Origin of the sequence: Flavobacterium sp. MMS24-S5, assembly GCF_050320125.1 — a bacterium.
GTDB lineage: Bacteria > Bacteroidota > Bacteroidia > Flavobacteriales > Flavobacteriaceae > Flavobacterium > Flavobacterium tyrosinilyticum.
In genome coordinates this window covers 4,904,611-5,019,953 of record NZ_CP190016.1, presented here as the reverse complement: position 1 = coordinate 5,019,953, position 115,343 = coordinate 4,904,611, and the positions used below count along the sequence as shown (strand labels likewise).

Annotated in this window: 94 protein-coding genes and 10 pseudogenes (2 of these 104 only partly in view); 44 read left to right on the top strand and 60 right to left on the bottom strand. The window is 34.2% G+C overall.

Translation table 11 applies throughout. The features are described from left to right. Both ACPWTF_RS23110 and ACPWTF_RS23105 read left to right on the top strand, forming a co-directional pair. Positions 1 to 364 carry the 3' portion of a GNAT family N-acetyltransferase gene (locus ACPWTF_RS23110; protein WP_427873366.1) on the top strand. It extends 194 nt beyond the left edge of the window, so the window shows 364 of its 558 coding nt (coding positions 195–558); its start codon lies off the left edge, out of view; it ends in the stop codon at positions 362 to 364. A gap of 7 nt (positions 365 to 371) precedes the next feature. Beyond that, positions 372 to 806 carry a DoxX family membrane protein gene (locus ACPWTF_RS23105; RefSeq protein ID WP_095927565.1) on the top strand — a complete coding sequence of 145 codons (435 nt, stop codon included), beginning with the start codon at positions 372 to 374 and terminating at the stop codon, positions 804 to 806. Positions 807 to 896: 90 nt separating this feature from the next. Here the strand turns inward: ACPWTF_RS23105 and ACPWTF_RS23100 are convergent, their stop codons facing one another. Further along, on the bottom strand, positions 897 to 1,397 hold the full coding sequence (locus ACPWTF_RS23100) for a hypothetical protein (RefSeq protein ID WP_427873364.1): 501 nt from the start codon (positions 1,395 to 1,397) through the stop codon (positions 897 to 899). A gap of 99 nt (positions 1,398 to 1,496) precedes the next feature. Then, positions 1,497 to 2,360, bottom strand: a complete 864-nt coding sequence (locus ACPWTF_RS23095) for a helix-turn-helix domain-containing protein (RefSeq protein ID WP_427873363.1) — start codon at positions 2,358 to 2,360, stop codon at positions 1,497 to 1,499. Positions 2,361 to 2,734: 374 nt separating this feature from the next. On the opposite strand from ACPWTF_RS23095, the gene ACPWTF_RS23090 reads away from it, so the two are divergent. From ACPWTF_RS23090 to ACPWTF_RS23080, 3 genes are read left to right on the top strand one after another with little or no spacing between them, the layout of a single operon-like run. Continuing rightward, positions 2,735 to 3,571 carry a sulfite exporter TauE/SafE family protein gene (locus ACPWTF_RS23090; protein ID WP_343585836.1) on the top strand — a complete coding sequence of 279 codons (837 nt, stop codon included), beginning with the start codon at positions 2,735 to 2,737 and terminating at the stop codon, positions 3,569 to 3,571. Further along, positions 3,558 to 3,965 carry a DUF1634 domain-containing protein gene (locus ACPWTF_RS23085; RefSeq protein ID WP_095927569.1) on the top strand — a complete coding sequence of 136 codons (408 nt, stop codon included), beginning with the start codon at positions 3,558 to 3,560 and terminating at the stop codon, positions 3,963 to 3,965. The genes ACPWTF_RS23090 and ACPWTF_RS23085 overlap by 14 nt, the downstream gene beginning before the upstream one ends. A gap of 56 nt (positions 3,966 to 4,021) precedes the next feature. After that, on the top strand, positions 4,022 to 5,044 hold the full coding sequence (locus ACPWTF_RS23080; RefSeq protein ID WP_427873360.1) for an LLM class flavin-dependent oxidoreductase: 1,023 nt from the start codon (positions 4,022 to 4,024) through the stop codon (positions 5,042 to 5,044). Positions 5,045 to 5,420: 376 nt separating this feature from the next. Here the strand turns inward: ACPWTF_RS23080 and ACPWTF_RS23075 are convergent, their stop codons facing one another. The 3 genes from ACPWTF_RS23075 to ACPWTF_RS23065 all read right to left on the bottom strand — a co-directional run bounded on the left by ACPWTF_RS23075 (position 5,421) and on the right by ACPWTF_RS23065 (position 7,859). Further along, positions 5,421 to 6,668 carry a TonB-dependent siderophore receptor gene (locus tag ACPWTF_RS23075; RefSeq protein WP_427873358.1) on the bottom strand — a complete coding sequence of 416 codons (1,248 nt, stop codon included), beginning with the start codon at positions 6,666 to 6,668 and terminating at the stop codon, positions 5,421 to 5,423. Between the two features lie 114 nt (positions 6,669 to 6,782). Further along, complete coding sequence (locus ACPWTF_RS23070; RefSeq protein ID WP_427873356.1) at positions 6,783 to 7,184, bottom strand: hypothetical protein; 402 nt, start codon at positions 7,182 to 7,184, stop codon at positions 6,783 to 6,785. A gap of 57 nt (positions 7,185 to 7,241) precedes the next feature. Further along, positions 7,242 to 7,859: a carboxypeptidase-like regulatory domain-containing protein gene (locus tag ACPWTF_RS23065; RefSeq protein WP_427873354.1), complete on the bottom strand. Its 618-nt coding sequence runs from the start codon at positions 7,857 to 7,859 to the stop codon at positions 7,242 to 7,244. 239 nt (positions 7,860 to 8,098) lie between these two features. Here ACPWTF_RS23065 and ACPWTF_RS23060 point away from each other — a divergent pair, with 239 nt between their 5' ends. The 3 genes and pseudogenes from ACPWTF_RS23060 (at position 8,099) to ACPWTF_RS23050 (ending at position 12,600) form a co-directional block, all read left to right on the top strand. Next, on the top strand, positions 8,099 to 9,376 hold the full coding sequence (locus ACPWTF_RS23060; protein WP_427873352.1) for an acetyl-CoA C-acetyltransferase: 1,278 nt from the start codon (positions 8,099 to 8,101) through the stop codon (positions 9,374 to 9,376). A gap of 374 nt (positions 9,377 to 9,750) precedes the next feature. Beyond that, positions 9,751 to 11,662: pseudogene (locus tag ACPWTF_RS23055) on the top strand (fumarate reductase/succinate dehydrogenase flavoprotein subunit). 192 nt (positions 11,663 to 11,854) lie between these two features. Continuing rightward, a pseudogene (locus ACPWTF_RS23050) lies at positions 11,855 to 12,600 on the top strand (succinate dehydrogenase/fumarate reductase iron-sulfur subunit). Positions 12,601 to 12,931: 331 nt separating this feature from the next. Here ACPWTF_RS23050 and ACPWTF_RS23045 read toward each other — a convergent pair. After that, positions 12,932 to 13,681, bottom strand: a complete 750-nt coding sequence (locus tag ACPWTF_RS23045; protein ID WP_427873350.1) for a 4-hydroxy-tetrahydrodipicolinate reductase — start codon at positions 13,679 to 13,681, stop codon at positions 12,932 to 12,934. A gap of 363 nt (positions 13,682 to 14,044) precedes the next feature. Here ACPWTF_RS23045 and ACPWTF_RS23040 point away from each other — a divergent pair, with 363 nt between their 5' ends. The 15 genes from ACPWTF_RS23040 to ACPWTF_RS22970 all read left to right on the top strand — a co-directional run bounded on the left by ACPWTF_RS23040 (position 14,045) and on the right by ACPWTF_RS22970 (position 31,754). Beyond that, positions 14,045 to 14,476, top strand: a complete 432-nt coding sequence (locus tag ACPWTF_RS23040; RefSeq protein WP_427873348.1) for a DUF1810 domain-containing protein — start codon at positions 14,045 to 14,047, stop codon at positions 14,474 to 14,476. A 149-nt stretch (positions 14,477 to 14,625) separates the two neighbouring features. Further along, complete coding sequence (locus ACPWTF_RS23035; RefSeq protein WP_427873346.1) at positions 14,626 to 14,976, top strand: hypothetical protein; 351 nt, start codon at positions 14,626 to 14,628, stop codon at positions 14,974 to 14,976. Positions 14,977 to 15,206: 230 nt separating this feature from the next. Further along, positions 15,207 to 15,902, top strand: coding sequence for an ABC transporter ATP-binding protein (locus ACPWTF_RS23030; RefSeq protein WP_250835799.1), 696 nt, complete (start codon positions 15,207 to 15,209; stop codon positions 15,900 to 15,902). Between the two features lies 1 nt (position 15,903). Continuing rightward, a complete protein-coding gene (locus tag ACPWTF_RS23025) occupies positions 15,904 to 18,204 on the top strand; it encodes a TonB-dependent siderophore receptor (RefSeq protein ID WP_427873343.1) in 2,301 nt (766 codons plus the stop codon). A 190-nt stretch (positions 18,205 to 18,394) separates the two neighbouring features. Then, the gene (locus ACPWTF_RS23020; RefSeq protein ID WP_427873341.1) at positions 18,395 to 19,846 is read left to right on the top strand and encodes an ABC transporter permease; all 1,452 of its coding nucleotides are present in this window, start codon (positions 18,395 to 18,397) and stop codon (positions 19,844 to 19,846) included. A gap of 1 nt (position 19,847) precedes the next feature. Beyond that, on the top strand, positions 19,848 to 21,197 hold the full coding sequence (locus ACPWTF_RS23015) for a DUF3526 domain-containing protein (RefSeq protein ID WP_427873339.1): 1,350 nt from the start codon (positions 19,848 to 19,850) through the stop codon (positions 21,195 to 21,197). Positions 21,198 to 21,447: 250 nt separating this feature from the next. Further along, complete coding sequence (locus ACPWTF_RS23010) at positions 21,448 to 21,843, top strand: hypothetical protein (protein ID WP_427873337.1); 396 nt, start codon at positions 21,448 to 21,450, stop codon at positions 21,841 to 21,843. Continuing rightward, the gene (locus ACPWTF_RS23005) at positions 21,836 to 22,087 is read left to right on the top strand and encodes a hypothetical protein (protein ID WP_427873335.1); all 252 of its coding nucleotides are present in this window, start codon (positions 21,836 to 21,838) and stop codon (positions 22,085 to 22,087) included. Before ACPWTF_RS23010 ends, ACPWTF_RS23005 begins: the two co-directional genes overlap by 8 nt. Before the next feature lie 317 nt (positions 22,088 to 22,404). Then, positions 22,405 to 23,004, top strand: coding sequence for an RNA polymerase sigma-70 factor (locus ACPWTF_RS23000; RefSeq protein ID WP_427873333.1), 600 nt, complete (start codon positions 22,405 to 22,407; stop codon positions 23,002 to 23,004). 67 nt (positions 23,005 to 23,071) lie between these two features. Continuing rightward, on the top strand, positions 23,072 to 24,175 hold the full coding sequence (locus tag ACPWTF_RS22995) for a FecR family protein (protein WP_427873332.1): 1,104 nt from the start codon (positions 23,072 to 23,074) through the stop codon (positions 24,173 to 24,175). Positions 24,176 to 24,185: 10 nt separating this feature from the next. Then, on the top strand, positions 24,186 to 27,542 hold the full coding sequence (locus ACPWTF_RS22990; RefSeq protein WP_427873330.1) for a SusC/RagA family TonB-linked outer membrane protein: 3,357 nt from the start codon (positions 24,186 to 24,188) through the stop codon (positions 27,540 to 27,542). A 4-nt stretch (positions 27,543 to 27,546) separates the two neighbouring features. After that, the gene (locus ACPWTF_RS22985; RefSeq protein ID WP_427873328.1) at positions 27,547 to 28,236 is read left to right on the top strand and encodes a RagB/SusD family nutrient uptake outer membrane protein; all 690 of its coding nucleotides are present in this window, start codon (positions 27,547 to 27,549) and stop codon (positions 28,234 to 28,236) included. After that, entirely contained in the window at positions 28,196 to 29,008 is an 813-nt protein-coding gene (locus tag ACPWTF_RS22980) for a RagB/SusD family nutrient uptake outer membrane protein (RefSeq protein WP_427873327.1), read from the top strand. The genes ACPWTF_RS22985 and ACPWTF_RS22980 overlap by 41 nt, the downstream gene beginning before the upstream one ends. Then, positions 28,995 to 30,473, top strand: coding sequence for a hypothetical protein (locus tag ACPWTF_RS22975; protein WP_427873326.1), 1,479 nt, complete (start codon positions 28,995 to 28,997; stop codon positions 30,471 to 30,473). The genes ACPWTF_RS22980 and ACPWTF_RS22975 overlap by 14 nt, the downstream gene beginning before the upstream one ends. Before the next feature lie 201 nt (positions 30,474 to 30,674). Next, a complete protein-coding gene (locus ACPWTF_RS22970) occupies positions 30,675 to 31,754 on the top strand; it encodes a cytochrome-c peroxidase (protein WP_427873324.1) in 1,080 nt (359 codons plus the stop codon). Between the two features lie 487 nt (positions 31,755 to 32,241). Here the strand turns inward: ACPWTF_RS22970 and ACPWTF_RS22965 are convergent, their stop codons facing one another. Then, positions 32,242 to 32,706: a hypothetical protein gene (locus ACPWTF_RS22965; protein ID WP_427873322.1), complete on the bottom strand. Its 465-nt coding sequence runs from the start codon at positions 32,704 to 32,706 to the stop codon at positions 32,242 to 32,244. A gap of 496 nt (positions 32,707 to 33,202) precedes the next feature. Between ACPWTF_RS22965 and ACPWTF_RS22960 the strand changes: the two genes are divergently transcribed. From ACPWTF_RS22960 to ACPWTF_RS22950, 3 genes are all read left to right on the top strand, one after another. Continuing rightward, positions 33,203 to 33,853: a VOC family protein gene (locus ACPWTF_RS22960; protein WP_427873320.1), complete on the top strand. Its 651-nt coding sequence runs from the start codon at positions 33,203 to 33,205 to the stop codon at positions 33,851 to 33,853. Positions 33,854 to 33,915: 62 nt separating this feature from the next. Next, positions 33,916 to 35,196: a DUF6624 domain-containing protein gene (locus ACPWTF_RS22955; RefSeq protein WP_427873319.1), complete on the top strand. Its 1,281-nt coding sequence runs from the start codon at positions 33,916 to 33,918 to the stop codon at positions 35,194 to 35,196. A 44-nt stretch (positions 35,197 to 35,240) separates the two neighbouring features. Beyond that, positions 35,241 to 35,639, top strand: coding sequence for a tautomerase family protein (locus ACPWTF_RS22950; protein ID WP_427873317.1), 399 nt, complete (start codon positions 35,241 to 35,243; stop codon positions 35,637 to 35,639). A gap of 39 nt (positions 35,640 to 35,678) precedes the next feature. Here ACPWTF_RS22950 and ACPWTF_RS22945 read toward each other — a convergent pair whose 3' ends face one another. From ACPWTF_RS22945 to ACPWTF_RS22930, 4 genes and pseudogenes are all read right to left on the bottom strand, one after another. Continuing rightward, positions 35,679 to 37,679: a heavy metal translocating P-type ATPase gene (locus ACPWTF_RS22945; protein WP_427873315.1), complete on the bottom strand. Its 2,001-nt coding sequence runs from the start codon at positions 37,677 to 37,679 to the stop codon at positions 35,679 to 35,681. 575 nt (positions 37,680 to 38,254) lie between these two features. Then, positions 38,255 to 39,520 (bottom strand): efflux RND transporter periplasmic adaptor subunit, encoded by a 1,266-nt coding sequence (locus ACPWTF_RS22940; protein ID WP_427873313.1) that lies wholly within the window; start codon positions 39,518 to 39,520, stop codon positions 38,255 to 38,257. A gap of 2 nt (positions 39,521 to 39,522) precedes the next feature. After that, positions 39,523 to 43,949 (bottom strand): annotated as a pseudogene (locus ACPWTF_RS22935) (CusA/CzcA family heavy metal efflux RND transporter). 108 nt (positions 43,950 to 44,057) lie between these two features. Continuing rightward, positions 44,058 to 44,381: a DUF6660 family protein gene (locus ACPWTF_RS22930; RefSeq protein ID WP_349306047.1), complete on the bottom strand. Its 324-nt coding sequence runs from the start codon at positions 44,379 to 44,381 to the stop codon at positions 44,058 to 44,060. Positions 44,382 to 44,676: 295 nt separating this feature from the next. On the opposite strand from ACPWTF_RS22930, the gene ACPWTF_RS22925 reads away from it, so the two are divergent. Genes ACPWTF_RS22925 through ACPWTF_RS22915 form a run of 3 tightly spaced genes read left to right on the top strand, consistent with a single transcriptional unit; the run spans position 44,677 to position 46,573 of the window. After that, a complete protein-coding gene (locus ACPWTF_RS22925; protein ID WP_427873311.1) occupies positions 44,677 to 45,012 on the top strand; it encodes a hypothetical protein in 336 nt (111 codons plus the stop codon). Continuing rightward, entirely contained in the window at positions 44,961 to 45,797 is an 837-nt protein-coding gene (locus ACPWTF_RS22920; protein ID WP_427873309.1) for a hypothetical protein, read from the top strand. The genes ACPWTF_RS22925 and ACPWTF_RS22920 overlap by 52 nt, the downstream gene beginning before the upstream one ends. Before the next feature lie 11 nt (positions 45,798 to 45,808). Then, on the top strand, positions 45,809 to 46,573 hold the full coding sequence (locus ACPWTF_RS22915) for a porin family protein (protein WP_427873308.1): 765 nt from the start codon (positions 45,809 to 45,811) through the stop codon (positions 46,571 to 46,573). A 69-nt stretch (positions 46,574 to 46,642) separates the two neighbouring features. Here ACPWTF_RS22915 and ACPWTF_RS22910 read toward each other — a convergent pair whose 3' ends face one another. Genes ACPWTF_RS22910 through ACPWTF_RS22890 form a run of 5 tightly spaced genes read right to left on the bottom strand, consistent with a single transcriptional unit; the run spans position 46,643 to position 53,216 of the window. Then, a complete protein-coding gene (locus ACPWTF_RS22910) occupies positions 46,643 to 47,236 on the bottom strand; it encodes a chemotaxis protein CheB (RefSeq protein WP_427873305.1) in 594 nt (197 codons plus the stop codon). Continuing rightward, the gene (locus ACPWTF_RS22905; protein ID WP_320492707.1) at positions 47,215 to 48,027 is read right to left on the bottom strand and encodes a CheR family methyltransferase; all 813 of its coding nucleotides are present in this window, start codon (positions 48,025 to 48,027) and stop codon (positions 47,215 to 47,217) included. The genes ACPWTF_RS22910 and ACPWTF_RS22905 overlap by 22 nt, the downstream gene beginning before the upstream one ends. A gap of 7 nt (positions 48,028 to 48,034) precedes the next feature. Further along, a complete protein-coding gene (locus ACPWTF_RS22900; RefSeq protein ID WP_095927599.1) occupies positions 48,035 to 48,400 on the bottom strand; it encodes a response regulator in 366 nt (121 codons plus the stop codon). Between the two features lie 18 nt (positions 48,401 to 48,418). Continuing rightward, entirely contained in the window at positions 48,419 to 51,985 is a 3,567-nt protein-coding gene (locus tag ACPWTF_RS22895; RefSeq protein WP_427873303.1) for a response regulator, read from the bottom strand. 16 nt (positions 51,986 to 52,001) lie between these two features. Continuing rightward, the gene (locus ACPWTF_RS22890; RefSeq protein WP_427873301.1) at positions 52,002 to 53,216 is read right to left on the bottom strand and encodes a hybrid sensor histidine kinase/response regulator; all 1,215 of its coding nucleotides are present in this window, start codon (positions 53,214 to 53,216) and stop codon (positions 52,002 to 52,004) included. Between the two features lie 391 nt (positions 53,217 to 53,607). Between ACPWTF_RS22890 and ACPWTF_RS22885 the strand changes: the two genes are divergently transcribed. Both ACPWTF_RS22885 and ACPWTF_RS22880 read left to right on the top strand, forming a co-directional pair. Further along, positions 53,608 to 54,453, top strand: coding sequence for an SDR family oxidoreductase (locus tag ACPWTF_RS22885; RefSeq protein ID WP_427873299.1), 846 nt, complete (start codon positions 53,608 to 53,610; stop codon positions 54,451 to 54,453). Between the two features lie 328 nt (positions 54,454 to 54,781). Continuing rightward, positions 54,782 to 55,042, top strand: a complete 261-nt coding sequence (locus tag ACPWTF_RS22880) for a SemiSWEET family sugar transporter (RefSeq protein WP_427873298.1) — start codon at positions 54,782 to 54,784, stop codon at positions 55,040 to 55,042. Between the two features lie 61 nt (positions 55,043 to 55,103). On the opposite strand, the gene ACPWTF_RS22875 is transcribed toward ACPWTF_RS22880, so the two are convergent. Both ACPWTF_RS22875 and ACPWTF_RS22870 read right to left on the bottom strand, forming a co-directional pair. Further along, complete coding sequence (locus tag ACPWTF_RS22875; protein WP_427873297.1) at positions 55,104 to 55,916, bottom strand: hypothetical protein; 813 nt, start codon at positions 55,914 to 55,916, stop codon at positions 55,104 to 55,106. Positions 55,917 to 56,367: 451 nt separating this feature from the next. Further along, entirely contained in the window at positions 56,368 to 56,697 is a 330-nt protein-coding gene (locus ACPWTF_RS22870) for a hypothetical protein (protein WP_427873295.1), read from the bottom strand. Positions 56,698 to 56,906: 209 nt separating this feature from the next. Between ACPWTF_RS22870 and ACPWTF_RS22865 the strand changes: the two genes are divergently transcribed. Beyond that, complete coding sequence (locus ACPWTF_RS22865) at positions 56,907 to 59,729, top strand: PAS domain-containing sensor histidine kinase (protein ID WP_427873293.1); 2,823 nt, start codon at positions 56,907 to 56,909, stop codon at positions 59,727 to 59,729. Here ACPWTF_RS22865 and ACPWTF_RS22860 read toward each other — a convergent pair. After that, positions 59,719 to 60,150: a response regulator gene (locus ACPWTF_RS22860; protein WP_427873291.1), complete on the bottom strand. Its 432-nt coding sequence runs from the start codon at positions 60,148 to 60,150 to the stop codon at positions 59,719 to 59,721. The genes ACPWTF_RS22865 and ACPWTF_RS22860 overlap by 11 nt on opposite strands. 223 nt (positions 60,151 to 60,373) lie before the next feature. Between ACPWTF_RS22860 and ACPWTF_RS22855 the strand changes: the two genes are divergently transcribed. Beyond that, positions 60,374 to 60,874: a pyridoxamine 5'-phosphate oxidase family protein gene (locus ACPWTF_RS22855; RefSeq protein WP_095927608.1), complete on the top strand. Its 501-nt coding sequence runs from the start codon at positions 60,374 to 60,376 to the stop codon at positions 60,872 to 60,874. A 1,319-nt stretch (positions 60,875 to 62,193) separates the two neighbouring features. On the opposite strand, the gene ACPWTF_RS22850 is transcribed toward ACPWTF_RS22855, so the two are convergent. The 3 genes from ACPWTF_RS22850 to ACPWTF_RS22840 all read right to left on the bottom strand — a co-directional run bounded on the left by ACPWTF_RS22850 (position 62,194) and on the right by ACPWTF_RS22840 (position 64,256). Continuing rightward, positions 62,194 to 62,907 (bottom strand): DUF72 domain-containing protein, encoded by a 714-nt coding sequence (locus ACPWTF_RS22850; protein WP_427873290.1) that lies wholly within the window; start codon positions 62,905 to 62,907, stop codon positions 62,194 to 62,196. Further along, a complete protein-coding gene (locus ACPWTF_RS22845) occupies positions 62,867 to 63,634 on the bottom strand; it encodes a DNA-formamidopyrimidine glycosylase family protein (protein ID WP_427873288.1) in 768 nt (255 codons plus the stop codon). Before ACPWTF_RS22845 ends, ACPWTF_RS22850 begins: the two co-directional genes overlap by 41 nt. Positions 63,635 to 63,704: 70 nt before the next feature. After that, positions 63,705 to 64,256, bottom strand: coding sequence for a ferritin-like domain-containing protein (locus ACPWTF_RS22840; protein ID WP_427873286.1), 552 nt, complete (start codon positions 64,254 to 64,256; stop codon positions 63,705 to 63,707). 209 nt (positions 64,257 to 64,465) lie between these two features. Here ACPWTF_RS22840 and ACPWTF_RS22835 point away from each other — a divergent pair, with 209 nt between their 5' ends. Next, a complete protein-coding gene (locus tag ACPWTF_RS22835; RefSeq protein WP_427873285.1) occupies positions 64,466 to 65,002 on the top strand; it encodes a hypothetical protein in 537 nt (178 codons plus the stop codon). A gap of 77 nt (positions 65,003 to 65,079) precedes the next feature. Here ACPWTF_RS22835 and ACPWTF_RS22830 read toward each other — a convergent pair whose 3' ends face one another. The 6 genes from ACPWTF_RS22830 to ACPWTF_RS22805 all read right to left on the bottom strand — a co-directional run bounded on the left by ACPWTF_RS22830 (position 65,080) and on the right by ACPWTF_RS22805 (position 69,358). Continuing rightward, positions 65,080 to 65,727 (bottom strand): DUF5661 family protein, encoded by a 648-nt coding sequence (locus ACPWTF_RS22830; RefSeq protein WP_427873284.1) that lies wholly within the window; start codon positions 65,725 to 65,727, stop codon positions 65,080 to 65,082. A gap of 90 nt (positions 65,728 to 65,817) precedes the next feature. Continuing rightward, positions 65,818 to 65,982 (bottom strand): DUF1328 domain-containing protein, encoded by a 165-nt coding sequence (locus ACPWTF_RS22825; protein ID WP_008463190.1) that lies wholly within the window; start codon positions 65,980 to 65,982, stop codon positions 65,818 to 65,820. A gap of 80 nt (positions 65,983 to 66,062) precedes the next feature. Then, complete coding sequence (locus ACPWTF_RS22820) at positions 66,063 to 67,160, bottom strand: DNA topoisomerase IB (RefSeq protein WP_427873282.1); 1,098 nt, start codon at positions 67,158 to 67,160, stop codon at positions 66,063 to 66,065. A gap of 41 nt (positions 67,161 to 67,201) precedes the next feature. Further along, positions 67,202 to 67,441, bottom strand: coding sequence for a DUF7218 family protein (locus ACPWTF_RS22815; RefSeq protein ID WP_095927614.1), 240 nt, complete (start codon positions 67,439 to 67,441; stop codon positions 67,202 to 67,204). A 240-nt stretch (positions 67,442 to 67,681) separates the two neighbouring features. Beyond that, the gene (locus ACPWTF_RS22810; RefSeq protein ID WP_250835759.1) at positions 67,682 to 68,290 is read right to left on the bottom strand and encodes a hypothetical protein; all 609 of its coding nucleotides are present in this window, start codon (positions 68,288 to 68,290) and stop codon (positions 67,682 to 67,684) included. A 201-nt stretch (positions 68,291 to 68,491) separates the two neighbouring features. Next, entirely contained in the window at positions 68,492 to 69,358 is an 867-nt protein-coding gene (locus ACPWTF_RS22805) for an XAC2610-related protein (protein WP_427873280.1), read from the bottom strand. Positions 69,359 to 69,506: 148 nt separating this feature from the next. Here ACPWTF_RS22805 and ACPWTF_RS22800 point away from each other — a divergent pair, with 148 nt between their 5' ends. After that, a complete protein-coding gene (locus tag ACPWTF_RS22800) occupies positions 69,507 to 70,094 on the top strand; it encodes a DUF4142 domain-containing protein (RefSeq protein ID WP_250835757.1) in 588 nt (195 codons plus the stop codon). A 245-nt stretch (positions 70,095 to 70,339) separates the two neighbouring features. Here ACPWTF_RS22800 and ACPWTF_RS22795 read toward each other — a convergent pair whose 3' ends face one another. The 5 genes from ACPWTF_RS22795 to galA form a co-directional block, all read right to left on the bottom strand. Continuing rightward, entirely contained in the window at positions 70,340 to 71,323 is a 984-nt protein-coding gene (locus ACPWTF_RS22795; RefSeq protein WP_427873277.1) for an aldo/keto reductase, read from the bottom strand. 235 nt (positions 71,324 to 71,558) lie between these two features. Then, on the bottom strand, positions 71,559 to 72,611 hold the full coding sequence (locus tag ACPWTF_RS22790; RefSeq protein WP_427873275.1) for an NAD(P)-dependent alcohol dehydrogenase: 1,053 nt from the start codon (positions 72,609 to 72,611) through the stop codon (positions 71,559 to 71,561). A gap of 220 nt (positions 72,612 to 72,831) precedes the next feature. Continuing rightward, positions 72,832 to 73,239, bottom strand: coding sequence for a cupin domain-containing protein (locus tag ACPWTF_RS22785; protein ID WP_095927619.1), 408 nt, complete (start codon positions 73,237 to 73,239; stop codon positions 72,832 to 72,834). A 304-nt stretch (positions 73,240 to 73,543) separates the two neighbouring features. Then, the gene (locus ACPWTF_RS22780; RefSeq protein WP_427873273.1) at positions 73,544 to 74,413 is read right to left on the bottom strand and encodes a helix-turn-helix domain-containing protein; all 870 of its coding nucleotides are present in this window, start codon (positions 74,411 to 74,413) and stop codon (positions 73,544 to 73,546) included. A gap of 412 nt (positions 74,414 to 74,825) precedes the next feature. Then, a complete protein-coding gene (gene galA, locus ACPWTF_RS22775; protein WP_427873271.1) occupies positions 74,826 to 77,648 on the bottom strand; it encodes a beta-galactosidase GalA in 2,823 nt (940 codons plus the stop codon). Positions 77,649 to 77,861: 213 nt separating this feature from the next. Between galA and ACPWTF_RS22770 the strand changes: the two genes are divergently transcribed. Continuing rightward, on the top strand, positions 77,862 to 78,242 hold the full coding sequence (locus ACPWTF_RS22770) for a hypothetical protein (protein WP_095927623.1): 381 nt from the start codon (positions 77,862 to 77,864) through the stop codon (positions 78,240 to 78,242). A gap of 144 nt (positions 78,243 to 78,386) precedes the next feature. On the opposite strand, the gene ACPWTF_RS22765 is transcribed toward ACPWTF_RS22770, so the two are convergent. Further along, positions 78,387 to 78,881: a TlpA family protein disulfide reductase gene (locus ACPWTF_RS22765; protein ID WP_427873269.1), complete on the bottom strand. Its 495-nt coding sequence runs from the start codon at positions 78,879 to 78,881 to the stop codon at positions 78,387 to 78,389. A gap of 370 nt (positions 78,882 to 79,251) precedes the next feature. On the opposite strand from ACPWTF_RS22765, the gene ACPWTF_RS22760 reads away from it, so the two are divergent. Continuing rightward, complete coding sequence (locus ACPWTF_RS22760; protein ID WP_091496855.1) at positions 79,252 to 79,554, top strand: ArsR/SmtB family transcription factor; 303 nt, start codon at positions 79,252 to 79,254, stop codon at positions 79,552 to 79,554. Between the two features lie 7 nt (positions 79,555 to 79,561). Next, positions 79,562 to 80,668, top strand: coding sequence for an NADH:flavin oxidoreductase (locus tag ACPWTF_RS22755; RefSeq protein ID WP_427873267.1), 1,107 nt, complete (start codon positions 79,562 to 79,564; stop codon positions 80,666 to 80,668). A 108-nt stretch (positions 80,669 to 80,776) separates the two neighbouring features. On the opposite strand, the gene ACPWTF_RS22750 is transcribed toward ACPWTF_RS22755, so the two are convergent. The 9 genes and pseudogenes from ACPWTF_RS22750 to ACPWTF_RS22710 form a co-directional block, all read right to left on the bottom strand. Beyond that, entirely contained in the window at positions 80,777 to 81,286 is a 510-nt protein-coding gene (locus ACPWTF_RS22750; protein ID WP_427873265.1) for a hypothetical protein, read from the bottom strand. 154 nt (positions 81,287 to 81,440) lie between these two features. Beyond that, positions 81,441 to 82,582, bottom strand: a pseudogene (locus ACPWTF_RS22745) (acyltransferase family protein). A 111-nt stretch (positions 82,583 to 82,693) separates the two neighbouring features. Beyond that, entirely contained in the window at positions 82,694 to 83,341 is a 648-nt protein-coding gene (locus ACPWTF_RS22740; RefSeq protein ID WP_427873263.1) for a DUF1349 domain-containing protein, read from the bottom strand. A 204-nt stretch (positions 83,342 to 83,545) separates the two neighbouring features. After that, positions 83,546 to 85,763 (bottom strand): annotated as a pseudogene (locus ACPWTF_RS22735) (glycoside hydrolase family 3 C-terminal domain-containing protein). Between the two features lie 204 nt (positions 85,764 to 85,967). After that, complete coding sequence (locus ACPWTF_RS22730) at positions 85,968 to 87,611, bottom strand: DUF6377 domain-containing protein (RefSeq protein ID WP_427873261.1); 1,644 nt, start codon at positions 87,609 to 87,611, stop codon at positions 85,968 to 85,970. A gap of 217 nt (positions 87,612 to 87,828) precedes the next feature. Next, the gene (locus tag ACPWTF_RS22725) at positions 87,829 to 89,247 is read right to left on the bottom strand and encodes an acyl-CoA dehydrogenase (RefSeq protein WP_427873260.1); all 1,419 of its coding nucleotides are present in this window, start codon (positions 89,245 to 89,247) and stop codon (positions 87,829 to 87,831) included. Continuing rightward, the gene (locus ACPWTF_RS22720) at positions 89,225 to 90,088 is read right to left on the bottom strand and encodes an acyl-CoA dehydrogenase family protein (RefSeq protein WP_427873258.1); all 864 of its coding nucleotides are present in this window, start codon (positions 90,086 to 90,088) and stop codon (positions 89,225 to 89,227) included. The genes ACPWTF_RS22725 and ACPWTF_RS22720 overlap by 23 nt, the downstream gene beginning before the upstream one ends. A gap of 222 nt (positions 90,089 to 90,310) precedes the next feature. Beyond that, the gene (locus ACPWTF_RS22715) at positions 90,311 to 90,529 is read right to left on the bottom strand and encodes an EamA family transporter (RefSeq protein ID WP_427875780.1); all 219 of its coding nucleotides are present in this window, start codon (positions 90,527 to 90,529) and stop codon (positions 90,311 to 90,313) included. A gap of 61 nt (positions 90,530 to 90,590) precedes the next feature. After that, entirely contained in the window at positions 90,591 to 91,226 is a 636-nt protein-coding gene (locus tag ACPWTF_RS22710) for an EamA family transporter (protein ID WP_427873257.1), read from the bottom strand. A 107-nt stretch (positions 91,227 to 91,333) separates the two neighbouring features. Here ACPWTF_RS22710 and ACPWTF_RS22705 point away from each other — a divergent pair, with 107 nt between their 5' ends. After that, on the top strand, positions 91,334 to 92,755 hold the full coding sequence (locus ACPWTF_RS22705) for a PLP-dependent aminotransferase family protein (protein ID WP_320492686.1): 1,422 nt from the start codon (positions 91,334 to 91,336) through the stop codon (positions 92,753 to 92,755). Positions 92,756 to 92,848: 93 nt separating this feature from the next. Here the strand turns inward: ACPWTF_RS22705 and ACPWTF_RS22700 are convergent, their stop codons facing one another. The 6 genes and pseudogenes from ACPWTF_RS22700 to aspA all read right to left on the bottom strand — a co-directional run bounded on the left by ACPWTF_RS22700 (position 92,849) and on the right by aspA (position 99,794). Then, positions 92,849 to 93,796, bottom strand: coding sequence for a bestrophin family protein (locus ACPWTF_RS22700; protein ID WP_379800245.1), 948 nt, complete (start codon positions 93,794 to 93,796; stop codon positions 92,849 to 92,851). Positions 93,797 to 93,913: 117 nt separating this feature from the next. Next, a complete protein-coding gene (locus ACPWTF_RS22695; RefSeq protein ID WP_095927632.1) occupies positions 93,914 to 94,636 on the bottom strand; it encodes a hypothetical protein in 723 nt (240 codons plus the stop codon). An 82-nt stretch (positions 94,637 to 94,718) separates the two neighbouring features. Continuing rightward, positions 94,719 to 96,101 (bottom strand): HAMP domain-containing sensor histidine kinase, encoded by a 1,383-nt coding sequence (locus ACPWTF_RS22690; protein ID WP_248726433.1) that lies wholly within the window; start codon positions 96,099 to 96,101, stop codon positions 94,719 to 94,721. 1 nt (position 96,102) lies between these two features. After that, positions 96,103 to 96,777, bottom strand: a complete 675-nt coding sequence (locus ACPWTF_RS22685) for a response regulator transcription factor (RefSeq protein ID WP_250835739.1) — start codon at positions 96,775 to 96,777, stop codon at positions 96,103 to 96,105. Between the two features lie 164 nt (positions 96,778 to 96,941). Further along, on the bottom strand, positions 96,942 to 98,228 hold the full coding sequence (locus ACPWTF_RS22680) for a BamA/TamA family outer membrane protein (protein WP_427873256.1): 1,287 nt from the start codon (positions 98,226 to 98,228) through the stop codon (positions 96,942 to 96,944). Positions 98,229 to 98,385: 157 nt separating this feature from the next. Further along, positions 98,386 to 99,794 (bottom strand): annotated as a pseudogene (gene aspA, locus ACPWTF_RS22675) (aspartate ammonia-lyase). A gap of 158 nt (positions 99,795 to 99,952) precedes the next feature. On the opposite strand from aspA, the gene ACPWTF_RS22670 reads away from it, so the two are divergent. After that, positions 99,953 to 100,531, top strand: coding sequence for a pentapeptide repeat-containing protein (locus tag ACPWTF_RS22670; protein ID WP_427873255.1), 579 nt, complete (start codon positions 99,953 to 99,955; stop codon positions 100,529 to 100,531). Positions 100,532 to 100,569: 38 nt separating this feature from the next. Continuing rightward, positions 100,570 to 101,706 carry a hypothetical protein gene (locus ACPWTF_RS22665; RefSeq protein WP_427873253.1) on the top strand — a complete coding sequence of 379 codons (1,137 nt, stop codon included), beginning with the start codon at positions 100,570 to 100,572 and terminating at the stop codon, positions 101,704 to 101,706. Here ACPWTF_RS22665 and ACPWTF_RS22660 read toward each other — a convergent pair. The 4 genes and pseudogenes from ACPWTF_RS22660 to glyA all read right to left on the bottom strand — a co-directional run bounded on the left by ACPWTF_RS22660 (position 101,703) and on the right by glyA (position 105,416). After that, complete coding sequence (locus ACPWTF_RS22660; RefSeq protein ID WP_427873252.1) at positions 101,703 to 102,206, bottom strand: N-acetyltransferase family protein; 504 nt, start codon at positions 102,204 to 102,206, stop codon at positions 101,703 to 101,705. The genes ACPWTF_RS22665 and ACPWTF_RS22660 overlap by 4 nt on opposite strands. Before the next feature lie 2 nt (positions 102,207 to 102,208). Beyond that, the gene (locus tag ACPWTF_RS22655; RefSeq protein WP_427873251.1) at positions 102,209 to 103,207 is read right to left on the bottom strand and encodes a GMP reductase; all 999 of its coding nucleotides are present in this window, start codon (positions 103,205 to 103,207) and stop codon (positions 102,209 to 102,211) included. Positions 103,208 to 103,408: 201 nt separating this feature from the next. After that, entirely contained in the window at positions 103,409 to 104,002 is a 594-nt protein-coding gene (locus ACPWTF_RS22650) for a tRNA-(ms[2]io[6]A)-hydroxylase (protein ID WP_012025392.1), read from the bottom strand. Positions 104,003 to 104,139: 137 nt separating this feature from the next. Continuing rightward, positions 104,140 to 105,416: pseudogene (gene glyA, locus ACPWTF_RS22645) on the bottom strand (serine hydroxymethyltransferase). A gap of 109 nt (positions 105,417 to 105,525) precedes the next feature. Between glyA and fahA the strand changes: the two are divergent. Then, a pseudogene (fahA, locus tag ACPWTF_RS22640) lies at positions 105,526 to 106,811 on the top strand (fumarylacetoacetase). Between the two features lie 101 nt (positions 106,812 to 106,912). Here the strand turns inward: fahA and ACPWTF_RS22635 are convergent. Continuing rightward, the gene (locus ACPWTF_RS22635; RefSeq protein WP_427873249.1) at positions 106,913 to 108,097 is read right to left on the bottom strand and encodes an endonuclease/exonuclease/phosphatase family protein; all 1,185 of its coding nucleotides are present in this window, start codon (positions 108,095 to 108,097) and stop codon (positions 106,913 to 106,915) included. A 212-nt stretch (positions 108,098 to 108,309) separates the two neighbouring features. Continuing rightward, positions 108,310 to 109,349 (bottom strand): annotated as a pseudogene (locus ACPWTF_RS22630) (agmatine deiminase family protein). Between the two features lie 184 nt (positions 109,350 to 109,533). On the opposite strand from ACPWTF_RS22630, the gene ACPWTF_RS22625 reads away from it, so the two are divergent. Together ACPWTF_RS22625 and ACPWTF_RS22620 are read left to right on the top strand one after the other, a co-directional pair. Continuing rightward, a complete protein-coding gene (locus ACPWTF_RS22625) occupies positions 109,534 to 111,051 on the top strand; it encodes a choice-of-anchor I family protein (protein ID WP_427873247.1) in 1,518 nt (505 codons plus the stop codon). Positions 111,052 to 111,253: 202 nt separating this feature from the next. Further along, positions 111,254 to 112,513: an OmpA family protein gene (locus tag ACPWTF_RS22620; protein WP_427873245.1), complete on the top strand. Its 1,260-nt coding sequence runs from the start codon at positions 111,254 to 111,256 to the stop codon at positions 112,511 to 112,513. A 289-nt stretch (positions 112,514 to 112,802) separates the two neighbouring features. Here ACPWTF_RS22620 and ACPWTF_RS22615 read toward each other — a convergent pair. The 5 genes and pseudogenes from ACPWTF_RS22615 to ACPWTF_RS22595 all read right to left on the bottom strand — a co-directional run. Next, a pseudogene (locus tag ACPWTF_RS22615) lies at positions 112,803 to 113,694 on the bottom strand (carbon-nitrogen hydrolase). Positions 113,695 to 113,797: 103 nt separating this feature from the next. Continuing rightward, complete coding sequence (locus ACPWTF_RS22610) at positions 113,798 to 114,031, bottom strand: type II toxin-antitoxin system RelE/ParE family toxin (RefSeq protein WP_427875779.1); 234 nt, start codon at positions 114,029 to 114,031, stop codon at positions 113,798 to 113,800. Positions 114,032 to 114,087: 56 nt separating this feature from the next. After that, positions 114,088 to 114,333, bottom strand: coding sequence for a hypothetical protein (locus ACPWTF_RS22605; protein WP_427873244.1), 246 nt, complete (start codon positions 114,331 to 114,333; stop codon positions 114,088 to 114,090). 139 nt (positions 114,334 to 114,472) lie between these two features. Then, positions 114,473 to 114,883: a hypothetical protein gene (locus ACPWTF_RS22600; protein WP_427873242.1), complete on the bottom strand. Its 411-nt coding sequence runs from the start codon at positions 114,881 to 114,883 to the stop codon at positions 114,473 to 114,475. Between the two features lie 352 nt (positions 114,884 to 115,235). Then, positions 115,236 to 115,343, bottom strand: partial view of a DUF808 domain-containing protein gene (locus ACPWTF_RS22595; protein WP_427873240.1) — the end only. 777 nt of this gene lie beyond the right edge of the window; only the last 108 of its 885 coding nucleotides appear in the window; its start codon lies off the right edge, out of view — the gene reads right to left on this strand; the stop codon is at positions 115,236 to 115,238.

The window sequence follows — 115,343 nt, the reverse complement described above, 5'->3', positions numbered from 1 at the left end:
TGAAATCATTGGTGCAGTAAACATTTATAATGGTGCTGACATTGAAGAATTACGAAATCCTATTGTTGAATACGTTAGAAAACATTATAATCCTGAATTCGATCCTGAATTTGAGACCCGTGAAGGCGAATATTATATAGATTCGTTGGGCGTGAATCCGAAATATCAGGGAAAAGGAATTGGTTCTCAATTATTGCAATTTTTGATTGATAAATACGTTCATAAAAATAAAGAGGTTTTAGGTCTGCTGGTTGAAGAGGACAATCCGAGTGCTAAAAAACTGTATTTAAAGCTTGGTTTTAAAGTAGTTGGGAACAAAACTTTGGTTAAGAAGAACCTAGAACATCTTCAAATCAAAAATTAATTATAGAATGAAAAATATCACAATATTAGAAGCAGGTTTAATTTTAAGAATAGTTTTAGGAATCACAATGCTTTCGGCCGTAGCAGACCGATTTGGAGTTTGGGGCGCACCAGGATCTCACGCAGTTGCCTGGGGAAATTGGGAAAACTTCGTAATCTACACCCAATCTCTAAATTCTTTTGCCAACAAAGCCACAGCAGAAGTCCTCGCAGGAATTGCCACTTTCTTTGAAGTTTTACTAAGCCTATTATTGTTATTCGGTTTCAAAACCAGACTTGCCGCTTTAGGAACTACCCTTTTAATGTTCTTTTTTGCATTTGCTATGTCGGTTTCCGTTTCTGTAAAAGCACCTCTCGACTATTCGGTTTGGACAAGTTGTGCAGCGGCTTTACTACTTGCCAATATTGGTAAAACATCTTATGCCGTTGACAATAGGATATAATTTTGGATAAAAGCGTTCTAGAAACTTTGTCAAAGTTTAAAACTTTGACAAAGTTAATCGCTTCGAAAAGTTCAGCTTAAAAACATCTGTTTACATCTTTTTTCTGAGGTAAATTCGTTTCGGAAATTCATCTTCTATACTTTCTTTCCCTACAAATTCTTCGTAATTTAATGATCGTAAAATATCGATCAAAGCAGTATCTACGGCAAAAGCGCTTACCCAAATTAAATCGTGTTTTCGCTGAGAAGCAATTTCTTCAGCACGTTTAATAAGTGCTTTTAAATCTTCTTCATCAAAATAAACAATCTCACTCAGATTGATTGCTTTTGACGCTCCAAGGTTTTCATTTCGTATTCTCGATGAATCTAATTTTAAATACGCTTGCGGAGTTTCGCCAAGATGAGCCATCAGAATCTCGATCGAAAAATCATTCTGAATTCGAAACAACTCTTTTTTCGAAAGATGCTCTTCGGCATATTTTTCTCCTAACTCTTTTTCCTTAAATAAATTGGTATAGAATTGAACGGCTTTGTCTTCCATCCAAAAGACATTATCGTTGATTATGACAACAAATTTTGCAATTTTACTCATTTCTTTTCTTTAAAAATAAAAAGCAAAATTGCACCGAATGTTAGTCTAAAAAAAGAGCGATAAGGCTTCTGTTTTGTGCAAAATGTCGGCTGAATGATTTTAATCGATCTGTTTTTTTCGATATTCTAAAGGCGAAATGCCTTCATAGTTTTTAAAAAATCGTCCAAAAACAGATTGATCAGAAAAATGAAGTAAATCGCTAATCTGATTGATGGACATTTTTTTATTTTGCAACAAAACTTTAGCTTCCAGAATTACCATTTCGCTAATCCAGTCACTAGCCGTTTTTCCGCTATGTTTTTTAATGACTTCAGACAAATATTTTCGGCTTACATTTAATTCATCTGCATAATGCTGTACGGTTCTGAAATTTAGAAAATCTTTAAACAGCAACTCTTTAAACTTTTCATATAAAGGATTTTGTACTTCTGTGGGAATTTTTTCTTTCTGAAAACCATCAATTTCATAAATTAAAATGTACAAATAACTTCTCAAAATAGAGGCTTGATGCTTCGACTGATCTTCTGATACTTCTTTGATTAAACTAAAAATGCGTTCAAACTTGCTTTCCTCTGCTTTTGTAAGCGGAGAGGTATTGCTATCACTATTTTCAAAAAAATTATATTGTGTTAGAAAAAATACGTTTGCTTGATTTTCTAGAAAAAACTGCGGTTTAAAAAATATGATATCAATTAGAATTTTGTCCTCATTTTTAGAAAAGCTTCTTATTACCGAAGGCCCTAAAGCAATAATAGCTGGAGCATGAACCACTTTTGTTTCGAGCCCAGTATGCATGATTATACTTCCTTTTCTTAGAAACTCAATTGCGTAGCTTTCGGCACGATAAGGCTCGGTAATATAAGGATGCTCGCTAGTCTGGATATAGAAGTACTCTTTCTGATCTCCGTACGAAAATAAACTCTTGTGATGCGTTAAGGAATACGTGAGGATTTTATTCTTCAATACTGCTGTTTTAGTTCATTAGGATTCCAAATATACCGTTTTTTTTTAGTGTTCAGTCTCAGTGTTCAGTATTCAGTTTTTTAGTGATCAGTTTATTAGTCGCAGTGTACAGTCGCAGTTTGCAGTCTTTGCGGTAAGAAAAGCTAGCTTTGTCAAAGTTTTAAACTTTGACAAAGCTTCTCGACTCTTAACCTAACTGAGACTGAACACTAAAAACTGAACACTGGGACTGAGACTGAGACTGAACACTAAAAAACTGAACACTGAACACTGAACACTGAGTACTAAAAAATTTTTAAGGTATATTTAAGGTCATAAAGCTATTTCGAACAAATATGTATTCGTAAATTAGCCATTACAAAAACATATCTTAAATGACAATACTTACCTTTACGCTGATTATGATTCTGGGTGCCTTTTTAGCAGGCTTTATTGGTTCATTATCAGGCTTAGGAGGCGGTATCATTATTATTCCGCTTCTTACTATTATTCTCGGTGTCGATATTCATTATGCAATTGGAGCTGCTTTAGTCTCCGTTATCGCCACTTCTTCAGGTTCTGCAGCCGCTTATGTAAAAGAAGGAATTACCAACATGCGAATGGGAATTTTTCTCGAAATCGCTACTACTATCGGAGCCGTTTGCGGAGCATTGCTTTCTACTATCGCCCCTACTTCTTTTATTGCGGTTTTATTTGGTTTAACGCTTATTTTTTCTGCCATTAATTCGCTTCGAAAGAAAGAAGAACACATTGTTTTAGAATCTAGTCCGCTAGCTAAAAAACTTAAATTAGACGGAACTTATCCTGCTCATGATGGCGAAGTGATAAAGTACGGAACCAAAAATGTAATTGGCGGTTTTAGTATGATGGGAGTTGCGGGAATGATGTCGGGTCTTCTCGGAATTGGTTCTGGTGCTTTTAAAGTAATCGCGATGGATAACATTATGCGTGTGCCGTTTAAAGTTTCAACCACAACCAGTAATTTCATGATGGGAGTTACAGCAATGGCGAGTTCTGTAATTTATATTCAAAAAGGATATATCGAACCTGGAATTTGTATGCCGGTTGTAATTGGAGTTTTGTTTGGAGCAATGGCTGGAGCAAAAATCTTAGTAAGAACGAATCCGAAGAAATTGAGAATATTTTTTGCCTGCCTGATTTTTGTTTTGGCAATAAACATGATTTATAACGGACTAAATGGAAAAATCTAATATGGTACAAGAAGAAAAATTTGGAGAAAAAGATTTTCAAACTATTATAGGAAACCTGCTTCGTTACGGGGTTTGGATTTCGTTATCGGTTGCTTTTATTGGAGGAATTGTATATTTAATTCATAATGGAAGCCAAATTGAAGATTATTCTGTTTTTAAAGAAAATGACCGAAATATATTTGAAGTAATTACCGCTATTTACAATGGTGCAATTCAAGGAAACGGAGAATCGTTAATATTTACAGGAATTATTTTCTTGTTCATGACACCCGTTTTACGCGTATTGCTTTCGCTATTTTCATTTTTATTGGAAAAAGATTACTTGTACGTTGGCATTACATTGATTGTAATCATGATTATCATTATCAGTATTTCATTTGGTTTCTCGCATTAAAAAATTGTAGATTGTAGAATTTGGAATTTGGAATTTAAATATTGAAATTTAAAGACATGGAAATAGGAATAGACAGTTTTGCTTCGGCGATGTATGGCGATAACAACACGTTGAGCAGTGTTGATGCTATGGAACAGCTTTTGCAGCGAATTGAATTTGCAGATCAGGCTGGTCTTGATGTTTTCGGAATTGGAGAACATCATAAAAAAGAGTTTTTAGATTCTGCTACAGCTGTCATTTTGAGTGCAGCGGCGGCTAGAACAAAAAATATCCGACTGGCAAGTGCCGTGACCGTTTTAAGTGCTGCAGATCCAGTGAGGGTTTATCAGAGTTTTGCAACTTTAGATTTGATTTCGAAAGGAAGAACTGAAATTGTTGTCGGGAGAGGATCTGCCATTGAAGCTTATCCCCTTTTCGGATATGATTTGAGAGATTATGATGCTCTTTTTAAAGAAAAACTCGAACTGCTTCTTCAAATTAGAGATAATGAATTTGTAAGCTGGGAAGGTAAATTCCGTCCTGCTTTAAATAATTTACCAGTTTATCCGAGAGCTTTACAAGAAAAACTGCCCATTTGGCTTGGTGTGGGCGGAACGCCAGAATCTTTTATAAGAGCTGGTTCGTTAGGACTTCCGTTAATGGTTGCCGTAATTGGCGGACAAACACATCGTTTTAAACCTTTAGTCGATTTATATCGTGAAGCTGGAAAAGCAGCAGGTTATAAACCGAATGAATTAAAAGTAGGCTTGCATTCGCCTGGATATGTTGGCACCACAACAGAAAAAGCAATTGAAGAATACTATCCCGGTTATGCCGAATTATGGACAAAATTAGGATATGAAAGAGGTTGGCCTCCTGTAACCAAAGGCAAATTTGATGGCTTAATTGATGATTTAGGTGTTTTAATTGTCGGTGGTCAGGAAAGAGCTGCAGAGAAAATCCTGAAACACAGCGAAGCTCTTGGCGGTGTGGATCGATTTACTTTCCAAATGGACAATGCGGGATTGACACACAAACAATTAATGAATGCCATTGAATTGATTGGTACAAAATTGATTCCTTTGATACGCAAGGCATAATTACTAATCTCGCAAAGTCGCTAAGACGCAAAGTTTTTATTAAAAAAAGCCACAGATTATTAAGATTAAAAGGATTTTTTTCCATCCTTAATTTTTGAATTGCATTCAGCTTTAGCTGGATGCAAAATAGAGCAAAAGCCAAAAGGCTTTAGCCAAACATCGAGTTTGGCTAAAGCCTTTTTTCAATCTTATTTGTAACCTCCAGTTAAAACTGGAGGCAATTCAAAAGAATTATACTTCTCAACCTTTGTAACTTTGTAACTTTGTAACTTTGCTTCTTAGAATCTCAGAACCTTAGCATCTTAAAAAAAAGCATCCAACAATTAAGTCAGATGCTTTTGTGTGATTTGCAATTTTTCAACGATAACAAACCAATTTAGAGCTTATAAGTAACACCAACTCTAAAATTTCTTGGCGCTTCAGTCTGCCAGTAATAAGCATTTAACCAGCTGTAGTATGAACCGCTATATAGATATTTATCTAAGATATTGAATACGTTTGCAGTAACTTTAAATTTACCGGTTTCATAAGATAAACCTCCATCCAATTTAAAGTAAGAAGGTAGTTTTTGAAGACCTGCACTCCAAGTATCAGTCTGGCGTCCGTCAAGGAAAGTTCCTCCAATAGAAGCACCAAAACCTTTTAATTTTCCATGCTGAAGCGTATAATTTAACCAAGCATTTGCGGTATGTTTAGCATAACCTGGAACAATATCCCCCACCTTAATCCCATTAGCTTCAGAAACATCTGGATCAATTTTAGTTACAGTTGATTCTGTAAAGGCATAATTTGCAATCAGATTTAAGCCATCAAAGATTTTTCCTCTCAAATCAAATTCAACACCACGCGCTCTTTTTTCACCTAGAACTATTTTATATTGTTCGTTTGGCTGATTATTAGGATCTGCCGTTAACTCATTCTTTTTTAAGATATTGTAAACAGATAAACTGGTATTCCAAGAGCCGTCAAACCAATCCTTTTTAAGTCCAAATTCAACATTATTACCAGTAAGAGGTTTTACATCACCGCTTCTCACTACACCCGATTGAGGTGTAAAGGCTTGATCGTACAATCCGTAAACCGCAAAATCATCAGTAATAGAATAACTTAAACCTGCACGAGGCGTTATATGGCTATCCTCAATTGGTTCTGCCTCATAGCTGCTAGTCTGGCTAATCCATGTGTATCTTGCAGCAAGAGTCAATCTTAATTTATTTTCCAAAAAACCAAGTTCATCCTGAATATATCCAGCAGCATATTCTGAACCGTAAAGTCCGCCAGCTCTTTGGCTTAAAGGAGTATCGTGATCAAACTGTGGGAAACCATTTGAAGGCGTTCCGTAATTCGGATTATAAACATTAAATGGATTATCGACGGTATCTAAATCATGCGATTGTCCCCAGTCTGCCATATAATCTTTGCTTCCTAAGTCTACTCCACCCAATATTTTATGAGAAACATTTCCTGTATTGAATTTTCCGTTCACAAATATTTGTCCTAAGTACATATTACTTTCTGCGTCCCAAATACCCACATTTCTAATGATTTCTCCATAAGCAAGATTTCCTTCCGGAACACCATCAAAATCTCTATCAGCAGCTGCGGACCAACAACTCCTGGCCATGAACTATATCCTTGCTGAATATATTTAAAATAAGAAGTCTGTGCGGTAAGTTTCCAGTTTTCATCAAACTTATGTTCAAACTGAAGATAGCCGCTATGATCCTGAATATTGGTATCAGGCAATCCTGGCTGCGTCATAGTAAAACCTACAGGTAAAGTTGCATAACCACCTGCTTGAGGTCACAAAAACATAATATGAACCCACTTCGGTCATATTTGCATATTGGAAATTATATTCAGCCGTAATTTTTGTTTTATCATCAATCTGATATGAAATTACAGGAGCAATTACATAGCGATTATTGCGCTCAAACGGACGGTGCGATCCTTTGTTTTGAGCAGCTCCATTAAATCTATAAAGCAATTTTCCTTTTTTATCTAATTTCCCGTCAAAATCAACGCTTACTCTATAAAAATCGTAGCTTCCACCCAATACACTCACCTCGCCTTTTGTAACTCCCGTTGGTTTTTTAGTCACCACATTGTACAATCCGCTTGGATCTCCGCTTGAAAGCATGAATCCTGCTGGTTCGTTTTACAAACTCGATATGATCTACAAAACTCATATCTTCTGTTAAGGGCCCCAGAAAGAAGAAACTACATTAAATCCGTTTCTAAAAGCCTGAATTTGAGAACCTCTCATCGTAATATTCGTATACAAATCTCCCCAGTGCTCCAAACGTACGGCTCCACTCACGTTACGAATTACCCCGTCGCTCATACTCGTAATTTGCTGATCTTTTAAAGTCTGACCGCTTACAATTTGTATATTTTGAGGAATTTCTAAAACAGGAGTTTGAAGACGCAATGACAATGAAGGGTTATTTTGCTTGTATTTATTCTTTTTAATGACCACTTCTTCCAAATCTTCTTGGCTTTCAGAAAGAGAAAAATTCTTAGTTGTCGTTTGTTTTGAATTGACTACAATCTTATCCTCGACAGGTTGAATTCCTACTCCATTTAATACAATAGTATACGTTCCTGGTTTTACATTTTTAATTTCATAATGTCCTGAAACAGTTGTAATATCTGAATATTTTGTTCCTTTTAACGCTACAGCTATATTTTCTGCTGGTTTATTGCCACTCAAAGAAACTTTTCCGTTTACAGTTCCAAGCTGTTGTGCCATTATATTTAATGAGCTCAAAAACAGCACGAAAAGATAAACTTTTGCATTAATAATTATTTTCATTTGGTTTTGATTTTAAATTGAGCGACAAAAGTAGATGCAAATCTCAACTTTTCCAAATTATTTTAATTCATTCTAAATAAATAAAACAAATTAAACTAAATCAGTAGGAATAAATTTTGAGAATCGCCATTTCTAAGTTATTTCCTGATAATATTAATCTACATTAAGTTTGAAACCAAAATCTATTTCTATCTTTATATTTCGAAATTTCAATGATCAAAAACAAATAACTTCCTGATATGAAATCAAATACAATAAGAAAAGTAGCCATTGTCGGTTATAACAGAATTCCTTTTGCGAGAGCCAATACAGCCTATTCTAATGTTGGAAACAAAGAAATGATGATCGCAGCACTCAATGGTCTTATTGACAAATACAATATAAAAGGAAAATTATTAGGCGAAGTTGCTGGAGGTGCTGTAATTAAACATACTTACGACAACAATTTGATTCGTGAATCTGTTATGCAAACCAGTCTTGATCCTGCAACTCCTGCATGCGATTTACAACAAGCATGTGATACTGGAATTGAAAGCGCTATTTACATCGCCAACAAAATTGCTCTCGGGCAAATTGATTCTGGAATTGCTGGTGGTGTAGATTCTATCAGCGATATGCCAATTGCAGTTAGTGAGAAACTTAGAAAAATTCTTTTAGAAGCTAGACAAGCAAAATCATTGGGCGGAAAAATTAAAACTTTTCTAAAGCTCCGTCCAAAAGATTTGTCTCCTTTAGTTCCGAGAAATGAAGAATCGCAAACTGGCCTTTCAATGGGTGGACATACTGAAATCACGGCGAAATATTATAAAATATCCAGAGAAGAACAAGATGAGTTTGCTTTGAAAAGCCATTTAAACATGGCAAAAGCGTATGACGAAGGTTTTTTCGATGATATGATTACACCTTTTAACGGATTAGAAAAAGACAATAATCTGAGAAGAGATAGTACAATTGAAAAATTAGCCAAATTAAAACCCGCTTTTGATAAGGTAAATGGTACGCTGACTGCAGGAAATTCAACTCCATTAACAGATGGTGCCTCTTGTATTCTATTAGCTAGCGAAGAATGGGCAAAAGAACAAGGACTTCCTGTTTTAGCCTACATCACTTTTGCTGAAATCGCCGCAATTGAATACGTTAAGAATCAGCAGAATCTTTTATTAGCGCCTTTATTTGCTGCTTCAAGAATGCTCGAAAAAGCAGAATTAAACCTTCAGGATTTCGATTATTATGAAATTCACGAAGCTTTTGCTGCACAAACTTTGGCCACTTTAAAAATCTGGGAAAGCCCAGAATTGAGTGCCGAAATTGGCTTAAAGAAACCACTAGGCGCAATAGATCGAAATAAACTGAATGTAAAAGGAAGCAGTTTAGCAGCCGCTCACCCTTTTGCTGCAACTGGAGGAAGAATTATTGGCGTAATGGCAAAATTATTAAACGAAAAAGGCTCTGGAAAAGGATTAATTTCTATTTGTGCCGCAGGCGGTCAAGGAGTTACCATGATAATCGAGAAATAATTTTTCAAAAAATATTTCAATTCAATTTTATAAATCTGATGAATCTGCTAAATCTGCGGGAGTAATTTTTGCTCGCAGATTTAGCAGATTCAGCAGATTTTTTTTTAGAATCTTCGTAAAAGATTTAAATATATAACTGGTAAAAGTTTTTTGTTTCACGCAGATTTAGCAGATTATTGCAGATTTTTTTATTAGAATCTGTAATAATCTGCTTAAATCTTTTTAATCTGCGTGAAAAATTCAAACATGCAACTGTACTTAAAACCCATTTTTATTTAAATATATTCATACAAAAAACATCTAAATATCAATATTTTATGCTAAATTTAGTTTTCTTTTGAACTTTTGTATGGATTCATTTTAAACCACTAAAAATGATGGAATCAAAAATACCCGAAGGTTCGTCTTGCTGATAAATGGAGTCTATACAAGTCTAAAGCCAAACTAGTAAATCCCGCAAACCGGAAAAAGCTAAATATTATAGTAGTCGGAACAGGTCTTGCGGGCGCTTCGTGTGCGGCATCTCTTGCTGAACAAGGCTATAATGTAAAATCTTTCTGTTTTCAGGACTCTCCTAGACGTGCACATTCTGTTGCCGCTCAAGGCGGAGTAAATGCTGCCAAAAACTACAAAAACGATGGCGATAGCACTTTTAGAATGTTTTATGACACTATAAAAGGTGGCGATTTTAGATCACGTGAAGCGAATGTTTATCGTTTAGCAGAATGTTCGGCTCATCTTATCGATCATGCTGTTGCGCAAGGCGTTCCTTTTGCAAGGGAATATGCGGGTTACTTAAATAATAGATCTTTTGGTGGCGTTCAAGTTTCTAGAACTTTCTATGCTAGAGGACAAACTGGACAGCAACTTTTATTAGGCGCTTATCAAGCCTTGGAACGTCAGGCATCTTTAGGAAAAGTTGATTTGTATACTCGTCACGAAATGCTCGAACTCGTGGTTATTGACAGCAAAGCCAAAGGAATAATTGCACGAAATCTTGAAACAGGAATTCTAGAACGCCACGCTGCTGATGCTGTTGTACTGGCTTCTGGAGGTTACGGAAAAGTATATTATTTGTCTACTTTAGCCATGGGCTGTAATAGTTCGGCAATTTGGCGGGCACATAAAAAAGGGGCTTTTATGGCTGGTGTGAGCTGGATTCAGTTTCACCCCACCTCTCTTCCGCAACATGGTGAAAACCAATCTAAACTGACTTTAATGTCGGAATCGTTGCGAAATGATGGACGAATCTGGGTTCCGAAAAAAGCAGCTGATGATCGAAATGCAAATGCTATTCCCGAAGAAGAACGCGATTATTACTTAGAACGACGTTACCCATCTTTTGGAAATCTAGCGCCAAGAGATATTTCTTCACGAGCTGCAAAAGAAAGAATCGATGCTGGTCATGGAGTCGGCCCAATGAAAAATGCTATTTATCTCGATTTCTCGGATGCTATTAAAGCGCAGGGAAAAGATAAAATCGAAGCCAAATACAGCAACCTTTTTGCCATGTATGAAAAAATTACGGGCATAAATGCTTATAAAGAACCCATGCTGATTTCGCCTTCAGCACACTTCACAATGGGCGGACTTTGGGTCGATTATGAACTTATGACTACGATTCCAGGCTTATTTGCTTTAGGCGAAGCGAATTTTGCCGATCATGGTGCAAACCGACTTGGAGCAAATTCGCTGCTTCAAGCTTGCGTCGATGGCTATTTTATCGCGCCTTACACTATTCCGAACTATTTGGCAGGTGAATTGAATTTGTCTAAACCTGACACTTCTCATCCTGCTTTTGAAGAAGCTGAAAATACGGTAAGAAGACAGTTAGATCGTTTTCTACATACTAATGGAACGCTTTCAGCAGATTATTTCCATAAAAAAATCGGACGTCTTTTGTATGAAAAATGCGGTCTTTCGCGAAGCAGAAAAAAACTGGAAGAAGCGATTATCGAAATTCGGGAACTTAAAACTTCTTTCGAAAAAGACCTCAGAATTACAGGAGATAATACTTTAAACAGCGAATTAGAAAAAGCGGGCAGAATAGCCGATTATATCGAATTGGCAGAATTAATGTGTTACGATGCCTTACAGCGTGAAGAATCCTGTGGCGCTCATTTTAGAGAAGAATACCAAACCGCAGACGGAGAAGCTGTCCGCAACGACGATGAATTTTGTTATGTATCGGCTTGGGAGTGGAAAGGTTTAAATAACGAACCTGAACTTCACAAAGAACCTTTAACCTTTGAATCGGTGGAACTTGCTGTTAGGAGTTATAAGTAGTTGATGAAGATACAAGAAGCAAGATAAAAGATATGAAGTGAACTTGAAACTCCTAAAAAGACGTTGTCTCCCTGAGCGAAGTCGAAGGGCACAAAGCGAGGGGCTTCGACTTCGCTCAGCCTGACAAACAGGATCAAAAACTTGAAACCTGAAACTTCAAACATGAAACATGAAACCAAAAAACATAAAACCATGAAACTTTATCTTAAAATATGGCGGCAGTTTAATTCTTCTACCAAAGGGGAAATGACAGATTATGAAATTGATGGAGTGTCTGAACATATGTCGTTTCTGGAAATGCTGGATCTTTTGAATGAATCGCTTATTCAGCAAGGAGAACGTGTTATTGAATTTGATCACGATTGTCGCGAGGGAATCTGCGGGCAATGTGGCGTAATGATAAACGGACGAGCTCACGGCCTCTAAAAAATACTACAACTTGCCAACTTCATATGAGAAGTTTTAAAGATGGAGATACCATTTACATTGAGCCTTTTCGCGCGAAAGCTTTTCCTGTTTTAAGAGATTTAAAAATTGACAGAAAAGCATTTGATTCCATTATCGCTTCAGGAGGATTTATCGGAGCTTCAACGGGTCAGGCGCCAGAAGCAAACAGTATTCCGATTTCGTATGAAACCGCCGAAGCTGCTTTTGATGCCGCTGCTTGCATTGGATGCGGGGCTTGTGTCGCTACATGCAAAAATGCTAGTGCTGCTTTGTTTGTAGGTGCCAAAATAACACATTTAGCACTTTTACCGCAAGGAAAATTAGAAGCTCCTAAACGTGCCATTTCTATGGTAAAACAAATGGATGAAGAAGGTTTTGGAAATTGTTCTGATACTAGAGCCTGTGAAATCGAATGCCCACAAGGCATTTCTGTGCTTTCGATTGCTAAAATGAATTTAGAATATATGAAGGCTTTGACTTTTAGGAAGTAAGTTTTTTTTTGCCGCTAAGACACAAAGTCGCAAAGTTTTTCTTTTTTTAAGTTTTTTAAGTTTTAAAACTTTGCGACTCTGCGAGATTAGAAAAATACTTTAAATACAGTACGCTTATCCTTCTACTTCGCTCAGGAAGACAAACAGCACAAATCTTTTTCAATAAAACCTTCGCGACTCTGCGACTTTGCGAGATTAAATATACTTTTAATACTTTGCGCTTATCTTCCAACTTCGCTCAGGAAAACAAACAGCATGAACCATTTTTCAATAAAAAACTTTGTGCCTTAGAGTCTTTGTGGCAAAAAAACTAAGCGTCTTAGCAAAAAAATTAAACCGTGAAATAAGGCGTCAAGATATCTTCAAAATTATAAAGTCCTTTTTCTTTCTCTTTTAGATTTTCGGCTACAAAAATAACTCCATTTCCGAAAGCTTCTCTAGAGATCGATTCATGTATTAAACGCACCGTTTGAAAAGGAAAACCGAAAATAACTTCATGTTTTCCAACGATTCCTCCTGCCCTCACAACATTAATATCTTCCTTGTCAACATCGAGTGCTTCTGCAATTTTTACTGCGGTTCCAGACGTTCCTTCTTTTGCTTTAAAGTGCTCTTCATTTACTTCAATATCCACCCAAGGTGCAATTTTCTTTAAAAATTTTGCAGCAAATAATAAGTAATTAACGCCCAACGTGATATTTGGCGACCAGAATACGGTAGTTTTATCTGCCAGTTTCTTCAATAAATTCAATTCTTTTTCCTTATAATGAGAAATTGCAGAAATTATTTTCACTTTGTGCCTCGCAGCTGTTTCTCCATACGTGTAAATTCCTTCACTAGAAGAAAAATCGATTATAACATCTACTGGATGTTTTTCCAATAATTCTTCAACAGAGGTATGCGAACTTGAATAGATTAAGCCGGGTTCGTCTGACTGGATTCCAAAAAACTCGGGAACTGATCTGTGCTCCAAAACATTACTTTGTCTTAAAACCCATTCAAGGCTGAATTTTTTATTTTCTAATAGTATTGAAGCTACTGATTTTCCAGTTTTCCCAAATCCGATTAATCCTATTTTCATAAGCATTTATTATTTTATGGGCGAAGCGTGCCCGGTTGAAAATATTGATATTGTAAAGTGGTCAATATCAATCCTAATTTTATTTTTTTTAGACGGCTGTTAAAACCCCTTGTTCATAAAAATAGGAAAATCATAACAGAATTACCAACAAAAACTTCATTTTATAACAATAAAAATGGCTATTAATACGATTTTTTCTGTTAATGCAAATTTTAAGTGCTTAATTTTAAAAGTAAACGCACTTTTAAATTATTCCCTTTAAAATGTTAAAAAATGACTTTAAAAAAAAGATTTGATCACATACAGATAAATATATTTTGCCTAGTTTTATGGCCTGATATCCCCAAATTAATATCATAAAGAATGTCTTACAATACTAATGGATTACTTCGGTTTCTAGATGCTCAAAACAAGTTGTATTTAACAGCTCTAGAAGAAATCAAAAAGGGTAAAAAAGAATCGCCTTGGATGTGGTTTATTTTTCCGCAGATAAAAGGAATGGGTTCGAGCGATAACTCCAAATTTTACGAAATCAAGAATGCCGATGAAGCAATTGCTTTTCTGGAGCATCCCATTTTAGGAAAACATCTTGTAGAAATTACTTCAGAACTTGCCAAAAAAGAAGAAAGTGTTTCTGATATTTTTGAAGGTCTTGATGTAGAAAAACTTCAATCGTGTATGACTTTGTTTGCCAGTGTACAAAACACAGAACCTGTTTTTCAGGAAGTGCTTCACAAGCATTTTGATGGCTCATCCGATTTTCATACGCTGCAATTATTGTATAGCAATTTATAGAAGTAAGAATCACTTTGCAAATCTGCAGGTTGTTCCAAAAATAAGACCTATTTAACTGTATTTCTAAATAAGATATTTATATTTGCAACGCTGTTGCGTTTATTTATTTGATAATTAAACTTTTAAATATACAGCAGAAATACCACGGAATGAAAAAGAAGATTACAGCCGTAAATTTCCTAATGTCTTTTGCAGTATTGTTTGCTATGCTGTTTCAGACGGTTCACTCCTATGAGCATATTTTAAAGCAGTCGGCAGAAAAACATTGCGATCATAAATACACTCCTGGTCAAAAAGAAATAACACACAGCCATTCGGTCGATGCAAATTGCCATATTTGTCATTTTGCTTTCAGTACGTTTATTCCCAACGCATTTCAAACCTTTACATTTCATAAAGCAGTTGCCAATACCTCTTATACATTCTTATATTTTGAGGCAATATCAACATTTTTCAAGGGCAGTCTTTTTGCCTTGCGTGCGCCTCCTACATTCTTTTAATTACTGCACTTTTTTAAACTCAAAAAACTTTGCTCTTTTATTCTAATGGAGTAAAAGGAAATTCACATTACCGTTTTTTAGTTTAAACTCTTTAGCTCCAAGTTAAAGACCTCTATTCCTTGCAGTAATTATTCAATAAAAAATTAATAATCAAGCTTTTAAAAACCATTAAAAGCCTGACATTTCTATATCTATTTTTAAAAATCATTTTTTTTCAACAAACAAAACTTATGCTTACAGCAACAAACCTAACTAAAAAATACGGCGATCATACGGCTTTAAATGCCTTAAACTTAACCATAAAAGAAGGCGAAATCTTTGCTCTTTTAGGACAAAATGGTGCAGGAAAAACGACAACAATCAATTTATTTTTAGGTTTTATTGAGCCAACATCGGGAGAATTAGAAATCAACAATATATCGGTTACAGCAAACAATCAGGAAACTAAAAAACATGTGGCCTATATTCCAGAAACCGTAATGCTGTATCCAAATCTTACTGGTTTAGAGAATCTTAAATTCTTTTCGTCATTAGCAGGGTTTAACTATTCTGATGGCGAATTAACTTATTTTCTAGACAAATCAGGACTTCAAGCCAAAGCACATAATCAAAACTTAGGCGGTTACTCTAAAGGAATGCGCCAAAAAGTAGGAATTGCAATTGCGATTGCAAAAAAAGCAAAAGTGCTTTTGTTAGACGAGCCTACAAGCGGCTTAGATCCAAAAGCTTCTAATGAATTTTCTCAGATTCTAAAAGAGCTTTCAGCAGACGGAACGGCAATCTTAATGGCAACTCACGACATCTTCAGAGCTAGAGAAGTGGCTTCGCACATCGGGATAATGAGGCAGGGAAATCTTGTTACTGTTATTGAAGCGGATAAAATTTCTGCAAATGAGTTGGAAGATTTGTATTTACAGACGGTTTAAGATGAAAAATATATTCTCTTTTTTACTTTTAATCGGCGGTACACATTTCATCCAGGCTCAAAATAGCAATAACAAAGTTAAAGACAGTATTGCAAAAGATTCTCTGGAAATGGAAACCAAACGAAACGAATTGCAGACTGTTGAAATTGTGGGGCGTTCGACTAAAAAATACAACAGCGACTATTCTTTTGCTGCCACTAAAACTGCGGCTTTAAACAAAGATATTCCGCAATCTATTTCGACTATAACCAAAGAATTAATTGCCGACAAAGGCGCTTTTTATCTGGCTGATGCCGTAAAGATGTCTAGTGGCGTAATTCCAGCTAGTTATTACAACCAATACACGATTCGTGGTATTAGTCAAAATGAAGAAGGGCAGATAATCAACGGAATGCGAACGCGTCAGTATTATTTTCTGCAGCCTTTAACAAGCAATATTGAGCGTATTGAAGTCATTAAAGGCCCGTCTAGCGCTACATTTTCTTCTGTTGATCCAGGCGGAAGCATTAACATGGTTACCAAAAAACCGTTGGCAGTTGACCGAAAAGAAGTTAGCATGAGCGTGGGCAGTTTTAGCACTTTGCGCGGAACGCTTGATTTTACTGGACCCTTAAACGAATCTAAAACACTTTTATATCGTGTAAACGGTGCATATCAGCAAGCAAAATCATTTCGTGATTTAGTCAATAATAAATCGTTTTTAATCTCGCCTTCTTTCAGTTATATCCCAAATGAAAAAACGGCAATTAATACAGAACTAATTCTGAGCGATATGACAGGAGTTTTGGATCGCGGACAGCCTATTTTTGGTGCTGTTGCCGGAAAAACGAGTTTGAATAAAACACCAATAAGTTTAAATCTTGGTGCGCCAGGTGATTTTTTCAAGTCGAAAGAAATGATTTTGATGACCAATTTTGCACATAAATTCAATTCTAAAATTGGTTTTAACGCCTCCTACATGAAGCAAACTTGGAAAGAAGATCTGCAGGAACACAGAACTACAAATGCTTTTGCTGTAGACATGAATAATCAGCCTGTTACCAGTCTAGCCATGATGCAATTTGTACAGCGTCAGCAAAACTGGGATGTCGACAACTTAAGCGCGTATTTTAATTTCGATTTTAAAACAGGAAAACTGAATCATAAGTTACTAACAGGTTACGATTTAAGTAGTTGGAATAAAAACAAAGGTGGCGGACAAAACGCAGGTAGAGGCTATTTATTGAAAGATGGAACAGTTGCCAGCACTTTTGTTTTGGCAAATGCATCCAATTACCAAACTGTTACAATTGATGGTATTGTTTTGCCCAAACCCAATGTTGATTATTTTAATTTGAATAATCCGATTTACAGAATTACAAGTCCTGAAGATTATACTTTGAATGTAAGAACGGCACTGCCATCGGCATTAACAATTACAAACGCTATTTACATCCAAGATCAGATTCAGTGGGAAAAGTTTACTTTTTTATTGGGTTTGCGAAACGAATGGTTTGAAGACATTACGAACTATGAAACTAGCAACGAACTGACCGTCAAAAAAACAGCTTTATTGCCCAGAATTGGAATTACTTATGCTGTAAATAGTGCGATAAATGTTTATACGACTTATCTAGAAGGCTATCAGCCACAATCTAATACCGTGACGCTAATGCCTCAAACGGGTTCTTTGCCAGGCGGAAGTCTATTTGATCCTCTAGAAAGTGATTTGAAAGAAATCGGGGTAAAAACGACTTTCTTAGACAACACGATGACTTTTAATGCGGCCGTTTACGAAATCAATCAGCGTAATATTTTAATGAACGCAAATGATCCAGCAAATCCGGATTTATTGGTAACGCGAGGTGCTGAACGAAGCCGTGGTTTTGAATGTGATTTAGCGGGTTATATTACGCCAGACTGGCAGATTAATGCTTCCTATAGTTATATCGATGCCGAAATAATTCAAGACAGTAATCCTGCTCTAATTGGTGCACGAAAGCAAAATACACCAAAAAATAGCGCCAATTTATGGACACGCTACAATTTTGCTGCCGATTCTGCCTTAAAAGATCTCGGAATTGGATTTGGAGTTCAATACCAAAGCAGTAAAGTGCCTTGGTTTACAAGAGATTTTACACTTCCTGATTTTACCATTTTTGATGCAGCTTTATTCTACAAACCCAACAAAAGCAATGTGCAAATTGCTCTAAATGCGGGCAATTTATTAAACAAAACCTATTGGCTTGGCGCGCAGAATTACCTGCGTTTATTCCCTGGAAGTCCTAGAAATGCAAGCCTTACCGTAACTTATAAATTTTAATTCCATTGAGATGAAAATATTTAAACACATAGAAATATAGATTTTGGCTTGTTTTAAAAAGGCGTTTCACTAGAATAAATCACATAGCTATGTGTTAGAAACTAGTTTCTTTCCATTACCTTCTTTTAGAAAAAAAATCTATGTTTCTATGTGTTTAAACCATTCACTCAACAGATAAATTTTAATTAACATGAAATTATTACATACAGAACTCCTTATAGCCAGGCATTTTAAAAATTCTGTTTTTAAAAATCCGGCTCTTTATATCATTACCTTTTTTATTGGCGCATTACTTTTATTCGCCGCTTTTTCGGGCTGGGACAATTACAAAAGCCAAAATGAAACCAGTGAAAAATATCAGCATGAATCTCGCGAAGACTGGTTGAAAAATCCAGACAAAAATCCGCATAGGATGGCGCATTACGGCAATTTTGCCTTTAGAAAAAGCACCTCTTTAAGCGTTTTTGAATTTGGAATGGAACCTTTTTTTGGAAATGCGATTTTCTTAGAAGCTCATAAACAAAATACGGCTAATTTCTCTGAGGCAGGCTTTTCCAACAGCATGCTTCGTTTTGGCGAGATCAGCATTGCGATGGTTTTGCAAGTTTTACTGCCTTTATTAATCTTTTTTATCGGATTTAATGCTGTTGCTTACGAAAGAGAAAACGGAACTCTAAAAATACTTTTGAGCCAAGGAATTAATTGGAAACAACTTTTATGGGGCAAAATCCTTGGTGTTGCTAGCGTTGTTATGCTTCTTTTTGTTCCAACCATTATCGTATTGGTTTTAATCTGGCTAATGCTTCAGGATTTTTCAATTTCGGCAGATGAGACGATCAAAATGCTGCTGTTTATTCTGTTTCATTTTATTTATCTAATGTTCTTTTGTGTTGTTGCTGTTTTGGTATCGGCGTCAAGCAAAACTTCAAAAAAAGCATTAGTTTCTTTAATTGGAATCTGGCTGATTTTAACGATTATCTTGCCAAGAACAACACAAGCTATTGGAGCTTATTTGTATGAAGCGCCATCAAAAATTCAGTTTACCAGCAATATCGAAAAAGATATTTTAAAACAAGGTGACAGCCACAATCCAAACGATTTGCACTATAAGGCAATAAAAGATTCTTTATTACGAGTTTACAAAGTCGATTCGGTACAAAAACTTCCTTTTAATTATTCTGGGTTTATTATGACCGAAGGTGAGCGAATCAGCTCGAATATCTACAATAGACATTTAAAAGATTTATTGAAGATTTATGCCCAACAAAACAGCTTTTCAAAAGCCGTTTCTTTTCTCAATCCGTATATCGCCATGAAAAATTTATCAATGGGATTATCGAATACGGATTACGATTCTTATATCGATTTCCAGAAACAAGCGGAGAAATACCGTTACATAATGGCGCAGAAAATGAATGCGTTGCAAGTTAAATACATCAGCAATAAAAAACCTGGCCCAAATGATAAACCGCTAATAATTGGCAAAGAACACTGGGCAGATCTTGAAGAATTTCATTATGAGCCTAAAAGCATTAGCGAAGTTTTAAAAACCGAAATCGTTTCTATTGTATCTATTCTTTTATGGGTAATTCTATTGTTTGTTTTGATCAGAATTGCTGCTAAAAATCTAAAAGCCATCTAATATGCTAGTACTCTTATTTAAAAATTTTATACGATCAAAAGGTACCAAAATTGGATTACTTTTTTTATTAATCATTGGTTTTATAAGCCTTTTAATTGGCCATCAATTTCAGGAAAAACAACAAAATAATATTACTGAAGCGGCAGTGTATCAAAAAGAGCATATCGCTAGAAATGCCGCCTTCCATAAAGATGAAATTGGCCTCCTGCTCTACTACATCAAGTTTTCATTGGTCAACAATACTTTGCCAATTAACAGTTTAGCCATTGGGCAGCGAGATGTTAATCCGTCTATTCAAAATGTTACCATTCGTGGTTTAGAAGGCCAGAAATACGATTCGGAACTCAATAATCCGAGTAATTTATTGTCTGGAAATATTGATTTTAGTTTTGTTCTTTTGTACCTGTTTCCGCTTTTGATCATTGCTTTTTCGTACAATATTATTTCTGAAGAAAAAGAATCAGGAACCTGGAAGATTGTTGCTGTACAAAGTCCGAATACTTTTTTTTATATCCTGAAACTATTCTATGTTAGAATTTTAAGTTTAATGGCACTTTTAACTTTGATTCTTTTGGCGGCGGTTGTCTTATTACAGATTCCGCTTGATCAATCCTTCTTTGTGTTTTATGGACTTTCTATTTTGTACATTTTATTTTGGTTTGCGGTTTGTTTTTTCATTGTATCACTGCAGAAAAATTCTAATTTCAATGCGGTTATTCTGTTAACCATCTGGCTGTTTCTCATAATCATTCTTCCGGCCGCAATCAATACTTATATTATCAACAAATATAAAGTTCCCGAAGCTTTAGAATTGACCCTTACCCAACGAAATGCCTACCACGAAAAGTGGGATATGGACAAACAGGAAACGGTAGATAAATTCTACAAACATTATCCGCAGTTTAAAAAATATGCACTTCCTGACACAGAGTTTAGCTGGCTTTGGTATTACGCGATGCAACAAATGGGCGACGACGAATCGGCAATTCAGTCCAAAGAATTAGAATCGAAATTAGAACAGCGAAACCATGCCAGCGAATTAATTGCCTTGTTTATTCCAACGCTTCATACACAGATTCAGTTAAACGAAATTGCAAAGTCAGATTTGCGTAATCAGCTTTTGTTTTTAAAAGAAACAACTAAATTCCACGAAAAATTACGTCTGCATTTTTACCCAAAAATATTCGAAAATGCACCTGTAAATCAACAAAAATGGGAAGATTTTAAAGTAGAAACGTTTAAAGACAACTCTGAAACGAGTTTTATGAAAACGATTTTGCCTTTGGTGCTTTTCAATTTACTTTTGATCGGTTTTGGATGGAGGAATTTTAAACGTAAAGCTATTATTTAACTGCAAAGTTATTTTACCGCAAAGAGCGCGAAGGTTTACGCAAGGTTCGCAAAGTTTTTTAGAAAATATTTGCCTTTTTTAACCGCAAAGAGCGCGAAGAGTTACGCAAAGTCCGCAAAGTTTTTAGACAAAGCTTTGCGGACTTCGCGTTTTTATAAGAATCCTAAACAAAAAAACTTTGCGTGCTTTGCGGTTAAAAAAGCAATACTTTGCGGTTAAAAAGTAGTACTTTTAGTGAAATTTCTTTTTAATGAAAAAAATATTTATAGCCGGCGTTGTCTTTGTATTCATTTTATATGCTTTCAAAAAATTAGTTTATGATTCTTATCAATGGAAAAAAGCAATTAACAGTCCTGAGCATAAATTGCAATTGGGAAGTTTTATCTTTAGCAAACAAAGCGGCTCTAACGGGAGTCAAAGCATGGAACACAAATACTTTATTTTTAGGGTAATTGAAATAAACGGCGATTATGTGAGACTTTCGGTTGTTAGGCAGTTATCGCAAAAAGACAAGCTACTTCAATCTGATTTCTCTACTACCAAAGAAGCTTACAAAGATTTAAAACAAAACATAGGCAATATAAAAATTACCGGAATACTAAAAGAGGATTTGTATAAAGCTGGTTCGTTCTTATACCTTGAATAATTTTTTATTAGAAAAATATCCTTCCTTACTGCAGTCAAGATATTATTTTGAAGAAATTCCCGAAAATAAAAAACATCTTCCAATACCAGTTGATTACAATGAATTACAGGAATATTTCAGTTTAGTTTATTCTAAAAATGAAATCATAAACAAGGGAAAACTGGTTCCATGGGTTTTAAATAACAACACTACACCCGAATTAGCCGAAAGGTTATCTCAAAATATAGATTTGATACTTAATTAACCACAAAATTATTTAGCTGTAAAATTATTTAACCGCAAAGTTCGCAATGGTTTACGCAAGGTTCGCAAAGTTTTTAGACAAAGCTTTGCGGACTTTGCGTTTTTTTAAGAATCCTAAACAAAAAACTTTGCGTGCTTTTCGGTTAAAAAAACAGCAATACTAAACCTATTCTGAATAATTTTTTCAGGAAAGTAGTTTATTTGAATTTTATTTAGAATTAATATAAATAAACTTTTATATTTGCCGCTTTCTGAGCAAAATTGAGTAGTTTTTAAAATTTCTTTTAATATTGCTTCACCCAAAGTAAATTTCGTTTAATGAGTGATAATGCCAGTTTAGAATTAGATCTTTTCCATTCCTTTAAGGAAGGCGACGAAACTGCATTCAAGTTTTTTTACGATAAATACTTTAGGAGAATCCAATCTTTCAGCGTTCAATTTATTTACGATCAAGACGAAGCTGAAAATCTTGCTCAGGAATCCTTACTACACCTGTGGCAAAGTAGAGAAGACATAGAATCTATAAACGGGATTCAAGCTTTCTTATTTACTTATGCCAAATCAAAATGCTTGAATTTAATCCGTCATAATAAAGTGAAGGATAAATTCAAAAATGACCTCTTAAACCACAAAGAAAGAGAATTGGATATCGAAGTTTTAAATTCGATTCAGTTTGACACTTTAGAATTAACCGAATTAGAACGTATAATTCAGGAATCTATCAGCGATCTGCCTCCAAAAACCAGAGAAGTTTTTATTAAAAAACGCTTTGAGAATAAAAAAAATGCAGAAATCGCCGAAGAACTAGGAGTTTCCTTAAAAGCCGTAGAAGCCCATATGACAAAGGCTTTGAAGATTTTAAAGACTAAATTATCTGATTATTTGTTCTTAATTTTTATCCTTATTTATAATAATTAAGAATAAAGGGTAGGGTATTTTAATTCTGAGGTGTACTTATAATGGCGAGAAGTTTTAAAAAGCATATATGACATCGGAAATACTAAATAAATACCTTTCTAATGAAGCTTCAGAACAAGAAGTTCAGGCACTTTTTGATTGGATTGAAGCATCAGAAGAAAATAAAAAACAATTTATAAAGGCTAAGAAAATTTGGGCATTAACCACACTTTCTTCAGACTTATCTATTGAGACTGTTTCGGTAATCCAAATGCAGCCAAAAAACAAAATCAGAACGTATTTACAGTATGCTGCAGTTTTTCTATTCTTTTTGGGTTTAGGAACCACTATTTATTTGTTTAACAGTAAATCTGAAACTCCAAAAGAAATTGTTCTAGAATTAGGCGACGGCCGTCTGGAGTATTTCTCTGGAAAAACTCAGACCACTCTTTTAAATGACAAAGGCGATTTGGTTGCCAAAAAATTTCCTAACGAGATTATTTACTTTGGCAAAGTTCAAGATCACAAAGTGATTTATAATACGCTTTCTATTCCGTACGGAAAACGTTTCAAACTTAAACTTTCAGATGGTACTGTTGTGAGTTTAAATTCTGGAACCACTTTGCGCTATCCGGAGCAATTTGGCTTAAATGGAAGCAGAAACGTGTACTTAACTGGCGAGGCATTTTTTGAAGTAGCCAAAGACAAAATGCATCCGTTTATTGTTCATGCTAATCAAGCAGATATTGAAGTTCTCGGGACCACATTTAATGTGAGCGCTTATCCCGAAAACCCTACAGTTAATAGTACATTAATTGAAGGAAGCATTCGAATGTCTGAAGCCCTTAATCCTTCTAATGCTATTTTGCTGGAGCCCAACCAAATGGCTACATGGCAAAATAATTCCAAAAAACTGGTCTTAAAAGAAGTAGATCCAACCTTTTATGCTGCCTGGACAAAAGGCGAACTTGCTTTTAAAGACACCCCATTTTCTACAATCGCTAAAATTATTCAGCGTACTTATGATGTTGAAATTATCAACGAAAATTCTGATTTGGCCAGACAGAATTTTACCGGTACGATTAAAATTAGCGAATCTAGTGTCGAGAACATTTTAGAACTGCTAAAACGTGACACGCCATTTAATTATTCTATTCAACAAAAAACCATTACAATCACCAATCCGCGATAAATAAATAAACATGACATTTACGATACAACCCGTTTTAAGAAAAATTCTGTTTTTCTTAGCCCTACTCATATCTGGATTCAAAGGATTTTCTCAGAATAAACTCATAACATTACATGTAAAAAACAAACCTATAAGCCTAATTATCAAATCTATTGAAGAGCAAAGTGATTTTAGAATCATTTATAATGCAAAAAAAATAGATACCGATCAGTTAGCCGATTTAGATGTTAATAATGCTTCTCTAGAAACGGTTTTAACGCAGTTACTAAAAGATAAAGGCATTGCATTTTACATTCAGAAAAAGCAGGTTTTATTGACTCCTTCGGTTCCTGAAACTTCAAATTCGGCAGTTCAGGAAACTTCAAGAATGATTAGCGGAACAGTTTATAGCGCAAAAGACAGACAACCACTTCCAGGTGCTTCTATTCGCATAAAAGGAACTGGAATGGGCGCTATTACCGATTTTAACGGAAAGTTTGTCTATCAGCTAAAAGGAAATACGATTTCGAATCTGGTTCTTGAAGCCGGTTTTTTAGGAATGGAAACCCAATCTCAAAAAGCAGACAATAAAAAGGATTTTGTTTTTTATCTTCAAGAAGCAACAGATGAACTAAATCCTGTTGTGATTACCTCGTCTTATGGTACTACAAAGTTAAAAGAAGAAATTGTGGGAAGTATTTCGACTTTACAAGCCAAAGATATTGCTGTCGAGCAAGCTTCTGAGAGTTTTGATAAAATGATCACGGGACAAATTGCTGGAGTTATGGTAGAAAATACTTCTGGTGTAGGTGGCCCTGTAAAAATTAATATCCGCGGTCAAGGTACATTATCTTCTTTAAGCGGGGCAATTACCGGAACTTCTTCGCAACCGCTTATTATTATTGATGGTGTTGTAATGAGCGAAGAATATGCTATTGATAGCAGTTTGTTTAACGGAAGCGGCGATTTTTCTGAAAACATCGCTAATCCTTTAATGAAAATTGCTCCAGAAAATATTGAAACCATTTCTGTTTTAAAAGATGCTGCAGCCGTGGGTATTTATGGTGCCGACGGAGCAAATGGAGTAATTTTGATTACCACTAAAAAGGGTAAAAAAGGTAAAACGCAATTTGGATTTTCAAATCAGTTAGGAGTTTCTTCTGCCATTAATCAAATTAAATATTTAAACGGAGAACAATACACAGAACTTCGAAATGAGTTCATGAAAAACACCACAACTGGCTATGTTCCTGTTGCTTATAATGGCGTAAATACTGACTGGTTTAACATTCTAAACCGAGCTGGAATTTATAACAAATATAATTTCAATGTTTCGGGTTCTACTTCTAAATTTTCGTACCGAACCAATGTTAGTTACACCAAAATTGACGAACCTCAGGTTGGAAATGAGTCTAAGCAATTAAATGCAGGAATAAATTTAGGATATAGTTCTGGCAAATGGGATATCAATTTAATGCTGAATCCGAGTTTTGTACAAAAAGATGCGCCAAACATTTTTTATAGTTTTGCCTACCTTCCTACTCTTCCCGTATACAATGCAGACGGATCGTATGCCGATTTAGGTTTAAGCGGTGCTACGAGAGGAAATCCGTTGGCGGCAATTGAACAAAACAAAAATGAAGCACAGACTTTTGGTCTTTTAGGAAGTATCAATTTATCTTATAAACTCAATAAAAATATTCGTTTTTCTACTCTTTTTGGTATGGATTATACCGATAAAGAACAAGATCGTTATTTTTCTGCAGCAAATGAAAGCGGTCAGTTTAACGGAACTTTTATTCTAAACGGAGATACTCATGCCGCTTGGGGACGCCGTCTTATCAATGAAAGAAATTCAACTAAATGGAACTGGCAAGGACAAGCTTTGTTCAATAAGCAACTGAATGAAAACAATGAAATTGACGGTGTTGTTGGTTTTGAATTGGCTGAAGACAAAACAGATTTCAATTACCAATCTGGGGTCGGATTTTTAGAGCCAAACCGTATTAATGCTGTTACAGATGCCATAAGAGATGATAATCCAAACACAACTCAAGATGAATCTAAAGATGGTCAGACCTACAGAAATGAAATCAGTTACAATTCGAGAGTTTCTTTATTCTCTCAGGTAAATTATAATTATAAAAAACGCTATTTCTTGTTGGCAAATTACCGTCGCGATCAGAGTTCTGTTTTTGGAGATGATACCGATGTGGCTCATAATGGAGGTTTAGGTGCTGGTTGGATTATTAGCAATGAAAACTTTTTAGACTCTAATTCTTGGATTGATTTCTTGAAATTAAAAGCGAGTTATGGCACAACAGGAAATTCTAAAATTGGTTCTTACCGATCAAAAGGTTTGTACAATATCAGCCAGAACGGATATAATGGTGCTATTGGAGCAACTACAGGTTTTGCGCCAAATGGAAGGTTAAGTTGGGAAAAAAACACAAAATTCAATGCAGGATTTGATTTTAATATTTTCAAAAGAATCGAATTGACTTTAGAATATTATTATGACAACAAAAGCAATTTAATTACTGCCCGAGATATCCCGACAGAAACGGGTTATAGCGCAGTGCAATTAAACGCAGCCAGTATGTACAATAAAGGTTTTGAGCTTACTACAAGAATTAAATGGATAAAAAGCGATGCTTTTAAATGGACAACAGCATTTAATATTTCTACCATAGACAGCAAAGTAACCGACTTAAAAGGCCTAGGAAGCGATTATTCTGAAGCGAATATTGCATTGGCGCAAAAAATAGGCTATAGCACTACAACATTATGGGGAATAAAATGGGTTGGCGTTGATCCTGCAACAGGAAGAGATCTTGTTCAAAAAAATGGTCAAGTTTACGATGCAAAAACCTATAATGAACTCCATACTGTTGCCGATTGGGAGCCAATTGGAGACAAGCAAGCAGATGCTTACGGTGGTTTTTATAACACTTTTACTTTCTATAACAATCTTACGCTGTCTGTTAGAGGAGATTATCAAATTGGTGGTGACTTATTGGCGTCAAGCGTGCTTATAGATCAATATAATGTAACAACAAACCGAAATCTTTCTGTAAATGCATACGATTATTGGAGAAACCCAGGCGATAATGTTTCTCAGTCAGCGGTAACACTTTCGCCAATTCTAAACAACTTAAGCAAGTATGTTTATGATGCTACTTACATCAGAATTAGTAATATAAATTTAAGTTATAATGTACCGCTGAAAAATACTTTTCTGGATGCTCTTTCTGTTTTTGCCGATGCTACAAATGTGGCGTATTGGTACAAAGAAAAAAGTCCGAAAGGAATGAACGGAGTTCGAGAGTATAGTTATATCTATCCGCAAGCAAGAACAATTTCGCTTGGAGTAAATGCTAAATTTTAAGAAAATGAAATATTCAAAATACTTATCTATATTTTTTCTAATGCTTTCATTACAAAGCTGTAGTGACTTTTTAGAACAAGAACCTGGAACACAAACTTCTATAGACGAACTTTTACAGAACAAAACAGGGGTTTTACAGGCACTTACAGGTCTTTACACCGAAGTAGAAGCCAATGTAAGACCAGATCGTTATGCTGCTTATGCTGATTTACAGGGCGGTAATATAAAATTTGCACCAGTTGCAACGGGAGGTTCTAGAGGTCAAATTTCTCCAGCAATAAATCTGCAGCAAGTTTATTCTTTTGAAGATGTAGCGCTAACCAGTAATTTCAAATCATTTTACGATACCAGTTATGATATAATCAATCAGGCAAATTTAATTTTAGAATTTACTCCTGCCCTAACCGACGCCACTGAGGCAGAGAAAAACCAAATAAAAGCAGAAGCTTTGGCAATAAGAGCATACGCACATTTTCTTTTATCTCTTGTTTACAGCCAAGATTATAAATATACTCCAGATGCATCGCATTTAGGGATTATATACAGCAAAGAATCTATAAAATCTGGCATACAATATCCTGCCAGAAAAACGGTTGCTGAAACCTATACTTTAATTATAAATGATTTACAAACGGCTATCGATAATTATTCAGATGCTTCACTCCTTTCTGGTTCGTGCTTATTCTTTCTTTAACAGAAAAAATACAAAAGCATTATTGGCGAGAGTTTATCTTCAAAAAGGAGATTGGGCAAATGCTTACGAAATGGCAAATGATGTAATTACCAATTCTGGCGTTGTGTTAACCAGCAAAGAAACTTTAATTGCAGAATGGGAAAAGCCAGATCTTCCGGTGTCTGAAATTTTGTTGGAATTTTCTATTCCAAAAGATACTGAAGGAAGTGTTACTTCATCCATGTCTAGTACTTTCGGCTATATTACAGATACTAACTTTCAAAAATATACTGCTTCAAATGATTTAGTTAATCTTTACGAAAGCACAGATTTAAGAAAACAATTATTCTTAACAAAATCGCTTTTTACAATAGTAAGTGGCGTTCAGACCAATCTTAATTACAATTTTACCAAAAAATACCAGAATAATGCAGGTTATGTAGCTTCTAGGCTTAGTGAAATGTATTTAATTCGTGCCGAAGCAGCGCTAGAAACCAACAGAGCCGATTTGGCAATGGCAGATATTAACATCATTCGTGCCCGCGCCAATGCATCTCTATTAACCAATACAAACAATCTTAAAGAAAATATCTTTTTAGAACGAAGAAAAGAATTATGCTTTGAAGGTTTCCTATTTTTTGATATTGCCAGAATGCACAAAGATGTTTCCAGAAATGATGGCTGTATTGCTACGGTTTGCAGTCTTACTTATCCGTCTTTAAAATACGTACTGCCAATACCAACATTCAACACTAATCTTAACCCAAACTTGCAGCAAAATGACTCGTATTAAGATATTCAGTATATTATTTATAGCAGTATTATATATTTCATGTTCTAAAGATGATTACAAATTAGGCTCAGACATTGATCCTTTTTTACGATTTAATTTTTTAGTAAAAAGTGACAATACACCTCTAGAATACCCAACCGTAAACGGAAATTTAGTTCCGCAGTCTACTTATGAAAACAAATCTGTAAAGACCTTAAAAATTCCTGTAGCTTTAACAACACGCGAATTGAAAGGAACTGTTACAGCCAATTTTAGTGCCGAAACAAACGGTGCAAGCGACAGTTTTAGTGTAAATCCTGTCAATCAGCTTTCTTTTCAAGGTAGCAAATTGACAGATACAATTTATGTCTCGTTTGATAAAAGATGGACTCAAAGCCAGAATATTACATTAAAATTAGAAACGGTTTCTGATCCTGATATTCATATTGGAAACCTGAATACAGAATATCCAAACACTACTTTCAAGATTAATTTAGGAACTATTGCAACCAATTGCACCTTTCCTGTAACACAATACAATATAAAAGGCGAAATGGGCGAAAAAATCGATTTTATAGTCAATTATCCGAATGGGTTTTTCCCTGAGGAAATTGAAAATGCGTCTATTTTTAAATTCCAAAACGGATTCGAATATTCCTTAACTCATGATGATTATGGCGACAACAGAACTTCTGTAACCTATCATTTAACTCTCTTAGAAGATCTTCAAAATGACGATGTTCGATACGAGTCTAAATTAACGCTTGTAAATATTCCGAATTACACTGCAACTGGAAACATCAACTTGACCATTGTAAAACCAATAAAAACGCCAAGAGATGTTCTGGCCTATCCAGCTTCAAAATTTACAGACCCGACCAATGCGTTTTATCTAACATACGGCGAACATTGGTTTAATAATAATGGTACGTGTTCTTGGCAGACTTTCAACGCTTTAACTTTCCCAGTTATCGTTACAAAAGACGATCCTAATGCCATATTATACAGCGATAGAGGAACTACAAATCCTAACGACGATATTTATCACGATGCTTTCAAAATTGGATTTAACGTAGCAAGCGGAACCAATACGGTGAATTCTTTTGGTTTAAAAAGATGGTTTTCTAACGAAAATAATTCTGCTTCAATATCACCTGGATTTAATATTACGTCTGCTTTAGAATTTTTCCCTGCAAACGGAAACAGCAAAACTGAAGGAACCGTTTTAGTAATTCCGCAGGACATCACTATTGGAACTACCGGAACTGCAGCTGTACCATCAAGATCACATGTTATTGCTATTTCAGGTGAAGGAACCTACAAAGAAATAAGCAATGGCTTATATGAAATATCATTTGAATTAAAACTAACAAATGAGGCACTGTTTGGAGGAACAGTTTCGACACAATATAGAATGTACAATAACAGAACGTATCCAAAACCAGCGGCTTTAAGTATAGACTGTCCGAAGGAAGTTACGCTTTAAATACTCAGTCGCAGTTTGGAACTTTTCAAGCTTTGTCAAAGTTTTAAACTTTGACAAAGCTTTCGGAAGTTAAGACAACATGAGACTGAGACTGAGACTTCAAAACAAAATCAAACAAAAACAAAAAAACAAGAGAATTGAAAAAACTAATCATCCCAATCTTATTCCTGCTGAGCTTAACGGCTCATAAAAGCATAGAAGGTGCCTGATTACATCGATATTCAGGAACTAAGAAAACTCTATTCTAGTGGAGATGCCTCAAAATGGCCTGTCGCAGAATTAAATGAAAACGTCGATAAATCGAAATTTCAAGATATTGGCGTGCTTCCTGCGGTTCCTTATCCTGCTTACAATCCGTATTCGAAGGAAAAAGAAAGTTTGGGAAAGATTTTGTTTTTTGATCCGAGATTATCGCGAAGCGGTCAAATTGCCTGTGCTTCTTGCCACAATCCAGAATTGGGCTGGACAGACAATCTAACACGCTCTTTTGGTCATGATCGCCAAACAGGAAAACGCAATTCAATGACGATTTTAAACTCGGCATACGCAACCTCTCTATTTTGGGACGGACGAGCTTCGAGCTTAGAAGATCAAGCGCAATTTCCTGTTTCTGATCCTTTAGAAATGAATGAAAAACTGACGCTTGCTGTTGATAAAATAGCCAAAATAAAAGGTTACAATGCATTATTTACAGATGCTTTTGGAGATAAAAAAGTGACTTTAGAGAGAATTCAATATGCGATTGCCACTTTCGAAAGATCGATCAATAGTCCGAAAAGTAAATTTGACCAGTTTGTAAGCGGAAAATCAGATATTTATACTGATCAGCAAGTAAAAGGAATGCATTTGTTTAGAACCAAAGCACAATGCATTAATTGCCATAATACGCCTTATTTTAGTGATAATGAGTTTCATAATGACGGCCAAACTTTATTCGGAACCAAAAACGAAGATTTCGGACGTTACAATGTGACGAAAGATGTAAAAGATATCGGCAAATTTAGAACTCCAACACTCCGTGAAGTTGTAAACACAAAACCTTGGATGCATCACGGACATTTTCCAACTTTATTGGATGTTGTAGAATTGTACAATCTCGGAAATCCGTCTCCTGTTCAAAAAAAATATCTAGGAACAGCCCGAGATTCTCTCATTCCAAAATCAAATCCAATGCTTAGAAAATTGAATTTAAGTAAGGAAGAAATAGGCGATTTATTGGCTTTTATTGAAACTTTAAGTACGCCAACTAGAAGAATAATGATTCCCGAAATGCCAAAATAAGTTAGTTAATTGATTTGTATTTTGCCCCAACTATTTACAAATCTGGTAAGCCCATTTCTTTTTTGAAATGGGCTTTTTATTTAGAAATGTTTATTCTAAAGACATAAATGTTATTCATTTCAGTTATTAAATCTTGAGTACTTTTCTTCTTTCTCAACTTTTATTCAATCGTGAAATACAATCGAGTAATAAAATTTAATTTATTTGTAAAACCCCAGCGGGGTGAAATATTTATAGAATTACAATAAAAACGAATAAAAAAAGCTCCGGAGGAGTGACATATTTTTTTGCAATCTAAATATATGTCACTCCTCTGGAGCTTTATATTTTAACCGTTTATTCTTTGCTATAAATATTTCGCTTCTCCGAAGCTTACAAAAGAAGAGCTGATTGTATGACATCGTCAGCAGTCATATTATATAAATTGCTTAGTACTCTATCTATAAAATTCATTTTAAATTGTTTAAAATATAATAAGAACTAAAAATTAATCAATCCACTCACTTTCTTCAAGATTGTCAACACTAATTGGTTTTCTAAATCTAAAAGTAATTCCAATTCCTAAAGGGTCACAAATATTAAATTTTCCATCTGCAAACCTTATCATCCATTCAACCGAATCTTCCCAAAATGTAAATTCAGGCATAGCAATTGGAAATAAATCAGGATCAAGAACCAAAAGATCATATTCGCTTTCTTTAATATTATATTTTTCTCTTTTTTCAGTTAAAGTTTCTTTAATATATAAAATAGCTGTTTCTAAGTATTGATCAATATTTAAAACTACAGCTTCTACAAATTCTATCGTTTCATTTGAAATTATCCTGTTTTTTGTAAAAATATAAATTGGGATTTCATTTACATATCCTGACCAAATAAATTCATTATCAGGACCATTCCCTAAATTTAAATTCCCAAATTTAGATTCATATATATTTATTTCCTTTGTCATATTTTCACTACAATATTAATTGCAAATATATTTTAATCAAACAGTTTAAAAAGTCTCTATAAGTTGTAATTATATCAAATTAAGATAATTAGTGAGGCTTTTTTGAAAAAATTCCAATCATGCAAATCTTTCAAACAACCCGAATAATATATCGCTCCTCCAGAGCTTTATATTGTAAACGTTTATTCTATAAATATTTCGCTTCTCCGAAGCTTACAAAAGAAGAGTTATAATTGAGTCGGCAGTTTTTTTAAAACTCATGAATTACACCCCAAAAATTGCAAAATGAAATTTTTTCGATAATCTTACAATAATTCCCGTTTGTCTTTTTGTAACTTTAATAAAATATTTAAAAACGTAATTTAACTCCAAGCAATACTTATTTACTATCCTTTCATTGATGCATAAAATAGCGCTGTGTCCTTATTATCAATGGCGTTTTTTAAATTTGTTTATCACTGAAAAGAAGCTTTTTCTTTTATAAAAAATTATTGCCATGAGAATAGATCAAATACAAATCAAAACAAACGATATTCAAAAAACGAAAGCATTTTACCAAAACCTCTTTGGGCTTTTTATTCTGGAAAATGACCAAAAATCGATCACATTTCAAGCCGGAACTTCTATTTTAAAATTTGTTGAAGATCCAGATTTTAATTCCATCTATCACTTTGCTTTTAATATTCCTGAAAATCAGCTTGAAGAAGCCATTCAATGGTGCAAAGACAAAGTTGAATTAATTGTTTTGAAAGATAAAAGCGTCGTTACTAACTTTGAAAACTGGAATGCGCATTCTATTTATTTCTTTGATCACAATGGAAACTTGCTCGAATTCATTGCTAGACATGATCTTAATAATGAACAAGTTGGTGAATTCAACTCTGCTTCTATTTTAAACATAAGCGAAATCGGAATTGTTACGGAAAATCCATTAGAATTAGGAAATCAATTAATCGAAGAACACGGATTGCATTTCTTTTCTCAAAATACAAATACCGATAAATTTGCTGCAATTGGCGATCATGAAGGTTTATTGATTCTGGTTCAACCGACTAGAAATTGGTATCCAACTCAAATTCCTTCTGAAAGTAATCCGGTAAAAATAACTTTAGAGAATAATGAAAACATAATTGAATTACGTTTTTAAAACACTTTATTTCAAGCACATCAAAATATAATTTGTATTTTCATCTTATAAAAGCTGAAAAAATGAGTTTAAAATATCTGAAACAATATGGATTTGTCTTGTTGCTATTAAGTTTTTATACCTCTAAAGGGCAAAACAATCTTGCATACGAAGCTTTAATTGCAGAAGCTTCGTTAATGCATCTTCAAAAAAATTATAAAAACGCTATTCCAAAACTGGAAAAGGCATTTTCAATTGAAAAACCCGATGCTCTAAATGCGTACAAAGCGGCTGGAATGTATTCGCTTGACGAAAATAAAACAAAAGCGTTTGAGTATTTAGATTTGTCATTGGATAAAGGTTGGACGGAAGCAGACCAATTATTGATCGATCCGTATTTTGATTTCATTCGGAATAATTATCCTGAAGAATGGAAAGTTATAGCGCAAAAATCGCATTTGAAAGAACAAGAATATGAAAAGACATTGTTACTTCCTGAGCTTCGAAAACAAATTATTGCAATGGGAATTGAAGATCAGAAAATCAGGTATTCTAAAATTCAAACTTCTGATCCTGCACAATTGAATGAAATACAGAAGAAGATTAACGAGTTAGATTTTAAAAATCTTTCTGCTGCAAAAGAGATTTTGAAAAAACACGGCTGGCTCAAAATATCTCAAATTGGTAAAGACGGCGCTCACAATTTCTGGCTCATTGTACAGCACTCAGATCAAGATATTCTATTTCAAAAAACTGCTTTGCATGAAATGGAAAAACTAAAAGGAACAAAAGAACTCGATATGGAAAATTATGCTTTTTTGTATGACAGAGTTCAATGCAATCTCAATTACAAGCAACTTTACGGAACGCAAGTAAATTGGACCCGAAACGGTGAAGCATCAGGTTTTAGAGGAATTTTAAAAGAAAATGAAACCGATAAAAGGCGAATTTCTTTAGGATTGGTTCCTTTAAAAATTTATGCACTAAATTATGGTTTTAAATACACGCTTCCGACAGCTTCGGACGCTGCAAAAAAGGATAAAAAAGATAAAGAAGACACTTTAAGTCTTATCAGTTTGGCTAAAAAATATTATGCAGCAAAAGTATTTCAGAAAGTATATGAAAACTACAATAACGCCTCAATGATTCTAGGCGGAATGACAAGCACACAAAACTTTGAAGCCGCGGAACTTTTTGCAAAAATTTATAATCAGACCAATGAAGAACAATACCGAAGTATTGCTTTAGATTTTTTAAGTTTAAATCATCTTAGAGGCGATTTAAACTTAAAATCATTATTATCTAATACAGCATTTCAAAAGTTCTATTCCGAAAGTAGATGGAAAGATATAATCAATAAATAATTCGATTTTTTGTACTTTTATTGTTGATTTAAAAACTGAATAAAATGCCATTTGTTAGAATAAGTCTTCCAAAAAAACTTTCGCTTGAAACAAAAAATACTATTTCTGAAGTTATTCATCAATCTTTAATTGAAGAATTTAATATTCCTGTCGATGATTATTTTCATGTAATTGAAGAACTAGAAACACATCAGATAAAATATCCTAAAAGTTATTTAGGAATTTCACATTCTGAACAAATAGTTTATGTACAAATAACTGCGGGACAAGGAAGAACTTTAGAACAAAAGAAAAAACTATATCATAAAATTGCTTCAAAAATTTCGGCTTCAACTGAAATACTAATCAACAACATAATTATTATTTTACTGGAAAATAATGGTCATGAAAACTGGTCTTTTGGCAATGGGGAAATTCAAGAGCAAAAACATTTAAAGAAATAAGCAAAAAGCCCAATTCGTATGAATTGGGCTTTTATTATCTTAAAATTTCATTCTCTGAATTCTTACCGCATTTAATATCGCTAACAGCGCTACTCCAACATCAGCAAAAACAGCTTCCCACATGGTGGCAAGTCCGCCCGCGCCTAGAATTAATACAAAAGCTTTTACCACAAAAGCTAATGTAATATTCTGCCAGACAATCTTTTTGGTTTGTTTTCCTATATTGATTGCCATTGCAATTTTACTTGGTTTATCGTCCTGAATTACGACATCGGCAGTTTCTATGGCAGCATCGCTCCCTAAACCTCCCATCGCAATCCCGACCGTGCTTAAAGCAATTACAGGCGCATCGTTTACTCCATCGCCCACAAAAGCAATCGTTTCGTTTTTGGCCTTAATTTCGTTAACCTTATTCACTTTATCTTCTGGAAGCAAATCGCCAAAAGCTTTCGTAATTCCAAGCTTATCTGCTACGAATTGAACGACATTCGATTTGTCTCCACTCAACATGGTCAGCTTTACGCCTAGAGACTTTAGTTTAGAAACCGTTTCTTTCGCATCTTCTTTAATTTCATCTGCAATAGTCAGATAACCTGCAAATTTATTTTCATAAGCAATTGCAATTGTGGTATAAACTATTGAAGACGGATCAATATCATACGAAATCGAATATTTATCCAAAAGCTTAAAATTCCCTACAAGCAATTCTTTTCCGTCGTAAGTTGCTTTTAATCCGTGGCCTGAAATTTCTTCGATTTCTTTTAATTCTACCGAAGAATCAATTGGTCCAACATGATTATGAATGGCCGTAGCTACAGGATGTGTACTTCTGTTTTCTAAAGCATTGACCAGTTTTAAAATTTCGTCTTTATCCAATTCGGGTTTTATAATAACTTCTTGCACTTTAAAAACACCTTCGGTCATGGTTCCCGTTTTGTCAACTACGACATGCTGAATTGTGGAAATACTATCAAGAAAATTACTGCCTTTAAATAGAATTCCGTTTTTACTTGCCGCACCTATTCCGCCAAAATAACCCAACGGAATACTGATAACCAAAGCGCACGGACAAGAAATTACCAAGAAAACTAAAGCTCTGTATAACCAGTCACTAAAAACGTAATTATCTACAAAAAGCATTGGAAGCAGACAAATCGCAATGGCAAGATAGACTACAATAGGTGTATAGATTTTAGCAAACTTTCTAATAAACAATTCGGCAGGAGCTTTTTTGGTTGTGGCATTTTGTACCAACTCTAGAATTTTAGACAATTTACTGTCATTGTAAGCTGTTGTTACTTTTACTTCGACAATAGTACTTCCGTTTAACATTCCAGCCAAAACGGTATCGCCTTTCTTTTTAGTATCTGGTTTACTTTCTCCCGTCAAAGCGGCTGTATTAAACGAAGCGGAATCGGATAACAACACGCCATCCAAACCTAATTTTTCACCCGCTTTAAGCTGAATAATCGCTCCAATCTGAACGTCTTTGGCTTTGACTTTTACTGCAACATTGTTTTCTAAAACATGCACCTCATCTGGACGTTGATCGAGCAGACTTTTAATACTCGATTTTGCTCTACTAACCGCCATTCCTTGAAAGGTTTCTCCAATAGTGTAAAATAGCATAACAGCAACACCTTCTGGATATTCTCCAATGGCAAAAGCACCGATTGTGGCGATACACATCAGGAAAAATTCTGAGAAAACATCTCCTTTTACAATGCTTTCGTAAGCTTCTTTTAAAACCGGAAGTCCGACCGGAAGATACGCAATCGCATACCATACAATTCTAACATATCCTGTAAACCATTCTTGCGGAAAATAGTTGTCTAAACTAATTCCGATTAGCAGTAAAATAAAAGATATAATCGATGGAAGAAATAGTTTAAATAAATTGCCACTTGCATTGTGTTCGTGATCATGTCCGCCATGATCGTGCCCATCATTGTCTGAATGCACTGGTTCGTCATGAGAACAGCAGCAAGAAGGTTTGGTTTTATTTTTTATCGTTTTTATTTCTTTATCTTGATGTATCATTTTTTGAGTTTCAAGTTTCAGGTTTAAAGTTTCAAGTTTTTAATGCCTGAAGTTATTGTTTAAATAATGTCCTAAAATTAAGCATTTTGTGGTAAAGTTTGTTGCCACAAAGGCACTAAGTCTCTAAGTTTTTTTTAAGTTGGATTGAGTTAGTCTCGCAAAGACGCTAAGTCGCAAAGTTTTTTTGCCACAGATTAAAAGGATTGAAAGGATTAAAAAAAAATCTATTAATCTGTATGGTATAAAAAATCATGTTAATCCTTTTAATCTGTGGCAAAATTTCAATTGCCTCCAGCTTTAGCTGGAGGTTGAATAAATTCTAATTTGTAGGCTTTAGCCAAACTTACGAATTTTGGCTAAAGCCTTTTCTTATGGTCTCTTTTTACCTCCAGCTAAAGCTGGAGGCAACTCAAATTAACATCTTAAATCTGCTTAAAAAAACTTTGCGACTTCGCGTCTTTGCGAGATAATTCCACTCTACCATAAAAAAACTTTGCGCCTTTGCGTCTTTGCGAGCAAATTACACTCCAGCATAAAAAAAACTTTGTGCCTTAGCGCCTTCGTGGCAAAACTCACTAATGCGAATGCTCCCCGCCTCCCTTCATTGCTGAAAGCAAATAAAAAGCACCTTTTATAACAATCTTTGATTGAGAATCAATCTTATCAACGAATTTTACTTCTGTAAAACCTAAATCGGTTGTGCCTGGAATTACTTCTACAGCTTTAAAATGAACTTCTTCCTCATGTGCTTCTTCTTTCTCACCTTCTTTGTGTTCGTGTTTTTCTTCTGCATGACCTTCTTCCTGAACAAAAACAAAATACTTATCGGCATTTCGAACCACGGCATCTTTTGGTAATGCTGGAACAGTGGCATTGGTAATATTAATATTCGCAGAAACGTACATTCCCGGAATCAAACCTTTGGCATCGGCAGGGTCAATTTTAGCATGTACGGCAACCGTTTTACTTTCGTTAGAAAAAGACTTATTGATTCCGAAAATCTTTCCTTTGATTGATTTATTCGACTGATTGGTTAAGACAAAATCGATTATCTGACCAACAGAAATCGAACCCAAATCTTTCTCATACACATTCAAATCCAAATGCATCTGACTGTTGTCTACCACTTCAAAAAGCGAAACTCCTGTATTCGCAAAAGCGCCTTTGGCAATATTGATTTTTCCAACAAAACCATTTATTGGCGACACAATTGGCACAACCGATGTTGTTCCTTTGGCATTCACATGCAAAGCATCCAATTTGTTTTTTGCGGCTTGCGCTCGGGCTCTTTCGGCCGCTAATTTGGCTTTTACTTCCTGGAAAGTCTTTCTCGGATTCACATTTTCCTCACTCAATGTCTTCTGACGATTATACTCTAACTGCAAGTATTCAACATTCGCAACGGCCGACTGATAATCTTCCTGCATTTCTATAACTTCCAAATTCTGAATCGTTGCCAACACTTTTCCTTTGTTTACATAAGTTCCTTCCAAAACAAAAATATCTTTTACTGTTCCGCCAATTAAAGTCGAAACTTCAGCAGAATTTTGCGGAGGAACTGTTGTGTAACCATTTGCTTTGATGACTTTGTTGAGATTACGATCTTCTACAATTCCAGTTTCAATGCCAACCGTTTTGTATTGTGATTCCCTCAAAGCCACTTCTGTAGTTTCTTTTTCTTCTTCCTTTGGTTCTTCGGCTTTCTTTTCGTTACAACTTGCTAAAGTAACCGCAAGGCACGCAAAGACAAAGCGCAAGGCACGCAAGGAAATTAAACCTTGCGAACTTTGCGAAAATCCCTTAGCGCTCTTTGCGGTTAAACTATTATCTATATATTTCATGATTAATTGTTTTTGATAGTTGGAAATTGAAGTTCGATAGCGCTTTGATTGTAGCTGTACGTTGCCTCTGTAAATTGTTTTTTAATATCAATTGCCTGATTTAAAAAGCTGATATACGACCAATAGCTCATATCGCCATTGGCATAACTTTTCTGAGCCGTTTCAATAATCTGATCGGCATAATGCAAGCCTTCATTTTGGAAATACGCTAAGTTTTTCTGCTGCTTTTTGAAATTGTTCTGCAACTCTTCTTTCTGCAGATTCAAAATCATTTTGTTTTTATCTAAAGCCATTTGCGACTGCGAAATACTAATTTCGGCCGCTTTGGCTTTGGTAGTATTCACACCGCCAAATAACGGAATCTGTAATCCGGCTGTAAAACCCTGAAACAGCGATTCGGTATTGATGGTTTGCGCAAAATAACCTAATCCTACTTTTGGTGTACGTAATGCTTTAAACGTTCCCGCTTCTTTTTGGTAAACTGAAATCTGTTGCTGATAAAAATCGGTCATCAAAGTCTCTGCTTTTGTGTTTTCCTGATTTTCTATAAAAGTGTATTGTAAATCGGTATTTGAATCGGGAACAATATTTTCGTCTGTCTGAATGAAAAACTGCAATTGTTTCTGATAAATTGCCAAATCGTATTCTAACTGTGCTTTTTGAGTTTCAATTTCTTTTACTTTGGCTTTAGCACTAATCACTTCAATATTACCGCTTTCTCCTGTTTTAAAACGCAGTTCGGCGTTCTTTAAGAACTTGGTATAAATAGCATTCAATTCTGAATTTAGTTTCTGGATCGAAATTCCATACAAATATTGATAATACGCCAATGTCACCGCTTTTTCAATTTCATACGAAGACAAAGCTTTTCGTTTTTCAGCCAGTTTTGCCAATTCTTCCTGCAATTGTCGGTTGGCTTTTGTTATATTTCCTAACGGAAAAAACTGCTGTACCGAAACGTTATGATCGTAATCTACACTGTTAAACTGCCCACCCTGATACTGTACCTGCAATGGATCGGGCTGAAATGCTGCTTTTTTAAGAACGGTTTGTTTCTCGATTTCTTTGTCAGCGATTTTTAAGTCGATGTTGTTTGATTTGGCTAGTTCTATTGCTTTTTCTAGCGATATTCTGGTTTGTGCAAAAGTTGTTGTGCTTATCAATAGGAATGCAGTTAACCGCAAAGTTCGCAAAAGTTTTTTCGCAAAGTTCGCAAAGAGGATTGCGCTGATTTTATATATTAAGTTCATTGTAATTTCTTTTAAATTTTTCTTTGTGTGCTTTGCGTAGACCTTAGCGTTCTTTGCGGTTAAAATCTTTGCGGTTAAACCCACGATCCAACAATAAATACAAAATCGGTAAAACGATTAAGGTCAATAAAGTTGCAGAGATTAATCCGCCGATTACTACGGTTGCTAGAGGTTTCTGTACTTCTGCCCCGCCGCTTGTGGATAAAGCCATTGGCAGAAATCCTAATGAAGCTACAGCTGCAGTCATTAAAACAGGACGTAATCTCGTTTTGGTTCCGATAAGGATTCTCTGAAACGGATCTGAAATTCCTTCAGTTTTTAATTGGTTGAAATACGAAATCAGTACAATTCCGTTTAAAACTGCAATTCCGAATAAGGCGATAAACCCAATTCCGGCAGAAATACTAAAAGGCATTCCTCTCAGCGAAAGCGCAAAAACACCTCCAATAGCCGATAACGGAATCGCACTAAAAATCAGCAGTGCTTGTTTGGCACTTTTAAAAGTAAAATACAGCAAGACTAAAATCAGTCCTAAAGCAATTGGCAAGGCTACAGAAAGTCTTTTCGAAGCTTCAATTAAATTTTCAAACTGTCCGCCATACGTCACATAATAACCTGCGGGAAGTTTGAAACTTTTATCCAGTTTTGCCTGAATTTCTTCGACAACACTTTTGATATCTCTCCCTCGAACATTTAATCCAACGGTAATTCTTCGTTTTCCGTCTTCGCGGATAACCTGCACATGCCTGTTCGTACTCTACAGAAGCAACCTGAGAAAGCGGCACTTGCTGTCCACTAGGAAGCGGAATAAACAAATTACTCACATCGGTAATGTCGGCGCGATTATCTTCGGCCATTCTCACCACAACATCAAACCTTTTGCTTTCGTCATAAATCTTTCCAGCCACTTCTCCCGCAAAAGACGAACGAATAATTTGATTGATATCTGAAATATTTAGTCCGTAAAGCGCAATTTTATCGTAATCGTATTTAATGGTAATCTGTGGCAATCCTGTAACTTTATCGGCTTTTAAATCTCCTATTCCGTCGATTCCTTTTATTTTTGAAATCAATTCTGTCGCTTTGGCATCTAAGATTTCCAAATCGTCACCAAAAATCTTGATGGCAATATCAGAACGGCTTCCCGTCATTAATTCATTAAAACGCATCTGAATTGGCTGAGAGATTTCGATATTCGCTCCTGGAATAATTTCCATTTCTTCTTTCATGGCATTGGCCAATTCTTCCCAATTACGATATTTGCCTTTCCATTCTTTTTTGTCTTTTAAAACAATAATCAAATCCCCACTTTCTATTGGCATTGGATCGGTTGGAATTTCACCACTCCCTATTTTAGTCACAATAGTCTTGATTTCTGGGAATTTGGCTTTTAAAATCTGTTCATATTTAGTCGCCGTTTCCACCATTTGCGAAAGCGAACTTCCCGTCATAATGGTAGCATTGATCGCCAAATCGCCTTCTTCGATTGTCGGGATAAATTCGCCTCCCATATTTTGGAAAACAATAAAAGCAAAAGCAAATAACCCGACAGCAACAGAAAGCACTACTTTTTTAAATTCTAGCGCTTTTTTCAATAAAGGTGTATAACGGCTTTCTAGCCAAGCAATCATGCGATCACTAAAATTTTCTTTATGTTCTGTTTTTTTTGAAAGAAACAAAGCACTCATCATTGGAATATATGTCAGCGAAAGAATAAATGCTCCCATAATGGCAAAACCAACCGTCATGGCCATTGGTTTAAACATTTTTCCTTCGGTTCCAATCAAAGCCAGAATTGGCAGATATACTATCAGAATAATGATTTCTCCAAAAGCAGCACTGTTCCTGATTTTTGAAGCCGAATTATAGACTTCTTTGTCCATTTCTTCCTGTGTTAATTCTTTTTTATTTTTGAGTTTCTGCAGATGATGCATTGTGGCTTCGACAATAATTACGGCTCCATCGACTATGATTCCGAAATCTATCGCACCAAGACTCATTAGGTTTCCGCTTACGCCAAAGGCATTCATTAAAATAACGGCAAACAGCATTGCCAGCGGAATCACAGAAGCGACAATCAATCCCGCACGAAGATTTCCTAAGAATAGTATCAGAACAAAAATTACGATTAAAGCTCCTTCTAATAAATTCTTTGCAACAGTTTTTATGGAGTTATCAACCAGTTTTCCCCTGTCAATAAAAGCTTCGGCAACAACTCCTTCGGGAAGGCTTTTATTAATCTGAGCCATTTTTTCATGAACTCGTTCAACAACAGCGCTAGAGTTTTCTCCTTTCAGCATCAAAACCAATCCCGAAACAATTTCTCCTTTGCCATCTTTGGTTGATGCTCCGTAACGTAGCGCAATACCTTCACGAACCTGAGCTACATTTCGAACCAAAACAGGCGAACCGTTTCGGTTTTTAACTACTACATTTTCGAGATCTTTTACGCCTTTTGCCATTCCGACACCGCGAATAAAATATGTGTATTGATCTTTTTCGATATAAGCTCCACCTGTATTTTGATTGTTTTTTTCTAAAGCGTCAAAAATTTCGGTAATGGTAACTCCAAGACTATTCAGCATATTAGGATTTACGGCAATTTCGAATTGTTTCAATTTTCCACCCCAAGTGCTAATTTCAGCAACACCGCGAACTCCCTGCAATTGCGGAATAATGATCCAATCCTGAATTGTTCTCAGTTCAATCGCGCTGTATTTGTTTTCATACCCTTTTTTGGCATACACATCATATTGGTAAATTTCTCCTAAACCCGTTGAGATTGGCGCTAATTCTGGAGAATTTACATAATCTGGAATGTTTTCTTCGGCTTGTTTTAAGCGTTGAAATATTTGTTCACGAGCCCAGTAAATATCAACATCTTCTTCAAAAACAACGGTTACAACCGATAGTCCGAAACGAGAAATACTGCGAAGTTCGATCACATTTGGAACTGTCTTTACAGCTCTTTCTAAAGGATACGTAATTAATTGCTCGACTTCTTGACTCGCCAATGTTGGTGCAGTGGTAATAATCTGAACCTGATTGTTCGTTACATCGGGCAAGGCATCGAGCGGTAATTTTTTAAGTGAATAACTTCCCCAAGCAATAAGTACAAGGGTAAATAATAGTATGACGAATTTGTTTCGTATACTAAATTGAATGATTTTATCTAACATTTGAGTATATAATGACGTGAGAAATTAGACAATTAAATTGTCTGTAAACGTGTGGAAAGTCCACAACTCTCTCGCCCGTTTTCGATTTTTATCGAACAGGCCTAATCATTATGCTATTTGAGGGGGCTGCCAAATACTTCCGTAGAAATTGGAAATAAAAACAGAACTGTAACTTGGTAATACAATTGAAATTTGATTGTAAGGTTTAGGAAACTCAAAACTTACAGTAGAATGATAACTTAAAACCTGTGCACCACAGCAGTTGCAAGCACAAAATGGAGAACATAAATCATTGTCTTTGTCATGCGAATGATTGTCTTCTGACGCAAACTGAGCTGTTTTATGCATAGCACTGTTTACTTCCATATCGGCACAGGGCATATTAGACAATGCCAAAAGGTAAATTGATAATATGATTGTTATCCATTTCACAGCTGTAAAAATACAATTTATTTTTTAATTGGTATTTGACGGTGCTAATTCCTAGAATAAAAATACTGAAAAATGGTACAAAAATTATTTTAATGCCTTTTATCATTTTCTTATCATTTTTTGTCGGTGGTAAGAAAATTTCCTTAACTTTAACATTAATTAACACATTATCAAGCCTTAATCTTTAATTACAATAAAGCCAATTTAGCATACCAATAAAAAGATTCTCACAATAGCATTAGTACATATTTATTTTTCGCAGTTTAATTAATTTAACATTAAAACACTTAAATCAATGAAATGTAATACACTAATATCAGCCTTTTTATTACTATTTAGCATGCAAATTTTCGGGCAGGTTTATACCGATAAAATTGTAGGGAAAAAAAATGAAGAATTACTAGACAGTCTTAAAGTAGAAAAATATCCGTACGCTCTGCCTATTTGGGGTGAGAAAGTAGCTCAAAAAGGATACAAACTTCCCTACTCTGCAGGTGTTTCTGTTAATTATTTTTGGCAGGAATCTGAAATTGTCATTAATGATTTAAACATTGGTTTTAATCATGGCCCCAATATAACTTGGATGAAATTGTACGATTTGATAAATCAACGGTTGAAGCTGGTGCGCTAACTATTAGACCTGATATCTGGCTGCTTCCCTTTTTAAATATTTATGGAATTTTTGGAAAAGCCAAGACGGCAACTAAAATTAATGCTGGTATTTGGGTGCCAGATGCAGATAACAATTGGTCTGAAGTTGCCAATTTTAGCACCAAAGCCAATTTTGACGCTACTACTTTTGGTATAGGTATGACTCCAACAATTGGTATTGGCGGTGGCTGGCTGGCTCTGGATATGAATATGGCCTGGACTGATATTAGTTCGCTAGATAAACCTGCTTTTTCCTATGTTTTTGGTCCGAGATTAGGAAAAACATTTAAATTCAATAAACCAGACACCAATATAGCGATTTGGGTTGGAGGTTTTAGAGTTCATATTTCTGGAGATACAAATGGAGATTTGCCTTTATCTGATTTTATTGATCTAAGCAGTGCTCAGGCTAAAGTAGACAGCGGACTTCAAAAAGTTTCTGACAATCAGACAAAAGTAGATGCATGGTGGGATGGTTTAACGCCAGCTGAACAAAAAAATCCGGTTAATGTAGCCAAACATAATACTGCCGACAGAGCTCTAGAAAGAGCAGGAACATTCCTTGCAACTCTAGACGGGGCATTGAGCACAGCCTCAGATTCATCTGTTCAATATTCCCTTCAAAAAAGGCCTAAAGACATGTGGAACTTCATTATTGGGTCGCAGTATCAATTCAGTAAGCATGTAATGTTTCGTGCAGAGTGCGGTTTCTTAGGGACTCGTACACAAGTATTGGGAAGTTTACAATACCGTTTTGGACTGTAATTCATCCATATATGAAAAAGATTTTATTAATCGTTTTTGCTTTCTTTTGTATTTCCACGGCGCAGTCACAAGTTTTGATTTCCTTAATCTTTGGAGATAAACTCAACTCAGAGTTTTTAGAATTTGGTCTGGAAGGCGGTGCAAATTTTTCTACCATTTCTAATATGGGATCTTCGGCCTTAAACCCAGGATTTAATCTTGGTTTTTATTTTGACTTTAGATCAAGAAAAAATCCGGCGTGGATGATCAATACTGGAGTAATTGTAAAATCTCCTATGGGAGCAAAAGAGATTCCGGTGTATTCTCTAAACGATGAAAATCTAGACAATACTTTTGCGGGCGGACATGTAAATCGTGAAATACGTTATTTTAATGTTCCGATATTAATTAAATACCAATTTAAAAATAATATCTATCTCAAAACTGGACCTCAATTTGGTTTGTTAGCCAAAGCATTTGATGAGTTTAAAAACGAAATCAACAAAGATGATGTGGTTTACAAGAAAAATATTAGAGATCAGATTCATGTTATAGATGCTGGACTTGCCTTCGGTGCGGGCTATCATATGAATGTTGGAAACGGTTTAAATATCACCGTTCAATATTATTACGGGCTTGTTACGGTAATGAAAGGAGACGGTCAAAATAATCAATACAACCGATCTTTGTATGTGACGGCAGGAATTCCGATAGGAAAAGGGAAAGCTGCGCAAAAAAGAGCCGAAAAAGAAGCTGAATTAAATAAAGTCGTGCTTCCTGAAGACGAGAAAAATTAAGAAATTGAAGATTTTAGATTGAGGATTAACGATTTTTGATTTCTTCCATCTGAAATCAAAAATCGTTAATCAAAAATCAGCAATATTAATTTCTTTTATAAACTCTAAAATCTCTTCGGTTTTTAAAATAAAATCTGGCACTGTATGCAAAATCGCATTGTTAGGCATAAAAGGCATATCTGCAGAAAGCGGATTCTGTACAACGCTTATTCCACCCGCAGCCTGAATTGCTCTCAATCCTGCTGTACCATCCGAATTGGAACCCGAAAGTAGAATTCCAACTAAATTTTGACCATATATTTCTGCGGCAGACTCAAAAGAAACATCTATACTTGGTCTACTGTAGTTTATTTTTTCTGAAGTGTCTAGAGACAACGTTTCTTCTTTTTCAAATAATAAATGATAATTGGAAGGCGCGATATAAATAAATCCTTCTTCAAGTTTTACTTTGTCTTCGACCTCTTTTACTTTTATTTTTGATTTTAAAGCGATTAAATCTTCTAAGGTTTGTTCGTCGGAGTTTTTTCTGTGAACAACAATGACAATAGCAAAAGAAACAGGTTTTTCTATAAAAGGTAAAATCTGCAATAATGCCTGCAAACTTCCTGCCGAACCGCCAATTATAACTACTTTACAATTTGTTACTCTTTTATTTTTCTCCATATTTTCTCTTTATCAAATTGTTTGTATTTGGTTTGAGATATAGAATACTTTATAGTTTCTTTTGTTCCAAGTGCCAAAAAACCTAAAACAGCCAAGCTGTCATCAAATAGATTGACCACTCTTTTCTGCAGATTATTATCAAAATAAATTAAAACATTGCGGCACAAAATCAGATCGAATTCATTAAACGAAGTGTCAGAAACTAGATTATGCTGAGAGAAAACCATCTTCTCCGAAAGATTTTCATTAAACTTTGCAAACCCGTAATTGGCAATGTAATAATCTGAAAAATCTTCTTGTCCGCCCGCTTCACGATAATTATCGGCATAGTCTTTTATCATTCTCAGCGGAAAAATACCGCTTTTTGCCGTTTCCAAAACCGTAGCGTTTATATCGGTAGCGTACAATATTGATTTGTGTAGCAGACCAGCTTCTTTGAGCATAATCGCCATCGAATACACTTCTTCTCCTGTAGAACAGCCAGCATGCCAAATTCTGATAAAAGGTTTGGTTCCCAGCAAAGGAAGAATTTCTTTTCGAAGCGTTAAATAAAAAGACGGATCACGAAACATTTCTGTAACGTTAACCGTTATTTCATCAATCATTTTTTTGCAATATTCTGGATCGGTACGGACTTTAGACAGAAATTCATGAAAATGCTTAAATCCATCCAAAGTAAATACCCTGCTTACACGTCTTTTAAGTGAGGCTCTTGAATAACTTCCAAAATCAAAACCATAATATTCGTAAACTTCATTAATGAGAGTCTCTAATTCAATATCTTCAATCATAATTCATTTAAATTTCTCCCAAGATGTGAAGTAATTTATCTACATCTACAGGTTTTGAGATGTATGCATCTGCTCCGGCTTGTAAACATTTTTCTTTATCTCCTGCCATAGCTTGCGCTGTTACGGCAACTACAAAAGTATTCTCTTGAGACGGAATGGCTTTAATGAGCGGAATGGCCTCATAACCGTCCATTTCGGGCATCATCATATCCATCAAAACGGCGTCAATTGAATTGTCATTTGCTAATATTTTTAAGGCTTCTTCAGCACTTAAACAAGACAGACAGTCAAAAGATTTTGCCTTTAAGGTATTTACTAAAGCAAAAATATTTCTAGAATCGTCATCTACAATCAATACTTTTTTCTTTTCCATGTACAGTATTTTTTAAGATTAGATTTTATCGTATAACCAAACTCGAAGCAGCGATAATAACTGATCGACATCGACCGGTTTTGTAATATAATCTGAAGCTCCCGCTTTAATACATTTTTCTCTATCGCCAGTCATGGCTTTGGCCGTTACGGCTATTACGGCTAAGTTAAGAAATTTAGGATTGCTCCTAATTTTTTCTGCCGTTTCATAACCGTCCATATTAGGCATCATCATATCTAACAATACGACATCGGTATCTGGATTTTCATCTAAAATTTTAATAGCCTCTTTTCCATCAAAAGCCGTGATAACAGTCATCTTAAAGGCTTCTAAAGCTTTAGAAAGCGAATAAATGTTTCGCACATCATCATCTACAATTAATACTTTTTTCTCAAATAAAATATTGTTTAGCGAATTCAGTTTTTTACTGCTTTCTTTTGCTGTATTTCCTTCTTTCTTATTTTCTACTAAGTGAAGGAAAAGCGAAACCTCATCGAGCATTCTTTGGTACGAATGTGCTGTTTTCACGATAATAGAATCGGCATATTTCTTAATTTTCACTTCTTCTTTTATCGAAAGACTTTTTCCTGTAAATACAATTACCGGCAGATTTTCTAAACCTGGACTTTTCTTAACCCCTTCTAGAATTTCGTAAGCCTGTTTGTCTGGAATTCCCATGTCGAGAATTACACAGTCTACCTCTTCTTTTCCTAAAGACGATAAACCTTCTGAAACTTCGCTTTTAATCTCCGAGTTAATATTATACGTTTCTAAGAAAAATGCCAATGCTTTTGCGTGTTTCGCATTATCTTCAATAATTAAAACCTTTTGCGATTCTTTGTTTATAATGTGCTCAATACGTTTAAAAACATCTGGAATTCGGTCAAAAGCAACTGGTTTGTCTAAGAAGTCGACCGCTCCTTTTAGCAGACTTTCCTGTTTCAATTTATGCGAAGACATAATGTGCACCGAAATATGTTTGGTTTGAGAATGATTTTTTAGTTCTTCCAGAACCTGCCATCCGCTTTTTATTGGAAGTTCTATATCCAATAAAATTCCGACTGGTCTATAAATCAGAGCAAAATTTAAAGCGTAATCACCTCTTACTGCCACTACTCCTTTATACCCTTTTTTCTGAGTGAAAGCCAATAATGATTTGGCAAAATTGATGTCGTCTTCTACAATCAAAATGACTTTATCACCTTCTACAATTGAATCTCTATCATCTTCAATTTCTTGCGGAATAACTTCACTGATGTATTTCGGTCTTTCCTCATCACTTTCAGTTGTTACTTCGATTTCTTCTGCATGTGGAATTTTATTTACCGAAACTTTGTTGATCGCAAATCCTAAAACGGGAAGACACAATGTAAACGTACTTCCTTCATTTACTTTACTATGCAATACAATTTCTCCTCTCAGTAATTTGGCCAATTCACGGCTAATTGATAATCCTAAACCAGTTCCGCCATATTTTCGTTTCGTTGAACCATCTGCTTGCTGGAAGGCTTCAAAAATTAAGGGCTGTTTTTCTAACGGAATTCCGATTCCAGTATCTTTTACAATAAAACATATAATTTTATCATCGTCTGTATCTACTTTTATTTCAAGAGAAACGGTTCCTTTTTCGGTAAATTTAATGGCATTCGAAATCAGGTTTTTCAGAATCTGCTCCAAACGCATTTTGTCCGTTTTGATGACAATTGGCGCGTCTTTGGCAATAATTTCAAAATTAATTCCCTTCTCTTTTGCAACCAGATGAAACAAGTTATATAGATTATCTGTAATTTCTTTGGTCGAAACATCCAAAAATTCCAGATCCATTTTTCCGGCTTCAATCTTAGATAAATCTAGAATTTCATCAATTAAACCTAACAAACTATTTCCTGAACTCTGAATTACTTTTGCAAATTCAATTTCTTCATTGTTCATCGTTTTGTTGTTGTTTTCAGACAATAAACGGCTCAGCAATAAAATAGAATTCAACGGTGTTCTCAACTCATGCGACATGTTGGCCAAAAACTCTGACTTGTAACGCGTAGTTAATTCTAAAGCTTCTGATTTCTTTTGGATCTCCGTGTTTTTTTCTTCTAATAAAACGCTTCTTTCAGACAATTCTTCATTGGTTTGTTCCAATTCTTCCTGCTGTACGCGAAGTTCTTCTTCCGAAGCCTGCAATTTTTCGGTTTGTGCTTCCAATTCTGCATTTATAGCTTCCAATTCGCTGTGTTGAATCTGTAATTCTTCTGACTGAGATTTGGTTTCTTCCAGAAGTTCCATTACCCTTTTACGGTTTTGGGTCGCTTTAATCGCAATTCCGATATTATTGGCTACCATATTCAAAAATTCAAGCTGCAAAACAGAAAATCCGTAAATACTAGCCAGCTCCACTGCGCCTTCAATCTTAAAATCCATTAATGGCAATGCCACGATATGCGTAGGTTTTATTTCTCCCAGTGCATAATTAATCTGAATATCATCTGGAGAAAGCGTTTTAAGTTCCAGCATTTTTCCAGAAACAATAGACTGGCCAATTAACCCCTCGCCTTTCTTAATTCTTTCTCTGTTTTTGCTCGGTATATAACTGTAACCTCCTGTAACTGTCAATTCCTCTCCATCAATCACATACAAAACTCCCGCACTGCTATTGGTATATTGGCATAAAAACTCGATTACATCTTTGGATAATTTCTGGATTGTTTTTTCTCCCAGCATTTTATCGTTCAAAGTTGCAACCCCCGATTGAAGCCATTCTTTTTGAGATAATAATTCGAAAGAATCTTTTAATGAATCTTTCATGTTATGAATGGATGCGCCCAAAGCTCCTAAAGTATCTGCTTTTCTATCGTCTATTTGAACATCGTAATTTCCTCTAGAAATTTGTGTTGCAATACCGCTTATTACATCAAGTCTTTCAGCTGTTTCTTTATCTTTTCTCTCTAATTCGAGTTGCAATAACATTCTCTCGTTATAATCCTTTAGAATTCTGATTAAGAAAACAATAGAAATAAGAAAGGCTATAAAGAAAGCAACAGCAATTAAAGCTAAACTATAATTACCGTAACGTTCTGAATTGGAGTTGCGTTCTTCTAAAAGTTTTTGTTCTGTATTTTCAACTTTCCTAACGATAGCCTTAATCTCGTTCATCATATTTCTGCCTTCATTCAAATCAAAAATCAGCGTTTCTTTGCTTAAACGTTTTTTGACAATCTGATTGTTTAGATATTTAAAGAAACCGGAACGTTTAGAGCGTAAATCTTCTAGTAATTTTTTCTGCGAAGGATTGTCAGATGTAAGTTCGTCCAACTTATCAAAATAAGTATTTGATTTCGCTTCAGCATCATTAAAACGATCCACAAACTGCTCATCGCCTGTAAGCAGATAACCTCTCATACTGGTCTGGGCTTCTATAATAATTGAGGAACCTTCATTTAGGTTATATATTACATCCTGAGTATGGTTTACCCAAAAATTACTGTTTAGTAGACTTTTAATACTAATAAAAGAGGCAACAGAACTAATCGTAAGTACAAGCAGTGAAACTAGTGAACTGATTAATAAATTTCTTTTAAAATTACCATTCATATATTCTAAATTATTTTTATTCGTATTTTAAAGGAAGAACAATGATAAAGCTTGCACCTTCTCCCACTTTACTTTTTGCTGTAATTAATCCGTTATGTTTTTCGATTATTTTCTTAGCAATTGCCAGTCCAATTCCTGTTCCTTCGTAAGATTGACGATCGTTTAAACTTTGAAAGATAATAAAAATACGATCAAGATAAATCTCATCAAAACCAATTCCGTTATCTTTTACTGTAATCCTGCAAAATTTACCTTCTGGCGAAGTCGGACTTTCGATTGATTTTTCTAAAATAGTTTCAGAAGTAATCTCAATTACCGCTTTTTCTTCATTTCCTGAGAATTTCAAAGCATTTCCTATTAGATTTTGAAAAACCTGACGCATCTGGCTCGGAATACTATCTATTGTTGGAAGTTCGTTGGTTTTTATGGTGGCGTTTTTGCGTTCAATTAAATAATCAAAATCTCCCAACACTTCCTGCAAAACAATATTCAAATCTGTTTTTTCCGGTTTAACCTGAGCAGAAAGCCTTGAATAAGCCAAAAGATCGGTAATTAAAGTTTGCATTCTTTCTGCCGATTTTATTGTTCGGTTCACATAATCGATCGCTTTGTCGTCTGCCTTTAAGTAAAGGTCTTTTATTATTTTGATAAAGATTTGAATCTTTCTGATTGGCTCATTTAAATCGTGCGATACCACCCAAGAAAACTGTTGCAATTCGTGATTTCGCAGTTCAAGCTCTTCATTTTTCTGAACCAGTTCTTTTGTTCTTTCCGCGATTTTTATTTCAAGATTGTCCTGCGCTTCTTTTCTAATTTTTATTTCTTTAGAAAGAAGATCTTTCATCACTTTAAGTTCATTTTGCTGTTCGTAGATTTTAATGAAGGTTTTTACTTTTAAAATCAGTAAATCGCTATCTACAGGTTTGGTAATATACTCCACAGCACCAGTTTCGTACCCCTTAAAGATGTACTTTTTCTCGGTATTAAGTGCCGAAAGAAAAATAACAGGAATATCTTTTGTACGTATATTTCCAGAAAGAATTTTTACTACCTCAAAACCATCGAGTCCCGGCATTTGAACATCCATAATAATGAGACAATAGTCTGTTTTCAGGATTTTCTTTAAAGCTTCTTCTCCAGATTCGGCACTATCGACATCGATATTATGCAGCTCTAATGTTTTCTTTAAGGCAATAATATTGGCCCTTATATCGTCTACAATTAATACCATGCCATGTTGAAGCTAAATCGGTTGTAAATCAAAACTCTTGAATTTAAGGTTAAATTTAAAAATTTTCTTATTTTTTTAAAGAATCACACATGTAACTCTTAAAAATTATGTGGAAATTCTCAAATGTATAAAAAAAATAACGAGCAGGTTTTTTATCTAAATCAAAAATAGTTACAAAATTCCCATCTTTGGCTATCACATTAACCTATTGCATGATTTTTAGCTTATTAGAAATTTCTATTATTTTAACCCTATCACCTATTAGATGTATTTTCATACATAATTTATCATTTTATTTTGATTGAGCTAAACAAAATACCTTTTAAGGCAACTAAAATTGCAGTTAACAGGTAATTTTAAATGAAACTACAAGCTTAAAAAAGAGTAAATCATGAAAAAGAAACAAACATTTCCCGAGCAAAAACAAAATCTTCCAGGCAATGAACACATGATGAATCCGGAGCCTGAAATTATAAGAGAAAATTATGTTGGAAGCGGTAAATTACTAGGAAAAACAGCTTTCATTACTGGTGGCGACAGCGGAATCGGTCGAAGTGTTGCAGTGCATTTTGCAAGAGAAGGCGCTAATATTGCAATTGTATATCTAAAAGAAGATAAAGATGCCCTTGAAACCAAAGCAATGATTGAAAAAGAAGGCCAGCAATGCCTACTAATTAATGGTGATTTGAAAGATGAAAAGTTTTGTAAAAGTGCCATTAAAAAATGCCATACCACTTTTAAAAGTCTTGATGTTTTGGTAAATAATGCTGCAACTCAGTTTCCGCAAACAGAAATAGAAAAAATAACTTCGGCACAGCTTCATAAAACTTTTGAAACTAATATTTACCCTTTCTTTTATATCACAAAAGCAGCGCTTGCTTTCTTAAAAGAGGGCGATAGCATTATAAACACCACCTCTGTTACGGCTTTTCGCGGAAGCGAACATTTGGCAGATTATGCGAGTACCAAAGGTGCAATTGTAAGTTTTACCCGTTCACTTTCGACTATGCTGGCAAAAAAGAAAATACGCGTAAATGGCGTTGCACCTGGACCAATCTGGACGCCTTTGATCGTAGCCACTTTTGACAAATTATCTGATTTTGGAAAAGACAATCCGATGGAAAGAGCGGGTCAGCCCTCGGAAGTGGCACCTGCTTATGTGTTTCTGGCCTCTGAAGACAGTAGTTATATTACTGGGCAGTTTATTCATATAAATGGTGGAGAATTGGTTGGGTGAAAAAGTTTCTGAGATGCTGAGATTCTGAGATTCTAAGTTTTTTTTGCTCGCAAAGACGCGAAGGCGGGAAGTTTTTGTTTTATAATTTAATAGAAAACTTTGCTACTTTGCTACTTTGCGAGAGTATCTTAAACCAACTTAACAAATCTTAAAACAATGAAATTATTAATCGCTAAGGCCGCTTAGGTTTACGCAATGATCGCGATTTTTTTGCTCGCAAAGGCGCAAAGGCGCGAAGTTTTTTTGTCTTTATAACTCAAAAGAATCACTTTGCGACTCTACGCCTTTGCGAGATTATCTTAAACCAACTTAATAAATCTAAGAAAAAATGAATTTTATAGATATCATCGGACTTTTTGCTGGAGGGTGTATTACACTTTCTACGATTCCGCAAATTATAAAGGTCTGGAAGACCAAGAAAGTAAAAGAAATTTCGCTACGGATGTTCAGCATTTTGACCTTTGGGATTGCGGTATGGATTGTTTACGGAATTCTCAAAAAAGACCTTCCCATTATTCTGACCAATAGTATATCTTTCGTTTTAAATCTCATCATGGTTTATTTCATTATTTACTATGAAAAAGAATAAAATAAAAAAAAACAGCTCGATCGAAGCTGTTTTTTTGAAAGTGAAGGATATGGTATGCTTACTAGCTAGCTAATTTTTGGTTGTATGGCTTTAATTCCAATTGATATTTTCGAGGTTGTAAGTTTCGCTTTAAAAACTGTACTGGCGCTGTAATTGCGGTTAATTTCATATGAGATAATTTCTTGATCTCACTCAACTGTTTTACTGCAAAGTTCAAAATAGGCTCAAACGCAGTAAAATAATTATAACTATGTTGCGCTATCTCAAGTTCTAAAACTTCGCGAAGAATACCTTTCATTAGTATATAACGAACTAATCCTTGAGTTGGAATTCTTTTAAGTTCCTGAAATTTCTCTCCTATTTTGTGATTTTCATCTCCTATATAAATATAATTTCCAGAATTGCTCGTAAATATTTTTTTTACTTGAGAAACAAAATCGCTTTCTTTATTTTCGATTGTTGTTGGCATTCCTATTAAAGAGAATTGAATATGTTGGTGACTTTGAAAATGCAATACACTATTAATAGTAGAAGAGTTGCTCATAATACCCGATTGCTGTTTTTTAAGGCAATGAGTAGCTCCATTAGCACCAAAACTATGCAAAACGTTTCCTTTCTCGCAATATGCAAAAAATACAGGCGAAAACGGATTAGATTCGATGCTTAAACTAAGTTCTTGAGTAAAAGTTAAATCAAAACTCAGATAAGACATCTCTTTTTCAAAACGAACGCCAGAAATGCTTCCCTTTGCCCATTTTGATTGAATTGTCAAATTGTATTCATTGGCAATAACTTTTAATTTTCCTCCAAAACTTTCTTTCAGATTATTAAAAACAGCATCAAAGCTTCCAGTATTTATGTAAAGTTTTTTCATTATATGGTTTGGTTTTAGTAAAAGCGGTTAGTTATTTATTTAAGTATAAAAACCAACCTTGGTTGCTAACTTTCTATAATCCAAATTTCGTTTATATTGTCAGTCAAATCTTTATACAATTTTGTGCAGATATTTCATAATTATTATTTAAAGTTGCTAAGTTGCTGAGATACTGAGGTACTAAGTTTCTCAAACTCAAAAACAGTAAAAAAAACTACCTCAAATGAATTCAAATTAAGGAACTAACTTCTACTTTCTCACTTTAAAAAAAACAAAGAGCAAAAAAACTTAGTATCTCAGTATCTCAGTATCTCAGTATCTCAGCAACTTTGCAACTTTGCAACTTTGCAACTTTCAAAAAAAAAGCAGCTTGCCTCAAATAAATTTGAAACAACTGCTCATCAGCAAAATAAAAATACCAATCTATTTTTATTCTTTTATGTTAATTCGTTTATGTCTGCATTTTTGGAATAATTGGCTTTCGGGATGTCTTTAAAAAATTCGGCTTCTTCCAAATCTGCCGTTCTGAACCATATCCTAATAAATGAGTTCCTTTACCTCCATCTTTAGTTTCTATTATGTATAATATTGACATATCATCGGGATCACTCATACCTTCATAACGATGATGCGCCACAATAAAAATATCTTCTGGTTTATAGGCTACTTTGCTCTCTGAATCTATCAAATGATCGTTTTCGAATAAATAATTTACCATGTATCCTTCTTCTTGATATCTCTTTATATTATCGGTTTCGTGTTTTGAATCTTCCCTTTTCATTGTTTTTTATTTTTAACTGTTATTCAAATTTCCGTATAGGAAAGCGATAAAATTAACTCTAACGATTTTAATCTTGCCTCATTTAAAAATCGCTTTTCTGCGAATATTTATTTTCATTAATTTTAATAAAACTTAATTCAAAACAAGAATTTACTAACTTTAATACGAATGAAAAGTAGCTTGTTAACAAGACGAAAAATAAGATTTTAATGAATAGCAACAAATATGATTTTCTCGCAAACGGAGGAGAAATGGGTATGCTTACTCGCGCAAAAGATTGGAGTAAAACTACACTTGGGCCTATAGAATCATGGCCTCAAAGTCTTAGGACTACTTTAGGAATTCTTCTAAACTCTAAATTCCCCATGTTTTTATTTTGGGGACAAGATCATATTTGTTTTTACAATGATGCCTATCGTCCAAGTCTAGGAAATGATGGAAAACATCCTTCTATTCTAGGCCAAAAAGGAGCCGATTACTGGCCTGAAATCTGGGATTTTATTAAGCCTCTAATCGATCAAGTGCTTCAAAATGGAGAAGCCACATGGCACGAAGACCAATTATTACCGATTTATAGAAATGGAAAATTGGAAGATGTTTACTGGACATTTAGTTATAGTCCTGTAAATGATGAAAACGGAAAAACAAATGGCGTTTTGGTAATTTGTAATGAAACTACCAATCAAATCATTACTCGCAAAAAACTCGAAGAAAGCGAAAGACGTTTTAGAAATACAGTTAAACAATTGCCTCTCGGAATTTGTGTTTTAAAAGGAGCCGATCTAATTGTCGAGATGGCTAATACCACTTATCTCCATATAATTGATAGAGAAGAAAGTGCCATATTAAACAAGTCTATTTTTGATTCTGTTCCCGAAACTAGAGAAACTGCATATCCTATTATAAAAAAGGTTTTCGAAACTGGCGAACCTTACTATGCAGATGAATTTGCTGTAACCTTAAATCGTTATAACAAAGAAGAATTAGCTTATTTCAATCTCGTTTTTTACCCTTTAAATGAAGAAAACGAGATTACTGGAGTTATTGTAGTTGCATATGAAGTGACCGAAGAAGTAAAAGGCAGATATCTCCTTGAAGAAAATGAAAAAGCTTTTCGAAATATTGTAATTGATTCTCCTATTGCAATGGCAATTTTTAGAGGAAAAGATTTCGTTATCGAAATGGCCAATAAAGCCATGATGTATAATATTTGGCAAAAGGAAGAAAAAGAATGTATTGGCATTCCGTTACTAGATGTTTTCCCTGAATTGAAAAACCAAAAATATCCTGAATTATTACATGATGTTTTGGTCAATGGAAAAACGATTCGAGAGAATGAAGCTGTGGCTTATGTTGATATTAAAGGAAGTCTCAAAAAATTCTATCTGGATTACGAATATACTACGCTATACGAAAAAAACGGAAAAGCATCTGGTGTAATGTGCACGGTTTATGATGTAACTTCTAAAGTTAAAGCCAGAAAAAAAGTGGAAACTGCCGAAGCAAGAACACGTTTGGCTACTGAAATTGCCGAAATTGCCATGTGGGATTTGAATCTTAAAACAAAGAAATTAATCTACAGCGATACTATTCTAGATATTTTTGGATTTGAGAAAAACACAAAGATTGTACATCAAGACATTCGAAACTGTATACTTCCAGAAGACGAGAATATTGTTTTAGACGCTTTCGCGGAAGCATTAAAAACTGGAATTTACAAATATGAAGCTCGAATTTTAAAACTAGACCAATCGATTGCATGGATTAAAGTTCAGGGGAAAATCTTTTTTGATGAAAATAACGAACCTTCCAAAATGTTGGGAACTGTGATGGATTTTACAATCGAAAAAGAAAGTCAGCACGTTTTAATGAAGAGCGAACAAAAATTTAGACTTCTCGCCGATTCTATCCCTCAGTTCATCTGGACGAGTGATACTCTAGGAAATCTGAATTATTTTAATGAAACGGTTTACAACTATTCTGGATTGTCTAAAGAAGAAATTGAGAAAAACGGTTGGCTTCAAATTGTGCATCCCGACGACCGTGAGGAAAATGTAAAACTATGGATGGAATCTGTAAAAACAGGAAATGATTTTCTTTTCATTCACCGTTTTAAGCGCTATGATGGGGAATACAGATGGCAGCTCAGCCGTGCAATAGCACAATTGGATGAATCTGGAAAGATTCAAATGTGGGTTGGAACAAGCACTGATATAGAAGAGCAAAAAAACTTTACCAATAAACTAGAAGATCAAATTATAGAGCGTACTACACAATTGGAACTCAAAAACAGGGATTTGATTAATATGAATATAGAATTGCAGTCGTTTGCTTATATCTCAAGCCATGATTTGCAGGAACCGCTGCGAAAAATTCAGACTTTTGCAAGTCGATTGGCTACTTTGGACGAGCAAAATATTTCGGCAAATGCCAGATCTTATTTAGCTAGAATTGAGTTTTCGGCAAAGAAAATGCAAAATCTAATTCAGGATTTATTAACCTACTCCCGTACCAACTCTGCCGATCGTATTTTTACAACGGTTAAAATAGACGAAATTGCAGAAGAAGTAATAAGTGATTTTTCTGATCGAATTGAAGAAAAAAATGCTATTGTAGAATATCACGATTTAGGAGAAGCCAATCTTATTCAGTTTCAGTTTAGACAGTTACTGCATAATTTGGTAGAAAATGCCTTGAAATTTTCTATTCCTAGTGTTCCTCCAAAAGTAAAAATTTCTGCTACGCAAATTGATGGAAAATCGCTTCCTAATGCTGAATTTAAAGACAAAAATTACCTCCATCTCCAAGTTGAAGATAACGGAATTGGTTTTGAACCTATTTATAAAGAAAAAATCTTTGAAGTTTTTCAGCGCTTAAATACCGACAGCGAATACAAAGGAACTGGAATTGGTCTTGCAATTGTGAAAAAAATCGTTGAAAATCATAGAGGTTTCATTACAGTTTCTAGCGAAAAAGATAAAGGTTCTACTTTTAATATTTACATTCCCGATTTGTCTGAAATTAATATTTAAACACAAAATTGGATTGATTGGGAATAAATTTTTCCCAATCTATTTGCATGGCATGCTCAATAGATTTTATAATGTCATTCATTAAAACTGGTTTTGTAATAAAGCAGTTAGCGCCAAGTTTACGGCATTTTTCTATAATTCCAGGTTCGCTTGAAGTAGAATAAATTACAACAGGAATATCTTTTTTATAATCTGAATTTCGAAGTTCTTCTAGAACATCAAAGCCATTTTTTCCAGGCATGTTTAAATCTAAAAAAACTACATAAGGTGTAGCAGGCGGATCGTAAATTGCGTTTAAAAAATTCTGCCCGCCAGAATAGGTTTGAAGTTTAATGTTGTGAGGTATAGATTCTACGGCATCAGCAAAAATACACAAATCATCTTCATCGTCATCAGTATAGAATATCGTAAAATCAGTCATTATCTTTTGGCTTCGAATTATAATGTCTCAAATATAATGTAATTTTATGTAACAACCAGATTTTAAACTAATTTCCTACAAAAACAGCAAATTGAAATCTCATAATTTATAAGTTTAATTATATAATCTGTAAACGGACAAAAAGAGCCAACTTTACTTTTAGCTATTTCAATGACAAACAAGACTTTATTTGTCAAGTAATTAACTTAAAAATATTAATATTATGGGCGATCATAAAGACCTTACAGATGAATTTGCAGTAGATAAAATAAAAGATCTTGCTGAGCATATTAAAACATGTATGTTTTGTACATACAATGAATATAGATTACAGTCCCGACCAATGTCTGTTCAGAAAATTGATGATTTGGGACAGCTTTGGTTTTTATCTGACCGAAACAGCAGTCAGAATGCAGAAATTACATTAAATCCGATGGTTGAAATATTCTTTTCTGAACCGCATGATAAATTTCTAACGCTTCACGGAACCGCAAGTATTTCGTACGATCGAGAAACGATCGAAAAATTATGGAATCCTATAGTAAAAATCTGGATGCCTGGTGGTGTAGACGATCCAAATTTGAGTGTTATAAAAGTAGTTCCTGAAGATGGTTACTATTGGAACAACAAAAACGGAAAAATGGTTGCCATTGCTAAAATGACAGCGGCTTTTGTAACAGGAAAAACGATGGATGACGGAATTGAAGGAAGCTTGAAATTATAGCTTTTTTAAAGTTTTTTTAAAGTTTTTTTAACCGCAAAGAGCGCAAAGTATACGCTAAGTTCGCTAAGATTTTTTCTTTTGCGTACCTTACGTATACTTTGCGCTCTTTGCGGTTATTTTTTTAGCCACAGATTAAAGGATTAAAAAGATTTAAAAAAATCTGTTTAAATCTGTAATCGGGAGCGTGAAACAAAAATTATTCAGCACGCAACACTATAAAGCTTTGCGAACTTTTTAACGCATGCCTTAAGCCTTCAAAATAAAAAAACTTCGCGCGCTTTGCGTTAAAAAAAATGCGTTTAGATATAGACGGTTATTTTTTTGCCACAGATTAAGAGAATTAAAAAGATTAAAAAAAAATCTGCTAAATCTGTAAAATCTGCGGGAAATAAAAATTATTCAGCAAGCAAATTAAACTCAAAGCTTTGCGAACTTTTTCACGCATGCATTAAGCCTTCAAAATAAAAAAACTTCGCGCGCTTTGCGTTAAAAAAAAATGCGTTTAGATAGACACGGTTATTTTTTTGCCACAGATTAAGAGAATTAAAAAGATTAAAAAAAAATCTGCTAAATCTGTAAAATCTGCGGGAAATAAAAATTATTCAGCAAGCAAATTAAACTCAAAGCTTTGCGAACTTTTTCACGCATGCATTAAAGCCTTCAAAATAAAAAAACTTCGCGCGCTTTGCGTTAAAAAAAATGCGTTTAGATAGACACGGTTATTTTTTTGCCACAGATTAAGAGAATTAAAAAGATTAAAAAAAAATCTGCTAAATCTGTAAAATCTGCGGGAAATAAAAATTATTCAACAAGCAAATTAAACTCAAAGCTTTGCGAACTTTTTCACGCATGCATTAAGCCTTCAAATAAAAAAACTTCGCGCGCTTTGCGTTAAAAAAAATGCGTTTAGATAGACACGGTTATTTTTTTGCCACAGATTAAGAGAATTAAAAAGATTAAAAAAAAAAATCTGCTAAATCTGTAAAATCTGCGGGAAATAAAAATTATTCAGCAAGCAAATTAAACTCAAAGCTTTGCGAACTTTTTCACGCATGCATTAAGCCTTCAAATAAAAAAACTTCGCGCGCTTTGCGTTAAAAAAAATGCGTTTAGATAGACACGGTTATTTTTTTGCCACAGATTAAGAGAATTAAAAAGATTTAAAAAAAAAATCTGCTAAATCTGTAAAATCTGCGGGAAATAAAAATTATTCAGCAAGCAAATTAAACTCAAAGCTTTGCGAACTTTTTCACGCATGCATTAAGTCTTCAAAATAAAAAAAAACTTTGCGAACTTTGCGTTAAAAAATACAGACAGATTTAAGCATTCATTCTCTTCAATTCCAAAGCATTCAAAATACCGGCTTCACTTGCTGTATTATTAAAGTATACAAATCCTTTTTTGGAATGAATTTGGTGATTTACTTGCTGTAATTCTTCTGTAGAATAACTGGAGTAAAATAATTTCGGAACTCCATGAAATCGCACATAAAGCAGTGGAAAATCTTTAAAAATAGTTTTAGGAAGATTAGGATGGCTTACACTGCAAAATGTAATATTATTTTCTTTGAACATATTCCAAACCTCATCATTCCACCAGCTTTCGTGACGAAATTCGACCACATTTTTAAAATTATAATCCAAACTATTGATTATGGTTTCTAATTTTTCTTGGCTAAAAACATAACTCGGCGGAAATTGAAACAAAACAGCTGCAAGTTTTTCTTTCATACCTACTTTACAGACCTGATAAAAGTCATTAAGCAGACCTTCACATTCTTGCAGTTTTTTGATATGGGTAATTTCTTTTGGCACTTTAATCGAAAACTTGAAAGATTCAGGCGTTTTACTGTACCAATTTTGAAAGATTCTTACTGTTGGAAATTTATAAAAACTTCCATTAAATTCGTAAGTATCAAAATGATGGCAATAAAAATCAAACCATTGCTTTGAAGGCAGATTTTGTGGATAAAAAATATTCTTCCAAAAACTGTTATAAAAACTTGAACATCCTATTATTACTTGATTTTTCATTTGTATAGTTGTTGACAATTGGTGCAGAAAAAGCTTCTGCGTTTACGATCTCCCGTCTGTTTTTTTCAAACGGCAGATTACATCGTAAGCAAATACTTTTGGTATAAGCTTCCCAATGTTGTTTCAGTTCGAATTTCTTTTTCCAGTATAAAAATTCAAAACTGTAAATAGAACATTCGGCTATGAGCTGGCTTATAAGATGAGGCGGAATCTTCTCTACAATCGACTCTGGATGAACATAACAGCGGTACAAAACCTCATTTTTTATGATATTGCCCACTCCAGAAAAAATATCCTGATCTAATAGTACATCGCAGATCATTTTATCTTCCATTTTGTCTACACTGGTTTTTGCCTTCTTCGGATTCCAATTTTCATTCATCACATCAACCCTCCAATCATAATGAGAATTGATATCACCTTCTAAGATTTTAACTGAGCAGGTGTAGAAATTAATTTCGCCCTTATCAAAAACTAAACTCAGTCTGGGTTTTGAAGTTTTGCGTTCGTTAACGCGGTAGGTTCCGAACATCAGCAGGTGAATTTTTACCGTAAAAGAATCAAAACAGATTAAAAAGTGCTTTCCCCAAGTTTTAAAGGCAAGAATCGTTTTATCCTTCAGTCGTGAAATATCAATATGAGTGTTTCCAGATACAGAAATTATTTTCTGTCCAGTAAATTGTTGCACTTCTTCTTTTAAGATTACTATAGACGGACCTTCGGGCATATACTGTATTTTTTATTCAACTAAAAAAGTGCAGTTTTAGAACTGCACTTTTATTTCATTTCTTAAACTGCTATTCAATTTCGGCAGCTTCAAGATTCACTGCATTTACAGCGACTTCTGTAAGGGTTTTATCGGCTCCTTTTTCTTCATCGAGTGTTTGTTCCAATAAAGTTGCTGCTTCTGGCAAACCAAGCGTTTCTGCAAATTGTCTTAAAGTACCGTAAGTGGCAATTTCGTAATGCTCAATTTTCTGACTTGCCGCAATAATTCCTGCGTCACGCACTACTCCAAGCTCTGTTTCTTCTAGCATTCCTTTGGCTTCTTCAATTAAACCTTCCATGGCATCGCATTTTTTTGCCGTTGCTTTTTTGCCAATAATTTTAAATACCTCTTCCAAACGGACAATTTGTTCTTCTGTTTCGGTTAAATGATTATCTATTGCATCTTTCAATTCAACAGAAGAAGCATTTTTAACCATTACAGGCAAGGCTTTTAGAAGTGCTTTCTCCGCCCAATAAATGTCTTTTAATCCGTCTTCAAATAATTCTGTTAATCCTGAAGCGGCGTTAGACTTCGGCTTCGTAACTCCTCTCGGTGTAGTTTCTTTTGCAGCAAGCTGCATTTTTACTATCTGTAGTTTTCATGGTAATAGTTTTTATGATTAATATAATGGTAAAATTACTGCCTGTGCTATGAGACTGGTTATATGATTACAAGTTAAAATTCCATTCTAAACATCTGTTAATTATAGAATTACACTAAATAATTTTATAATATATTCCGTCAACTTCATGCTAGCTTTGTATATATAATCATTAAAAAACAGCGATCATGAATACTATAGATAAAAACAACAGCACGAATAAGGATTTCAAAAATCATTTCTCAAATGATAGAAACTTGGCAGAAGATCTAGATGATGTTAAAAAACCCGACAATGATAATCGTGAGATTGCAGAGCGAGGTTATACAGTAAGAAACGGCTACAATCCGAACAGGCCAAATCCAGATCAAGAAGATTTTGTAAGTGATGATGATTTGGACGATCTAAACGATGATTTTCATACTGACAGAGATCTAGAAGATAACAACGACGATGTTTATGAAGTTGAACTGGAAGATGATAATTATGTAGAAGAAAATGACGAATTTGATAATCCTTCCGATTTAAAAGAAGACGAATACGACTTTAACGAAACCGAAGATGTTTTGGAAGACATTGATGATGAAGACGACGATGATGACGATGAAGACGAGTACATCGAAGAGGATATTGATGAAGAAGATGATACTGATTATATCGAAGACGATGTTCAGGAAGATAAGGATGATGAAAGGTATCCAGAAAATGATCCGCGAAGATTGTAATAGTTCATTCTACAAAAATAAAAACCGTCTCGTTAAAGAACAACGAGACGTTTTTTTTGAGTCTAAAACTTAACTACTTAATCTCCAATAATTTTCAATACTGGAATATCGTCCATTCGGGCTAAACGCTCGGCTAACCCGGCTCTTGCTTCATTAAGCTCTTGCTCAGCTTTCCCTAATTCTATATACCATTTTTCTTTACCGACTGGCGATGACTCTATTTTTCTAATAATTTCATAAATCTCACCCTCCGCTTCCATTACTTTTAGTCTTTTATAATAAGTCAGACTTTCGGTCATGTGTGCAAGCGCAATCATAGCGGTCAAAAACGGATGGTTATTGGTCACATTTACATCTTTTACCCTACCGTGTTCCAACTCTACTTTTAATGCAAAAGCGAATTCTTCCATATTAAAAGCTTCATGTTTGCTTTTCGGATCCAGATAAGCTTTTATTGCATGAACATTATTCATTGTAGAAAGATCAACATCGGTGTGATTCTTATCATTTAAATCTTTAAAAACCACATTTGCAATAGCTCGTGCTTCTGCAGTTGTCGGATCATTTTCAGAATTTTCAAAATCACGTACTGACCAATCCCAATCTTTAGGATGAACAGGTTTTATATACTTTTCGCAAAAATCTGTCACATCATTCTTTAGGCTTACCATTTCATCTTCTCTTTTAATATAAACATCCTGGTAAGCACCGCTTTTTGTTCCCATGACTTGGCTTTTTTTATTGAAACCACAAACGACACATTTACTAAATGAAATGTGTCGTTTTTGATTTGTTTGTATTTACTGATACTTCTTCTATACTCTTGTTGATCTTCCGCTTATTAAGGAAATAACAAAAAGAACTAAAAATATAAAGAATAAAATTTTTGCTATACTAGCAGCTCCAGCGGCAATTCCACCGAAACCAAATATTCCCGCCACTATGGCTAGAATAATAAAAGTGACTGTCCAACGTAACATAATAATAGTTTTTTAGTTAATAATGATTTTGTTTGTACTTCAAACTTTTGAAACTTTTGGGAGAGATGCTCCAACTCTTTTTATTGACATGATGCTTCTAGATTGATCTCATAATTCTGAATCAATTCCGAGAATGCACTTTCTGTTTTTGTAAAATATTTTTTCGTGCTTCTGCTTTTTTTGACCTTATCAAAATACTCCTGAATAGAGCCATCTTCATAAGTCGAAATCAAAAGCGGATGAACGTAATAATCTTTGCATACTTTTCTGGTGTTTCCGAGCGCTTCGGCTGTCAGATCAAAAGCAGTTATAATATTCTGCTTGATTTCTTTTTCATCTGAAGTCACTCCTATTTCCATTAGGCTTTCAAAGAAAATAATAGAGGCTGCCCAAGTTCTAAAATCTTTTGCGCTAAAATATTCTCCCGATATATTATGCAAATATTCATTGACCATATGACTGTCCAGTACTTTTTTCTCTCCGTTTTTATCGTAATATTTAAAAACTTCCCAGCCTGGAATTTCTTCGCAACGGCTCACCAGTTTGATTAATTGTCTGTTTCGGGTCGTAATGGTATGCTGTTTCCCTTTTTTGCCAACAAATTCAAATCGGAGCGAATTTTTATTGATATTAATATGACGTTTTCTAAGAGTTGAAAGTCCGTACGATTTGTTGTCTTTGGCATATTTCTCATTTCCGATTCGAATATGTGTTTCTTCCATTAATCGAATAACCAAAGCTGTTACTTTTTCTTTAGACCATTCCTTCTGTTCCAGATCTAGATCAACTTGCTTTCTAATTGCTGGAAGTTTAAATCCAAATTCAGCAATTTTATAAAACTTGGTCTGATTTCGAATCAAATTCCATTTTGGATGATAACGATATTGTTTTCTATTTTTAAGATCAGTTCCTACGGCTTGTAAATGTCCATTTGTAATATCGGTAATACGAACATTTTCCCAAGCTGGCGGAAGTACCAGACTATTAATGCGTTTAATTTCATGTTTGCTTTTTACATTCTTTCCGTTCTTTTTATAAACGAAATTTTCTCCTTCGCGACAGCGTACAATTGTCAATTGATAATCATTGATGTATTCCAAATCTAGTTTTTCAATTACTAAATGTGGTGCTTTTATCAGCTGATTCATTAAGATTTCTTTTTTGGCTGTGGCGTTCATGATATTGCTATTTTTATCGCATTAATGTTTTGTTTTAAATTTTAGTTATTTCTTAAAGACTCAATCAAGGCTTTTTTATTCATATAAGATCTTCCTTTTATGCCAACTTTACTGGCTTGTTTCAGAAGTTCCTCTTTTGTCCATTCGTCATACGGTTTAGCTTTTCCACCTTTCTTCCCCGCATCTGGAGTATTGGCAATACGAGCCGATTTTTCTTTGCTGTATCCTTTTTTTACCAATGCTTCATATTGCTCTTCATTCTTAATTCTTGGATTTGGCATGACTTTAATTTTTTAATATTATTTCTAAAAATCTGATAAGTCAAAGTTCTTCAAAAAGTAAGATCATTCTGTTATACAATTTTTGCAGGAAATTTCATTTTTGTGGGATGGGAATTGTGAAAGTGGAAATGTAAATTTTCTTTTTTTTTTATGAAATGTGAAATGTGGAATGTGAAATGAAAAAAAAAATCCCAACTCTTTTGGAGTTGGGATTTTGATTATTTTAAAAATTTAAGGATATTAATCTTCTTTTTTATAAGATATTTTTATTGACTGATCTTCTTTTGCTCCATCCCAATAGACATATTTTTGCACATTTTTTATACCTGCCAAATCTTTTTCAAAGTTATTTTGATAGCTAACAGCCACCTCACCTTTTTCAGCATATTCATTAAATAATATATTCCCAATATATAAAATCTCACCTTTATTTACTTTAAAGGGAATCGAAAAACCTCCCAATCCACTATTTTTTTGAAGTATTGCAAAACCACTATTAGAAAAAAGTCGAATTCCAGTTATTTCATTTTCTCCTTCTGGTCTTTCAATTGCAAAAAGATAAGTAAGTCCATTATCTAACTCTCCCTTGTGTCTCATTTTAAAAATTTGAGCTGGACTAATATGAACTTCTTTAAAATTTTTTCTTGCAGTTTTTTCATCTGCAGCTTTATAACTAATCTGAATAAAATACTCATTAAAATGTGCTTTTTCTTTTGGAAATGTAATTGATCCGAAGATTAGTCCTTTATCTGTTTTATTTGGAATAAAAGTTAATTGCTGAGCCGTTAGTTTTGAAAATGTTACAACACATAAAAAAGTAAATATTGACAAGAATAAATTTCGAATCATAAAATAGTTGATTTTAAAGTTTTTGATATTATTTTTTTTTTAGGTTCAAATATATAATTTTTAATAAATCAATCTCCTTCTTATAATTATTTAAAATTATGATTTTTTAAGTAAACCTTAATCCTACAACAATCTCTAAAAATCCTGTAAGCCCCCATTATATGTTCTTAATAACTTCATTTTTATAATATTATAAAATAATTAATCACATTTAATCTTTTTGTAATCCTGTGTTTTATCGTCATATTCCATACAGGTCTTTTTAATCAAAACCATTTTATTATTGACCACTTTATATTCAGTTCTTTCTACGCTTCTTCCAGCGCAACACTGATTATGCTCGTAAATTCTTTTTGTTTTGTTGTCAAATTCTAAAGAAGTTCCGCTAAAACCGCTTTCAAAATATTTTCCTGTTTTTGGATTATAAAGAAAATATATTCTTGAAGTATTTGGACCTGCATAACTAGATTCGAAAACAGAAAACTCTTCAAATCCATCAAAATTATAATCGCCTACATTTATATTATGCAATCCCCAAAGTTGGCATTCTATATCAACCTTCTGAATTAATTTATCGGTCTTTTTTTCAATAATTTTTATTCCAGAAACCGTAGATGAACCTTTTTCTTTCAAAATAACCAATTTAAAATATTTGTCTTTTAAAGAAACGGGTTGTAGAATTTCTCTTTCTGTCCATTCTTCTCCATTATTATAATTAAGGTCAAACTCTTTTATCAGACTGATTTTAAGTTCTTTTCCGGAATTTAAATCTTTCCAAATTCCATTTAATTGATCACTTTCAGAACTATAATTTTCAAAACTCAATTTCGCGGTTTCTTTATCATTTTTATCTTTTTCTGTAAATACTAAAGTTTTGCCATTTAATTTAGCATTTAAGACAATTGGAGTGTCATAATTGGAATAAGCATAAATTGCCGTTCCTTGTCCATCAGAATAGATATCGGTTACAAACTCGATTGGGTATTTATCAATAAAACCTTTATAACTGATTTGAGCTGATACAAAAGCTGTAGCTAAAAGAAATAGAATTGTAATTTTTTGTTTCATGAATAATCTTTTTACTTCTTAATATACAAACATACATTTTCTAATTATATAAAAGCATCCAAATCCTATAACAATCTCTCAAAATCCTGTAAGACATTCCTGTATGTTCTTAATAATTTTACATCATAACATTTAAACTATTAAAATCATGAAAAAGTTATTATTAGCCGGAAAAGCCATTTTAGGAGCAGGACTTATTATATTATTCCTTCAATCTTGCAAAAACGAAACTAAACAAGAAGATCCAAAAGAAGTTGCAGAAGATGCAAATGAAGCGAAATTTGATTCTATTGACAGCAAAGAAGATGATTCTGAATTTTTAGTAGATCAAGCTGAAATTAATTTAGCTGAAATCGAAATCGGTAAACTGGCACAAACAAAAAGTACAAACCCTGAAGTGAAAAAATTTGGTAAAATGCTTGTTGATGAGCACACTAAATCGGCTTCTGAAGTGAGTGCTTTAGCAAAGGCGAAAAACTTTACTCTACCAACTTCTCTAACTGAAGAAGGTCAAGAGGAATACAATAAACTAAACGAAAAAACGGGAGTTGATTTCGATAAAAAATTTGCAGACATGATGATTGATGGTCACGAAAAAGCGATCAAAAAACTTCAAGATGCAACAAAAGATGCCGTTGACCAAGATGTAAAAACTTGGGCTTCTAACAATATTGCAGGTTTAACAGCGCATTTAGAGCACGCTAAATTGCTAAAACAAAACCTAGACAAAAAGTAAAAATGAGTTAAGACGCTAAGATTCTAAGGTCCTGAGATTCTAAGTTAAATTATCTAAGAACCTCAAATCTTTGCTAAAAAAACCCCTCAAGAGTTGAATTGCTTGAGGGGTTTGTTTTTTTTTTAGATTCTAAGATGCTAAGTTTCTGAGATACTAAGTTTTCTGTTAGTTGCTTAGTAACTTAGCATCTTAGAATCTTAGAATCTCAGAATCTCAGAAACTTAGAATCTTAGCATCTCAGAAACTTACTTTCCAGCTATCTTCTGCAGATGTTCTGGGTATCTTGATCCTTCAATTGTTATTTTTGAAGCTGCATGTTCGATTTCTGCTAGATCTTGGGCTGAGAGCACTAAATCTGTTGCGCCAAGGTTTTCTTCCAAACGATGCAGTTTGGTTGTTCCTGGAATTGGTGCAATCCAAAGTTTTTGAGCCAAAATCCATGCAAGCGCTACTTGTGCGTTTGTTGCTCCTTTATCAGAAGCAATTTTAGATAATAAATCTACCAAAGCTTGATTTACTTTTCGGGCTTCTGGTGTGAAACGCGGAAGTGTATTTCTAAAATCTGTACTATCAAATTGCGTGTTTTCATCAATTTTAGCCGTTAGAAAACCTCTTCCTAGCGGACTAAATGGCACGAAACCAATTCCTAATTCTTCTAATAGCGGAAAAATTTCTTCTTCTGGAGTTCTCCACCAAAGAGAATACTCACTTTGAAGTGCTGTTACAGGCTGAACCGCATGTGCACGTCGAATACTTTCTACGCCTGCTTCTGAAAGTCCAAAATGTTTTACTTTTCCTTCCTGAATCAAATCCTTTATAGTTCCTGCAACGTCTTCCATGGGAACATTTGGATCAACACGATGCTGGTAATACAAATCGATTACCTCGGTGTTTAATCTTTTTAAGGAACCTTCAATGCTTTTTCTAATCCATTCTGGACGGCTGTCTAACCCTTTTTTAGAATCGCCTTCCAAAAAACCAAATTTTGTGGCAATTATAACTTTATCGCGAAAAGGCGATAATGCCTCTCCCAATAACTCTTCGTTCAAAAATGGTCCGTAACATTCTGCCGTATCAAAAAAGGTAATTCCTTTTTCGTAAGCAGAGCGTAATAAACTTATCATTTCTTTTTTATCATGGGCTGGCCCGTAGCCAAAACTCATTCCCATGCAGCCCAGTCCCAACGTGGAGACTTCTAAGCTGCTATTTCCTAGTTTACGTGTTTGCATGTTTTTTTTTAAAGTTTCTAAGATGCTGAGACGCTAAGGTTCTAAGTTTTCTTTACTTTGTCTTTAAATCTCGGTTACTTTTTTAAAGTTTCTGTGATGCTGAGATACTAAGGTTCTAAATTTTCTTTATTTTGAGCTAAATCTCTGCATCCTGTTTTATCACTATCTAAATTAACCAAGATTCTAAGCACTAAAGAGAAAACTTAGCATCTTAGAACCTTAGCAACTTAGTATCTTATTTAAGTGACTCCATATCAATTACAAAACGGTATTTAACATCTCCTTTTAGTAATCTTTCGTAGGCATCATTAACATCATTCACACCGATTACTTCTACGTCTGATGTGATATTATGTTCGGCACAGAAGTCTAACATTTCCTGAGTTTCAGCGATTCCCCCTATTAGAGATCCTGAGAAACTTCTTCTTCCTAAAATAAGACTGAAAGAAGTTACAGGAAGCGGATCCATTGGCGCTCCAACTAAAGTTAATGTTCCATCTACTTTCAATAAATTTAAATACGAATCAATACTGTGTTCTGCAGAAACGCAATCTAAAATGAAGTTTAAACTTCTAGCGTGTGCTGCCATCTGCGCTTCATCTGTAGACAATACAACCTCATCTGCTCCAAGACGTTTTGCGTCTTCTGTTTTAGATAAAGATGTAGTAAAAACCACTACATGAGCACCCATAGCTTTTGCTATTTTTATTCCCATATGGCCAAGACCGCCAATACCTACAATTCCAACTTTTTGACCACGACCAACTTTCCAATGTTTTAATGGTGAATAAGTCGTAATTCCTGCACACAATAATGGTGCAACAGCAGAAAGTTCTAGTTTATCTGAAATATGCAGTACAAAGCTCTCATCAACTACAATACTTTGAGAGTAACCTCCATAAGTTTGTCCTCCTAAGTGTTTGTCAGGCGAATTAAATGTTTGAATATTTCCTTCATCACAAAATTGCTCTAAATCATTTTTACAGTGTTCACATTCTCTACAAGAATCAACCAAACATCCCACTCCTGCCAAATCGCCAACTTTAAAACCTTTTACGTGATCTCCAACTTTTGTTACACGACCTACAATTTCATGTCCAGGAACAATTGGATAAATTGTGCCATGCCATTCATTTCTAGCTGAGTGTAAATCTGAATGACAGATTCCGCAATACAAAATTTCGATTTCTACATCGTGTGCCTGTACTGCTCTTCTATGAATATCTAGGGTCTTTAACGGTGCTTCGGCAGCTTCGGTACCAAAGGCTTTAATGTTTTTTGTTTCCATAATTTATTTGTTGTTTTTTGTTTCAGGTTTCAGGTTTTAAAAACTGTTGAAAAAAGGCATAGAGAGTCTACCAAATCATATTGATTTACAAATAGTTATATAAATTTCGATTATTTTTAGCTAATCAAAAAATATAATCTGTTATAAATCAGTAAAATCTGCGTAAAAAAAACTTAGAATCTCAGAATCTCAGAATCTCAGAATCTTAGCATCTTACAATCTAGCATCTTTCAAAAGAATAATATTCTTCATCAGTAACGCTTTCCAGCCAAGTTCCATGACCTTTATCTATTTCTGTTACAATGGTAATATGAGAATATTTTGTCGTTGGTGTTGCTCCGTACCAATGCTCAATTCCAGGTAAAACCGTGATTACTTTGCCTTTTTCGATAAGATTAATTTGTCCGCCTCTTTCTTGGTAATAGCCAACTCCATCTGTTACAATGATCAACTGCAGGCTAGCGTTACTGTGCCAATTACTTCTTGCTCCGGGTTCAAAAGAAATATCTTTGATAACAGTATTTTCAGGATGAATTTCGCTTGTCTGCTTTTTATATGACACTTCGCCTGTCATATAAGTATTTGGAATTTTACCTTCTTCGGTTACGGCAGTGAAATGTGTCGACATAATTTCGTTGTTTTTAGGTTAATAATTAATTTTAAAATTCTTATAAGCTTATTTGAATGAAATAATCAGTACATCGAATCTCTTGTTAGAAGGAGATTTTAATTTTAATACTTTAAAAAATTTATATTTTTCTATTATCAAAATTTAAAACTAAATGCAAAGCTGAGCATGCTTTTGTGAAGTGTTATTTAGTCATTAAAAAAACTGATACAAAGATTCGTTGTTTATTTCAGGGCAAATGTAGTGCAATACTATAATGCCGAAATAACAATATTCAAACAAAAAATTAAGAAATTGAAACAATTTACATTCGAAGCGATTTCGGAACCGTTCCTGTAAGTCTTTTAAAATAATTATTGAAATAACTCGGATATTCAAATCCAAGCGAATAACCAATATCAGAAATACTCCAGTCTGTGTGCTGCAATAGAGCTTTTGCTTCGTTAATGACTCTTTCTGTAATGTGCGCTGTAGTTGGTCTTCCTGTAACTTCTTTTACGGAACGATTTAAATGATTTACGTGAACAGAAAGGCTCTGCGCGTAATCTTGTGGTGTTTTTAAAGCTAAAGGCTGATCTTTGGTTTCTATTGGAAATTGTCTTTCTAATAATTCTAAAAACAAAGAAGTAATTCTCGAAGAAGCATTTTTATGTTTAAAGAAGTTCTCTGAAGGTTGCATTTTCATTGATTCATGAATAATCAAATTGACATAACTGCGCATTAAATCGTCTTTGAAAGCATAATCGGTTTCGTATTCTTCGATCATTTTTTGGAATAATGAATCGATAAACACCTTTTGTTCAGGAGTTAAAGTAAAAATTGGAGTTCCTCCTATTTTAAACAAAGGCGATTCCTGAAGTGTTTCAGAACGGTCTTTGGTTTTAAAAAATTCTTCGGTAAAAACGCAGGCATAACCTTCGAATTTCTCAGAAATAGTTTCCCAAGAATATGGAATAATCGGATTCCCGAAAAACAGAATCGTTCCGTCGGTTTCTATTCCCCGGTCGGCGTATTGTATGATGCTTTTACTGGTATTAATACAGATTTTATAAAAGTCTCTTCGGCTATAAACGGGAACTTTACTGAAATCTCCATTTATAGGATAAACTTTAAAACCTTTCATCTTCAAATCTGAAGTGAAATCGCAATTCTGTATTTCTGTTTGATTATTCATTTTGCAAAGTTATGAAAATCAAACATTATTCTTTTGTTAATTTTTTGTTTCAGGTTTCAGGTTTCAGGTTTTTGGAATTAAACGCGAAGAGCGCGAAGAATTACGCAAGGTTCGCTAAGTTTTTTTTTGAGATAGAAATGCTCGCAAAGACGCTAAGGCGCAAAGTTTTCTTTTAATTGCCTCCAGCTTTAGCTGGAGGTTTAAAGAGTTAAGTCGAAAAAGGCTTTAGCCAAACTGCGAATAGTTTGGCTAAAGCCTTTTTTAACTATATTATTTTTACATCCAGCTAAAGCTAGATGCAATTCATACATTCAAATTAAAAAGGAAAACTTTGCGCCTTAGCGTCTTTGCGAGATTTTATTTTTTTTAGCGTCCTTTGCGTAAATCTTAGCGTGCCTTGCAGTTAAAAAAACTACTTCACCACAATCACACCATTCTTTAATCCTTTCCCAGAAGCAGATAAAACCACTTCTTTGGCGTTTTCTTCTTTTTGAATGATAATTTGAGCATAGCCATTAAAAAGCTTTCTCTTCCAAGATTCTGCTGGTGTAATTACTTGAATAATTCCTGGATTTGTATTCATAACATCCCAATCTTTTACTTTTTGTAAAGGCGTTGCTGCAATGTGAATGGTGTTTTTTCCTTCTTTTAAAATAGCCGAATTCAAAACATATTTTTGAGAATCTTCTTTACTTGGCTCAACTTTATTTCCGTTCACGAAAACCACAGTTTCAACTCCTATTTTTTTGTAAAAGAAACTCACAACATTTGAAGCGGAGTTGTTCTTCAAATCAAATTCTCCTTTATAAATATAAGATGGCGCTTGCTTTTTATAATCACGATCTTTAAATGCTTCTATCCACTGGTTTTCTGAATAATTAGACAATTCCTGAGGCAGAGAGGCAGTTGTTGCTTTTTGCTCCATAAAATTACTTATAGCAACCAAAGCAATATTATCAATAAATTGATCGCTTTCTAATGAAGTTGGATCTCCGTTTCCTACTCCTAAAATTCTACCGCCTTTGATCGAAAACATAATTTCATCGTTTGCTGTCGGAACGTGCAAGCCATTTTTATCTGTAGTTTCAACCGTTAAAACAGAAACATTTCCTTTCAATACATTTTCTTTATCTAAAGAAAGTTTAATATTTTCTGCTTTTCCAGTGGTTTTCTGAACATCAGAAAGTATTTTTTTACCGTATTTATATCCAACAGCTTCCAAAGTTCCTGGAGTATACTTTACTTTCCATTCTAAATGGCTATTTTGCTCCATTTTCTTTTTACCTAAGCTCTTTTTGTTAAGGAAAAGCTCTACCTCATCACAATTGGAATACGCCCAAACATCAATTTCTTTGCCTTCCATTCCACTCCAATTCCAATGTGGCAATACATGCAAAACGGGTTCTTTTCCCCACCAAGATTTCAAATAGAAAACATTGTCTTTCGGGAAACCGCAAACATCCATCATTCCGAAATAGGAAGTTACCGATGGCCAGCCATAAGGCGTTGGCTCTCCGCGGTAATCAAAACCTGTCCAGATAAACATTCCTGCCAAATAAGGTCGTTCAGCATAAAACTTCCAGCCTTCTTCTATACTATAAAAAGTTGGTCGAGGCTTTTTATCATAAGCACTTTGATAATGCTTGGCATCATCTGTAAAATAAATGCCTCGAGTTGCAAAAGTCGAACCTTCCTCGGTTCCCATTCCTGGCTGTTGTTTAAACTGATTTCTATGCGCATCAATATCTCCGTTTCCGAGATAATTATATCCCATAATTTCTACAACAGAAGAGATTCCGCTTTTAAATCCGCTGCTGATTCCTACTGTAACAGGTCTTGTTGGATCGATACTTTTACTAAAATCCTGCATGATATTGGTAATTCTTTCACCCGTAATTCCTCCCTCAATCTGCCATTCTTCATTTCCAACTGACCAGCAGAAAATACTCGGATGATTTCGGTCACGCTCCATCATTCGCTGTAAATCATTCAAATGATACTCATTGATTCCCATTAAACGAGTTTCGTCAATAACCAGCATTCCTAATTTATCGCAAGCATCCAGCAATTCAGGCGTTGGCGGATGATGTGAACAGCGATAAGCATTCGAACCCATTGCTTTCAGTTTTGCAATTCTATAATACTGAATTTCATCTGGAAGTGCTGTTCCAATTCCCGCGTGATCCTGATGATTGTTTGTTCCTTTCAGTTTTACCTGTTTTCCGTTAAGGAAAAAACCATTTTCTGGATTAAATTCAATCGTTCTAATTCCAAAAGAGGTTTTATAGCTGTCAATTACTTCTCCATCCTTTTTTATTTCAGTAATTAACTGATATAAATTAGGCGAATCAATATCCCACAAAAGCGGATTTTTGACATTCAATTTTGATGAATAAGCATTTGTTTTATAAAACTCTGGAGCTGCAACATTTTCAGAATTTGTAGCAACCTGTTTTCCAGAAGCGTCCAAAATAATTTGATTTATTTCTACATTACCTTTAAAATGACCTTTGTTTTCCAATTTAACTTCTGCAGTAATTAAAGCATTATCCTTTGAAATTTCTGATGTAACATAAGTTCCATTTTGCTTCACATGAAGTGGATTTGTTTTCTGAAGATAAACATGTCTATAAATTCCGGCACCTTCATAAAACCAGCCTTCTTCCATCGAAGCATCTACACGCACTACAATTGTATTTTCTCCTCCATAATTAACATAAGCCGACACATCATATTCAAAACCATTATAACCGCTTTCTTCGGTTCCTAAATAAAATCCGTTAAAAAAGACTTTTGAATTTCTAAAAACACCATCAAATTTCAGAGAAATAATTTTCCCTAAATCTTCATTCGGAATATTTATTTTTTTTCGGTACCAGCCAATACTTTTCTCTGGGAAATTTTTGCCTGCTGATTTGAATCCGTGGCTGAAACTGGCATTTTCGCTAAAAGATTGTTCAACTGCCCAGTCATGCGGCAAATCCAATCTTCTCCAAGCACGATCATCAAATCCAGAAGCTGCTGGCCCATCGCCAAATCCTGTTTTGGTTAAATACGAAAAATAACCTTCTGCATGACCGAAATCTCTTTTGGTATCGTATTGATGACCAAATGAAAAGCTCCAATCTTTATCGATTAAAACAAGCGCTCTCCCTGATCTATTTTGTGCTAGTAAATGGAATGAACATAGAAGAAAAAAACAGAAAATTGTTTTTTGGACGAAAGTGGTTTTCATAAGTTTGGTTTGTTAGTAAAATCAGATAGCGATAAAAATAAAGTTTTTAGAGAAGAAACATTAATAGTATTTTATCAAAATATGATAACTCATTCATAACAAATGTTTCTAGAATAGACTTTCAAAATTTAGAATGAATCTAATGGCTTCAGATTCAAAAATTATTTTCTTTTAATGTAATTTTATATTGAAATCTTAAAAAGCAATTCTACTATGAGTACTATTATGAATGAAAATAGACTCCAAACGACTTTCAAAAACCTTGATCATAAGATTAATAAACTTAATGATCAAAAGATTGTAGCTTTTTTTGAATCTTTAGGATTATTAGAAAGAAAAGACGTTCCGAAGGACTTTTTGAACTGGGAAAATATATTAATTGTGGTTCCCAATCGACATGTTTCTCACGAACTGAAATACTATAAATATACCATTTCAAGAATTTCATTCTTAACAAATCCTTACGCAGATCAAATTCATATTTTTGATCTCAAAGATTGGAAAAGCGCATCGGGAAACAAAACGCAGTTTCAAATAAGAGAAATGCTGAAAACGAGTTTTGGAGGTGTAAAAAAAGTGATTAAAGAGTCTTAGAAATTAAAAGCCCAATATATTATCGATTGGGCTTTTTTGTTTTTAACCGCAAAGAGCGCTAAGGTTTACGCTAAGCACGCTAAGAATTTAAAAACTTTGCGAACCTTGCGTAAACCTTAGCGCTCTTTCCGGTTAAAGAAAATCTTACTGAACCTCTAAAAGCTCTTTAATTTTAGCCTCTAAAGCTGTTCCGTGAATGTTTTTTGCTAAAATAATTCCGTTTTTATCAATTAAAAAATTCAATGGAATAGATTGTAGCATATAATCTCCAATAACTGGAGATTGCCAGTATTTTAAATCACTCACATTTGTCCAAGGCAGTTTTGCTTTTGCGATAGCTCCTGTCCATAATGGCTTTTTGGTATCCATAGAAACTCCGTAAATTGATAGTTTGTCTGGATACGCATTGTGCAATTTTATTAATAGAGGCTGCTCTTTAATGCAAGGTCCGCACCAAGAAGCCCAAAAGTCTACTAAAACTAAAGTTCCTCTTAAAGAAGAAAGTGCAACTTTCTCTCCTTTTGTATCCGGAAGATCAATTTCTGGAGCAATATCTCCAACATCTACGCCTACAACTTGAGCTTTAGAACTGGTAATTACACAACATAAAAATGCTACGATAAGTAAAGTTTTTTTCATAATAGATTAAGTTTTGTTTATTCGAGGATCGTTTTAATCTCGCAAAGTCGCAGAGTCGCAAAATTTTTAGTTATAGCAATTGAATTGCCTCCAGCTTTAGTTGGAGGTTCATAAATACAAACTCACAAGGCTTTAGCCAAATCTATATTTTTGGCTAAAGCCTTTTTTATAACCTCCTTATTACCTCCAGCTAAAGCTGGAGGCAATTCAAAAAATACCATTGCGACTCTGCGACTTTGCGAGATTAATACATTAGCAAATATAAATTTTCTTTATTAAAATCTTCTTCATTTGTCCTCCCCAATCATAAAATTATCCTAAATATTTTTCTGCAAATCCGTATATCGGGAAAAGTCGATATATTTGTATCATGGAAACGATAGAAATTTTTAAAGCATTATCGAACAAATCCAGATTGCAAATGCTGGAATGGTTAAAAGAGCCCGAAATCAATTTTCCGGGACAGCTTGAACATGCCGGATTTGAGCATGGTGTCTGCGTTGGGCAGATTCAAGCCAAAGCTGGTTTGACACAATCCACAGTATCCGAATACCTGTCTATTTTACAGCGCGCTGGTTTTATCGAGGCCAAACGTGTTGGACAATGGACTTATTATAAACGTAACGAAGGTGCCTTTGAAGCACTCAGTAAATTAATTCAATCTAATTTGTAAAATTACTATGAGTACAAACAACCTATTTTCAGAATTTAATCTAAAATCATTAAATCTGAAAAACCGAATCGTAATGGCGCCAATGACGCGCTCTTTCTCTCCTAACGGAGTTCCAACTGATGAAGTCGCAGCTTACTACCAAAAAAGAGCTGAAGGCGAAGTTGGTTTAATTTTATCTGAAGGAACTGTTATTGACAGAAAATCTTCTTCTAATGATGCTAATGTTCCTCACTTTTATGGCGATTTAGCTTTAAACGGATGGAAAAAAGTGATTGACGAAGTTCACACTGCAGGCGGAAAAATGGGTCCGCAAATTTGGCACATGGGAATTATGGACAACCATCATTCTGGATGGGTTCCGCCAGTTCCGTTTGAAGGTCCGTCTGGATTAAACCGTCCTGATTTTAGAAATGGTGTTGCCATGACTGAAAAAGATATTGAAGATACTATTCTTGCTTTTGGAAAAGCTGCTGCTGATGCAAAAAGATTAGGCTTTGACACTATTGAAATTCACGGAGCACACGGTTATTTAATTGACCAATTCTTTAGAGCTGAAACCAATTTGCGTGAAGATATTTATGGAGGAAAAACACTTCCTGAGCGTAATCGTTTTGCTATTGAAGTAATTAAAGAAGTGAGAAAGCAAGTTGGAAATGACTTTGCTGTGATTATGCGTTTTTCTCAATTTAAACCTTCTGATTATAATTATAAACTGGCTAAGAATCCACAGGAATTAGAAGCTTGGCTTACTCCTCTTGTTGATGCTGGTGTTGATATTATTCACGCTTCGCAACGTCGTTTCTGGGAACCAGAATTTGAAGGTTCTGATTTAAACTTTGCTGGATGGGCTAAAAAAGTAACGGGAGCGCCAACTATCACAGTAGGTTCTGTTGGACTTTCTGGTGATTTCTTTGGTGCATTTGCAGGAGAAAGTTCGCAACCGACTTCTTTAGAAGAATTAAACAGACGTTTCGACAGAGGTGATTTTGATTTGGTTGCCGTTGGAAGACCTCTTTTATCAGATCCGAATTGGGTTGCTAAAATCAAAGCAGGAAAAACTGAAGAATTAAAAGGCTTTACTAAAGAAGCTTTAGGGCAATTGGTTTTAGAATAATTTTTTTAAGATACAAAGTTACAAAGGTTCAAAGGGACAGAGTTTTTCCTTTGAACCTTTTTTATTTTCTAAAATACTAAGGGATAAATAGAATATTTATCTTTTCTTTTATTGTAAATCATCGTCATCACCATCCGAATTAAAAAAATCATTTGGATTAAATGGAATATCCTCATCTGGATCTTTATCATGTGCATTTACACCAGGCGGATTAAATAATCCCCAACTGTCTTTTATATAATTCCAAACATCAAAACTCGCCACCCAATCAATAAATAAAAAGCGAAATTCTTCAATTGTATTTCGTAACAGATAAATATAATCAGTATCTGTAATTCCATCCTCGTAACGAAGACTTCCTGCTTGCACATATAATTCTCTTGCCGCTTTTCTAATAATTGCAGCATTTTCCATTCTTAGATCATACAAGTCACCAGCTTCTGCTCCAGCGATTTTAGCGGGAATAATCATAGCATTCTCCAACATAAATCGAACGATTGTTTCTTGCAGGAATTCATTCTCAGCTGGGATAATATGAACTAAACCTTCCGTTAACTTCAAAATCTGCTCTGCCTTTTGAAAAATGGGCATTTTGTGCGTTTCATCTAATCTTGACATTTCAAAATCATTTTAATCATTTAATCTGTGACTATTCTTTATTCTAAACTTAATAAATTTTCTTTTATAATCTAAAAAAGAAAGGGACAAACCATTAAAGTTTATCCCTTTCTACATTTGCAACTAACAAAAATTACAAACTCTAAAAAACTCATTATGCCTCTATTGGCTTTTTCTTTTGAAACTTATTTACAAGCCAATTTCTAACTGGTTCGTCGTATAATTTTAAACATACAAAAGCTAGAATGATACTTACGATTAATACGCCGATTCCTTCCAAATAGCCATTTTCCATCGAAACTTTATTGTCTACAACCCATGCTGTAAACCAATAAATTAAGGGATAATGTGTAATATAAATTGGGTATGAAATATCTCCGAGAAGTTTGCAAATCTTAAGTGAAAACTCATTTTTAATTTCTCCTCCTGCTCCAATTGCCACAATAATTGGGAAAATAAAAATAATACAGATTGATTCGTATAATCCATTGATCCAAAGACTGTTTTCGTCTCCAAGTCTTGGCAATGCTAAAACAATTGTGATTAAAATGCTGCAAACCCAAAAAGCATTTTTTACATGAATTAATTTTCCTAAACGGCATAATAAAACTCCAGCAAAAAACGGGTATAATAAACGAGTGAAACCAACATTCATTTGTTCCCAATTCAATGACCAGCCGCCGATTACATCTCCTTTTGGTCCAAAAACAGTATAATTAATTAACAGTCCGGCAAATATCAATACAAAAACCGACATTACTTTATTCGAAAATTTACGAAAGATTAAGGCGTACAAGATGTTTGCAATATATTCGAAAAAAAGGACCATGCCGGACCATTTAAAGGATGCATTTCTCCCCAGCCTCTAATTTCTAATGAAGGCGGAATTGGCAATAAAGTAAAACCGATTACCATCGTCAAAATAACTTTCCAAACTTCCATACCTCCAATCATTGGAAACAATATATCTGAAGCTTGAAAGTAGTAAAATATGGCCCCAATAATCATCCCCATGATTACCATTGGCTGTAAACGGATCAATCGGCGTTTGTAAAACTCCCATTGTCCCATTTTCCCCCAACGATCATCATACGCATATGCGACAACAAATCCAGATAAAAGGAAAAAGAAATCAACAGCAAGATATCCGTGATTTATAATTTGTACAAAACGATTTCCGCCTGCGAAAGCTTCAAAAATATGAAAAGCAACTACCAAAATAGCCGCAACGCCACGCAGTCCGTCAAGAATTTCGTAATGTTTTTTTGGTTTAATATCAGATGAAATTGAACTCATTTGTTTTTGGTTTAAGTTAGGTTAGGTTTTAATTGTAGATTTTAGATTTTCTGCAATCTTAAAATTCAAAAATTAAGTTTGGAATTTGAAATTTTTAAATTGAAATTTAATCTACTGGTGGTTTTTCAGCCATTCCGCTCTTCTCTGATCTGGTAAATGTTTTACCGTGAAGTTTTCGAAGTTAGCTTCAAAACCTTTTCCGTCTGGAGAAGCGGCCATTAAACCAACCATAACTGGCGTGTTGTCTTGTAAAGGCGCATTTCTAGTCAAGATATAATTTTTATCATCAAAAGAATAGAATATTTCGACAGCATCTAATCGTCGAACGGCTTTAATCCAAATAAAAGGAGGCACTTTTTCTAAAGTTGTTACGCTCCAATCACTTTTCTCGTGTGTTACAACGGTGCTTATATTAAATCTTCCATCAACAAACTCTACTCCTGTTTTAATATAATTTTTTTCGTCAATGCGAATCATTAACCCCATTTGGTCAAAACGCGCAATGTAGTTTCCAGTCAATTTTACTTTTGCTTCAAATTCGCCCCCATAATTACCAAAGTAAAAAGGTGCATCATCAACTGTAAATCCGTAGTGTGAAATTCTCCAATAATCGCTGTTTGCGGTCACACTCATAATTAAAGCGTTGTTTTTAATTTCCCATTTTTCAGGTTCATTAAACCATTGCATTTTATTCAGTGTCTGTGCTGAAATATTTTTCGCAAAAAATAAAGTCAATATTGCAATCGTAATTTTTTTCATATTGTTTCTTTTTTTTACCATTAAGATATTAAGAAAATTAAGTTTGACTTAATGAATCTAATCTTAATGCTTAAATATTAAGAAAATAAAGCTTCTCTTTATATTTCTTAATGTCTTAATGGTGATTTTTTTAACCAAAAGCAAAGCTGCAAATTTTTACACTTGCAGCTTTACAAACCAACCAATTTTTAGAAATAAAAAAACTTATTTAAGTGAGAAATTCACTTTAGATTTTATATCTGTAGATGAAGCGCCAATAATCGCTTCGAAATCACCAGGTTCTGCAACCCAGTCATGTTTTTTATCGTCGAAGAAACTTAAAGCCGTTTTATCAATTGTAAACGTTACTGTTTTTTCTTCTCCAGCTTTAAGAGCAACTTTCTCAAAACCTTTCAATTCTTTTATCGGACGTGGCAATGAAGATTTCACATCTGTGATGTACAATTGCACTACTTCAGAACCTTCTCTGCTTCCTGTGTTTTTTACATTAACAGAAAATGTGATTTTATCTCCAGCGTTCATTTGTTTTTTGTCTGCTGTTACTTTTCCGTAAGCAAAAGTCGTGTAGCTTAAACCGTGTCCAAAAGAGAATAAAGGTTTGATTTTGTTTTTATCTGCCCAACGGTAACCTACAAAAATTCCTTCATTGTATTTTACTGAATCGCCTCCTGGAAATTCGCCTAAAGCGTGAGCTCCGTTATCCGCTAATTTTACTGGGAAAGTAAAAGATAATTTTCCTGACGGATTCACATCTCCCACCAAAACATTTGCTAAAGCATTTCCTGCCTCAGTTCCTAAAAACCATCCTTGAACAATTCCTGGAACTTCTTTAATCCAAGGCATTGCCACTGCATTTCCAGAAATATTTACGAAAACAATGTTTTTGTTTACTTTCGCTAATTCGCTAATTAATTTATCCTGACCATAAGATAAATTCAATTCTTTACGATCATGTCCTTCATCATCTTGATTTGGACTTTTATTTAATCCTCCAATAAAAAGAACAATATCTGCATCTTTAGCAACTTTTAAAGCTTCTGCCGTTAATTCAGCCTGCGGGCGTTTTTCTTCTAAACTTACTTTAGCTACAACGCCATTGTAGTTGCTTGTAGGATCTCCAACATAACCTCTTGCATAAACAATTTCAGCTTGATTTCCGATTCTTTTCTTTAAACCTTCTAGCGGAGTGATTTCATATCTTGCTTTAAGCGAAGAACTTCCTCCACCCACAGTCATCATTTTGATAGCATTTTCTCCAATTACAGCAATCTTTTTGGTTTTAGAAAGATTGATTGGAAGAATGTTATTGTTGTTTTGCAATAAAACAATTCCTTCTTCAGCAATTTTGCGTCCAGCAATAGCATGTTCTTCTGTTCCGAAAGATCCAAAAGGACGATTTCTATCCATTGTGGTCAAGAAAGACAAACGTAGAACACGACGTACTTTTTCGTCTAATTCTTTTGTTCCAATTTCTCCTTTTCTGATCATTTCGGAATATGGTTTTGCTAAGTAATAATTGTCATAAGCATTACTTGTTCCCCAAGAAAGTCCGTTTGTCCATGAACCAAATTCCATATCCAAACCATTGTGGATTGCTTGTTTGGTATCATTAACACCACCCCAATCTGAAACCACAACACCTTTGAAGCCCCACTCTCCACGAAGAATATCGTTTAACAAATATTCGTTATGGCAGCATTGCTGACCTTTGTATTTATTGTAAGCTCCCATAATCGACCAAACATCACCTTCTTGAACTGCAGCTTTAAAAGCTGGAAGATAAATTTCGTACAATGCGCGATCGTCAACAATTACGTCAACCGAGTTACGATTGGTTTCTTGATTGTTTAAAGCGAAATGCTTTACGCAGGCAGCAACTCCATTGGACTGAACTCCTTTAATATAAGGAACAACCATTTTTGAAGCCAAAAACGGATCTTCTCCCATATATTCGAAGTTACGTCCGTTTAATGGGCTTCTGTAAATGTTTACACCTGGCCCTAATAATACGTTTTTGTTACGGTAACGTGCCTCTTCTCCAATAGATTTACCATATAAAGAAGCCAATTCTTTGTTCCAAGTTGACGAAAGTGCTGTAAGTGCAGGAAAAGCAATACAAGAATCGTTTGTCCATCCTGCCTGATCCCATTCGTCCCATTTTACCTCAGTACGAATTCCGTGCTGGTCCATCAGTCATCCAGTTTTCTGGAATTCCAAGACGTTTTACACCTGGAGAACTAAATTTAGATTGCGCATGAATCATGGCAATTTTCTCTTCGGTAGTCATTCGTTTAAGCGCATCTTCTACACGCTCTTCAATCGGTTTTTTATCGTCTAGATAAACTGGAACTTTGTTCTGAGCATTCATTCCCGCAGAACTCAGTAAAAGTAAAACAACAATTGTTTTAACGTTTTTTAACATAACAGTAATAATTAAGCATTAGTTAGATAATATTATAAAGTCTATTATAAAAACTTTCTCTATCATATTGTAAAACTAAAACGTTATCGTACAAGTTACATTTTTAGATAGAAAAAAGTAGTGGTTTAAAAAATTAAAAAACTGATTTACAAATATTTAAAATAAAATCTATAGTAAAAAAAGTAGTGGTTTTAAAATAAATATTTACGCTTTCAAAGCCATCGAACCAATTTTCATGACCATTTCTTCGAAATCATTTCGCGAAACTGCAGCCTTATTTCGAGCTCGTGTGCGGTAGTTGTAAATTGTGCTTAAAGAATAACGTAAAAATGCTGCAATTTTAACACTGTCAGTAATTCCAAGTCTGATTAAAGCAAAAATTCGAAGTTCTGTATTTAGCAATTCATTTTGTTTTAAAACAATCTGTTCTTCTGGAATCAATAAAGCATTAAAATCTTTAACGAATGTGGGATATAAATTCAGAAAGATAATATCAAAATTCTTGTACAATTCTTCTAACTCATTATCAACCAAAGTAGTTGACTTTAGAATTTTATAAATTTCATCGAATTGTTTTGCCGTTGCTTTTTTGTTTAGAATAATGCGATAATTTTCCAATTTATTGATGTAAGTCGAACAAAGGTTGAAGAAATGCGCAATATATTCTTCTTTAACCAAATTAGATTCAGACAATTGCAGGTTGCTTTCCTGAAGCTGACTATTGGTTTCGGTAATATCTTTGTTTAATTCTGCCAATTTCTGACTGGTTTCAAAAAGTTCCGATTTAATTCTGGAAACCTTTTTCATCTGTACATACACATAAATAACCGCAACGATCAAAAACAGAGAAAGCAAACTGATGCAAAGTAAATAAATCTGTAATTCGCTTTTTCTCTGCGCTTCGCGCTCCTGATAAACGGTATTGATAATAGAATACACTTCTGACATCAATAAAGTTCTAAACTGTACATTGCAGTACAATGCATCTTCAATAGCAGATTGTGTGAGTTTATAAGCCATATCAACATCGCCAATTTCATAAAAAACCAATGCCAATTCTTGCAATGAAGCATTGTCTTTATTGGCATTTTTAAGATCTGAAGTAGCAGAAAGCGCGTAATACTTTTTTCTCGATTCTAAATCATGTGTAGCTTCGGCAATTTTTCCAAGCAAATAAGTAATCATCGCATATTGCGGACTTTCCTCATTTGTTTTATTTAATAAAACTAATAATTGTTTCTTGGGATCGTTGTATTTCTTATCACTAAAAATATCTTGCTGGATTCTATTAATTTGATAATCCAATGTATTCGGATTTAAAATACTTAATAATGAATCTCGATATTTTCCAATCTGTTTTCTGTATTCAGGGCTATAGCTGTTGGCCGCATAATGTTCAAAAAACTCTCGATACGAAATATAATAGTTGGGAAGTAATGAAGTGGCTATACTTTTTTTATTAATGCTTTTTAAAAGAGCTTCAGATTCACGATATTTTCCTGACGAAGAATAGAGCGTTACCAATTGCAATTGCGCTAAATTAAAGAGCTGTTTATCCTGAAGTTCTTCTGCAATTTTGAGGTTCTTTTTTACATATTGAATAGCAGAATCTGAATTTAATTTCTGATATTCTAAATACAGTGTTTTATTATAATTGTACTCCTGCTCTTTCGTAAGATTATCAGATTTTATTTTCTTGAAGTTCGCAATTCTTTCTTCTTTAATCTTTACGTAATGCTGTTTGTTTTTAATTGCTTCGTTTAATTCTTTTAAAATACTATCTGTACTTTCCGATGCAAAAAGAGGAAAGTTTAGGATAAGAAATAGAAATAAGTAATATTTTTTCAAAGCGATTTTAATATAAAGGAATTACAAATATAACAAAGCGAAAATATAAAAAATGAATTATTTCAACAGTGGTTATAATTAACCAAAAATAGAATTACAATCTTTATGATATAAATAATTTAGCAAACAGAACATCAATCCTATAAATAAATTTATAAAAGAAGAACTTTATCAAAGCTCTAAACTTTGACAAAGCTCCTCTAAAATTATATAAAATCTAAAGCGCAATCGGCGCCGCTAAACAGCTTTCTGGAATATCAAAAGCATTTACAAGAGCCACAGCATCGGGACGAATATCCCAACAAAGCTGATTTACTATTTTACGCACTGCTTTGGTTTTAACTGCTTCCATATAACCGTCTTCCAGATACCAAGCTTTATTTTTCTCGATTTGCGAAAGTGCATATAATTGATTCAGTTTCGTCAAAATGGCTTTTGAAGATTCATCTTCAACTGCTTTTATGGCAAGTTGAAATTGCTCTAAAACTATTCTTTCTAAATAGGCCTGAGCTACATCAATCATTTGGTGCTGAACGACATTAAACGCATCGTAAGGTTCTAATCCGCCGTCTATTAATTTCTTGATGCGTCGCGCTGCCGAAGCCAAAATTGTTTTTTCTCTGTGAACGAATGCCTGAAGATGAAATTCTCCATCTAACAAATGTTCGTCTTCTGTTCTTCGTGTCGCTATTGGGTTTTTCTCTGAAATAGCCGTTTTGGCGTTTTCATACACATAATTAATAATTCCTAACGAACCCATTTCTCCAAATGATTTTCTGAATTCGGCTAAACGGTTTTTAGCCACTAATTGCATCAATACAGTATTATCTCCTTCAAAAGTTGTGTAAATTTCGGTATCGTTTTTAAGCGCATCAATTCTGTTTTCAGACAAATAACCTTTTCCTCCGCACGCTTCTCTGCATTCTTGCAGAATATCTCTAGTACTCCAAGTAGAATACGATTTCATTCCCGCTGCTAAAGCTTCAATTTCTTGCATTTCGGCTTCAGTTCTGTTTAAAAATCTGTTGGTTAAATATTGTAATGCAAAATGAACTGCATACGTTTTAGCCAAATGTGGCAATAACCTGCGTTGGTGCATTCTGTAGTTTAAAATTGGAACCTCAGAACCTCCTTCTGGTTCAAATTGTTTTCTTTGGTCACTGTAGCGAATGGCAATTGTCAGTCCAGATTTTGCTGCAGCCAATGCTGAACGCGGAATCCCAATTCTACCTCCAACCAAAGTTCCTAACATGGTAAAAAATCGTCTGTTATCACTCGGAATAGGACTTTCGAATTCGCCTTTATCATTTACAGAAGCAAAACGATCCAGCATGTTTTCTTTCGGAATCACAACGTTATCAAAACTGATGGTTCCGTTATCAACGCCGTTTAATCCCATTTTATGACCACAATCGCCAATTGTTACTCCATTTACCACATTTCCGTTTGGATCTCGCAACGGCACCACAAAAGCATTCACACCATAGTCATGATCGTAAATAATTAATTTAGCAAAAACAGTTGCCATTTGCCCATGAACAGCTGCGTTTCCAATATATTCTTTTTGAGCGTTTTTATTGGGTGTATGAATCGTAAAAGTCTGATCATTATGGTTATAAGTTGCTGTAGTTTCCAAACCTTTTACGTTCGAATCCGTGATGTGTTTCAGTCATGGCAAAACAACCTGGAAGTTTCAGAGAACCAATATCTTTTAAATATTTAGCATAATGTTTTTCTGTTCCTAACGATTGGACGCTCATTCCCCAAAGTCCAAACTGAACACCAAATTTGATTACCAAGCTCAAATCATGATAACTCAACGTTTCCATAATAGCAAAATAATCTTCTACATTCCCTCCTCCTCCGTATTCCTTTGGGTATGCCATATTTCCCAGGTTTTCATCGGCTAAAATTTTGCACCATTTGTAAACGGTTTGTCTGAAAACATTAATATCTGTTGAAGTTTCATAAGCAAATTCAGGTCTGGAAATCACCGATTTTACTCTTTTGATTATAGCCGCTTCTTTTCCATCTAAAATTTGAGTGATTTTCTGAATATCAAAACTTGCGTCGGTATGAGAATTGGCCGTAAAAGAACCAGCTTTAGTTTTGAAGTTTTGAAGCGCTTCTTCTCCTAAAATTCCTAAATCATTTTCTAGTTTTTTGAAATCTGATTCGATTGGCGTTAAATCCAAATCGTTTCCTGAAAGCGCTTTTGCAATATCAAAAATCGACTTGATCGAAGATTTGTCCTGAATACTTGTTTCAATATCCAATTTCCATTGTGTGAGTTCATTTCGCGAAGGCGGATTCGAAATATCTAGTTTAGAAAGCAGATATTCTTTTTCTTCTTCAGATAAAACATTTAACGAATTTATAAACTCTTTTAAAGTTGCAAATTCTTTCTGAGTCAATAAATCATCTGACCACACTAAATAAAACAACGGAGTAAAGGCTTGAAGTTTGGTATTTTTCATATCAATAGTATTCGGTTTAGAAATAGTTTTTTTTAGCCACGAATTCACGATTTTTTTTAATCTAGTTTTTTTTAAAATAATTCGTGAATTCGTGGCTATCTTTTATTTACGCGTTATTGCATAAAAAAACAGGAATGAAAAATACTCATTCCTGTTTAAACATCCTGTTAAGGTTCTTATAATTTTCGATTTTAAACCAATAAAAAATATGAAAACTAACCCTTATGAACCTTTGGATATTGAGGTCATTTTTTGCTTAATCGCAAAAATATGATGTGAATTAAAAACTAACACTGCGGTAAAAATGATACCATATGCTGTAATTTGTAAAGGTGTAATGTTTTCTCTGAAAAAGAAGGCCGCCAAACCAAATGCAATCATCGGATTGATGTTTAATAACATTCCAACTGTTGAAGAATTGATTCCAGAAAGTGCATACAAATTCAGGAAAAGCGGAATAATTGTAAACAAAATTGCAATTGTCTCGATACAGAAATAGAATTTAAACTCTGTTGGAACTGGACACTCCGTAACTTGGATAAAATGGCAATAAACATAATGCTGATAAGGTTATATGAAAAGTTAAAACAATAAACTTATCAAACCCTCTGTTGGCACGCTGACTTACCAAATAAGCCGCATAGGTTAAACCAATAATAATACTGAACAGCATATCCATTATATCACTGTAAGAAAGCAATATACATCCTGAAATACTTAATCCTACAGAAAGCCATTGTGTTTTAAGCAGTTTTTCTTTCAGTATAAAATAAGCCAATAAAGTCGTTAAAATGGGGCAAACCAAATAAGCTAGAGAAGCCGCTTTTACGCTTACATGATTTACTACATATATAAATGTAAACCAATTGGCCATTAAAAATGCGCTTCCGCCAATATTCAGAAGAATCGATTTTCTTTTTTCTGATTTTGGCATAGCTTTAAAAATCTCAACGGTTTCTCTTATTTGTTTTCTTTTAAATAAAAAAGCAATTAAAAGCATTAAGCCCGCACAACTAAAAACACGAAAAAACAAAATATCTAATGAAGGATATTCGTGTATTGGCTTTAAAACCAAACTAAAAAGTCCCCATATAATAAAGGCCGGAATCGCCGCGATATAATATTTTGTTGTCTTCACAAACTTGCTTTTTGAAATTGTTCTGTTTTGATTTGGCAAATTTCTTAAAAATAAAACAGCAATACAGATACAGTTTTTGTAAATTGCAGCATAACAGTTTTTATTTTATGAAAAATTCGAATTACTTATATCTTCAATTTGCTGACCGAATCGAGAAACAGATTAAATCGGGCGTTTTAAACGTTGGCGATAAACTGCCTTCTATACGCGAAGTCTGCGCAGAAACAGGTTACAGTATGAGTACCGTAAGTAAAGCCTATTACGAAATTGAGAGCCGTTCTCTTATCGAATCCCGACCGCAATCTGGTTATTATGTGAGTAATATTTCTGCTCGAGTAATTGCTGAACCTTCAGCAAGCAAACCGCAATTAAGCCTAGAAAACATTGAACGCGAAGATTTAATCGATTTGGTTTACGGCGATATGCGAACTAAAGATGTTACCATGCTTTCGCTTGGTTTTCCGTCCAATGAATTACTTCCGATTGCTAAACTGAATAAAGGAATGGTTCAGGCAATGCGACAATTACCAAACAGCGGAACGAGTTATGAGGAAATTCAAGGAAATAGCAATTTAAGAAAAGAAATTGCGCGATGGTCGTTTACATGGGGAGGTTCTCTAACCGAAGAGGATATTATCACTACTCCAGGCTGTATTTCTGCTATTTCAGATTGCTTATTAACACTGACTAAACCGGGAGATACGATTATTACAGAAAGTCCAGTTTATTTTGGAATCCTGCAATTGGCTCGATCTCTAGGCTTATATGTAATGGAACTTCCTACCAATATGACGACAGGAATCGAATTGGAAGCGGTCAAAAAAACACTTTCTACCAATAAGGTAAAAGCTTGCGTTTTGATGAGTAATTTTAGTAATCCGTCGGGAAGCATGCTGCCAAATGAACATAAAAAAGAAATTGTTCGTTTGATGGATTTCTACAATGTTCCACTAATTGAAGACGATATTCATGGCGATCTATACTTTGGTACAAGTCGACCAACTAATTGCAAAACTTATGATGAAAGCGGCATTGTTTTGTGTTGCAGTTCTGTTTCTAAAACTTTAGCGCCAGGTTATCGAGTGGGTTGGGTTTCGCCAGGAAAATTTAAAAAAGAGGTTTTAAGAACAAAATTATATCATACTATTTCTAACACCACTATTACACATGAAGTGGTTGGAGATTTCTTGAAAAATGGCCGTTATGAGAATCATCTGAGAAAAATTCGCCAGATTTTAAATCGAAATTGCACTAATTACATCAATACCGTTTTGGAATCTTTTCCAGCGGGAACAAAAGTAAGCCAGCCTCAAGGCGGTTTCTTTCTTTGGGTAGAATTGGATAAAAAAATCGATACCGCGGCTTTTTATCATTTAGCTCTGAAACACAATATTAGTATTGCGCCAGGGAGGATTTTTTCCTTTCAGAATCAATTTTCAAATTGCATGCGATTGAGTTTTGGACTGCCTTGGTCTAATGAGTTGAGAACTGCTATTCAGACATTGGGGAGATTGGCGAAGCAACTCTAGACTCCAAAATTATGTGTTTAAATAATAAAAAAACTGGACAGCGCAACTACACACTGTCCAGCCAACAATTAAAAGCAGACCAAAATTAATTAGTTATAAGACAAAATAAGCGTCTTTTTCGACTTTCTTAGGCTCGTCTTTTAAATCAAATTCTTTCAGGATATCAAATTCGCTTTGATATTCGTTTAGCATTTGTTTAATATTTTTTTCAATTGTATTTGCAATTGCAGTAACTGGAGTATCTGTTGGTCTGTTTTCAAACGGATCTTGCAAATGAATCGCCATTCTTTCGATCAAAAAGAAAGCAGCTCCAATAGCAGTAATCAACGGAATTGCAAACCAGCTTAAAACGCTCGTTAGTCCGAAAGGCAATAGAAAAATGAACAAACACAAAGTCAATCTAATGTACATACTGTAGGTTGTTGGGAAAATCGTATTTTTAATTCGCTCACATTTCCCCATTTCATCACATAATCTAGACAGAGTATTATCGATTTCAACTTGCTGATACATGTTAATTTTCTTTTCGTTTTTAGCAGTTCGTAAATCTCTTGCATGTAGCATCAAAATTGCATTTGGAACGTTTTGATGATTTTTGATGTATCTGATTTCTTCTTCGCTAATTAAGCCTTCAATTGGTTGTATTGCATCTCTATTTCGAAGTGACTGACCTAAACTGTAACACCAAGCAATTTGCCTTTTAGCAAAATTTTCTTTGAATTCGCTTGCTCCAACAGAGAAATCTGGATCTTCGTAAAACGTTAAAACCTGACGAATCAAAGTTCTGGAGTCGTTTACAACAGCGCCCCAAACAATTCGTGCCTCCCACCATCTGTCATAAGCTTGATTTGATTTAAAAGCTAACAGTAAGGAAATTATGGTTCCAATCATGGTCGGAATAGCAATCGGGATATCTACAGGAAGATTGATGAAATAATGATGAAAAATCTCAAATAGTATGGTATATGCTAATACCAATACAATTTCTACTTTAATTTTCCCGAGAACGTACTTCATTGGTATTCTTTTCTTTAATAACATATTTTCGGTTTTAAATTAAATTAATATTCTTTAAGAGGCTAAGATTCTAAGTTTCTAAGATGCTAAGAATTAAAAAGCTTAGAGACTTAGTGTCTTAGGAACTTAGAATCTCAGAAATCAAACCATCTCTTCGTACAATGAAAGAACAGGAAGACCTAGTTTTTCATTGACATTTTCTTTTTTCGATTTTTTAAATTTGATTTTTTCGCCTTTTCTGGTTTCTACCAACATATCAATATTATGTTTAGAAATGGCTTCTGATAAGAATGGAGCGACTTTTTCGTAGTCGTCTTCAAAACTGGCAGTTTGACTTACAATCTCAAAAGAGAAATTGGCGCTCAAAAAATCTTGAACATCTTTTACATGAATGTTCATACTAGAATTTTCTACGTAAAGTGCTTTATGGAAAACTTCTTTATTAATCTCTGTGCTTAAATGTAGAATTGGGCATTTCTGATTTCCTGCCAATTGCACCAAATACTGATGAATTCTTTTGGTTTCTTGTTTATAAGAATGGGTAAGAATGACCAATTTGACTGAAAAAGCTTCAATTAGCCTTTTAAAAATCGGTGCTGAAAGTCCGTATTGGTTGTGGACTTTTAATTTTATGTTTGAAGTGTGTTCAACAATATAGCGGCAGGTTTCTAGAACTTCTTCCTGACTTCTGGTAAGTCCAGATTTCATTTCTCTCAAAAAACCAGAAGAAGAAAACGTATCGGGCGCTTCTGAAACTAATACTAAAATAATTTCTGATTCCGTATTTTTGGACTGATTCACCGCAGATTTAACAGCAGAGATTGTATCATCTTTTAAAGTCGTAGGTATAAGAAAGTTTTTCATAAGTACATCTTTTAGTTTATACTTACAAAATAACTGTCCGCAAATTAGACCTTAATTAATCTAAAATTAGAATTTTCTAAAATTAAACATTAGATTTTTTAATGTTGCCTTTTTTAAAGATAATCGTGACAATTGTTCCTTTATTTTGCTCCGATTGCACTTGAAGTTCGCCATCATGCATTCTAATGATTTTAGATGCTAACGGAAGTCCCAAACCATATCCTATATACTTGGCAGCGATTTTACCTCTAAAGAAAGGCTCGTACAAATGCGGAATATCCTCAGGCGGAATTCCGATTCCGATATCATTAATCGATATTTTAATCATTTCTTTATTAGCAGAAAGACTCACAAACACTTCATTGTTATCAGAATACTTTACACCATTGGTAATAATATTATTGATTGCCAATTCTAAAAGCGGTTTATTGCATGGCAGCAATAATAGATTAGAATCTTCTGGAGCAAAATTAAGTCTAATGCTTACGCGATTGTCTGGATAAATTTTATCCAAATCTGATTTTACATCCAATAACAATTCATCCATTCGAGCAATATCAGACACTTGTTTTTGTCCGTCATAACCCGTTTGAGTCAATTTCAGCAAGCTTTCCGTCAAATTTCCTAATCTTGAAGCCTGACTGTAGATGTTTTGCAGCGACTCTATATATTCTTGTTGCTCTCTTTCTTTCAGCAGCATAATTTCTGCTTCGGCAATAATAGTTGTAATTGGCGTTTTTAATTCGTGAGAGGCATTATTAATAAAGTTGGCTTGGATTTCAAAAGACGTTTCCAAACGATCCAGCATATTATTAAAAGTATTGGTCAAATCTGAAATTTCATCAGAATTTTTAACTTCAGGCAAACGATTATGAAGATTAGAAGCACTAATTCTTTTTACTTCTTTTGTAATTCTTGCCACCGGATCGACAACACGTTTTGCTAAAAATCGCCCTAAAAGAAAAGCCAGAATCACAAAACCGATTCCGCCAAAAAGCATAATTTTAACAATGTAAACGGTTGTATCTTTTCCTTTTCGATCTCTCGCGCCAACAATTACAATATATTTTTGATTGTTTTCTTGAAAAATCTGTCCCAAATAATATTTGTTATCTCTTTCAAAAGAATCTTTTCCTGTTCTTAAAATATTGGTATAAAAAGAGTTTGGAAGATTTAGATTGGTATTGTAATCAAAACTATTGTGGCTGTTGATTTTCAATACATATTCTTCTTCCTCGATCAATTCTTCAAGACCATTCTTTTTAAGGTTCTTATAATATTTGATCTTTTCTGGGTCTTTTTGAAAATGAATAGAAGAAACAATTTTTGCTCTATCGTCCAGACGCTTCAAAAAATGATATCGATTGTTTTCTCTAAACAAGAAAAACACGATGATACACAATAGCGAAGTACTAAAGGTAGAAAGGGCAACATAATTAAAAGTAATTTTTTTTCTAATATCCATATTATGGTTTTATAACATACCCCAAACCTTTCATAGTATGAATAAGTTTAGACGAATAAGGCTTATCTATCTTTCTTCTTAAGTATGTAATATAGACATCAACAACGTTGGTATTCATATCAAAATTAATATCCCAAACATTATCCAAAATCTGATCGCGCGATACGATTCTGCCTGTGTTTTTAGCCAAATAATATAAAAGTTTGAATTCTTTGGCAGTTAAAATGATGTTTTCTCCATCTCTTTTAACGGTTTTGGCGCGTCCGTTTATTTCTAAATCAGCAATTGTGATCGTATCTATTTTCTCTGTTTCCTGTTGCGACCTTCTGTATAGCGCATTTACTCTGGCATCTAATTCGCCAAATTTAAAAGGCTTAACCAAGTAATCGTCGGCACCAGCATTTAATCCTGTTACAATGTTTTCTGAAGTTCCTAAAGCTGTTAAAAGTAAAATTGGCACAAAGTTTTTTGCTGCGCGAAGTCTTCTGCAAATTTCAATTCCATTAACATCCGGAAGCATAACATCCAAAATTACTACATCGAAAGTATAATTATGAATCATCTCCATAGCCGTTTTACCGTCCATTGCAACGCTTACTTCATTATTATTTTCTGCAAATCCTTTTCTTAATATTGATAATAGATTTGGTTCGTCTTCAACTATAAGTAATTTCATCTTAAGAAGTTTGTATATACAACAAAAATAAGAATACAATTTAACATAATTTGGCACATCAATACAAATTATGATTTAATTATGAAGAATCAAAAAAGCAGACACGATAGCCTGCTTTTTGATATTATTTTGCACTTAAAGTTTCTGATTCCTAATTTTTGAGATTAAAAAGTCTCTCCAGCATTCAAATAGAATCCTTTAGAATTGTTCCCCCAAGCATAATCCAAAATCAGATTTGTTTTGGAAGCTTTATCAATTAAGATTCTCAAACCAATACCTGCCGCTGGTTGTATTGATTTAAATAATTTTAAATCATTATCAGAATTACTGGCTGTCACAAAATTGGTAAAAACCGTACCGCTTAACAATTGATTGCATGTAATGGGAAACCTAAATTCTGTTGACAAATAAACCAACCCATTTCCTCTAAATAACCCCTGTGTATACCCTTCTCCGCTCCTGCTCCGCTGATCCCAGCCAATTGCAGGAAGATTTAAATACGGAACTTTCCCTCTAGTCACAAATTGCCCATACGTCCAAATAGCTAAAATATAATGCGGATTTTTATGAGAAACAGGAATAAAATGGCGGTATTCTGCAAATAGAACATTGCTGTAATCTTGATTATTAAACAGCACTGGATTAAATCTATAGTTAATATTGGCAAACCAACCTTTTGATGCATTTACTTGATTATCACGAGAATCATGAACCAGATTCAGGCTAACTCCATTTAAAAAATATTCAGAATTATCAAATCCATATTTTTGGCTGTAATCGTAATGATAGGTATATTTTCCGTTTGTAACATCCAATTCCTCATCTTGTATCCTTGAGTACCAGTCAATATTAATCCCCCCTCCGATATAGTAATTCTCTTTAACCTCAAAAGAAACTGTTTGATGGAACTTTAGATAATTATAATCCATTGCCTGAGCAAGAGAATCTACACTAAAACCTGGAGGGCGGTCACGTCTGGGCGGAATAATATCGGTTCCTAAACCATAATTAGATTGCGAAAACAAATACAATCGATAATCTCCACTCAAAAAGATTTTATTATTCTTCAGTAGAATATTGTTTTTAATATTAACCAGCCACTGATTTTTTACCGTATAAGTAATTCCTACGTTGGCAATTGAATATTTGTCTTTTTCTTCTTTTCCTTTAAAGGTATACTGAGCCACAGCACCAAAAAAGAAACCTGTTGCAGGCTGTGAACCAATTGCGGGAATTAATAAAAAGAAATTGTTCTTTGTGGGTTTAACAACCAAAGCATCGTCTTTTTTCTTAAAAAGATCAAATAATGTTTTAGGAGGACAGATTGTTGGAGTTTCAATTTCAGGATTTTTAATTTCCTCTTGAGCAGATAAATTAAAAGAAATAAGAAGTAATAATCCTAAGATTTTAGACTTGTATTGACCGGCATTATTTTTTAAAAAAATCACCATTACAAAGTTTTGTTTTAGGAAACGAGATTCAATCCTCTTGTAAATATAAGTCTTATTTTCAACATCTTACAAACTAAAACTAATTAATTCAAAAATATTTTAACAAAAAAAGCCGTCAAAAATAAATTTGACGGCTTAGAGATATTATCTTAAAATACTATTTAGTAATAAACTTTGGGTGAATTAAGTTCTCTAGAGAATAAATTTCATCCCATTTTTCTTGAGTGATTAGTTTTCGTTCTAAAACAGCAATTTGATGCACGCTTTTACCCGTTTTTAACGCTTCTCCAGCAATACTTGCACTTTCTTCGTAACCAATAATCGGATTCAATTGGGTTACAATTCCGATGCTATTCATAACCATATTATAGCAATGATCAACGTTTGCTGTGATTCCGTTGATACATTTATCAATTAAAGTCTGAATCGCATTTGAAAGATAATCTAACGAAGTAAACATCGCAAAAGCAATAACAGGCTCCATTACATTCAATTGCAATTGCCCTGCTTCTGCTGCCATTGTAACCGTTAAATCTTGCCCAATCACATAAAAACAAGTCTGATTGACCACTTCTGGAATTACCGGATTTACTTTTCCTGGCATAATAGACGAACCGGGTTGGCGTGCAGGAAGATTAATCTCATTTAAACCCGTTCTTGGCCCAGAACTTAGTAAACGTAAATCATTACAGATTTTAGAAATCTTCACCGCAGAACGCTTTAATGTTCCCATAATCTGAACGTAAGCGCCTGTGTCTACCGTTGCTTCAATCAAATCTGGCGAAAGCGTTAAAGGAATTCCAACCTCATCTGCCAAATATTTTACGCAGATTTCTGGATAACCTTCTGGAGCATTTACTTTTGTTCCAATCGCTGTTGCGCCCATATTAATTTCCAACAATAATTCCTGAGCATTTTTCAAACGCTGAATATCTTCGCCAATTGTTGTCGCGTAAGCTTTAAACTCTTGTCCTAAAGTCATAGGAACTGCGTCTTGCAATTGTGTTCTTCCCATTTTTAAAACTTCTTTAAACTCCTCGCCTTTTTTAGCGAAAGCAACTTCTAGACCGGCTAAAGTTTTAATAAAAGTTTCCATTTTCAAGTACAATGCAATTCTAAATGCCGATGGATATGCGTCGTTTGTAGACTGAGAACAGTTTACATGATTATTGGGATGAAGAAAATTGTATTCTCCTTTTTTATGACCTAAATATTCTAGTCCGATATTGGCAATAACTTCGTTTGCATTCATGTTTACAGAAGTTCCTGCGCCACCCTGAATTAAATCACTCACAAATTCTTGATCAAATTTACCAGCAATAACCTGATCGCTTCCGTAACAAATTGCTTCTGCTATTTTTGCATCAATAGCCCCACAATCTTTGTTGGCTAAAGCTGCAGCCTTTTTACATATCCTAAAGCTTTGATAAATAAAGGTTCTTTTGAAATCGGAATTCCTGTGATGTTGAAATTCTCCACAGCTCTAAAAGTCTGGATTCCGTAGTATAAATGATTCGGAATTTCTAATTCTCCTAAAAAATCATGTTCCTTTCTTGTTGGTTCCATATAATAAAAATTGATATGTTTTAACTTAAAAAATAAGTGTAAAGCTACAGCATTTTATGGATTAAAAATGAGAATGGAATCAAAATCATTTATAATTTGTTCGCATTTTTCTATGGTAAATTATTACCTTTTCACCTTCAAATAATTATCGAAAAAGGTTGAAAAAAGAAAGCGAATATTTTCTTGATAAAGAATACAATACGATTGTTTACGCCAAAGATGATCTTAATTTTAAAGACTTCGAATGCTGTGTTTTTAATAATTGTAACTTTTCTGCCTGCACTTTTTTGGCCGTTACTTTTATCGATTGTGTTTTTAATGACTGTATTTTTAGTGAAGCAAAAATTAATTATGTCGCTTTTAGAACCGTAACTTTTAATCGTTGCGAAATTAAAGAAGTGAATTTTGCCATGTGTGACAAGCTTATTTTTGAAGTTCGCTTTAATGATTGCATCCTTGACTTTTCTAAGTTTTATACTTTAAAATTAAAAGGAACTCCGTTTATAAATTGCAGTTTAATAGCGGTAGATTTTATGGCCGCTGATTTAACCAACGTAATTTTCGATAATTGCGATTTATACCGTTCCGAATTCAACAAAGCAATCGCCAACAAAGCTGATTTTAAAACGAGTTTTAATTATACTATTGATCCTTCTAAAACGAAATTGAAAAAAGCTGTTTTTTCTTTGAATGAAGTGAAAGGATTATTATTTAAGCATGATGTGGTAGTGAGTTAACTTTTTTCTTTATGACACTAAAACTTAATATTATACATATGAATTTTCGTTTATCTTATCTGACTTTTAATTTAATATTTTTCTCTTTTACAACTTCAATTGCTCAAAGCAATAAAAAATATGATAACTTATTTTATGAGAAATATAATGCGATTAGTAATCAAAACTTAAAAGATTCTGTAAAATCTGTTCATCTCAAAATAAGTAAACCAAAAGAGGATATGCCGGAATATAAAAAAACAGATGCTATCTTTAGTAATGGAATTAGAGGCTTTGTATATTTCTATTTTGATAAATTCCAAAGACTTCAAAAAAGATCAGGCGTTGTTTTTCCACGTCTAAACTATCTAGAAGATGATTCTAAAACAGAATACGAATATGAATATAATGAAACTGACTGGGTAGAAAAAAAAGAATTAAGATCTACTTTAAAAAAGTATTATCCTGTGATGGATTATAATTTATTAATCAAATTAAATCAAATTAGAATTCCTAAAGAAGATGAAATATCTAAAGAAGATGGAAGAACTTGGCCTCACTATAGAGAAGATAAATTTGAATACGAAATTGACGATGCAGGAAGAATTATTAATGAGAAAGAGTATTTTGTATATAGAACTGGTAAAGAAACTAAGAACAAAAAAGCCAATGATAATGACTTAATAAATCAAAAAACATTTATCTATAATGAAAAAGGGCAAGTTGTAAATCAAAAAATTACAGTTGGTTTATATGCTCAGAATAAAATGGCATATCACTTTTTAGGCACTGAGTGTTCTTATTGTAAAGACTTACAATTACAATATGAATACGACTCAAAATCACGCATTACCAAGATTATTATGTTCGGATGTGGAAAAGTTGTTGCGCAACAAGATTATAGCTACAATTCTATTAAAGATTATGTAGAAACAGTAAAGTATTATGTAACAGGAAATGGAGAAATAGCCAATCCTACTAAAAATTTCGTAAAAACATTTAATGAACAGGGCGATATTATAAAAAGAGAATACATTCCTGATTATCCAAACCAAGTTATCATTCAAAAGATAAGTTACTACACCTACGAATACGACAGCCATAACAACTGGATAAAATGCAACATATTCCTTGAAGGAACACCAGATGGAGAACCAACTTTAGTTGCTGAACGAAAAATCGAATATTACAATTAAACAATTAAATTCTTCCCCATCACGTAATCCTCCATTAAATACCCATTTCCAATTTCTATATCTACGGTTTCTTTAATTTCAAAACCAAGTTTTTTATAAAAATTTAAAGCAGTATTAAAGCGGTTTACGTTTAGTAAAAGTTCATTGGAATGGTTTTCTAAAGCCAATTCCTCAATTGAATTAAAGATTGTTTTTCCATAGCCTTTTCCTTGCGTTTCTGGCAAAAGATAGATTTTATGGATTTTAGTAATTGCTTCGTTTTTATAATGATGCTCGATTCCTATAAAACCAATTACAGATTCTGAATCTGAAACCAAATAAAACAACTGTTCTTTATTCTGAATTTGTTTTGATAATGCTTCATCAGAATAAATCAAATCCAACATATAATCCAGCTGCTCTTTTGTTAAAATTTCGCCATAAGTAATCGGCCAAGTTATGTGCGCTATTTCTTGAATTTTAGCAATATCTTCAACAAATGCTTCGGTAATTTTAATCATATTTATTTTGTAAAAACTTGATTTTCTTGCTCGCTTACGCGGATGAAAGTCGTTCGTTTAGTCAATTCTTTTAATCTTGAAGCTCCTACATAAGTACAAGTGCTTCTTATTCCGCCCAATATATCTAAAACAGTGTGAATCACATCTCCTTTAAACGGAACTTGAACTGTTTTTCCTTCGCTTGCTCTGTATTCTGCAACGCCTCCAGAATGTTTATCCATGGCAGTTTTAGAACTCATTCCGTAAAATTGTTTGAATTTTTCTCCTTTTACTTCTATTAATTCACCGCCGCTTTCTGTGTGTCCTGCGAGCATTCCTCCCAACATTACAAAGTCTGCTCCAGCACCAAAAGCTTTGGCAACATCACCCGGAGTTGAACAGCCGCCATCGCTGATAATATGGCCACCTAAACCGTGAGCGGCATCGGCACATTCAATAATAGCCGATAATTGCGGATAACCAACGCCTGTTTTAACGCGAGTTGTACAAACAGAACCAGGACCAATTCCAACTTTTACGATATCAGCACCAGCTAATAGAAGTTCTTCGGTCATTTCGCCAGTAACTACATTTCCTGCAATAATAATTTTATCGGGATATTGTTTTCGAGTTTTCCTTAAAAATTGAACAAAATGTTCCGAATAACCGTTGGCAACATCAATGCAGATAAATTTCAGCAACGGATTTGCAGAAATTATTGCACCTATTTTATCAAAATCTTCTTTTCCTGTTCCTGTGCTTACAGCAACATAATCGTAAAAATCAAGAGTTACGTTCTTTAGAAATGCATTCCATTCTTCTAAAGTGTAATGTTTATGAATGGCTGTAAAGAGTTTTTCTTTTGCTAAAACTTTCGCTATTTCAAAAGTTCCAACCGTATCCATATTGGCAGCCATTATTGGAATTCCTGTCCAGCTTGCTGTACTGTGCAAAAATTTGAAATTTTGTTCTAGCGAAACTTCAGATCTGCTTTTGAGCGTTGATCTCTTAGGTCTAAACATTACATCCTTGAATCCTAATTTCAGGTTCGATTTCTATTCTCATAGTTCGAGATTTTGGTTACTCTCAAATGTAAGGAATTTTAGATTGTAGACTTTAGATTTTAGATTAACAAAAACTTGAACTTTTGAACAATTGATTTACTTTGCGTGGGCTTCGACTTCGCTCAGCCTGACAAACGTGAAAACTGAAAACTTAAAAAATTATCCGTGTATCGTCTCTCCTTTTCCGTAATTCGTAATTATCGATTCTTCGAAAGCCAACCATTCTCTCCAACGCTTTTCAACATCTATTCCAGTTCCGTATTTACGTGCGTAGGTAATGAATGTTGTATAATGTCCTGCTTCGCTTTCCATTAATTCTCTGTAGAAAACGGCTAATTCTTCGTCTTTAATATTTTCAGAAAGCACTTTAAAGCGTTCACAGCTTCTAGCTTCGATCATTGCAGAGAACAATAATCTTTCTACAAGTCCAGAAACACGACTTCCGTCACCGCTTCTTTTCATGTATTGATATAGTTCGTTTACGTAATCATCTTTACGCTCACGTCCTAATTTTAGTCCTCTTTTGATGATGATATTATGAACCTGTTCAAAATGATCTATTTCTTCTTTGGCCAAAGCCAATAAATCTTTTACTAAATCTTGATGCTCCGAATTATTCGTAATAATCGTAATCGCGTTTGTTGCCGCTTTCTGTTCGCACCAAGCGTGATCTGTCAAGATTTCTTCAATGTTTTTCTCAACAATATTTACCCATCTTGGGTCGGTTGGCAATTGTAATCTTAATACGCCCATTTCTTTTAATTTGTTTCAGGTTTATTTTGTTTCAGGTTTCAAGTTTCTTTTCTAAACGAAAAAAAGTTTAAAGCTTCATAATACGTTTATTTACGCATTACAAAACTTTAAACTTGAAACCTTAAACTTTAAACTAATTAATACGCAAAAATTGGTCTTTCGCTCATTAATTCGTTTACTTCTTCAGCAACTTGTTCGATAACATCCTCATTTGTATGATCAGTAAGAACTTTATCGATTAAAGCTACGATAGTTTCCATATCTTTTTCAACTAAACCACGAGTTGTGATTGCAGCTGTTCCAACACGAATTCCAGACGTGATAAATGGAGATTTATCGTCAAAAGGAACCATGTTTTTGTTTACTGTAATTTCAGCTTTTACTAATGCGTTTTCAGCTTCTTTACCAGAAATATTTTTATTTCTTAAGTCAATAAGCATCATATGGTTATCTGTTCCGCCAGAGATAATGTTGTAACCTCTTTTTACGAAAGCGTCAGCCATTGCATTTGCATTTTTTTGTAATTGCATTGCATAAGTAAAGAACTCATCTTTAAGAGCTTCACCAAAAGCAACCGCTTTAGCAGCGATAATGTGCATTAAAGGCTCGTCCTTGATTTCCAGGGAAAACAGCTAAGTCTAATAATGAAGACATCATTCTGATTTCTCCTTTTGGAGTTGTTAATCCTTGTGGATTTGGGAAATCTTTCCCCATTAAAATAAGACCTCCACGTGGTTCATCTTAATGTTTTGTGAGTTGTTGTAGAAACAATATGACAATGTGGAATTGGATCGTTTAATAATCCTTTTGCGATAAGACCAGCTGGGTGAGAAATATCAGCAAATAAGATTGCTCCTACGCTGTCAGCAATTTGTCTGAAACGAGCAAAATCCATATCACGAGAATAAGCCGAAGCTCCAGCGATGATTAATTTTGGCTGTTCTTTAGTTGCAATTTCTTGAATTTTATCATAATCTAAACGACCAGTTTCAGCATCTACACCGTAGAAAACTGGACGGTATAAACGTCCTGAGAAGTTTACTGGAGAACCATGAGTTAAGTGACCTCCGTGAGATAAGTCAAAACCTAAAATCGTATCACCAGGATTCAAACAAGCGTGATAAACAGCTGTGTTTGCTTGAGAACCTGAGTGAGGCTGTACGTTTGCATATTCAGCGCCAAATAATTCTTTAGCTCTGTCAATAGCAATTTGCTCAATAACGTCAACTACTTCGCAACCGCCGTAGTATCTTTTGCCAGGATAACCTTCAGCATATTTATTAGTTAAAACAGACCCTGCTGCTGCCATTACTTCATCACTTACAAAATTCTCAGAAGCAATAAGCTCTAGTCCGTGAATTTGTCTTTCTTTCTCCTCTTGGATAAGATCAAAAATTTGTTCGTCGCGTTGCATTTTTTTGTTTTTCGTTAATTTCACGCAAAAATACAAAAAAACGTTTGTCAAACTGCTAGATTATGATATATTTGACAAGTAATTTTTCAACAAATAATTAACATTAAACATGCCAATAACTGCCAACGATACCAGTAGAAAATCATGGTTAGAAGTGCCAGAAAATAGCGACTTCCCCATTCAGAATATTCCTTTCGGTGTATTTCTTACTAAAGAAAATGTCGTTACCGTAGGAACGCGAATTGGCGATTACGCCATAGATTTAGGGGCTTTACAGCAATTAAACTATTTTGAAGGAATAGAATTAACCGATGATATGTTTATGCAGGATACGCTAAATGATTTTATTTCTGACGGAAAAAAAACATGGCGTTTAGTTCGAAATCGTATCGCAGACATATTCGACGAGACTAATCCACATTTAAGAGATTCAACAAAACATAGAGATATTGTTATATTTAAAATTGAAGATGTAGAGATGCAACTTCCTGTTTTAATTGGTGATTACACCGACTTTTATTCTAGTAGAGAGCACGCTACAAATGTGGGTAAAATGTTCCGAGATCCAGACAATGCTTTGTTGCCCAACTGGCTTCATATTCCGGTTGGATATCATGGAAGAAGTTCTACCATTGTACCATCTGGGATTCCAGTTCACAGACCGATGGGACAAACTTTGCCTGCTGGACACGACACGCCTGTTTTCGGTGCTTCACGTTTAGTAGATTTTGAATTAGAGACTGCTTTTATTACAACAGATGTAAATGTAATGGGCGAAAATATTTCAACTTATGAAGCTGAAGATTATATTTTCGGAATGGTGTTACTAAATGATTGGAGCGCTCGCGACATTCAGAAATGGGAATATGTGCCACTTGAACCATTCTTAGCTAAGAACTTTGCGACTTCTATTTCACCTTGGATTGTGACTATGGATGCTTTGGAGCCTTTTAGAACAAAGGGCCTAAACAAAATCCAACACCACTTCCGTATTTGCAGACCAAAGGAAAAAAAGCTTTTGATATTCATTTGGAAGTTTCCTTAAAACCTGAAAATCAAGAAGAAGAAACTATTGTTTCAAGATCTAACTTCAAATATTTATACTGGTCAATGAGTCAGCAGTTAGCGCATCACACTTCTAACGGATGCCGTGTAAACTCTGGCGACATGATGGGTTCTGGAACAATTTCTGGTCCAACTCCTGATAGTTTTGGTTCTATGCTAGAATTAACTTGGGGAGGAAAAAATCCATTGAAGCTAAAAGACGGAAGCGAACGTAAATTTATCGAAGATAATGACACTGTAATTATTCGTGGATTCTGTGAAAATACGGAAGTAAGAATTGGTTTTGGAGAAGTTTCTAGCCAATTGCTACCTCCTTTCATTAAACAATGAAGAGCAGATAAAACTGAAGAGATATAAAACAAAAAACCTTGGTTATCCCAAGGTTTTTTTATGCTTTATTTAATCTCGTAAATTAAAAGGCAAAGTTTTATTTATTCCAAAACTACCTTTACCCAAACCAAACGATGATCTGAACTTGATTCGCGTTTTTCAACCAATTCCGACATTGGTTCGCCTTTGGCTGGCCAGAATACACCGCTGTTGACAACCTTAAATCCAAGTCTGGATGGCAATACGTAATCAGCTCTCATTCTCCAAAATGCTGTATGATTAACTCCAAAAGGATTTTCAGGACTAAATTCAGCACCACCTTTACTAGCAGGTGTAAAGTCGTTATTAATTTTCGGACTTTCTATTAAGGATTTTATGCCTTCTCTCATAGCATCGCCTTCAACTGGTGAAGCGTTTTGATCACCCATTATAACAAATCGAGAATTAGGAGACAAACCACCTTTTATCCCTTTATCATCATAAATATACGAGGCCGAATTGTCTGAAATATAATCTCTCCAAAATCGGATTTCATCATGATTTCTTTTCCCATTGCGATCTTCAGCACCGTCAAAAGTAGGAGGAGTTGGATGACTGACTAAAACATGAACCGTTTCATTCCCTATCTGTACAGGGACATCCCAGTGAGATTTTGAAGATAATGGAAATTCCTTCCATGCTTTCTTACTGTACCAATCCGATCCATCTGCTTTTTTAGTAAGCAATGCTCCCGGCATATCTTTCCATTTAAAATGTTGAAAAGTACGAACCGCCTTAACATCAATAGGATATTTAGACAAAAGCATCATCCCATATTGACCAGAATACATACCAAATGCCCATGCATCATTTCCAAAACTATCCAACTTTCCATCATTGTTCAAATCGTAAGGACTTGGTTGGCCGGTATTCACTGTCGAATAATAGTAATAAGGATAATCAATAGGTGTTGCTCCGCCTTGGCTCACATTCAAATAATTTTTAACAAACGCCTTTACACCAAGTTCAGGGTCTTTAATATAATCAAATTCGTTTAGTAGAATAACGTCTGGCCTAACGGTCTGAATAATTTGGGCGATATTTCTGATTTGAGTATTATGCCCTGAATTAAGCTGATAAATCAATATCTGCTCCGATTTTCCCATTGCGCCTTTCGGAGAATAATTATCAGATTCCATACTTACATTGTAAGTAGCAAATGTAAGTTCTGTTTTTTCTTGCGCCTCAGACTGCGAAAAAAGAACTCCGGAAGAAAGCACGGAAAGGATAAAAAATATTTTCTTCATATAAAATTAAATCTGCATTTCTGCATTATTGAACATACGAATATAAGAAGGATACGGGGACACACGGCAAATCTGTCTGTTAAATATACAACAAAAAAGCTTGCCACTTTTGGTGACAGCTCAAATAATATAGGAAAGTCTCTGTATATCTGATAATTTTATCACAGATTAAAAAAGATCAAAGTGATTTTTTTTAATCTAACGCTACTATTTTATGCAGGAATCTGCTGACTTAAACAATGCAATGTTCCAAATCCCCAAATAAAATCAATACAACTTATACCGATTACTTCGCGATCAGGGAAACATTCTGACAATATATTTAAAGCTACGCGATCATTACTGTCATTGAATGTAGGCACTAAAACACAATTATTCAAAATCAAGAAGTTTGCGTAACTTGCTGGTAAACGTAAATCTTCAAAATCTACACGTTTTGGCATTGGTAACGCTACAATTACTGGCGCTTTTCCGTTTTCTAATTTTGCGTTTTGCAAACGTTTCAAATTATCCTGCAAAGGTTTATAGTTTGAATCGTTTTTATCTGTTTCTACAATTGTAACAATGGTATCTTCATTTACAAATCGGCATAAATCGTCAATATGACCGTGCGTATCGTCGCCTTCAATTCCATCTCCTAACCAAATTACATTGGTAACTCCAAGATATTCTTTAAAAACGGCTTCATAATCTTCTTTGGTAAAACCAGGATTTCTCACCTGAATTGTTGGATGCATTAGACACTCTTCAGAAGTTAGTAAAGTTCCTTTTCCGTTTACATCAATTGCTCCTCCCTCAACAATTACAGGTTTTCCTTTGTACATCACCTGAGTTAAAGGAACATCAATAAAATCTGCCACTTTACCAGGAACAAATTTATCCAACTGATAGTTTTTATATTTTGCCCAGCCGTTAAAATTAAAATTCAATGCTTCTCTTTTCGAACCGTTTTTTACGATAATTGGCCCGAGTCACGCATCCAGCTTCTATTGGTTTTATGAATAATATAAGAAACGTTGTTAAGGTTTACACGAGCTCTTTCAAGCATATCGGCTACTTTTTCTTTTAGCTTTTCATCGGCAACCACTAAAAAAACAGTTTCAAAAGTCGCTACTTTTTTAATAAACTCTACAAAAGCCCATTGAACAGCTTCGTATTTTCCTGGCCAATCGTTACCATTGTGCGGAAAACACAATACAATTCCTTGTTGTTTTTCCCATTCTGCTGGAAATCTTCTATTATCTGTTGACATAAATACGTTCTAATTTAGAAAGTGCAAAGATAAGCATTCGTTAGGATTTTAAAACATCTGAACCAAAATCGTATGTTATTTCACAAAAAATATCCTGCAAAAATTAAGTTAAAGATTAAATAATACATCCTTAATATTTAACAGAGAGGCCAGAATTACTTTTGCAAAAACTAAAAACTAACACATGAAAAATTTATCAATCTCATTATTAGCTGTTCTTTTTATATTAGCAAGCTGTAACAATGATGAAAATTCGAACAACGAACCAGAAGTTGTTGTAAACGAAAACCCTGGAACTTTTAAAGAAATTGGCTCTATTACAATTGGCGGAGAAGCTGCTGCAGAAATCTCTGCTTACTGCGAGAAAACAAAAAGACTTTTTACTGTAAACAACAGCGGTGTAAACCAAATTGACGTTATTGATATTGCTGACCCAACAAAACCTCTTAAAGTCGGAAAAATTGATTTAGTTGCTTATGAAGGCGCTGCAAATAGTGTTTCTGTTTTTGACGGAAAATTAGCTGTTGCTTTAGAATCTACTGCTAACAAGCAAGGAAATGGAAAAGTGGTTATTTTCAACACTTCTGATTACAGTTTAATCAAACAAGTTACAGTTGGTGCATTGCCAGATATGATTACTTTTTCGCCAGATGGAAAATATATCATGACAGCTAACGAAAGCGAGCCAAATACCGATTATTCTCAAGACCCAAACGGAACAATTTCTATTATTGAAACTAGCACTTACAATGTCACGACTTTAGATTTTAGCTCTTTTGCGGGTCAAGCAGAAGCATTAAAAAAAGACGGATTCAGAGTTTCGAAATTTGCTAAGAGTTTCGCTCAAGATATCGAACCTGAATATATTACAATTTCTGACGATTCTAAAACTGCTTGGGTGACGCTACAAGAAAACAATGGCGTTGCAAAAGTAGATTTAACTTCAAAAACGATTACAGCCATTTATCCTTTAGGTTTAAAAGATTACAATACTGCTGAGAATGCAATTGATGTAAGCGATAGTGATAATAAAATCGCCTTCAATCCGTGGAAAGTAAAAGGTCTTTACATGCCAGATGCTATTAGCCATTATACGGTAAATAATATTCCATATTTTGTTACTGCTAACGAAGGTGATGCAAGAGAATACGCTGCTTACTCTGATGTGAAGCGCATGAAAAGCATGACACTTGACGCAACTGCTTTTCCAGATGCTGCTACTTTAAAATTAGATACGAATTTAGGCAGATTAAACCTTGTTACAGATATGGGAGATACTGACGGAGATGGAGATCTGGATCAAATGATAAGTTTTGGAGGAAGATCGTTCTCTATTTGGAATGGAAAAACTGGAAAAATCGTTTTTGACAGTAAAAATGATGTTGACAAAAAGACGAATGAAGTTGGCACATACGACGATAAAAGAAGTGATGACAAAGGTTCTGAACCAGAAGCTGTAGTTGTAGCAAAAATGGGAACTCAAAATATTTTATTTGTTGGTTTAGAAAGATCTGATGCGTTTATGGTTTATGATGCTTCAAATCCAGCTTCTCCACAGTATTTACAAACTGTAAAAACAGGTGACGCACCGGAAGGTTTATTATTCATTCCGGCTTCAAAAAGTCCTACAAAAAGAAGCTTATTAATAGTAAGCAGTGAAGGAGATGGATTTGTTAAAATTTATCAGCCAGATTTGAAATAATTAATATTTTTTCAGGAGAGCAAAAGGACAAAATGTGAATTTTGTCCTTTTTTTATGCTTTCTATTGTACTTATTTTAACGTATTTACATAATTAAAAGCCAAAAGATGGGAATTATGTAAGGGCATATACAACGCATTCTAAGATTCGACCTCTAATTTTGTTCATGAGTTTAAAATAAAAACAATTTAATTTTTGATATCATGAAAAAGAAATTAGTATCAGCATCCTTATTATTACTATCATTTGCTGCAGGCGCTCAAAATATGGCTACCACTTCTACCAAACCTAGCGTAGATCAAGAATACAACAAATGGTCGATCGAACTAAATGGTGGTGTTAACAAACCAACCAGAACAATGACTCCAGGGTATACTACTGAATCATTGAACTTTTTTCACGGAGATTTAGGTGTAAGATATATGTTTAATCCAAAATTTGGTTTAAAATTAGATGTTGGTTACGACCAATTTAAAGAGAAAAAAGATACTCCAGACTTTGAAAGCCGTTATGTTAGAGCAAGTTTACAAGGGGTTGTTAACGTTGGACGTGCTTTAAATTTTGAAACTTGGACAAATACAATCGGTCTTTTGGCGCATGGTGGTTTTGGGGTTTCTCAAATTAGTACTGAAACAGGATTTGGAGGACAAGATTACATGGCTCACGGAATTGCCGGTTTAACTGGACAAATTAGATTAAGTGATCGTGTAGCTTTAACAGGAGACCTTACTGGAATTGTAAACGGAAGACAAAATTGGAACTTTGACGGAATGGGCAACACAACAACTGGTTCTTTTGATGGTGTTTTATTGAATGCTTCTGTTGGTTTGACGTTCTACTTAGGAAAAAACCAGAAACATGCTGACTGGATTGGTGAAGAAGATAGAATTGATGAATTGGAAAAAAGAGTGGACTTGATCGAAACTGGTCTTATCGATTCAGACAAAGATGGAGTTGCTGATTTATACGATTTAGAACCAAATAGCATTGCTGGAGTTGCTGTTAACACAAAAGGACAATCTATTGATACGAATCAAAATGGTGTGCCAGATGAGTTAGAAAGCTATTTAGACAAAACTTACGAAAAGAAAGGCGCTGGAACGGCTACAAACAATACTGTTGAAGAATTAATTAACGGTGGTTATGTAAATGTTTATTTCGATTTCAATTCGTCTAAACCTACAAACGCATCTTTATCAGGCGTAGATTTCTTAGTGAAATACTTGAAAAACAATCCAGGAAAATCGGCTGATATTATTGGATATGCTGACGAAATTGGAAATTCAAACTACAACACTGAATTATCTAGAAAAAGAGCTGAGGCTGTGAAAAAAGTAGCGGTTAATGCAGGAATTGATGCTTCAAGATTGAACGTAATTGCTAATGGAGAAGATACTTCTGTTAACAAAAATTCTAAAGAAGCACGTCAAATCGTGAGAAGAGTTACTTTCCAAGTGAAGTAATTTATATATAAAGCTAAAAACAGAAAAGGAGCTATTTCAATACTAAATAGCTCCTTTTTATTATAAAAACACACATAGAGCTTCGGAGAAGCGAAATATTTATAGAAAATAAGAAATGTTTACAATATAAAGCTCCAGCGGAGCGACATATTTAGAACATAAGATTTCGCTCCGCTGGAGCTTTTTCCATTTGCATTATTAAAGTTGTATAAATATTTCGCTTCTCCGAAGCTTACAAAAAAGAGCTGTCTTTTTGAGACAGCTCTTTTTTCATATAATTTTAATCTAATTATTTATCAATTGCTCTTTTTGTAATATCTCCAAAAGCATCAATTCTTCTGTCTCTAAAAAATGGCCAGTTTTGACGAACGTTTTCTTGCAAATCCAAATCAACTTCAGCAATTAAAATTTCTTCTTTATCATGAGAAGCTTGAGCTAAAATTTCTCCTTGTGGTCCGTGCAATGAAAGAAGCTCCCCAGAACTGAATTCCTTCTGTTCCTTCAAGATATTTTTCTAAACCAATTCGGTTAGCTGCTGCTACGAAAACACCATTTGCTACTGCATGTCCTTTCATAACGTTCATCCAAGCACCATATTGGTTTTCTCCATATTGTTCTTTTTCTTTAGGATGCCACCCAATTGCTGTTGGGTAAAATAAAACCTCAGCCCCTTTAAGCGCTGTAATACGAGCTGCTTCTGGATACCATTGATCCCAGCAAATTAAAGTCCCGACAGTTCCTTTTTTAGTTTCGATTGCTTGGAAGCCTAAATCACCTGGCGTGAAATAGAATTTTTCATAAAAATGAGGATCGTCTGGAATATGCATTTTACGATACAAACCAGCTTCTGTTCCATCAGTATCAATGATATAAGCACTGTTATGATAAATTCCTGCCATTCTTTTCTCAAAGAAAGGAACAATAATTACTACTCCTAATTCTTTTGCCAATTCGCTGAATGCAATAAATGAAGTACTGTAAAGTGGCTCTGCTAATGCAAAATTATCTACATCTTCGCTTTGGCAGAAATAATGACTGCTATATAATTCAGGAAGTAAGATTACCTCAGCACCTTGACTTGCAGCATCTCTTACCCAGCTGATACATTTTTTAAGATTGTTTTCGGCAACATCATTCAGATTTAACTGAATAACCGATATTTTATACTTTCTTTTCGCCATGACATAAAATTTAGAGTGCAAAAATAATACTTTTTAAAGGAATGGCAAAGTGCGTTTACTTTACTTAACTATATGATACAAAAAAAGAGCTTAAAAGCTCCTTTTATAATTGTTGTGTAAAATCTCTTTTGGTTGAAAATATTTTTGATATATAAATTACTTCATCTTCCACCAAATATAAGATCTTATAATCGCTAACTATAATCCTTCTACATTCTGGCTCTATTTCGTCGTTTTGATATTGTTCACTAAAACGTATATTTTTTGTCGCATTCAGAATTTCATTTTTAATATTATTGGCACCTTGAACAGATTTCTCTTTATAGTAATTGTAAATTGTCTTTAACTAATTTTTAGCAGTATAAGTCCATACTACTTCCAAAAGTTTATCCATTACCAATTCTTAGCTTCGTTTTCTAAATCCTCTTGGGAAGTATATTCTCCTCTTTCAATTTCTAATTTAGCATCAGCCAGTTGTGCTTTATAATCACTCCTAGTAATTGGTTTTCCTTCTACTGAAAATGCAACTATTTCTTCTTCTTGATAACTCTCAATAACCGCTTTTACTACTTTTAAAAGACGCTCATCTGCCGTGTTAATATATTCTAACACACTTTCTCTCAACTCTAAGGCTCCCATAATCATACTTTTTTGATCTTTCAAAGATAGAAATTTTCGTTCATCTTTTATGTTAGAAAAAAAAACCATTTCACATCCATTTAAAATAAACTTCTGCAAAATGGTCTATCAACCTAAAAAAATCCCACTAAGCTTGTTGTTATTCGATCACTACTTTTTGAGTAAGGAATTCTGTTTCTGATTTTTTAAATTTGATTTCGAAAGTTCCTTTTACTTTAGATGAAAATTTGTAAACTGTTTTCTTAGGCTCAGGCACTTGTTGAGTACAAACTTCTGATGGGTATTTTGCAATTACTTGAAGACCTTTTTCAGATCCGATAGTTACTTCCGAGATCTTATCAAATTCAGCACAAGCGTTATCTACTACATACGTTACATCATAGCTTAATTCGTCGTTTACTTTTCCTGTTGCTGGACCCTTAATTTCGGTTACCAAAGCTGCTTTTGTTGTTGGAGCTGGTGTATTGTTATCATCGTCGTTACTGCATGACACAAATCCAATTGATAAAAATAATACTACTAAAACTGATTTTAATCTAAAACTTTTCATATAAAATAATAATTAATTGTTAATTACTATGAAGACGTGACAAGATTGCTTTGGTTGCTTTGATAAAATGTTAAAAATTCTCAACAAAACATTAAAGCATTGTAAATCAAAAAATTATTCATCTAAAAAAGATTAAAAAAAACACCATTCTTTCTTATGAAAATAAAAATTTCTAGAATAGTCAAGATCAAAATAATATCCTTTTTCTAGCTTTCACAAGCGGAAAAAGAATAGTCCGGAATTAATCGAGAGGACAAAACTTTTTTTCTAAAAATGATTTGGATCAGCTCTTAAAACAAAAAAACACCAGTGCTAACTGATGTTTTCTTTAATGTATGTTTTTTGAATTTTACTAAGCTGTTTTCTTCTTAAAAATCTTTTTGAATAGATTTACAAAAACTAAAACAACTAACCCTAGAGTTAATCCTACTGTAAATTCTTTGATGATAGAAGGGATTTT

Bases quoted from the DNA above. Each gene is read 5' to 3' on its own strand.
- ACPWTF_RS23105 (WP_095927565.1), top strand. From the start codon at position 372: ATGAAAAATATCACAATATTAGAAGCAGGTTTAATTTTAAGAATAGTT.
- ACPWTF_RS23100 (WP_427873364.1), bottom strand. From the start codon at position 1,397: ATGAGTAAAATTGCAAAATTTGTTGTCATAATCAACGATAATGTCTTT.
- ACPWTF_RS23090 (WP_343585836.1), top strand. From the start codon at position 2,735: ATGACAATACTTACCTTTACGCTGATTATGATTCTGGGTGCCTTTTTA.
- ACPWTF_RS23085 (WP_095927569.1), top strand. From the start codon at position 3,558: ATGGAAAAATCTAATATGGTACAAGAAGAAAAATTTGGAGAAAAAGAT.
- ACPWTF_RS23080 (WP_427873360.1), top strand. From the start codon at position 4,022: ATGGAAATAGGAATAGACAGTTTTGCTTCGGCGATGTATGGCGATAAC.
- ACPWTF_RS23075 (WP_427873358.1), bottom strand. From the start codon at position 6,668: ATGGCCAGGAGTTGTTGGTCCGCAGCTGCTGATAGAGATTTTGATGGT.
- ACPWTF_RS23070 (WP_427873356.1), bottom strand. From the start codon at position 7,184: ATGCTTTCAAGCGGAGATCCAAGCGGATTGTACAATGTGGTGACTAAA.
- ACPWTF_RS23065 (WP_427873354.1), bottom strand. From the start codon at position 7,859: ATGAAAATAATTATTAATGCAAAAGTTTATCTTTTCGTGCTGTTTTTG.
- ACPWTF_RS23060 (WP_427873352.1), top strand. From the start codon at position 8,099: ATGAAATCAAATACAATAAGAAAAGTAGCCATTGTCGGTTATAACAGA.
- ACPWTF_RS23045 (WP_427873350.1), bottom strand. From the start codon at position 13,681: ATGAAAATAGGATTAATCGGATTTGGGAAAACTGGAAAATCAGTAGCT.
- ACPWTF_RS23040 (WP_427873348.1), top strand. From the start codon at position 14,045: ATGTCTTACAATACTAATGGATTACTTCGGTTTCTAGATGCTCAAAAC.
- ACPWTF_RS23035 (WP_427873346.1), top strand. From the start codon at position 14,626: ATGAAAAAGAAGATTACAGCCGTAAATTTCCTAATGTCTTTTGCAGTA.
- ACPWTF_RS23030 (WP_250835799.1), top strand. From the start codon at position 15,207: ATGCTTACAGCAACAAACCTAACTAAAAAATACGGCGATCATACGGCT.
- ACPWTF_RS23025 (WP_427873343.1), top strand. From the start codon at position 15,904: ATGAAAAATATATTCTCTTTTTTACTTTTAATCGGCGGTACACATTTC.
- ACPWTF_RS23020 (WP_427873341.1), top strand. From the start codon at position 18,395: ATGAAATTATTACATACAGAACTCCTTATAGCCAGGCATTTTAAAAAT.
- ACPWTF_RS23015 (WP_427873339.1), top strand. From the start codon at position 19,848: ATGCTAGTACTCTTATTTAAAAATTTTATACGATCAAAAGGTACCAAA.
- ACPWTF_RS23010 (WP_427873337.1), top strand. From the start codon at position 21,448: ATGAAAAAAATATTTATAGCCGGCGTTGTCTTTGTATTCATTTTATAT.
- ACPWTF_RS23000 (WP_427873333.1), top strand. From the start codon at position 22,405: ATGAGTGATAATGCCAGTTTAGAATTAGATCTTTTCCATTCCTTTAAG.
- ACPWTF_RS22995 (WP_427873332.1), top strand. From the start codon at position 23,072: ATGACATCGGAAATACTAAATAAATACCTTTCTAATGAAGCTTCAGAA.
- ACPWTF_RS22990 (WP_427873330.1), top strand. From the start codon at position 24,186: ATGACATTTACGATACAACCCGTTTTAAGAAAAATTCTGTTTTTCTTA.
- ACPWTF_RS22985 (WP_427873328.1), top strand. From the start codon at position 27,547: ATGAAATATTCAAAATACTTATCTATATTTTTTCTAATGCTTTCATTA.
- ACPWTF_RS22980 (WP_427873327.1), top strand. From the start codon at position 28,196: ATGCTTCACTCCTTTCTGGTTCGTGCTTATTCTTTCTTTAACAGAAAA.
- ACPWTF_RS22975 (WP_427873326.1), top strand. From the start codon at position 28,995: ATGACTCGTATTAAGATATTCAGTATATTATTTATAGCAGTATTATAT.
- ACPWTF_RS22965 (WP_427873322.1), bottom strand. From the start codon at position 32,706: ATGACAAAGGAAATAAATATATATGAATCTAAATTTGGGAATTTAAAT.
- ACPWTF_RS22960 (WP_427873320.1), top strand. From the start codon at position 33,203: ATGAGAATAGATCAAATACAAATCAAAACAAACGATATTCAAAAAACG.
- ACPWTF_RS22955 (WP_427873319.1), top strand. From the start codon at position 33,916: ATGAGTTTAAAATATCTGAAACAATATGGATTTGTCTTGTTGCTATTA.
- ACPWTF_RS22950 (WP_427873317.1), top strand. From the start codon at position 35,241: ATGCCATTTGTTAGAATAAGTCTTCCAAAAAAACTTTCGCTTGAAACA.
- ACPWTF_RS22945 (WP_427873315.1), bottom strand. From the start codon at position 37,679: ATGATACATCAAGATAAAGAAATAAAAACGATAAAAAATAAAACCAAA.
- ACPWTF_RS22940 (WP_427873313.1), bottom strand. From the start codon at position 39,520: ATGAAATATATAGATAATAGTTTAACCGCAAAGAGCGCTAAGGGATTT.
- ACPWTF_RS22925 (WP_427873311.1), top strand. From the start codon at position 44,677: ATGAAATGTAATACACTAATATCAGCCTTTTTATTACTATTTAGCATG.
- ACPWTF_RS22915 (WP_427873308.1), top strand. From the start codon at position 45,809: ATGAAAAAGATTTTATTAATCGTTTTTGCTTTCTTTTGTATTTCCACG.
- ACPWTF_RS22910 (WP_427873305.1), bottom strand. From the start codon at position 47,236: ATGGAGAAAAATAAAAGAGTAACAAATTGTAAAGTAGTTATAATTGGC.
- ACPWTF_RS22905 (WP_320492707.1), bottom strand. From the start codon at position 48,027: ATGATTGAAGATATTGAATTAGAGACTCTCATTAATGAAGTTTACGAA.
- ACPWTF_RS22900 (WP_095927599.1), bottom strand. From the start codon at position 48,400: ATGGAAAAGAAAAAAGTATTGATTGTAGATGACGATTCTAGAAATATT.
- ACPWTF_RS22895 (WP_427873303.1), bottom strand. From the start codon at position 51,985: ATGAATGGTAATTTTAAAAGAAATTTATTAATCAGTTCACTAGTTTCA.
- ACPWTF_RS22890 (WP_427873301.1), bottom strand. From the start codon at position 53,216: ATGGTATTAATTGTAGACGATATAAGGGCCAATATTATTGCCTTAAAG.
- ACPWTF_RS22885 (WP_427873299.1), top strand. From the start codon at position 53,608: ATGAAAAAGAAACAAACATTTCCCGAGCAAAAACAAAATCTTCCAGGC.
- ACPWTF_RS22880 (WP_427873298.1), top strand. From the start codon at position 54,782: ATGAATTTTATAGATATCATCGGACTTTTTGCTGGAGGGTGTATTACA.
- ACPWTF_RS22875 (WP_427873297.1), bottom strand. From the start codon at position 55,916: ATGAAAAAACTTTACATAAATACTGGAAGCTTTGATGCTGTTTTTAAT.
- ACPWTF_RS22870 (WP_427873295.1), bottom strand. From the start codon at position 56,697: ATGAAAAGGGAAGATTCAAAACACGAAACCGATAATATAAAGAGATAT.
- ACPWTF_RS22865 (WP_427873293.1), top strand. From the start codon at position 56,907: ATGAATAGCAACAAATATGATTTTCTCGCAAACGGAGGAGAAATGGGT.
- ACPWTF_RS22860 (WP_427873291.1), bottom strand. From the start codon at position 60,150: ATGACTGATTTTACGATATTCTATACTGATGACGATGAAGATGATTTG.
- ACPWTF_RS22855 (WP_095927608.1), top strand. From the start codon at position 60,374: ATGGGCGATCATAAAGACCTTACAGATGAATTTGCAGTAGATAAAATA.
- ACPWTF_RS22850 (WP_427873290.1), bottom strand. From the start codon at position 62,907: ATGAAAAATCAAGTAATAATAGGATGTTCAAGTTTTTATAACAGTTTT.
- ACPWTF_RS22845 (WP_427873288.1), bottom strand. From the start codon at position 63,634: ATGCCCGAAGGTCCGTCTATAGTAATCTTAAAAGAAGAAGTGCAACAA.
- ACPWTF_RS22840 (WP_427873286.1), bottom strand. From the start codon at position 64,256: ATGCAGCTTGCTGCAAAAGAAACTACACCGAGAGGAGTTACGAAGCCG.
- ACPWTF_RS22835 (WP_427873285.1), top strand. From the start codon at position 64,466: ATGAATACTATAGATAAAAACAACAGCACGAATAAGGATTTCAAAAAT.
- ACPWTF_RS22830 (WP_427873284.1), bottom strand. From the start codon at position 65,727: ATGGGAACAAAAAGCGGTGCTTACCAGGATGTTTATATTAAAAGAGAA.
- ACPWTF_RS22825 (WP_008463190.1), bottom strand. From the start codon at position 65,982: ATGTTACGTTGGACAGTCACTTTTATTATTCTAGCCATAGTGGCGGGA.
- ACPWTF_RS22820 (WP_427873282.1), bottom strand. From the start codon at position 67,160: ATGAACGCCACAGCCAAAAAAGAAATCTTAATGAATCAGCTGATAAAA.
- ACPWTF_RS22815 (WP_095927614.1), bottom strand. From the start codon at position 67,441: ATGCCAAATCCAAGAATTAAGAATGAAGAGCAATATGAAGCATTGGTA.
- ACPWTF_RS22810 (WP_250835759.1), bottom strand. From the start codon at position 68,290: ATGATTCGAAATTTATTCTTGTCAATATTTACTTTTTTATGTGTTGTA.
- ACPWTF_RS22805 (WP_427873280.1), bottom strand. From the start codon at position 69,358: ATGAAACAAAAAATTACAATTCTATTTCTTTTAGCTACAGCTTTTGTA.
- ACPWTF_RS22800 (WP_250835757.1), top strand. From the start codon at position 69,507: ATGAAAAAGTTATTATTAGCCGGAAAAGCCATTTTAGGAGCAGGACTT.
- ACPWTF_RS22795 (WP_427873277.1), bottom strand. From the start codon at position 71,323: ATGCAAACACGTAAACTAGGAAATAGCAGCTTAGAAGTCTCCACGTTG.
- ACPWTF_RS22790 (WP_427873275.1), bottom strand. From the start codon at position 72,611: ATGGAAACAAAAAACATTAAAGCCTTTGGTACCGAAGCTGCCGAAGCA.
- ACPWTF_RS22785 (WP_095927619.1), bottom strand. From the start codon at position 73,239: ATGTCGACACATTTCACTGCCGTAACCGAAGAAGGTAAAATTCCAAAT.
- ACPWTF_RS22780 (WP_427873273.1), bottom strand. From the start codon at position 74,413: ATGAATAATCAAACAGAAATACAGAATTGCGATTTCACTTCAGATTTG.
- galA (WP_427873271.1), bottom strand. From the start codon at position 77,648: ATGAAAACCACTTTCGTCCAAAAAACAATTTTCTGTTTTTTTCTTCTA.
- ACPWTF_RS22770 (WP_095927623.1), top strand. From the start codon at position 77,862: ATGAGTACTATTATGAATGAAAATAGACTCCAAACGACTTTCAAAAAC.
- ACPWTF_RS22765 (WP_427873269.1), bottom strand. From the start codon at position 78,881: ATGAAAAAAACTTTACTTATCGTAGCATTTTTATGTTGTGTAATTACC.
- ACPWTF_RS22760 (WP_091496855.1), top strand. From the start codon at position 79,252: ATGGAAACGATAGAAATTTTTAAAGCATTATCGAACAAATCCAGATTG.
- ACPWTF_RS22755 (WP_427873267.1), top strand. From the start codon at position 79,562: ATGAGTACAAACAACCTATTTTCAGAATTTAATCTAAAATCATTAAAT.
- ACPWTF_RS22750 (WP_427873265.1), bottom strand. From the start codon at position 81,286: ATGTCAAGATTAGATGAAACGCACAAAATGCCCATTTTTCAAAAGGCA.
- ACPWTF_RS22740 (WP_427873263.1), bottom strand. From the start codon at position 83,341: ATGAAAAAAATTACGATTGCAATATTGACTTTATTTTTTGCGAAAAAT.
- ACPWTF_RS22720 (WP_427873258.1), bottom strand. From the start codon at position 90,088: ATGAAAAATACCAAACTTCAAGCCTTTACTCCGTTGTTTTATTTAGTG.
- ACPWTF_RS22705 (WP_320492686.1), top strand. From the start codon at position 91,334: ATGAAAAATTCGAATTACTTATATCTTCAATTTGCTGACCGAATCGAG.
- ACPWTF_RS22700 (WP_379800245.1), bottom strand. From the start codon at position 93,796: ATGTTATTAAAGAAAAGAATACCAATGAAGTACGTTCTCGGGAAAATT.
- ACPWTF_RS22695 (WP_095927632.1), bottom strand. From the start codon at position 94,636: ATGAAAAACTTTCTTATACCTACGACTTTAAAAGATGATACAATCTCT.
- ACPWTF_RS22690 (WP_248726433.1), bottom strand. From the start codon at position 96,101: ATGGATATTAGAAAAAAAATTACTTTTAATTATGTTGCCCTTTCTACC.
- ACPWTF_RS22685 (WP_250835739.1), bottom strand. From the start codon at position 96,777: ATGAAATTACTTATAGTTGAAGACGAACCAAATCTATTATCAATATTA.
- ACPWTF_RS22680 (WP_427873256.1), bottom strand. From the start codon at position 98,228: ATGGTGATTTTTTTAAAAAATAATGCCGGTCAATACAAGTCTAAAATC.
- ACPWTF_RS22665 (WP_427873253.1), top strand. From the start codon at position 100,570: ATGAATTTTCGTTTATCTTATCTGACTTTTAATTTAATATTTTTCTCT.
- ACPWTF_RS22660 (WP_427873252.1), bottom strand. From the start codon at position 102,206: ATGATTAAAATTACCGAAGCATTTGTTGAAGATATTGCTAAAATTCAA.
- ACPWTF_RS22655 (WP_427873251.1), bottom strand. From the start codon at position 103,207: ATGTTTAGACCTAAGAGATCAACGCTCAAAAGCAGATCTGAAGTTTCG.
- ACPWTF_RS22650 (WP_012025392.1), bottom strand. From the start codon at position 104,002: ATGGGCGTATTAAGATTACAATTGCCAACCGACCCAAGATGGGTAAAT.
- ACPWTF_RS22635 (WP_427873249.1), bottom strand. From the start codon at position 108,097: ATGAAGAAAATATTTTTTATCCTTTCCGTGCTTTCTTCCGGAGTTCTT.
- ACPWTF_RS22625 (WP_427873247.1), top strand. From the start codon at position 109,534: ATGAAAAATTTATCAATCTCATTATTAGCTGTTCTTTTTATATTAGCA.
- ACPWTF_RS22620 (WP_427873245.1), top strand. From the start codon at position 111,254: ATGAAAAAGAAATTAGTATCAGCATCCTTATTATTACTATCATTTGCT.
- ACPWTF_RS22605 (WP_427873244.1), bottom strand. From the start codon at position 114,333: ATGGGAGCCTTAGAGTTGAGAGAAAGTGTGTTAGAATATATTAACACG.
- ACPWTF_RS22600 (WP_427873242.1), bottom strand. From the start codon at position 114,883: ATGAAAAGTTTTAGATTAAAATCAGTTTTAGTAGTATTATTTTTATCA.